The sequence below is a fragment of the Allobosea sp. P4_H5 genome (assembly GCF_056400825.1).
Map to the genome: position 1 here is coordinate 167,781 of NZ_JBFUKM010000011.1, position 106,717 is coordinate 274,497.

General features: G+C 66.4%; 103 protein-coding genes, 1 tRNA gene and 2 pseudogenes (1 of these 106 running past the window's edge). 49 read left to right on the plus strand and 57 right to left on the minus strand.

Annotated elements, in window-relative coordinates; translation table 11 throughout:
- The 3 genes in view from AC1DS0_RS22285 to AC1DS0_RS22295 are tightly spaced (each overlapping or abutting the next) and all read right to left on the minus strand, a layout consistent with a single transcriptional unit that may run on beyond the window.
- A protein-coding gene (locus AC1DS0_RS22285) for an acyltransferase family protein (protein WP_476816444.1) crosses the window boundary here: on the minus strand, positions 1 to 502 show its beginning. Its footprint begins 641 nt before the window's first position; the window shows 502 of its 1,143 coding nt (coding positions 1-502); its start codon is at positions 500 to 502; the stop codon falls past the left edge of the window.
- On the minus strand, positions 499 to 1,731 hold the full coding sequence (locus AC1DS0_RS22290) for an O-antigen ligase family protein (protein WP_476816445.1): 1,233 nt from the start codon (positions 1,729 to 1,731) through the stop codon (positions 499 to 501). Before AC1DS0_RS22290 ends, AC1DS0_RS22285 begins: the two co-directional genes overlap by 4 nt.
- Positions 1,728 to 3,269, minus strand: a complete 1,542-nt coding sequence (locus tag AC1DS0_RS22295) for an undecaprenyl-phosphate glucose phosphotransferase (protein WP_476816446.1) — start codon at positions 3,267 to 3,269, stop codon at positions 1,728 to 1,730. The genes AC1DS0_RS22290 and AC1DS0_RS22295 overlap by 4 nt, the downstream gene beginning before the upstream one ends.
- Before the next feature lie 626 nt (positions 3,270 to 3,895).
- Between AC1DS0_RS22295 and AC1DS0_RS22300 the strand changes: the two genes are divergently transcribed.
- The gene (locus AC1DS0_RS22300; protein ID WP_476816447.1) at positions 3,896 to 4,264 is read left to right on the plus strand and encodes a DMT family transporter; all 369 of its coding nucleotides are present in this window, start codon (positions 3,896 to 3,898) and stop codon (positions 4,262 to 4,264) included.
- Entirely contained in the window at positions 4,261 to 4,599 is a 339-nt protein-coding gene (gene mdtI, locus AC1DS0_RS22305) for a multidrug/spermidine efflux SMR transporter subunit MdtI (protein ID WP_476816448.1), read from the plus strand. The genes AC1DS0_RS22300 and mdtI overlap by 4 nt, the downstream gene beginning before the upstream one ends.
- A 15-nt stretch (positions 4,600 to 4,614) precedes the next feature.
- Here mdtI and AC1DS0_RS22310 read toward each other — a convergent pair whose 3' ends face one another.
- From AC1DS0_RS22310 to AC1DS0_RS22335, 6 genes are all read right to left on the minus strand, one after another.
- The gene (locus AC1DS0_RS22310) at positions 4,615 to 4,974 is read right to left on the minus strand and encodes a hypothetical protein (RefSeq protein ID WP_476816449.1); all 360 of its coding nucleotides are present in this window, start codon (positions 4,972 to 4,974) and stop codon (positions 4,615 to 4,617) included.
- A 5-nt stretch (positions 4,975 to 4,979) separates the two neighbouring features.
- Complete coding sequence (locus AC1DS0_RS22315; RefSeq protein WP_476816450.1) at positions 4,980 to 6,335, minus strand: sulfite oxidase; 1,356 nt, start codon at positions 6,333 to 6,335, stop codon at positions 4,980 to 4,982.
- A 92-nt stretch (positions 6,336 to 6,427) separates the two neighbouring features.
- Entirely contained in the window at positions 6,428 to 7,204 is a 777-nt protein-coding gene (locus AC1DS0_RS22320) for an anti-sigma factor family protein (RefSeq protein ID WP_476816451.1), read from the minus strand.
- Positions 7,173 to 7,697: an RNA polymerase sigma factor gene (locus AC1DS0_RS22325; RefSeq protein WP_476816452.1), complete on the minus strand. Its 525-nt coding sequence runs from the start codon at positions 7,695 to 7,697 to the stop codon at positions 7,173 to 7,175. Before AC1DS0_RS22325 ends, AC1DS0_RS22320 begins: the two co-directional genes overlap by 32 nt.
- A gap of 126 nt (positions 7,698 to 7,823) precedes the next feature.
- Entirely contained in the window at positions 7,824 to 8,987 is a 1,164-nt protein-coding gene (locus AC1DS0_RS22330; protein ID WP_476816453.1) for a glycosyltransferase family 4 protein, read from the minus strand.
- A 26-nt stretch (positions 8,988 to 9,013) separates the two neighbouring features.
- The gene (locus AC1DS0_RS22335) at positions 9,014 to 9,571 is read right to left on the minus strand and encodes a polysaccharide biosynthesis/export family protein (RefSeq protein ID WP_476816454.1); all 558 of its coding nucleotides are present in this window, start codon (positions 9,569 to 9,571) and stop codon (positions 9,014 to 9,016) included.
- Positions 9,572 to 9,758: 187 nt separating this feature from the next.
- Here AC1DS0_RS22335 and AC1DS0_RS22340 point away from each other — a divergent pair, with 187 nt between their 5' ends.
- From AC1DS0_RS22340 to AC1DS0_RS22370, 7 genes are all read left to right on the plus strand, one after another.
- Positions 9,759 to 11,927, plus strand: a complete 2,169-nt coding sequence (locus tag AC1DS0_RS22340; protein WP_476816455.1) for a GumC family protein — start codon at positions 9,759 to 9,761, stop codon at positions 11,925 to 11,927.
- Positions 11,928 to 12,425: 498 nt separating this feature from the next.
- Positions 12,426 to 12,785, plus strand: coding sequence for an ArsR/SmtB family transcription factor (locus AC1DS0_RS22345; protein ID WP_476816456.1), 360 nt, complete (start codon positions 12,426 to 12,428; stop codon positions 12,783 to 12,785).
- Positions 12,778 to 13,302 (plus strand): arsenate reductase ArsC, encoded by a 525-nt coding sequence (locus AC1DS0_RS22350; RefSeq protein WP_476816457.1) that lies wholly within the window; start codon positions 12,778 to 12,780, stop codon positions 13,300 to 13,302. Before AC1DS0_RS22345 ends, AC1DS0_RS22350 begins: the two co-directional genes overlap by 8 nt.
- Positions 13,303 to 13,309: 7 nt before the next feature.
- Positions 13,310 to 14,362 carry an ACR3 family arsenite efflux transporter gene (arsB, locus tag AC1DS0_RS22355; RefSeq protein ID WP_476816458.1) on the plus strand — a complete coding sequence of 351 codons (1,053 nt, stop codon included), beginning with the start codon at positions 13,310 to 13,312 and terminating at the stop codon, positions 14,360 to 14,362.
- A gap of 58 nt (positions 14,363 to 14,420) precedes the next feature.
- Positions 14,421 to 14,735 (plus strand): ArsR/SmtB family transcription factor, encoded by a 315-nt coding sequence (locus AC1DS0_RS22360; RefSeq protein WP_476816459.1) that lies wholly within the window; start codon positions 14,421 to 14,423, stop codon positions 14,733 to 14,735.
- 57 nt (positions 14,736 to 14,792) lie between these two features.
- On the plus strand, positions 14,793 to 16,190 hold the full coding sequence (locus AC1DS0_RS22365) for an FAD-dependent oxidoreductase (RefSeq protein WP_476816460.1): 1,398 nt from the start codon (positions 14,793 to 14,795) through the stop codon (positions 16,188 to 16,190).
- Positions 16,187 to 17,416: an MFS transporter gene (locus AC1DS0_RS22370; protein WP_476816461.1), complete on the plus strand. Its 1,230-nt coding sequence runs from the start codon at positions 16,187 to 16,189 to the stop codon at positions 17,414 to 17,416. Before AC1DS0_RS22365 ends, AC1DS0_RS22370 begins: the two co-directional genes overlap by 4 nt.
- 149 nt (positions 17,417 to 17,565) lie before the next feature.
- Here AC1DS0_RS22370 and AC1DS0_RS22375 read toward each other — a convergent pair whose 3' ends face one another.
- From AC1DS0_RS22375 to AC1DS0_RS22400, 6 genes are all read right to left on the minus strand, one after another.
- Positions 17,566 to 18,306, minus strand: coding sequence for a ribonuclease activity regulator RraA (locus AC1DS0_RS22375; RefSeq protein WP_476816462.1), 741 nt, complete (start codon positions 18,304 to 18,306; stop codon positions 17,566 to 17,568).
- 79 nt (positions 18,307 to 18,385) lie between these two features.
- Positions 18,386 to 19,576 (minus strand): enolase C-terminal domain-like protein, encoded by a 1,191-nt coding sequence (locus AC1DS0_RS22380; protein WP_476816463.1) that lies wholly within the window; start codon positions 19,574 to 19,576, stop codon positions 18,386 to 18,388.
- A 16-nt stretch (positions 19,577 to 19,592) separates the two neighbouring features.
- Positions 19,593 to 20,354, minus strand: coding sequence for an SDR family NAD(P)-dependent oxidoreductase (locus tag AC1DS0_RS22385; protein WP_476816464.1), 762 nt, complete (start codon positions 20,352 to 20,354; stop codon positions 19,593 to 19,595).
- Positions 20,347 to 21,240, minus strand: a complete 894-nt coding sequence (locus AC1DS0_RS22390; RefSeq protein WP_476816465.1) for an ABC transporter permease — start codon at positions 21,238 to 21,240, stop codon at positions 20,347 to 20,349. The genes AC1DS0_RS22385 and AC1DS0_RS22390 overlap by 8 nt, the downstream gene beginning before the upstream one ends.
- Before the next feature lie 13 nt (positions 21,241 to 21,253).
- Complete coding sequence (locus tag AC1DS0_RS22395) at positions 21,254 to 22,195, minus strand: ABC transporter permease (protein ID WP_476816466.1); 942 nt, start codon at positions 22,193 to 22,195, stop codon at positions 21,254 to 21,256.
- Positions 22,196 to 22,207: 12 nt separating this feature from the next.
- Positions 22,208 to 22,945, minus strand: a complete 738-nt coding sequence (locus AC1DS0_RS22400) for a FadR/GntR family transcriptional regulator (protein ID WP_476816467.1) — start codon at positions 22,943 to 22,945, stop codon at positions 22,208 to 22,210.
- Between the two features lie 235 nt (positions 22,946 to 23,180).
- On the opposite strand from AC1DS0_RS22400, the gene AC1DS0_RS22405 reads away from it, so the two are divergent.
- Both AC1DS0_RS22405 and AC1DS0_RS22410 read left to right on the plus strand, forming a co-directional pair.
- Complete coding sequence (locus AC1DS0_RS22405) at positions 23,181 to 24,740, plus strand: ABC transporter substrate-binding protein (RefSeq protein WP_476816468.1); 1,560 nt, start codon at positions 23,181 to 23,183, stop codon at positions 24,738 to 24,740.
- A complete protein-coding gene (locus AC1DS0_RS22410) occupies positions 24,740 to 25,663 on the plus strand; it encodes a 2-hydroxyacid dehydrogenase (protein WP_476816469.1) in 924 nt (307 codons plus the stop codon). The genes AC1DS0_RS22405 and AC1DS0_RS22410 overlap by 1 nt, the downstream gene beginning before the upstream one ends.
- Before the next feature lie 192 nt (positions 25,664 to 25,855).
- Here the strand turns inward: AC1DS0_RS22410 and AC1DS0_RS22415 are convergent.
- Positions 25,856 to 25,954: pseudogene (locus AC1DS0_RS22415) on the minus strand (dihydroxyacetone kinase subunit DhaK); the annotation flags it as partial.
- A 46-nt stretch (positions 25,955 to 26,000) separates the two neighbouring features.
- Complete coding sequence (locus AC1DS0_RS22420; protein WP_476816470.1) at positions 26,001 to 27,236, minus strand: GNAT family N-acetyltransferase; 1,236 nt, start codon at positions 27,234 to 27,236, stop codon at positions 26,001 to 26,003.
- A 116-nt stretch (positions 27,237 to 27,352) separates the two neighbouring features.
- On the opposite strand from AC1DS0_RS22420, the gene AC1DS0_RS22425 reads away from it, so the two are divergent.
- Entirely contained in the window at positions 27,353 to 28,405 is a 1,053-nt protein-coding gene (locus AC1DS0_RS22425) for a polysaccharide deacetylase family protein (protein ID WP_476816471.1), read from the plus strand.
- A 29-nt stretch (positions 28,406 to 28,434) separates the two neighbouring features.
- Here AC1DS0_RS22425 and AC1DS0_RS22430 read toward each other — a convergent pair whose 3' ends face one another.
- On the minus strand, positions 28,435 to 29,445 hold the full coding sequence (locus tag AC1DS0_RS22430; protein ID WP_476816472.1) for an amino acid ABC transporter substrate-binding protein: 1,011 nt from the start codon (positions 29,443 to 29,445) through the stop codon (positions 28,435 to 28,437).
- A 263-nt stretch (positions 29,446 to 29,708) separates the two neighbouring features.
- A complete protein-coding gene (locus AC1DS0_RS22435) occupies positions 29,709 to 29,918 on the minus strand; it encodes a DUF2842 domain-containing protein (RefSeq protein ID WP_476816473.1) in 210 nt (69 codons plus the stop codon).
- Positions 29,919 to 30,017: 99 nt separating this feature from the next.
- On the opposite strand from AC1DS0_RS22435, the gene AC1DS0_RS22440 reads away from it, so the two are divergent.
- Positions 30,018 to 31,133 carry a COX15/CtaA family protein gene (locus tag AC1DS0_RS22440; RefSeq protein WP_476816541.1) on the plus strand — a complete coding sequence of 372 codons (1,116 nt, stop codon included), beginning with the start codon at positions 30,018 to 30,020 and terminating at the stop codon, positions 31,131 to 31,133.
- Positions 31,134 to 31,224: 91 nt separating this feature from the next.
- Here AC1DS0_RS22440 and AC1DS0_RS22445 read toward each other — a convergent pair whose 3' ends face one another.
- The 4 genes from AC1DS0_RS22445 to AC1DS0_RS22460 form a co-directional block, all read right to left on the minus strand.
- Positions 31,225 to 32,502, minus strand: a complete 1,278-nt coding sequence (locus AC1DS0_RS22445; protein ID WP_476816474.1) for an O-acetylhomoserine aminocarboxypropyltransferase — start codon at positions 32,500 to 32,502, stop codon at positions 31,225 to 31,227.
- A 71-nt stretch (positions 32,503 to 32,573) separates the two neighbouring features.
- Positions 32,574 to 33,797: an FAD-dependent oxidoreductase gene (locus AC1DS0_RS22450; RefSeq protein ID WP_476816475.1), complete on the minus strand. Its 1,224-nt coding sequence runs from the start codon at positions 33,795 to 33,797 to the stop codon at positions 32,574 to 32,576.
- 14 nt (positions 33,798 to 33,811) lie between these two features.
- Entirely contained in the window at positions 33,812 to 34,786 is a 975-nt protein-coding gene (locus AC1DS0_RS22455; protein ID WP_476816476.1) for a Bug family tripartite tricarboxylate transporter substrate binding protein, read from the minus strand.
- Positions 34,787 to 34,848: 62 nt separating this feature from the next.
- On the minus strand, positions 34,849 to 35,379 hold the full coding sequence (locus AC1DS0_RS22460; protein ID WP_476816477.1) for a CoA-binding protein: 531 nt from the start codon (positions 35,377 to 35,379) through the stop codon (positions 34,849 to 34,851).
- Positions 35,380 to 35,534: 155 nt separating this feature from the next.
- Between AC1DS0_RS22460 and AC1DS0_RS22465 the strand changes: the two genes are divergently transcribed.
- On the plus strand, positions 35,535 to 35,975 hold the full coding sequence (locus AC1DS0_RS22465) for a hypothetical protein (RefSeq protein WP_152014246.1): 441 nt from the start codon (positions 35,535 to 35,537) through the stop codon (positions 35,973 to 35,975).
- A gap of 63 nt (positions 35,976 to 36,038) precedes the next feature.
- Here AC1DS0_RS22465 and AC1DS0_RS22470 read toward each other — a convergent pair whose 3' ends face one another.
- Positions 36,039 to 36,845 (minus strand): enoyl-CoA hydratase, encoded by an 807-nt coding sequence (locus AC1DS0_RS22470; RefSeq protein ID WP_476816478.1) that lies wholly within the window; start codon positions 36,843 to 36,845, stop codon positions 36,039 to 36,041.
- Between the two features lie 374 nt (positions 36,846 to 37,219).
- Between AC1DS0_RS22470 and AC1DS0_RS22475 the strand changes: the two genes are divergently transcribed.
- Positions 37,220 to 37,636, plus strand: a complete 417-nt coding sequence (locus AC1DS0_RS22475; protein ID WP_476816479.1) for a PaaI family thioesterase — start codon at positions 37,220 to 37,222, stop codon at positions 37,634 to 37,636.
- Positions 37,637 to 37,641: 5 nt separating this feature from the next.
- Here AC1DS0_RS22475 and AC1DS0_RS22480 read toward each other — a convergent pair whose 3' ends face one another.
- A complete protein-coding gene (locus AC1DS0_RS22480; protein WP_476816480.1) occupies positions 37,642 to 38,427 on the minus strand; it encodes a substrate-binding domain-containing protein in 786 nt (261 codons plus the stop codon).
- Positions 38,428 to 38,665: 238 nt separating this feature from the next.
- Here AC1DS0_RS22480 and rplM point away from each other — a divergent pair, with 238 nt between their 5' ends.
- Both rplM and rpsI read left to right on the plus strand, forming a co-directional pair.
- Positions 38,666 to 39,127 carry a 50S ribosomal protein L13 gene (gene rplM / locus AC1DS0_RS22485; RefSeq protein WP_091829987.1) on the plus strand — a complete coding sequence of 154 codons (462 nt, stop codon included), beginning with the start codon at positions 38,666 to 38,668 and terminating at the stop codon, positions 39,125 to 39,127.
- A 2-nt stretch (positions 39,128 to 39,129) separates the two neighbouring features.
- Positions 39,130 to 39,609 (plus strand): 30S ribosomal protein S9, encoded by a 480-nt coding sequence (rpsI, locus tag AC1DS0_RS22490; RefSeq protein ID WP_091829985.1) that lies wholly within the window; start codon positions 39,130 to 39,132, stop codon positions 39,607 to 39,609.
- Between the two features lie 126 nt (positions 39,610 to 39,735).
- Here the strand turns inward: rpsI and AC1DS0_RS22495 are convergent, their stop codons facing one another.
- Positions 39,736 to 40,320: a DUF6647 family protein gene (locus tag AC1DS0_RS22495; protein WP_476816481.1), complete on the minus strand. Its 585-nt coding sequence runs from the start codon at positions 40,318 to 40,320 to the stop codon at positions 39,736 to 39,738.
- A 90-nt stretch (positions 40,321 to 40,410) separates the two neighbouring features.
- The gene (locus AC1DS0_RS22500) at positions 40,411 to 41,385 is read right to left on the minus strand and encodes a LysR substrate-binding domain-containing protein (RefSeq protein ID WP_476816482.1); all 975 of its coding nucleotides are present in this window, start codon (positions 41,383 to 41,385) and stop codon (positions 40,411 to 40,413) included.
- A gap of 119 nt (positions 41,386 to 41,504) precedes the next feature.
- Here AC1DS0_RS22500 and AC1DS0_RS22505 point away from each other — a divergent pair, with 119 nt between their 5' ends.
- Positions 41,505 to 42,830, plus strand: a complete 1,326-nt coding sequence (locus AC1DS0_RS22505; RefSeq protein WP_476816483.1) for an aminotransferase class I/II-fold pyridoxal phosphate-dependent enzyme — start codon at positions 41,505 to 41,507, stop codon at positions 42,828 to 42,830.
- 258 nt (positions 42,831 to 43,088) lie between these two features.
- On the opposite strand, the gene AC1DS0_RS22510 is transcribed toward AC1DS0_RS22505, so the two are convergent.
- Complete coding sequence (locus AC1DS0_RS22510) at positions 43,089 to 44,453, minus strand: serine hydrolase domain-containing protein (RefSeq protein ID WP_476816484.1); 1,365 nt, start codon at positions 44,451 to 44,453, stop codon at positions 43,089 to 43,091.
- Positions 44,454 to 44,620: 167 nt separating this feature from the next.
- On the opposite strand from AC1DS0_RS22510, the gene AC1DS0_RS22515 reads away from it, so the two are divergent.
- Positions 44,621 to 44,833, plus strand: coding sequence for a DUF3126 family protein (locus AC1DS0_RS22515; protein ID WP_057192263.1), 213 nt, complete (start codon positions 44,621 to 44,623; stop codon positions 44,831 to 44,833).
- A 12-nt stretch (positions 44,834 to 44,845) separates the two neighbouring features.
- Here AC1DS0_RS22515 and AC1DS0_RS22520 read toward each other — a convergent pair whose 3' ends face one another.
- Entirely contained in the window at positions 44,846 to 45,568 is a 723-nt protein-coding gene (locus tag AC1DS0_RS22520) for a hypothetical protein (protein ID WP_476816485.1), read from the minus strand.
- A gap of 172 nt (positions 45,569 to 45,740) precedes the next feature.
- Between AC1DS0_RS22520 and AC1DS0_RS22525 the strand changes: the two genes are divergently transcribed.
- Both AC1DS0_RS22525 and AC1DS0_RS22530 read left to right on the plus strand, forming a co-directional pair.
- Positions 45,741 to 46,070, plus strand: a complete 330-nt coding sequence (locus AC1DS0_RS22525) for a DUF6949 family protein (protein ID WP_476816486.1) — start codon at positions 45,741 to 45,743, stop codon at positions 46,068 to 46,070.
- Between the two features lie 53 nt (positions 46,071 to 46,123).
- Entirely contained in the window at positions 46,124 to 46,654 is a 531-nt protein-coding gene (locus tag AC1DS0_RS22530; protein ID WP_476816487.1) for a gamma carbonic anhydrase family protein, read from the plus strand.
- Between the two features lie 203 nt (positions 46,655 to 46,857).
- Here the strand turns inward: AC1DS0_RS22530 and AC1DS0_RS22535 are convergent, their stop codons facing one another.
- The 3 genes from AC1DS0_RS22535 to AC1DS0_RS22545 form a co-directional block, all read right to left on the minus strand.
- Positions 46,858 to 47,490 (minus strand): transglutaminase-like cysteine peptidase, encoded by a 633-nt coding sequence (locus AC1DS0_RS22535; protein ID WP_476816488.1) that lies wholly within the window; start codon positions 47,488 to 47,490, stop codon positions 46,858 to 46,860.
- Positions 47,491 to 48,080: 590 nt separating this feature from the next.
- Positions 48,081 to 48,695: a PilZ domain-containing protein gene (locus tag AC1DS0_RS22540; RefSeq protein WP_476816489.1), complete on the minus strand. Its 615-nt coding sequence runs from the start codon at positions 48,693 to 48,695 to the stop codon at positions 48,081 to 48,083.
- 65 nt (positions 48,696 to 48,760) lie between these two features.
- Complete coding sequence (locus tag AC1DS0_RS22545; RefSeq protein ID WP_476816490.1) at positions 48,761 to 49,333, minus strand: PAS domain-containing protein; 573 nt, start codon at positions 49,331 to 49,333, stop codon at positions 48,761 to 48,763.
- A 367-nt stretch (positions 49,334 to 49,700) separates the two neighbouring features.
- Here AC1DS0_RS22545 and AC1DS0_RS22550 point away from each other — a divergent pair, with 367 nt between their 5' ends.
- Together AC1DS0_RS22550 and AC1DS0_RS22555 are read left to right on the plus strand one after the other, a co-directional pair.
- Positions 49,701 to 50,519 carry a rhomboid family intramembrane serine protease gene (locus tag AC1DS0_RS22550; protein ID WP_476816491.1) on the plus strand — a complete coding sequence of 273 codons (819 nt, stop codon included), beginning with the start codon at positions 49,701 to 49,703 and terminating at the stop codon, positions 50,517 to 50,519.
- 363 nt (positions 50,520 to 50,882) lie between these two features.
- Complete coding sequence (locus AC1DS0_RS22555) at positions 50,883 to 51,314, plus strand: CBS domain-containing protein (RefSeq protein WP_476816492.1); 432 nt, start codon at positions 50,883 to 50,885, stop codon at positions 51,312 to 51,314.
- A 22-nt stretch (positions 51,315 to 51,336) separates the two neighbouring features.
- On the opposite strand, the gene AC1DS0_RS22560 is transcribed toward AC1DS0_RS22555, so the two are convergent.
- The 3 genes from AC1DS0_RS22560 to folE all read right to left on the minus strand — a co-directional run bounded on the left by AC1DS0_RS22560 (position 51,337) and on the right by folE (position 53,829).
- Positions 51,337 to 52,299, minus strand: coding sequence for a patatin-like phospholipase family protein (locus tag AC1DS0_RS22560; RefSeq protein WP_476816493.1), 963 nt, complete (start codon positions 52,297 to 52,299; stop codon positions 51,337 to 51,339).
- Positions 52,300 to 52,571: 272 nt separating this feature from the next.
- Positions 52,572 to 53,021: a phosphoribosyl-AMP cyclohydrolase gene (hisI, locus tag AC1DS0_RS22565; RefSeq protein WP_476816494.1), complete on the minus strand. Its 450-nt coding sequence runs from the start codon at positions 53,019 to 53,021 to the stop codon at positions 52,572 to 52,574.
- Between the two features lie 166 nt (positions 53,022 to 53,187).
- Positions 53,188 to 53,829 (minus strand): GTP cyclohydrolase I FolE, encoded by a 642-nt coding sequence (folE, locus tag AC1DS0_RS22570; RefSeq protein WP_152014261.1) that lies wholly within the window; start codon positions 53,827 to 53,829, stop codon positions 53,188 to 53,190.
- Between the two features lie 157 nt (positions 53,830 to 53,986).
- Here folE and AC1DS0_RS22575 point away from each other — a divergent pair, with 157 nt between their 5' ends.
- Positions 53,987 to 54,436 carry an iron-sulfur cluster assembly scaffold protein gene (locus AC1DS0_RS22575; protein ID WP_476816495.1) on the plus strand — a complete coding sequence of 150 codons (450 nt, stop codon included), beginning with the start codon at positions 53,987 to 53,989 and terminating at the stop codon, positions 54,434 to 54,436.
- 3 nt (positions 54,437 to 54,439) lie between these two features.
- Here AC1DS0_RS22575 and AC1DS0_RS22580 read toward each other — a convergent pair whose 3' ends face one another.
- Positions 54,440 to 55,171 carry a phosphatase PAP2 family protein gene (locus tag AC1DS0_RS22580; RefSeq protein ID WP_476816496.1) on the minus strand — a complete coding sequence of 244 codons (732 nt, stop codon included), beginning with the start codon at positions 55,169 to 55,171 and terminating at the stop codon, positions 54,440 to 54,442.
- Between the two features lie 128 nt (positions 55,172 to 55,299).
- On the opposite strand from AC1DS0_RS22580, the gene yidD reads away from it, so the two are divergent.
- From yidD to AC1DS0_RS22620, 8 genes are all read left to right on the plus strand, one after another.
- Positions 55,300 to 55,620 carry a membrane protein insertion efficiency factor YidD gene (gene yidD, locus AC1DS0_RS22585; protein ID WP_476816497.1) on the plus strand — a complete coding sequence of 107 codons (321 nt, stop codon included), beginning with the start codon at positions 55,300 to 55,302 and terminating at the stop codon, positions 55,618 to 55,620.
- A 163-nt stretch (positions 55,621 to 55,783) separates the two neighbouring features.
- Positions 55,784 to 57,781 carry a threonine--tRNA ligase gene (gene thrS / locus AC1DS0_RS22590; RefSeq protein WP_476816498.1) on the plus strand — a complete coding sequence of 666 codons (1,998 nt, stop codon included), beginning with the start codon at positions 55,784 to 55,786 and terminating at the stop codon, positions 57,779 to 57,781.
- A 214-nt stretch (positions 57,782 to 57,995) separates the two neighbouring features.
- Positions 57,996 to 59,285: a DUF2157 domain-containing protein gene (locus AC1DS0_RS22595; RefSeq protein ID WP_476816499.1), complete on the plus strand. Its 1,290-nt coding sequence runs from the start codon at positions 57,996 to 57,998 to the stop codon at positions 59,283 to 59,285.
- On the plus strand, positions 59,282 to 59,905 hold the full coding sequence (locus tag AC1DS0_RS22600; RefSeq protein WP_476816500.1) for a GDYXXLXY domain-containing protein: 624 nt from the start codon (positions 59,282 to 59,284) through the stop codon (positions 59,903 to 59,905). The genes AC1DS0_RS22595 and AC1DS0_RS22600 overlap by 4 nt, the downstream gene beginning before the upstream one ends.
- A 90-nt stretch (positions 59,906 to 59,995) precedes the next feature.
- Positions 59,996 to 61,300, plus strand: a complete 1,305-nt coding sequence (serS, locus tag AC1DS0_RS22605) for a serine--tRNA ligase (protein WP_476816501.1) — start codon at positions 59,996 to 59,998, stop codon at positions 61,298 to 61,300.
- Between the two features lie 4 nt (positions 61,301 to 61,304).
- Positions 61,305 to 62,066: a 5'/3'-nucleotidase SurE gene (gene surE, locus AC1DS0_RS22610; protein ID WP_476816502.1), complete on the plus strand. Its 762-nt coding sequence runs from the start codon at positions 61,305 to 61,307 to the stop codon at positions 62,064 to 62,066.
- 11 nt (positions 62,067 to 62,077) lie between these two features.
- Entirely contained in the window at positions 62,078 to 62,737 is a 660-nt protein-coding gene (locus AC1DS0_RS22615; protein ID WP_476816503.1) for a protein-L-isoaspartate O-methyltransferase family protein, read from the plus strand.
- A gap of 259 nt (positions 62,738 to 62,996) precedes the next feature.
- The gene (locus AC1DS0_RS22620; protein ID WP_476816504.1) at positions 62,997 to 64,358 is read left to right on the plus strand and encodes a peptidoglycan DD-metalloendopeptidase family protein; all 1,362 of its coding nucleotides are present in this window, start codon (positions 62,997 to 62,999) and stop codon (positions 64,356 to 64,358) included.
- 120 nt (positions 64,359 to 64,478) lie between these two features.
- Here AC1DS0_RS22620 and AC1DS0_RS22625 read toward each other — a convergent pair whose 3' ends face one another.
- Positions 64,479 to 65,357, minus strand: a complete 879-nt coding sequence (locus tag AC1DS0_RS22625; RefSeq protein ID WP_476816505.1) for an ATP-binding protein — start codon at positions 65,355 to 65,357, stop codon at positions 64,479 to 64,481.
- 289 nt (positions 65,358 to 65,646) lie between these two features.
- Here AC1DS0_RS22625 and yajC point away from each other — a divergent pair, with 289 nt between their 5' ends.
- From yajC to AC1DS0_RS22650, 5 genes are all read left to right on the plus strand, one after another.
- Positions 65,647 to 65,916 (plus strand): preprotein translocase subunit YajC, encoded by a 270-nt coding sequence (gene yajC / locus AC1DS0_RS22630; RefSeq protein ID WP_091830596.1) that lies wholly within the window; start codon positions 65,647 to 65,649, stop codon positions 65,914 to 65,916.
- Between the two features lie 53 nt (positions 65,917 to 65,969).
- A complete protein-coding gene (gene secD, locus AC1DS0_RS22635; RefSeq protein ID WP_476816506.1) occupies positions 65,970 to 67,580 on the plus strand; it encodes a protein translocase subunit SecD in 1,611 nt (536 codons plus the stop codon).
- 26 nt (positions 67,581 to 67,606) lie between these two features.
- Positions 67,607 to 68,548: a protein translocase subunit SecF gene (secF, locus tag AC1DS0_RS22640; protein ID WP_476816507.1), complete on the plus strand. Its 942-nt coding sequence runs from the start codon at positions 67,607 to 67,609 to the stop codon at positions 68,546 to 68,548.
- Positions 68,549 to 68,612: 64 nt separating this feature from the next.
- Positions 68,613 to 68,996, plus strand: a complete 384-nt coding sequence (locus tag AC1DS0_RS22645) for an Mth938-like domain-containing protein (RefSeq protein ID WP_476816508.1) — start codon at positions 68,613 to 68,615, stop codon at positions 68,994 to 68,996.
- A 109-nt stretch (positions 68,997 to 69,105) separates the two neighbouring features.
- Entirely contained in the window at positions 69,106 to 69,987 is an 882-nt protein-coding gene (locus AC1DS0_RS22650; RefSeq protein ID WP_476816509.1) for a phytoene/squalene synthase family protein, read from the plus strand.
- Positions 69,988 to 70,165: 178 nt separating this feature from the next.
- On the opposite strand, the gene trmFO is transcribed toward AC1DS0_RS22650, so the two are convergent.
- Entirely contained in the window at positions 70,166 to 71,578 is a 1,413-nt protein-coding gene (trmFO, locus tag AC1DS0_RS22655; RefSeq protein ID WP_476816510.1) for a methylenetetrahydrofolate--tRNA-(uracil(54)-C(5))-methyltransferase (FADH(2)-oxidizing) TrmFO, read from the minus strand.
- A gap of 169 nt (positions 71,579 to 71,747) precedes the next feature.
- Entirely contained in the window at positions 71,748 to 71,900 is a 153-nt protein-coding gene (locus tag AC1DS0_RS22660) for a DUF1127 domain-containing protein (protein WP_152014280.1), read from the minus strand.
- Between the two features lie 458 nt (positions 71,901 to 72,358).
- On the opposite strand from AC1DS0_RS22660, the gene AC1DS0_RS22665 reads away from it, so the two are divergent.
- Complete coding sequence (locus AC1DS0_RS22665; protein WP_476816511.1) at positions 72,359 to 73,021, plus strand: ceramidase domain-containing protein; 663 nt, start codon at positions 72,359 to 72,361, stop codon at positions 73,019 to 73,021.
- Between the two features lie 27 nt (positions 73,022 to 73,048).
- Here the strand turns inward: AC1DS0_RS22665 and AC1DS0_RS22670 are convergent, their stop codons facing one another.
- Complete coding sequence (locus AC1DS0_RS22670; RefSeq protein ID WP_476816512.1) at positions 73,049 to 73,285, minus strand: hypothetical protein; 237 nt, start codon at positions 73,283 to 73,285, stop codon at positions 73,049 to 73,051.
- Between the two features lie 185 nt (positions 73,286 to 73,470).
- Here AC1DS0_RS22670 and AC1DS0_RS22675 point away from each other — a divergent pair, with 185 nt between their 5' ends.
- From AC1DS0_RS22675 to AC1DS0_RS22685, 3 genes are all read left to right on the plus strand, one after another.
- Positions 73,471 to 73,809, plus strand: a complete 339-nt coding sequence (locus AC1DS0_RS22675; RefSeq protein ID WP_476816513.1) for an ArsR/SmtB family transcription factor — start codon at positions 73,471 to 73,473, stop codon at positions 73,807 to 73,809.
- Positions 73,806 to 74,297, plus strand: coding sequence for an SRPBCC domain-containing protein (locus tag AC1DS0_RS22680; RefSeq protein WP_476816514.1), 492 nt, complete (start codon positions 73,806 to 73,808; stop codon positions 74,295 to 74,297). The genes AC1DS0_RS22675 and AC1DS0_RS22680 overlap by 4 nt, the downstream gene beginning before the upstream one ends.
- Positions 74,298 to 74,390: 93 nt before the next feature.
- Positions 74,391 to 75,065 (plus strand): RraA family protein, encoded by a 675-nt coding sequence (locus tag AC1DS0_RS22685; protein WP_476816515.1) that lies wholly within the window; start codon positions 74,391 to 74,393, stop codon positions 75,063 to 75,065.
- A gap of 161 nt (positions 75,066 to 75,226) precedes the next feature.
- Here the strand turns inward: AC1DS0_RS22685 and AC1DS0_RS22690 are convergent, their stop codons facing one another.
- The 7 genes from AC1DS0_RS22690 to AC1DS0_RS22720 form a co-directional block, all read right to left on the minus strand.
- On the minus strand, positions 75,227 to 75,727 hold the full coding sequence (locus tag AC1DS0_RS22690; protein ID WP_476816516.1) for an invasion associated locus B family protein: 501 nt from the start codon (positions 75,725 to 75,727) through the stop codon (positions 75,227 to 75,229).
- Positions 75,728 to 76,304: 577 nt separating this feature from the next.
- Positions 76,305 to 77,177, minus strand: coding sequence for a flagellar motor protein MotB (locus AC1DS0_RS22695; protein WP_476816517.1), 873 nt, complete (start codon positions 77,175 to 77,177; stop codon positions 76,305 to 76,307).
- Positions 77,178 to 77,205: 28 nt separating this feature from the next.
- Entirely contained in the window at positions 77,206 to 78,063 is an 858-nt protein-coding gene (motA, locus tag AC1DS0_RS22700) for a flagellar motor stator protein MotA (protein WP_476816518.1), read from the minus strand.
- Between the two features lie 921 nt (positions 78,064 to 78,984).
- Positions 78,985 to 82,704, minus strand: a complete 3,720-nt coding sequence (locus tag AC1DS0_RS22705; RefSeq protein WP_476816519.1) for a hypothetical protein — start codon at positions 82,702 to 82,704, stop codon at positions 78,985 to 78,987.
- A gap of 158 nt (positions 82,705 to 82,862) precedes the next feature.
- Positions 82,863 to 85,778 carry an excinuclease ABC subunit UvrA gene (gene uvrA / locus AC1DS0_RS22710; protein WP_476816542.1) on the minus strand — a complete coding sequence of 972 codons (2,916 nt, stop codon included), beginning with the start codon at positions 85,776 to 85,778 and terminating at the stop codon, positions 82,863 to 82,865.
- A 190-nt stretch (positions 85,779 to 85,968) separates the two neighbouring features.
- Positions 85,969 to 87,147 carry an MFS transporter gene (locus AC1DS0_RS22715; protein WP_476816520.1) on the minus strand — a complete coding sequence of 393 codons (1,179 nt, stop codon included), beginning with the start codon at positions 87,145 to 87,147 and terminating at the stop codon, positions 85,969 to 85,971.
- Positions 87,148 to 87,313: 166 nt separating this feature from the next.
- Positions 87,314 to 88,090, minus strand: coding sequence for a GNAT family N-acetyltransferase (locus tag AC1DS0_RS22720; RefSeq protein WP_476816521.1), 777 nt, complete (start codon positions 88,088 to 88,090; stop codon positions 87,314 to 87,316).
- A 113-nt stretch (positions 88,091 to 88,203) separates the two neighbouring features.
- Here AC1DS0_RS22720 and AC1DS0_RS22725 point away from each other — a divergent pair, with 113 nt between their 5' ends.
- The 5 genes from AC1DS0_RS22725 to AC1DS0_RS22745 all read left to right on the plus strand — a co-directional run bounded on the left by AC1DS0_RS22725 (position 88,204) and on the right by AC1DS0_RS22745 (position 92,970).
- Positions 88,204 to 89,088 carry a LysR family transcriptional regulator gene (locus tag AC1DS0_RS22725; protein WP_476816522.1) on the plus strand — a complete coding sequence of 295 codons (885 nt, stop codon included), beginning with the start codon at positions 88,204 to 88,206 and terminating at the stop codon, positions 89,086 to 89,088.
- A gap of 192 nt (positions 89,089 to 89,280) precedes the next feature.
- Positions 89,281 to 90,276: an ABC transporter substrate-binding protein gene (locus tag AC1DS0_RS22730; protein WP_476816523.1), complete on the plus strand. Its 996-nt coding sequence runs from the start codon at positions 89,281 to 89,283 to the stop codon at positions 90,274 to 90,276.
- A complete protein-coding gene (locus AC1DS0_RS22735; RefSeq protein ID WP_476816524.1) occupies positions 90,273 to 91,130 on the plus strand; it encodes an ABC transporter permease in 858 nt (285 codons plus the stop codon). Before AC1DS0_RS22730 ends, AC1DS0_RS22735 begins: the two co-directional genes overlap by 4 nt.
- 86 nt (positions 91,131 to 91,216) lie before the next feature.
- A complete protein-coding gene (locus AC1DS0_RS22740; RefSeq protein ID WP_476816525.1) occupies positions 91,217 to 91,516 on the plus strand; it encodes a putative quinol monooxygenase in 300 nt (99 codons plus the stop codon).
- 182 nt (positions 91,517 to 91,698) lie between these two features.
- Positions 91,699 to 92,970, plus strand: a complete 1,272-nt coding sequence (locus AC1DS0_RS22745) for a 3-phosphoshikimate 1-carboxyvinyltransferase (protein WP_476816526.1) — start codon at positions 91,699 to 91,701, stop codon at positions 92,968 to 92,970.
- A gap of 21 nt (positions 92,971 to 92,991) precedes the next feature.
- On the opposite strand, the gene AC1DS0_RS22750 is transcribed toward AC1DS0_RS22745, so the two are convergent.
- Complete coding sequence (locus AC1DS0_RS22750; protein WP_476816527.1) at positions 92,992 to 96,441, minus strand: indolepyruvate ferredoxin oxidoreductase family protein; 3,450 nt, start codon at positions 96,439 to 96,441, stop codon at positions 92,992 to 92,994.
- Between the two features lie 146 nt (positions 96,442 to 96,587).
- Here AC1DS0_RS22750 and AC1DS0_RS22755 point away from each other — a divergent pair, with 146 nt between their 5' ends.
- Positions 96,588 to 97,046 carry an Lrp/AsnC family transcriptional regulator gene (locus AC1DS0_RS22755; RefSeq protein WP_476816543.1) on the plus strand — a complete coding sequence of 153 codons (459 nt, stop codon included), beginning with the start codon at positions 96,588 to 96,590 and terminating at the stop codon, positions 97,044 to 97,046.
- A gap of 21 nt (positions 97,047 to 97,067) precedes the next feature.
- Here the strand turns inward: AC1DS0_RS22755 and AC1DS0_RS22760 are convergent, their stop codons facing one another.
- From AC1DS0_RS22760 to AC1DS0_RS22775, 4 genes are all read right to left on the minus strand, one after another.
- Positions 97,068 to 97,802: an ABC transporter permease gene (locus tag AC1DS0_RS22760; RefSeq protein ID WP_476816528.1), complete on the minus strand. Its 735-nt coding sequence runs from the start codon at positions 97,800 to 97,802 to the stop codon at positions 97,068 to 97,070.
- An 8-nt stretch (positions 97,803 to 97,810) separates the two neighbouring features.
- Positions 97,811 to 98,485, minus strand: coding sequence for an ABC transporter permease (locus AC1DS0_RS22765; RefSeq protein WP_476816529.1), 675 nt, complete (start codon positions 98,483 to 98,485; stop codon positions 97,811 to 97,813).
- Positions 98,482 to 99,111: a hypothetical protein gene (locus AC1DS0_RS22770; RefSeq protein WP_476816530.1), complete on the minus strand. Its 630-nt coding sequence runs from the start codon at positions 99,109 to 99,111 to the stop codon at positions 98,482 to 98,484. Before AC1DS0_RS22770 ends, AC1DS0_RS22765 begins: the two co-directional genes overlap by 4 nt.
- A gap of 64 nt (positions 99,112 to 99,175) precedes the next feature.
- Positions 99,176 to 100,225 (minus strand): ABC transporter substrate-binding protein, encoded by a 1,050-nt coding sequence (locus tag AC1DS0_RS22775; protein WP_476816531.1) that lies wholly within the window; start codon positions 100,223 to 100,225, stop codon positions 99,176 to 99,178.
- Between AC1DS0_RS22775 and AC1DS0_RS22780 the strand changes: the two genes are divergently transcribed.
- Entirely contained in the window at positions 100,200 to 100,847 is a 648-nt protein-coding gene (locus AC1DS0_RS22780) for a helix-turn-helix domain-containing protein (RefSeq protein WP_476816544.1), read from the plus strand. The two genes, AC1DS0_RS22775 and AC1DS0_RS22780, sit on opposite strands and share 26 nt — an antisense overlap.
- Before the next feature lie 128 nt (positions 100,848 to 100,975).
- On the opposite strand, the gene ssb is transcribed toward AC1DS0_RS22780, so the two are convergent.
- The 5 genes from ssb to AC1DS0_RS22805 form a co-directional block, all read right to left on the minus strand.
- Entirely contained in the window at positions 100,976 to 101,521 is a 546-nt protein-coding gene (gene ssb / locus AC1DS0_RS22785) for a single-stranded DNA-binding protein (protein ID WP_476816532.1), read from the minus strand.
- A gap of 222 nt (positions 101,522 to 101,743) precedes the next feature.
- Positions 101,744 to 102,517, minus strand: a complete 774-nt coding sequence (locus tag AC1DS0_RS22790; RefSeq protein WP_476816533.1) for an NAD kinase — start codon at positions 102,515 to 102,517, stop codon at positions 101,744 to 101,746.
- Positions 102,518 to 102,705: 188 nt separating this feature from the next.
- Positions 102,706 to 103,692, minus strand: a complete 987-nt coding sequence (locus tag AC1DS0_RS22795) for an MBL fold metallo-hydrolase (RefSeq protein ID WP_476816534.1) — start codon at positions 103,690 to 103,692, stop codon at positions 102,706 to 102,708.
- A gap of 242 nt (positions 103,693 to 103,934) precedes the next feature.
- The gene (locus AC1DS0_RS22800) at positions 103,935 to 104,360 is read right to left on the minus strand and encodes a hypothetical protein (protein ID WP_476816535.1); all 426 of its coding nucleotides are present in this window, start codon (positions 104,358 to 104,360) and stop codon (positions 103,935 to 103,937) included.
- A gap of 72 nt (positions 104,361 to 104,432) precedes the next feature.
- Positions 104,433 to 104,507, minus strand: a tRNA-Thr gene (locus AC1DS0_RS22805).
- 284 nt (positions 104,508 to 104,791) lie between these two features.
- Between AC1DS0_RS22805 and AC1DS0_RS22810 the strand changes: the two are divergent.
- A pseudogene (locus tag AC1DS0_RS22810) lies at positions 104,792 to 106,717 on the plus strand (autotransporter domain-containing protein); the annotation flags it as partial.

Genomic DNA, 106,717 nt, shown 5'->3' on the forward strand with positions numbered 1-106,717 from the left:
GCAAAGCGAGGGTGCAGGCGAACAGCACGTAGAAGAACATTTCGAGGTTCAGCGTCCAGCCCAGCGCCATGACCGGGCGGATCTCCCCCGGCGCCCGCAGGGAGGGGATGAAGAGATAGGAGGCCAGCACGTGCCGCCAATCGTCGATCGGCACGTTCAGCAGCCGCGGCGCGACGAGGGCCCCGAGTAGCAACAGCGTCGTCAGCAGCCAGTAGAGCGGCACGATGCGCACGAAGCGCCGCCAGAGGAAGCTGCGCCAACCGCCGGGACGCTGGAACAGCTGCGTCGAGCTGTAGACCATGATGAAGCCGGAGATGACGAAGAAGATGTCGACGCCGGTGCTCCAGCGCAGCAGGGAGCCGTCGAGCGGCGCACGCCCGAGGACGCTGCCCATCGCCTGCGTCTCATGGATGGCATGGCCGATCACGACGAGCAGCGCCGCGAGGCCGCGCAGGACCTGGATCGCCTGGTTCTGCCGGGCTTCCTCTGCCTTCCCTGTCATGACGTGGGCTCACCGCCCGGGCGGCGCACAATGGCGGCCAGACCCCAGACCAGTCCAAGCATCAGGTAGAAGTGACGCCAATGGTCGGTGTCGATCTGGAAGCCCTGCAGGATCGTGACGAAGAGCACCGACCAGAGCGCGATCGCCTGGCCCTGCAGCGGGCCGCGCCGGAACACCAGCCACCAGCCGGCCCAGCAGGTCGCCACGGTCAGCGCCAGCCAGCAGAAGCCGCCGAGCCAGCCATAGGAGGCGAAGGCGTTGATGTAGACGTTGTGCGGATCCTGCTGGAGGAACAGCCAGCGGAAGCGCAACGGGCCGAAGCCGTTGGGCTCGGAGAGCAGCATCGGAATCGAGCGCAGCTGCGCGCCGAAGCGGCCGGTGACGCCGAGATCATAGCTCTGGTCGAGGCTGGCCCGGACCTCGAACATCTCGCGGATGACGTCGAAGGAGAGGGCGATCGCCAGGGTGATGGCGGCGAGCAGCAGGCTGGTCAGGGCCAGCGCGACGATCCGCGCCCGCAACCGGGCCGTGCCCGCCGTCAGGAAGGTCAGGCCCGCCATCAGCAGCACCGCAGCTGCGAGATTGCCCCAGGCGCCGCGCGAGAAGGTCAGGAACAGCGCCGCGAGTGGCACGCTGATGAGGGCGAGGCCGCCGACGAGCCCGCGCCGTCCCACCAGGATGTCCTGCAGCACGAAGGCGATCGGCAGCACCAGGAAGGGGCCGAGCACGTTCGGGTCCTTGAACGTGCCGGTCGCGCGGCCCCAGAGCGTGAAATGGTCGCCAAGGCCGGCGATGTCGAAATAGCCGACGATCGCGAGGAGGCCGGTGCACCAGGTCGCGAACAGATAGCCGCGCTTCAGCGCCTCGAGCCGGGCCTGGGTGTCGTCAGCCATGACGGCCGCCAGCACGATGGCCGTGACCATCAGGTAGAAGGAGACGGCGATGAAACGCACCGCATCCGGATCGTGCATCCAGGGGATCAGCGAGACGGCGCCGCCGAGATTGAAGCCGAGCAGCAGCAGAATCAGCGGCAGCAGCGCCCGCGACAGGCGGATGCCGGTGAGCCCGAACACCGCCAGGACGAGCAGGAAGGCGATCTCATAGGGTGAGGGCTCGATGATCGCGACCCAGCTGGAGGCGGTCAGCAACCAGAGAGCGCCGCGCTGCAGGGCGGCGTGGGAAATCCGGAGGCGCCGGCCGAGCCCCAGGTTGTGCGCGAGCGAACTCAATAGGCGTTCTCGTTCTTGGTCATCAGCGAGAACGGCGTCTTGATCAGGATGTAGAGGTCGAGCAGCACCGACCAGTTCTCGATGTAATAGAGGTCATGCTCGACGCGGCGCTGGATCTTGTCCTCGGTGTCGGTTTCGCCGCGCCAGCCATGGACCTGGGCCCAGCCGGTGATGCCGGGCTTGACCTTGTGGCGAGCGAAGTAGCCGTCCACGACCTGCTCATAGGCGCGGTTCGATGCGGTGGCGTGGATGGCGTGCGGGCGCGGGCCGACCAGCGAGAGATTGCCCTTGAACACGACGTTGAGCAGCTGCGGCAGTTCGTCGATCGAGGTCTTGCGAATGAAGCGGCCGACGCGGGTGACGCGCGGATCGTCCTTGGTGACCTGCTTAGCCGCGGCGAAGTCGCTCATCTCATGATAGAGCGAGCGGAACTTCAGCACCTCGATCATCTCGTTGTTGAAGCCATAGCGCTTCTGGCGGAACAGGATCGGGCCCTTCGAGCCGAGCTTCACCGCGATCGCGGTCGCGATCATCAACGGCGACAGGGCGAGCAGCGCCAGCGTGCCGACGATCTTGTCGAACACCCATTTGACGACGATGTCCCAGTCGGCGATCGGCCGGTCGAACACGTCGAGCACCGGCACCGCGCCGATATAGGAATAGGAGCGAGGCCGGAAGCGCAGCTTCGACATATGGGCCGAGAGCCGGATATCGATCGGCAGCACCCAGAGCTTGCGCAGCATGGCGAGCAGCCGCGCCTCGGCCGAGATCGGCAGGGTGAAGATAACGAGGTCGAGCTTGGTGCGGCGCGCGAACTCGACGAGATCGTCGATCGTGCCGAGCTTGGGGTAGCCGGCGACGAGGTCGGGCGAGCGGTCGTCATTGCGGTCGTCGAAGACGCCGCAGACGCGCAGCCCGGTATCGCGCTGGGCCTCCAGCGCCTTGATCAGTTCCTCGCCGGCGGGGCCGCCGCCGACGATCGCCGTGCGACGCTCGAGCCGGCCCATCCGGGTGAGCCGAAGGACGATCAGGGAGGCTGTCAGCCGCTCGGCCAGCAGCAGCGCGAGGCCGACGGCATAGAAGGCGGCAAGCCAGACGCGCGAGACCTGGTCGCCGACCTTGAGGAAGAAGAAGCCGGCCAGCGCCAGCAGGAACAGGATCGTCCAGCCGGCCGCGACCCGTACCGCGATACTGATGAAATTGCGCAGCGCGCTGACATGGTAGAGGTGCAGCGCCTGGAAGACGGCGAGCGCGCCGACCGCCACCAGCGGCACCGTGACCTGGTAGGGCAGGGCGTAGTCGACCTTGCCGGCGACGTAGAAGGCGAAGACCAGGCCGCCGACGCCGAGGATCACCAGCATGTCGGCGAGGCGCACCAGCCCCTCGATCAGCACCGGCGACAGCGTCTGCTTGACCGGCATCGCGGCGATGCGTTCGGCCAGCGGGTGGAAGGTCCGCGTGCCGCCCGATGCGCCGCCTGCAGATGCGGGGCCGGTAGAATCCGCCTTGATCAGGTCGCGAACGTCGAAAGCGCCCATCTCGTCCAGTCCTCGCGCAGGGTATGCGGGCTCGCCCGCCGCGCTGAAAGCCATCGTGACCAGAGCCGGATCCGATCAGGTTGCCCCAACCTGATCGGTGAATCCGTCTCTCGCTTTTAGAAAGAGACCGTTTTTCTGATCAGCTTGCGGGGCAAGCTGATCAGAACGGGCTCTAACGCAAATTGCTCTCGGAAGACTTAATCGGACTCTGCGGAAGCGATCGGGATTTGAAGTGGTTTCGGCGCAATTCGGGCGGCCGAAACCGCACCGCGGAAGCATCTTTTTTGACCTGTCGAAAGGTTGATTTTCGCTCGGGCCTTCAAGGTATTAGCTGATGGTTTCGAGGTTAAGAAAATAGTGTTGAAAGCGTTGAAAATCGCGATTGAGTTGACAAAAGGCATAGATTCAGGCAATTAAGGCCGTGATGAGTGTCTGAGAAGCACATATTTCATTGACCTTGCCCACGGGTATTTCCGGTGATTTGGGTATGGCGATGTGCTGGCCTTCGGCGAAAGCCTGAGTGCTCCCTTCATCTCGAACATCGTCTTTTAAACGCTAACAATGCGCACCCCGCAGACGCCGCACCCGCGCCGCCTGCGCCCCGGGCCAGCGCCCCTGTGTGACTTATGTCTTTTCATTGGTTGATCCTGCTCGCGGCTATCGCCGTGGAGCTGCTTGCGACGTCGGCGCTGAAGGCCTTCGTCGCGGGCCCGGTCCTCGTCGCGGTCCTGCCGCTCGTGCTGATCGGACTGTCCTTCGCCCTGCTCAGCGTCGCCCTGCGGGTCATCCCCATGGCCGTCGCCTATGCGGTCTGGGAAGGCCTCGGCATCGTCGGTATCGCCCTGATCGGCCATGCCTTCTTCGCCGAGCATCTGACGGTGCCGCGCATCCTCGCGCTGGCCCTGATCATCGGCGGCATCGTGCTGCTCGAACGCGGCGTCGGTCATGACGCCGACCCTGCGGCCTCCAAGGAGGATGAGCGGAGGCTGGTGTGACCTTCGCTGCCTCCGCCCAAGCTTTCGCGCTGGCCTGGCTCGGGCTTGCCGTCATCCTCGAGGTGATCGGCACCAGCCTGCTCAAGCTCTCCGACGGGCTGAAGCGCCGGCTCGTCGGCGCCCTCGGCGTGCTCTGCGTCGTCGGCGCCTTCGCCGCCCTGGCGCAGGCGATCCGCGGCATGGACCTCTCGGTCGCCTATGCCGTCTGGGGCGGCGTCGGCCTGGTGCTGACCGCCGTGGTCGGCGCGCTCGCCTTCGGCCAGCGCATCCGCCCGGCCGGCTGGCTCGGCATCGCGCTGGTCGTCGCCGGCGTGGTCGCGCTCAAGCTGTTCTGACCCAAGGGCGTCGCATCAGTTCAGGAACGGGTTCTTCCACCCGCCCTGCTGGGCCGGCGCCTTGGCCGGAAACACCTCGGCGAGATAGTCCAGCACCTTGCCGCGCTCCTCCGCAGGGAGGGCCGGCATGTTGTGCTTGCTGACCATCCAGTCGAGTGCTTCGCCCCATTTCTCGCGGCTCATCCCCTGGGCCGCGACCAGCTTGAAGTTGTGGCAGGCGACGCAGGCATAGAAGGCCTCGTCGCGGTTCGGGCCGGCCGGGAACATCTCCGGCGTCTCCTCGGACGGGGCAGGGGCCTGCGCCAGCGCCGCCGGCATGGCGAGCAGCAGGCCCGCGCCGAGCGCGAGCCCGGCGCGGCGGATGCGTGCGATCATGGCGCTCACCCGACCAGCACCGCGACCCGGTGCATCGGGTTGGCGCCGTAGCCCTGCGGGTTCCATCCGCCGGCGACATGCGGCTGCGCCCGGCCCTTGCTGTCGGTCGCGCGCACCCAGAGCTCGTAATAGCCGTCGGACGGCAGTTCGACCTCGGCCGTCCAGCGCCGCCAGTCATAGCGGTTCTTCGGCTCGGCCGCCTTCGCCGGCTGCCAGGTCGCGCCGAAATCGATCGAGACATCGACGCGTGAGACGCCCTCATGCCCGTCCCAGGCGGCGCCGCGCAAAGCGAGCTTGCGCGTGCCGGCGGCCAGGCGCGTGCCATTCGCCGGATTGGTGATGATGCCGCGCACCGGCATGTCGGTCATGGTGCGCATGTTGGAATCGTCGGTCTTGCCGCCGGGGATCATCGGCTTGATCGCGACGGAATAGGAGGTGCCGCCCATGCCCTGGCCGTCATGCACCTTGTCGCGAATGGCGATCCGCTTCAGCCATTTATGGGAGACCGAGGCCGGGAAGCCGGGGATGATCACCCTGAGCGGCCCGCCATGGATGGCGGGGAGCGGCTGTCCGTTCATCGCCCAGACCAGGAGCGCATGCGGCTCCAGCGCCGCCGCGATCGGCACGCCGCGCGAGATCGCATCCTTCGTCGCATCGCCCGAGAGATGCTGGTCGGCGCCGTAATTGCCGGTGTGGACGGCGGTCGACTTCAGGCCGGCGCTCTGCAGCACGTCGGCGAGCGGCACGCCGGTCCATTCGGCGCAGCCGGCGCCACCATTGGTCCATTGGTTGCCGCGCGCCTGCGGCTGGAAGAAGGAGCGGCCATTGCCGCCGCATTCCAGCACCGTGCGGAAGGTCTTGTGCGTGAATTTCTGCTTGAGCTCGCCGAGCTTGAGCTTCAGCGGCGTGTTGACCTCGCCATCGATCGAGAGCTCCCAGGCGTCACCTTCCTTGAATTCGTCTGGCGTCTGGCCGTTGTTGCGGACGAAGAACTTCTCGAATGGCGTGGTGTCGTCGTCGAGCATGTGCTCCGGTGTCTCGGCGACGAGCGGCCGGTCGCCGAGCAGGACGAGGCCCTTGGCCTTGCCGGGGAAATCGAGGAACTGCGGGCCCTTCGGTGCGGCGGCTGCCGGGGCAGAAGCCGGCGGCGTGCCCTGGGCCAGCGCAGCGGGGATCAGCCCAGCCGGCATCGTGCCCGAGAACGGGATCGTGCCACCGACGGCAGCCCCCATCGCCGCGAGCCCGGCGCCGCCGAGGAAGCCGCGGCGCGAGGAGCCGGTGCGGCGGCCGAAGGCCAGCGCATCGCCGCGCTCGGGATCGTCGCCATAGAGTTCGCCCAGGGACCGTTCCTGCTTGCCCATCATGTCCTCCCTCGCGACGGCGTCACTGCGCCGGCGTTCGAAGGACAAGACGGATGAGCGGGCCGGATCATTCCATCCGATCGATAAATATTTCAGGCGAGGCAGGGCTGGGCGCTGCGCCAGTCGTCCAGCAGGGCGATGCGCAATGGCGTGACCTTCTCCGCAGGCTCGTTCGTCAGCGCCTTGAGGAAGCTGGCGATCATCTCGAAGCGCGCCGGCGGCATCTCGGTCGCGATCAGAAGGTAGCCGTGCCCGCCGGCGTTCCAGCCCGCCAGCGTCCTGGCCGACAGGTCGGGGGGAGGTGCCGGTTCGGCGTGGGGGCTGACATGCAGGCTGAGCCGGCAGCCGCGCAGGCCGACGAAGCCGACCCTGACCTGACCGGCCGCCGAGGTCGCCTGCCAGACCGGCTGCAGCCCGAGGCGGGCGAGCTCGTTGGTGATCGCGCCGGCTGCTACCGGCGCTATCGTCGCTGCAGGCTGGGGTGGCATGGCCGCGAATTGCTCATGCGCGGTCAGGGATGCGGTGAGGAAGCTTTCGGAGGCATCCTGCCGCAGCAGGATCGGTGTCAGCGCGACGGCTGCGGCGACGACGAGCACGGCGGCGATCGCCGCGGCCCGTCGCCAGCCCGAGCGTGGCGACGTCGGGAAAGAGGGCAGGGGTGGCGCGTCGTCGGCCGGCAGCGCCTGCAATTCCTGCTTCAGCCGGACGATGCCACGCAGTGTCTCTGCCGTCTCCGGTGAGCTCGCCAGCCGCTCGGCCATGGCGCGCTGCGCCGCCGGCGTCAGATCACCGTCTGCGAAGGCGTTGAGCGTCTCCCAGTCCGACCGGGAGGGTTGGTCAGCCTGCGGCATGGCGGGCCGGGAGCACACGGATATTGGCTCCCCCTATGATCGAGAGCAGCATGGCCCGGGCGCGCGACAGGCGGCTCATGACGGTGCCGGACGGTACGCCGATCAGCGCCGCCGCCTCCGCATAGCTGAAGCCGTCGAGGTCGACCAAGACCACCACCTCCTTCATCGCGACAGGCAGCTGTTCCAGTGCCTGCCGCACCGTGATCGCGCTGAGCGCGCGCTCGTCGAAACGCCAATCGGCCGGCTCGGATGCCGGCGCGCCCTGCTCGCGCTGCTGTCGCCGGCCCTGGTCGATCAGCAGGTTGCGCAGGATGCTGTATAGCCAGCGGCGATAAGCGGGATCCTCCGCCGGCTCGCTCTTGGCCGTGAGAACCCGCAAGGCGGCCTCCTGCGCGGCATCGGCAGCCCGCTCCCGGTCGCGCGTCAGCGCGCAGGCATAGCGGAACAGCCGCGCCCATTCGCATTCAAGCCGCGCACGGCGCGCGTGCGCATTGCGTTCGTCGCGCCACATGCTCGCGCCATCCGAACCGGTTCATGCCGCGAGCGGACAGGGCCAACGCCAGGCACCCGCGACGTAGGAGAGCATAGGTGAGGATTCGCGAAAGCGGAACTGGAGGCGGCCGAGCTCGCCCGGACGTCAGCCGGCGCGCTTGGCGAGCGCGGCCCGATAGGCGTCGAGGACGCCGTCGATCATCGCGTTCAGGCAGAAATTGGCCCTGACATGCAGGGCGAGGTCGGCAGCCTCAGCCAGTCGCTCCGCCGCCGGTGTCGCCAGGGCCTTGCGGATCGCGTCGGCCAGGATGGTCGGCTCGTTCGTTGCAATCAGGCGGTCGGCATGCCCGGGGCCGTAGATTTCCTTGATGCCGCCGACATCGGTCGCGATCAGCGGCTGCGCCGCCGCGGCCGCTTCCAGGATCACATAGGGCAGTGATTCCGCCCGCGACGGGATCACCATGACATGCGCCTTGGCGAGCGCGGCGCGGATCGGTCCCGGCGGCTCGAACACGCATTGGCTCGCGACGCTCTGGTCGACGGTCATCTGCCGCAGCAGCGCCTCGTCCGGGCCGGAGCCGACGATCAGCATGCGCGGCGTCAGCCCGTCGCGGCGCTTCAGTAGCGCGAGCGCCTCGATCAGCGTGTCGACGCCCTTGGCCGAGCGCAGTTCGCCGAGATAGACGAGGTCGAACTCGGCATCGGCATGGTCGATCGGCTCGAATTCGGCTTCCGAGATGCCGTTCAGCACGATGCGATGGTCGGTGCGCGGCTTGTGCCCGACATGGGCCTCGAAGCGTCCGGCGATGAAGGCGCTCTCGAACAGGAACATGTCGGTCGCCCGCTCGAGCAGGCGCTCGATCGTCATGTAGACGCGGTGCTCGGCACTGCCGGGCTTGTAGTTGAAGCTGCCGCCATGCGGGGTGTAGGCGGTGACGTAGCGCCGGCCGGGCGAGGCCAGAGCCGGCAGGCGGGCGTAGACGCCGCCCTTGGAGCCGTGGGCATGCACGATCTGCGGCGCGATCCGCTTGCGGGCCGAAACCTCCGAGATCTGCGCACGCATATCGGTGAGGCTCGGATAGCGCGACATCGGCACGCGGGTGACGCCGAGCGAAAGCTGCGGTCCGAGCTCGGCGAAGATCTGGTCGGCCCGTACGCCGCCCGTGGTCGAATCGCAGAAGATGCCGACGGCATGGCCGCGCGCGATCTGGCCGCGGGCGAGGTCGAGCACGTGCCGGAAGAGCCCGCCGAGTGGCGCGCGGAAGACATGCAGGATCTTGAGCGGAGCCGAACCGGCCGCGGCGGGCATGATGGCGGTATCCCGGGGAGAGCCGGTCAGAACCAGCGTTCCTTGATCACGATCGTGTCGCCGGGCCGGACCGGATAGGTGATCGGCACCGTGGCGGTGACGAGCTGGCCGTCCATCAGGCGGGTGACCTCGGCATAGTTGCGCTGGCCGCGCGGGGTGAAGCCGCCGGCGATCGCCACCGCGGTCTGCAGCGTCATGCCGTTGACGAACGGGAATTGGCCGGAATTGGTGACCTCGCCGAGCACGAAGAACGGCCGGTAGGCGTCGACCTCGACCGAGACTTTTGGCTCGCGCAGATAGCCGGCGCGCAGGCGCCCTTCGATCGCGCGCTCGAGCTGCTGCGTCGAGCGCCCCTGCGCCTCGACCGCGCCGATCAGCGGCATGGAGATGCGGCCGGAGCCGTCGACGGCATAGATGTTCGAGAGATTGTCCTGGCCGAACACGATGACGCGCAGCTTGTCGCCGCTGGCGAGCTGGTAGGGAGCGGTCCGCTCGACGGCGAATTCGGGCGCTTCGATGCGCGGCGCGCAGCCGGCCACTGCGAGCGCAGCGGCAAGCGCCAGACAGACGGGATGTCTACTCATCATCACCGGCGAACCCTTCAGAATCTGTCCGTAGGGTTAGGCCGACATGGTTAACAAAGGCTGAGCGTCGGGGGCGCGGGATGTATCCCGGCGTTGCGCCGCTTTAACCCGCCAATAACCTTAATGCGCTCAGATGAGGTTGCGTGCTCCCCCAAGGGCACAAGAGTTCTGCGTGAATGGAAGCCTCATGACCGCTCGCTACGATACCGTTGCGGCCGCCGGCGAGAGCCGCTCCGACCTGCTCGACTTGCCGGCTCTCTGGGCCGCGATCAAGGCGAAGAAGCTCTGGATCATCGGGCCGACATTGGCGGCGCTGGGCTTGTCCTTCGTTGCGGTCAACGTCATTCCGCCGCGCTATACCGGCCAGGCCCAGCTCCTGCTGCAGAGCCGCGACAGCTACTACACGCGGCCGGGCCAGTCGTCCGACAATTCCGGCCAGCAATTCGATGCCGAGGGCGTGCAGAGCCAGGTCCAGGTCATCATGTCGCGGGATCTGGCGCGCGAGGCGATCAAGCGCATCGGTCTGGTCGGCAATCCCGAATTCGACTCCGGCGCCGGCGCGCTCGGGGCGCTGAAGAAGGTCGGCGTGCTGCTCGGCATCGGCGCCCATCCGGCCGATCGCTCGCCGGAGGAGCGGGTGCTGGAGAAGTACTATGACCGGCTCCTGGTCTTCCCGGTCGGGCGCTCGCGCATCGTCGCGGTCGAGTTCACCTCGCAGGACCCGGCGCTCGCCGCCAAGGGCGCCAACGAGATCGCCGCCGCTTATCTCGACATGGAGGAGGCGGCCAAGCAGGACACCGCCCGCAGCGCCTCGTCCTGGCTCTCGACCACGATCGAGCCACTGCGCAGGAAGCTGGCTGAATCCGAAGCCAAGGTCGAGGAATTCCGCTCCCGTCACGGCCTGCTCGTGGGCGCCAACAACACCACGATCACCACCCAGCAGCTCGCCGACCTGTCGACGCAGCTCTCCGCTGCGCGCAACCAGCAGTCCGAATCGCAGGCCAAGGCTTCGATTCTTCGCGATGCGATCAAGAACGGGCGCACCTTCGAGATTCCGGATGTCGCCAACAATGAGCTCGTCCGCCGGCTGATCGAGCAGCGCGTCAACCTGCGCGCCCAGATCGCGCTCGAATCGCGCAACCTCCTGTCGGAGCATCCGCGCATCAAGGAGCTGAGCGCCCAGCTCGCCGACCTTGAGGGCCAGATCCGCGCCGCCGCCGAACGCGCCGTGCGCACGCTGGAGAACGAGGCCAAGATCGCCGGCCAGCGCGTCGAGAGTGTCACCGCCGCCCTCGACGGCCAGAAGAAGACGGCCTCCGGCGCCAATGACGACGAGGTCCAGCTGCGCGCGCTCGAGCGCGAGGCCCGCACCCAGCGCGATCAGCTCGAACAGTACATGCTGCGCTATCGTGAGGCGCTCGCCCGCGACGCGCAGAATGCGACCCCGGCCGATGCCCGCGTCATCTCACGCGCCGTCGAGCCGACCGCCCCGTCCTTCCCGAAGAAGCTGCCGACCATGGTCGTCGCGACGCTCGCGACCTTCCTGGTCGCGCTGGCGGCGGTCGTCTCGCGCGAGCTTCTGAACGGCGGAACCCCGGCGCCCGCCGAAGACGCGCCGCGCCGCAAGATGCGCGCACGCGCCGAGCCGCAGATGGAGACGCTGGAAGAGGATGAGCAGAGCGCCGTGAAGGCGGCGCCGGCGCGTCGCGAGCGCATTGCCGGCCTCCTGACCCATGGCGGGCGTGTCGGCCAGCTTCATCTCGACGTCGCCGACCCTGAGTCGGGCGCGGCCGATCTTTCGGCCTGCATCAACAAGCCGAGCGAAGGCCATGCGCCGCTCGTCGTGGTGCTGGACGGGGCCGAGCCCGGCGAGGCTTTGCCGCGGACGCTGGCGCTGCTTCTCTCCGAGCGCAGCCGCTGCATCTTGGTCGACCTCGCCAGCGATTCCCGTGACCGGGCCGGCTTCTCCGAGCTGCTCGCCGGCGAGGCGATGTTCTCCGACATCATCACGCGCGAGCCGGATTCGCGTCTGCACGAGATCGCGCCGGGCCGGGCCGGGCGCGCGGCCGTGCTGGCGGCGTCCGACATCGTCGACGTCGCGCTCGATGCACTCTGCGAGACCTATGACTGGGTGCTGGTCGCCGCCACCTCGACCGATGAGGCGGAGGCGCTTGCGCCGCTGCTGGGCCGCGCCCAGGGCGCGCTGGTCATGGCCGGCCATGTCGGCAACGGCCATGCGGTCGAAGCCGCCTATCGCCTCACCGACCTGACCGGAGCCCCGATCGCGCTCGTCATGGTCGATGCGCCGGAGACGATCGAGGTGGCCATGCCGGATAAGGAGCCGGCGCCGGCCTGACGGCGGACAACGCCGTCGGCAAATGCTGAAAGGTTGGAGGAAAGGGCTGCGTCATCCCGGACTGATCCGATCCCCGCAAACCAGACCGTTTGAAGTTGGAGTTTTTCGCGCCAAAATCCCTCAGTCCGGGGGAGAAAAGGGGCTCAGGTCGGCCGTAAGCTGATCCGGATGGTTTCCACCGTCGACGGGATCGCTCCCGGCCATAGCAAACACAGGATCCAGCGGCACTGACGCGGCCGTGGTCCTCACCGTCCTCAAGACGAGATACGCACCCAGGTGGAAGGCCCGAACATTATCTAAAGGGCTGCTTGTCGCGGAAGCTGTTGTCACATTGGCGCGCGGCGACCTGAGCAGCTATCCACACCAGCGCGACCGGAACCGTCGCGCTGAAAACTCTGGACCGGCGCACTTCCAACGAGAGGCTCGGATATTGGGCGGTTGGTCCGGAGACCGAGCGGAGCCTTGCGTTGATCCAAATATGTCGATAAGTCTCGACATATGGAAAACGAGCAAGTCATCCTCGCTCTCGCCGCCATGGCGCAGGGTACCCGTCTCGACGTGTTTCGTCTGCTGGTAACGGCAGAGCCGGAGGGCCTGCCCGCCGGTGAAGTCGCGCGGCGCCTGGACATCCCGCACAATACGATGTCCTCGCATCTTGCGATCCTCAGTCGCGCCGGGCTCGTCCGTTCCGAGCGCTTCAGCCGCTCGATCGTCTACCGGGCGGATCTCGACGCCCTGCGTTCGGTCGTCGCCTTCCTCCTCAAGGATTGCTGCGGCGGTCGCCCGGAGATCTGCGCTCCTCTCCTCGCCGAGCTCACCCCCTGCTGCCAACCTGCCAAGGTCACGACCGATGCCTGATCGCGTCCACAACGTGCTGTTTCTCTGCACCCATAATTCAGCCCGCTCGATCATGGCCGAGGCGCTGCTGAACCATCTCGGCGAGGGGCGCTTCCGCGCTTTCTCCGCCGGCAGCGAAGGCGGCCCTGGTCCGAAGCCCATGGCCATCAAAGTCCTGGAGGCGGAGGGCATTCCAACCACTGGACTGTCTTCGAAGACCTGGGACGTGTTCGCCGCCCCCGGCGCTCCCGTGATGGACATGGTCGTCACCGTCTGCGACCAGGCGGCCGGCGAAGCCTGCCCGTTCTGGCCGGGTCAGCCGATCACCGCGCATTGGGGGATCGAAGATCCCTCGAACCTTGAGGGCAGCGAGATCGAGCGTGAGCGCGCCTTCGTGACCGCGCTGCGCTACCTGCGCAACCGCATCAGCATGCTGCTCTCGCTGCCCGTCGCCAGCCTTGACCAGATGGCGCTGGCGCAGCGGGTCCGGCAGATCGGTGCGCTCGAAGGCGCGACCCCGCGCGCGAAGCTGGACTGAGGCGCCGATGTCCAGCTTCGAACGTTACCTCACGCTTTGGGTCGCCCTGTGCATCGTCGTCGGCATCGCGCTCGGCCACGTCATGCCTGGCGTCTTCCAAGCCATCGGCACCGCCGAGATCGCCAAGGTCAACCTGCCGGTCGCGATGCTGATCTGGCTGATGGTCATCCCCATGCTGCTGAAGATCGATTTCGCGGCACTCGGGCAGGTCGGCCGACACTGGCGCGGCATCGGCGTCACGCTCTTCATCAACTGGGCGGTCAAGCCCTTCTCGATGGCGGCGCTGGGCTGGTTCTTCATCGCCTGGATGTTCCGTCCGTGGCTGCCGGCCGAGCAGATCAGCAGCTACATCGCCGGGCTCATCATTCTGGCTGCGGCCCCTTGCACGGCGATGGTCTTCGTCTGGTCGAACCTGACGAAGGGCGAGCCGCACTTCACGCTGAGCCAGGTGGCACTCAATGACGCGATCATGGTCGTCGCCTTCGCTCCGATCGTCGGCCTATTGCTCGGCCTGTCGGCGATCACGGTGCCATGGGGAACGCTGGTCCTCTCGGTCATCCTCTACATCGTCATTCCCGTGATCGTTGCTCAGCTTGTTCGCAGCCGTGTTCTGGCGAATGGCGGGCAAGCGGCGCTGGATCGCCTGCTCGGCAGGCTTGGCCCTGCTTCTCTCGTGGCGCTCCTCGCGACGCTCGTTCTGCTCTTCGGCTTCCAGGGTGAGCAGATCCTCGCGCAGCCGATGGTGATAGCGCTCCTGGCGGTGCCGATCCTGATCCAGGTCTATTTCAATGCCGGCCTCGCCTATCTGCTGAACCGGATTGCCGGCGAGCAACATTGCGTCGCTGGACCATCCGCCCTCATTGGCGCCTCCAACTTCTTCGAGCTCGCCGTGGCGGCCGCGATCAGCCTGTTCGGCTTCAACTCTGGAGCAGCACTCGCCACGGTCGTCGGCGTGCTGATCGAGGTTCCCGTGATGCTGACGGTGGTCTGGATCGTCAACGGCTCGAAGGGCTGGTACGAGCGCGGCGGTAGCGTCCGGAAGGTGCAGGCCGCAGAGTAATTCGAGAACTTTGGAAATACCGATTGACAGCATGCATCGAGCGGCGCAACCTATTTCCATGAAAGTCGAAGAAGCAGCAAAGCAGCTTGAAGCGCTCGGCAATCCCACGCGCCTTGAGCTCTACCGGGTTCTCGTCCGCGCCGGGCATGGCGGACTGCCGGTCAACCGGGTGCAGGAGCGTCTGGGCATTCCCGCCTCGACCCTCTCGCACCACCTGCAGCGTCTCGTGCAGAACGGACTGGTCTCGCAGGAGCGGCAGGCCACGACCCTGATCTGCCGGGCCGAATATCCCGCCATGGCCGCCCTTGTGGGCTTCCTCGCGGATGAGTGCTGCGCCGACGAAGCCTGCTCTACCGCCAATCAGGCCGCATGAGCCGATTTTTTATTTGCCTGATAATTCCATCATTCTAGAATAATAGGATATAGTATCATGATGGAGCTACCGATCGCCGTCATCGGCGCTGGTCCGGTGGGCCTCGCCGCCGCCGCCAATCTCGTTGCACGCGGTCTTCCCGTGAAGGTCTACGAAGCCGGCACTGCAGCCGGCGCGAGCATCAGCGATTGGGGCCATGTTCGGCTGTTCTCGCCATGGGCCTACAACGTCGATCCGGCAGGTCGCTCGTTGCTGGAAAAGGCGGGATGGCAGGCGCCGGATGAGGCGGCCTATCCGACCGGCGGCGACCTCGTCAGCGCCTATCTTGCTCCGCTATCGCAAACCCCAGAGCTGGCGCCGGTCATCGAGTATGGCGCACGGATCAAGGCAATCGGGCGGCGAGGTGTCGACAAGGTCGTCAGCCGTGACCGCGAGTTGCGCCCATTCCAGCTGACCGTCATCGACTGTGACGGCCGCGTCCGCCGCGAGCTCGCACGAGCGGTGATCGACGCCTCGGGAACGTGGGCGTCGCCGAACCCACTCGGGGCGGGTGGCGTCGCGGCTCAAGGCGAAGAAGCCTTTGCCGGCCGGATCGCCTACAGCATTCCCGATGTGCTCGGCCGAGACCGCGCAACCTATGCCGGGCGCACCACTGTCGTTGTCGGCGCCGGCCATTCTGCAGCGAATGTGCTGCTCGACCTGGCTGAGCTCGCCACCACTGAACCCGCCACCAGGGCGATCTGGCTGACGCGCAGCAACAACCTGTCCCGCGTCTATGGTGGCGGCGCCAATGACCAGCTCGCGGCTCGCGGCGATCTCGGCCAGAGGCTGCGGCAGCTCGTCGAAGCGGGCAGCATCGAGCTCGTCACCAGTTTCGCGGTCACCATGGTGCGGGAGGTGAATGGTCAGCTCGCACTCGACGGCGAGACGCCTGACGGTCTTCGCTCAATTTCCGCTATCGATCGGATCGTCGTCTGCACGGGCCAGCGTCCAGACCTCTCCTTGACCCGCGAGCTACGCATCGAGCTTGATCCATGGCTGGAGAGCGCCAAGGCGCTTGGGCCGATGATCGATCCCAACCTGCATTCCTGCGGCTCGGTGCCCCCGCACGGTCACCGCGAGCTCTCCCATCCCGAACCCGGCTTCTACACGGTCGGGATCAAGAGCTATGGCCGCGCGCCGACCTTCCTGATGCTCACCGGCTATGAACAGGTCCGTTCGGTCGTCGCCGCAATCGCTGGCGACGTGGCCGCGGCTGACGATGTCCAGCTCGTCCTGCCCGAAACCGGCGTTTGCACAGCCGCGCCGGAAACCACCGGCAGCTGCTGTGGCGGTCCGGCTCCGCGTGACGTGGACGCCTGCTGTGCCGACGACGCATCCGTCAAAGCGCAGGGCAACGCCGGCTGCGGCTGCGGCAGCTCATCTAAAATCGACGAGACCGCTCAGGCCCGATGACGACACCTGTCCATTCGCAAATAAGCCCGGTCCCTAACGCGCGGATCGGGCTCATCCTTGCCCTGGGCGTCACACAGGTCGCCGGCTATGGCGCGCTGTACTACGCGTTCGCCGTCCTTGCGCCGGGGATGACCAAGAGCCTGGGCTGGGCGCCCGAATGGACCTATGGCGGCTTTGCCCTTGGGCTGCTCGCAGGCGGCTTCGCCGCTCCTTTTGCCGGGCGCCTGATCGACAAATTCGGCACGCGCCGGATGATGAGCATCGGCAGTGTGCTGGCGAGCCTGTCGCTCTTTGCCCTGTCCAAGGCGGAAGGGTTGGTCAGCTATTACGCGGCGATGATCGCCCTTGAGGTCGTCTCGACGCTGGTTCTCTATGACGCCGCCTTTACGGCTCTCACGCAGGCCCATGGCGCGAATGCCAGACGGGCGATCAGCAAGCTGACGCTGATCGGTGGCTTCGCCTCGACATTGTTCTGGCCGCTCACGACCGCATTGCTGGCACAGGCGGACTGGCGTGCGATCTATCAGATCTATGCCATAGGGTACCTGCTTCTGGCCCTGCCTTTGCACGCCTTGCTGTTGCCTCGCGGCCCATCGATGCAGGCCGTGAAGCCCTCTCAATCGACCGAGGTGACAACAGCCGACGGCTATCTCGCCGGGGCAGCTCGCCGACGTGCCTTTGTTCTGCTCGCGCTCGCGTTCTCGCTGCAGGGCTTCGTCGTCTCGGCCATGTCGGTTCATATGCTGACGCTGCTGCAGGGCTTCGGCTTCAGCGCAGCATTGGCGGTCACCTTCGGCGCCATGGTTGGCCCGTCGCAGGTCACAGGGCGGCTCATCGAGATGCTGTTCGGCACCAACGTGGCTCCGGTGACGACGGCGTGGGTCTCCGGCGCCCTCATGCCGGTCGGGTTCGTCCTGCTGGCCTTCGGCGGAGGCACGGCCGCCCTCGCTGGACTGTTCGCCATCGCATACGGCGTCAGCATGGGCTTGAGCTCGATCGTGCGCGGCACCGTACCGCTCCAGCTTTTCGGCCCCGCCGGCTATGGCGCCATGCTCGGCAAATTGTCTGCGCCGGGCCTCGCTATCCGCGCCGCAGCGCCGCTAGCGTTCGCCGTGATGATGGAACGTGCCGGGCTTTCGGTGAGTGCGGCAGTGCTGGTCGCACTCTCCGGTGTAGCTGCTCTGACTTTGCTCCTCCTTGCCCGGGTGGTTACGGCAGAGGGCTAGGCGGCCGCGCTGGCGCTTGCGAGCACCGCGGCAGTTTGGAGCTTGGAGCTAATTCCAATCAGCGGAGTTTCGGTGTCCGGTTCCGGGCAGCATGCCACTAAGCGCCGCCCAGCCCGCAGCCCCTGCGAGCCGAAAGGCAGCGCGCAACCTCAATTGCGCTGCTGCTCCGCTTTCCACGCCAGGTACTCGGCTTCGGCATCCTGCGCGAGCGGATAGTAGCGCCGAAGATCGCCGCCCTTCGACAGCATGAGGCGCGAGAAGTCCTCCCATTCGGCATGATGACTGCCGGCCTCGAGCAGCCTCTCGGCATAGGCGATGGGTACGCAGATCGCCCCGTCATCGTCGGCGATGATGATGTCGCCCGGTCTGACATAAGTCCCGCCGCAGGCTATCGGCACGTTGACCGCGTGCGGCATCAGTGTCGTCTGGGTATGGAAGTTCGGCGAAGCGCCACGCATCCAGTAGCCGATGTCGAGCGCGAACGCCTTTGCCGCATCGCGGATCACCCCGTCGATGACCATCCCCGCGCCACCCTTGCCGGCGAAATAGGTCAGCATCATCTCGCCGAAGATCCCGCTCTGCAGGTCGCCGCGGGCGTCGACTACGACGACGTCGCCGGCCTCGACGTGATAGAGCGCGTGCCTGTGAAGCTGCTTCTCGCGATCGGCGTACTCGTCGTCGCCATAGAGATCCTCGCGCTTCGGCATGAATTGGAGCGTAAGGGCCGGGCCAGCGATGGCCTTGCCGCGCGAGTGCGGCACGGCTCCTGCGATGAACGGGTTTCGAATGCCCATCTTGTAGAGTTCGCTCGACGCGGTGGCAGTGCCGATGCTGGCGAGCCCGTCGAGAAGCGCCTTGGCGGGACGGTTGATCGTGGGGATGTCGAACATGCGTCGTTCCTGATGGTTGCCGGCGTGATCGGGTCGTGGTGAGCGCTTCTGCGGATAGAAGAGATCGCGAGGCGGCTTCTCAAAGTCCGCCGACGACCGGATGCCAGTCCGGGCGGTAGGGGTCCTGGTGGAAGCGGGCGTAGTAGTCGCCCTTCTCGTCGTAGAGGGCGCCGTAATGGCGCATCTTGTCCTCGTCGAGCGAAACGCCGAGGCCGGGCCCGGTAGGCACGCGGATGGCGCCGTCCTCATAGGGCATCAGCCCGCCCTCGATGATGTCGTCGGTCAGGTAGTGGTAATGCGCGTCGCCGGCGAAGCTCATCTCGGGGATGGTCGCGGCGGTGTGCAGCATGGCTGCGAGCTCGATGCCGAATTCGGCGCCCGAATGCATGGCGACGCCGAGCGCGAAGGTCCGGCAGATCGCAGCGAGGTCCTTCACCCCGCGCGGGCCTTCCCAGTAGTGGATGTCGGTCAGGACGATATCGACCGCTCCCAGGCGGATGGCAGGGCCGAGATCGTCGAACTTGGCAGGGTACATGTTGGTGGCGATCGGGATGCGCACGGCCTTGCGGACCGCGGCATTGCCTTCGAGCCCCCAGGCCGGATCCTCGAAATACTCCATGCCGACGGCTTCCAGCCGCTGGCCGATGCGGATTGCGGTGGGCGCCGACCAGACGCCGTTGGGATCGATGCGCAGGCCGAAATCCGGCCCCATGCGCTCGCGGCAGGCTTCGACCGCTGCCGCCTCGATGTCCGGCGAAAGCACGCCGGCCTTGAGCTTCATCGCCTTGACGCCGAGCGTCTCGTGCAACTCCTGGCAGAGATCGGCCATGTCCTGCGGATGCTCGTCATGGCCGCCGCCCGGCCGGTCATAGCGCCAGAACAGGTAGGCGATCATCGGGATGCGGTCGCGCACCGGTCCGCCGATCAGGTCGCAGAGCGGGCGGCCGAGCGCCTTGCCCTGGATGTCGAGGCAGGCCATCTCGATCGCGGCATAGAGCCGGGCATTGGAGAGATAATAGATCGCTCGCAACGTCTTGAGCTTGATCAATTCGAGATGGAACGGGTCCATGCCGATGATGCGTGGCTTCAGCTTCATCAGTGCGCCGCGCTGGTCGCCGCCGCCGACCTCGCCCAGGCCGACGATGCCCTCGTCCGTGATCAGTTCGAGGATGGTGCGCAGGAAATAGCCGGGATGGACCCCGGTATTGTGGCGAAGCTGTGCATTGAGCGGGATCGCCACGCAGCGCACCCTCATGTCGACGATCTTCATCGGCCTGTTCACTCCCTCAAAGGTGCATGCCGCCATCGACGAAGAGCGTCGTGCCGGTGATGTAGCGGGCGGCGTCGGAGGCCAGGAACAGCGCGACCTCGGCACAATCCTCCGGCGTGCCCAGGCGGTTTGCCGGGATGCGGGCGAGCACGGCGTCGCGATAGGCGGGATCGGCCAGGGCCTCGCGATTGCGCGCGGTCGCGATGGCGCCCGGCGCCAGCACATTGCAGGTGACGCCGTCGGCCGCGACCTGGCGGGCGATGCTGCGGACCATGCTCTCCAGCGCGGCCTTGCTCGCGGCATAGGCCAGCATCTGCGGATGCTCCTTGACCTGCTGGATCGAGCCGATCGCGATCAACCGGCCGAAGCCGCGCTCCGCCATGGCTGGAACGAGCGCCTGCATCAGCCGGTAGTTGGCGGCGAGATTGAGCTCCCATTGCCGGTCGAGCGCGGCACGCTCGAAGCCGTGCCAGGGCGCCCGTTCCTGCAGGGCGGCGTTGAGCACGAGGATGTCGATCCCGCCGAGCCTGTCCGTCGCTTCGGCGATCAGGCGCTCGACGTCGCTGGGGCAGGTCAGGTCGGCGGCGATGCCGAGCGCTGATCCCGATGCGCGGCAGGCTGCATCGAGTTCCTCACCGCCGGCCGGGCCGTTGAGGCAGATGGTGGCGCCGGAGTGCGCGAGCGCGGTCGCGATGGCGAGCCCAATGCCCTGCGTCGCACCGGTGACGAGCACCCGGCGCCCCGTCAGGTCGGCTTGAAGGCGTCCCGGCTCAGCCATGGCTGTCGCCGAGCCTGGCGTCGAAGGCGTCGCGCACCGCGTCACCCAGGAAATTCAGCGCGAGCACCGTCAGGAAGATGGCGAGCCCGGGAAAGAAGCTCATCCACCAGGACTGGTAGAACTGGATGCCGGTCGCGACCATGTAGCCCCAGCTCGGCGTCGGCGGCTGCACGCCGAGGCCGAGGAAGGAGAGGGCGCTTTCGGTGATCAGCGCCTGCGAGGCCGAGAGCGAGCCATAGACGATGACGTTGCCGGAGACGTTCGGCCAGATGTGCTTGAACAGGATGCGAAAGGGGCGCGCCCCGGAGGCCTGCGCCGCCACGACATAGTCGGCCTCCCGCAGCGTCAGCACCTCCGCGCGCACCAGCCGGGCGAAGCCGGGCATCTTGGTGATCGCGATGGCGAGCATGACGTTGACGAGATCGGGGCCGAGCACCGCGACGATCGAGAGCGCCAGCACCAGCAGCGGGAAGGCGAGAAAGGCGTCCATGACGCGCATGATCAGCGCGTCCCAGCGCCCGCCGAGCCAGCCGGAGACCAGCCCGAGCAGTGAGCCGGCGATCAGCGCGAGCCCGATTGCGAAGATCACGACCTGGAGAGAGACAGTGGCGCCGTGCAGGACGCGCGAGAGCACGTCGCGGCCGATCTCGTCGGTGCCGAACCAGTGCGCGGCGCTCGGTGGCATCGAAAAGGCGTCGGGGTCGATATCGATCGGTGAATGGGGCGAGAGCCACGGCGCCAGCAGGCCGAGCGCGACGATGACGGCGAGGACGATCGTGCCGAACCGGCCCTGCCAGCAGCCGAGGATGCGGCGCAGGATGATCGCGCCGGGCGAGAGCGGGGCTCGCCGCGTCGGCGCGGCGGCGGGGGGCATGAGTTCGGTCACGGCCGCCATCGCCTCACGCCTTCACGCGCGGGTCGAAGGCCCGGTAGAGCAGGTCGGTCAGGAGGTTCACCGCGAAGACCGCGATGACGATGAACAGGATCGCGCCCTGGATGACCGGAAAGTCGCGCTGGAAGATGCCGTCGACGAGCATGCGGCCGAGGCCGGGCAAGGCGAAGACCGTCTCGGTCACAACCGCGCCGCCGAGCAGGGCTCCGACCTGCAGGCCGATGACCGTGACGATCGGGATCAGCGCGTTGCGCAGCGCGTGCCGGACCAGGACCAGGCGCTCGCTCAGCCCCTTGGCCCTTGCGGTGCGGATATAGTCCATCGACAGCACCTGCAGCATCGAGGCGCGGGTCTGGCGCATGACGAGCGCGGCGAAGGCGGTACCGATCGTCAGTGCCGGCATCACCATCAGCCTGAGGTTGCCGCCGGGATCGTCGAGGAAGCGGATGTGGCCGGAGGGCGGCAGCCAACCGAGCTTGAGCGAGAACAGCATGATCAGCAGCACGCCCATCCAGAAATAGGGCACTGCGACCGAGGACATGGCGATGAGGCTCGCCACGACGTCGATCAGGCTGCCGCGGAAACGCGCGGCCAGGATGCCGGCGGGCATGCCGATCGCGATTGCGATCAGGATCGAGAGGAAGCCGAGCTCGAGCGTCACCGGGATGCGCGCCGCCAGCATCTCGCCAACATCCTCGCGCGTGCGCAAAGAGCGGCCGAAATCGCCCTGCGCGACGCGCGCGAGCCAGGTGACGTAGCGGACCGGAGCCGGCTGATCGAGGCCGTACTCGACGCGCACCGCGGCGCGCTGCTCCAGGCTCGCCTGCTCGCCGAGGATGGTGACAGTCGGGTCGCCCGGCAGCAGGTTGGTGAGCGCGAAGACGATGATGGTGACGAAAAAGGCCACCGGCAGCATCTGCGCGAGCTTCTTGGCGAGGTAAGGCAGCACGGTCGCGATCCCTCAGTAGCGATCGAGCCGGCGGTGGTCGCGGGCGATCTCGGCGATGACGGCGTCGGACACCGCGAAATGGGTGGTCATGGCGATGCGCGCCGCCGCGGGGTCGCGGGCCTTGATCGCATCGACGATGGCCTGATGACGGGCGACTGTCGCAGTGGGATCGCGCAGGTCGCGCTGCATGCCGAGCGCGCGCTGGGTGAACTTGATGGTGTCGACGAGCGCGCTGACCAGATGCTCCAGCAGCGCGTTGCCCGAGCAGCGCGCCAGAGCGACATGGAAGGCGAGGTCGCCCTGCAGCCAGCGCTCGAAATCGCCGTCGATATTGGCGCGCATCTTCTCCAGCGCGAGCTCGACCGGCTCCAGCTGGAGCGGCGTCGCCCGCTCGGCGGCGAGCGCCGCGACCTCGACCTCGATGGCGCGCCTGAGCTCGACCGCTTCGCGCAGGCCATTGTCGGTGACGCGGACGGCCAGGCGCAGGAACTGGTCGAGCGGGGCGACCGAGAGCCCCTTGATCGTGGTCGGCTTGCCCTGCTGGATCTGGACAATGCCGAGCGCCGAGAGGCGCCCCAGCGCTTCCCGCACCACAGGCTTCGAGACGTTGAGCCGCTTGGCGAGCTCGGATTCCGACGGAAGCTGGTCGCCCGGGCGATAGACGCGCTCGGCAACGCGGTCGATCACGAACTGCGTCACCGCTTCGGTCAGGCGCTGCTTGTCAGGTTGAAGGGCGACGATCTCACTCATAACATATCAGATATGCTGCCTTGAAGAGCGCGTCAACGGGGTGATGCCGGTCGGTGGAGGTCGCTCTTGAGCCTTTCGCCGCTAGGCTGCGCGCCGTGACACAGAAACCGGTCCTGCCGAAATGCAATGCGGCTTTGCATCGGTGGGCAAAAACTGATTGCCTACCTCATAACATATCTGATAGGTGCCTTCTCCGTCGGCGCCAGACCAAGAGCGCCTTGGGAGGATCACGCCAATGGCCCTGATTTCGCGTCGCGGTCTCTTGCTGGGTGCGTCCAGTGCGGGTCTCATCGCCGGGCTGCCCGGCCTAGCCTTCGCGCAAGGGGCCCCGGTGCGCGGCGGCACCATCGTTGCCTCGATGGACCTGCAGCCGAAGAGCCTCGACCCGATCATGGGCGATGCGCCGACCTCGGATCGTTACGCCCTGATCCAGATGTTCGAGGGGCTGCTGAAGTTCGATGTGCAGGGCAATCTCCAGCCCTCGCTGGCGACGAGCTGGCAATGGTCGGAGGACAAGAAATCCGTCGTCTTCAAGCTGCGCGAGGGCGTCGTCTTCCATGATGGCGAACCCTTCGACGCCGAGGCGGCGGTTTACAACATCGCGCGCGTCGTCGCGCCGAACTCGATCGCGCCGCGCAGCCCCGATCTTGCCGACATCGCCGGTGCCGAGATGGCCGGGCCGATGGCGGTCAAGATCAACCTGAAGCAGCCCTCGGGCGCGGCGCTGGCATCGCTCGCCGTGGAAGCCGGCATGATGTGCTCGCCGGCGGCGCTGAAGAAGCTCGGCCAGGATTTCGGCCGCCAGCCGGTCGGCACTGGCCCGTACAAGTTTGCGGAATGGGTTGGCGGCAGCCAGATCCGCTTCGTCCGGAACGAGCGCTATTGGCGTGATGGCGCCGACGGCAAGAGGCTGCCCTATGCCGATGCTGTGACGCTGCGGATCATCCCGACCACGGCGGTCAAGATGGTCGAGGTCAAGTCGGGTGGGGTGCATCTCGTCGACGGCGTCACGCCGCGCGATTTCGAGGAGGTCGAGAAAAATCCGGCGTTGAAGCTGGTCGCGGTGCCCCCGGGCATCGCGCAATGGCTGACCTTCAACGTCTCCAAGGGCATCTTCGCCAATCCGCATCTGCGCGCCGCCGTCAACCACGGCATCGACCGCAACGTCTTGATGAAGGGCATCACCCGCGGCTTCGGCGCGGTGACGCCGACCTGGGTGCCGCCGAGCGACTGGTCCTATGACGCGAGCGTGCCGCAGCCGAAGCTCGATCCGGCCAAGGTCCAGGCCTTGCTCAAGGAGGGCGGCCAGCCCAACGGCTTCATCTGCAAGCTTTCGATCATCCAGCGCGACCCCGACACGCAGGTCGCTCAGATCGTCCAGGCCCAGCTCAAGCCGTTCAAGATCAACATGGAGATCGAGATCCTCGAGCGGCAGGCCTGGGTGCCGAAGGTGCTAGGGCTGCAGCACGAACTGGCGATGGGGCGCGTCAATGTCCCGCGCGCCGACCCCGACCACGTCTTCGGCCCGTTCTTCGGGCGCACGGCGGCGCAGAACTGGTCCGGGATCAAGGACGAGGAGGTCTTCCGCCTGGTCGACCAGGGCCGCGAGGAGACCGAGCAGGCCAAGCGCAAGACGATCTACAAGGAGCTCCAGACCGCGCTGAACAGGAACGACTACTATTCCTGGCTGTTCTTCCGCGAGGCGCGCCATGTCGCGCGCAAGGAACTTCAGAACATCGTGCTCGATTCCGGCGGCGCCTGGCAGCTTGCCGAAGCCTGGCTCGCCAAGGCCTGATGCAGCCCGTCACCATCCTCGTTCTCTCGGCCGGGGTACCCGCGGCGACGATCGCGGTGCTGGCGGAGCGCTTCGACGTGCTCGGGCCAGGGAGCCCCGACCAGATCGAGGCGCTCGTTTCCGCGCATGGTGCCCGGATCCGCGGCATCGCCACGACGGGCAAGGCGCGGCTGGATCGCGCCTTGCTCGCCAGGCTGCCGGCGCTCGAGCTTGTCGCCTGCTACAGCGCCGGGCTGGACAAGATCGACACGGAGGCGCTCGCCGAGCGCGGCATCCCACTCACCAACAGCTCGGCCGCGCTCGCCGATGAGGTCGCCGACCTCGCGATCGCGCTGATGGTCATGGCCCGCCGCCGGCTCACCGCGGCAGATGCCCATGTCCGCAGCGGCGCCTGGGCAGAAGCTGCCTTTCCGCTCGGCCGCTCGGTGACGGGCCTGCGCATCGGCCTGCTCGGCCTCGGCCATATCGGAAGCGCCATCGCCCGCCGCGCCGAGGCGATGGGCATGCACCCGCGCTACTGCACGCGCCGGCCGGTCGCAGGCTGCGCCTATCCCCATCACGCCGATGCGCGGGCGCTCGCCGCCGACAGCGATGTCTTCGTCATCGCCTGCCCGGGCGGGCCGGCCAATCGTGGTCTGGTCGACAGCAGCGTCATCGCAGCGCTGGGATCCGGCGCGACGCTGGTCAACATCGCACGCGGTGAGATCGTCGACGAGCCGGCCCTCATCGAAGCGCTGGCGTCGGGACGGCTCGGCAGCGCCGGGCTCGACGTCTTCGCCGACGAGCCTGACGTCCCGCTGGCCTTGCGGCGGCTGGACAATGTCGTGCTGGCTCCTCATCTCGGCAGCGCGACCATCGAGACCCGGCATGCCATGGGCGAGAGCGTCGTCCGATCTCTGGAGCGGCTGTTGAACCCGGTGTGAAAAACGGATGGTCCTGGCCGGCTTCTCCGGCCGATTATCGCTCTCAGCGGCAGTGTCCGTTTGTAGGCGCTCTGTCAATGTCCGCTTTTGGCGCTCTGTTGCCTTGAGACTGCCACCGGGCTCCGACTTCGGAGGGAAACAAGCGTCGGCAAATTTGCCCGGCAGACCTGCGTCACGGCATCTTGCCGCCGCCGCGACCGTCGCCAGCGATTGTCCCCGCTCCGCCAGCGCCCCGGCGATCCTGTGGATCAGGACGGTGCCGGCGATGCCGCGCCGCCGTTCCTTCGGCACGGTGGATTTGAGAGGTTCAGAGATAGTGAGAGATGGCGGAGGCGGCCTACTCGTCCGCCTCTGCCGGCTTGCGGCGCCTCAACAGCCCGAGGATGCGTTGCGCCGTCTTCAGAGCAAGGGGCGAAGCCTTGATCCGCCGCTTCAGCGCGCGCTTCGCCTGGCTGTAGCCTGCATAGGCCCGCCCCCTGGCCGTCAGCGGGACGAAGGTGTCGACGAGCTCGTCGCTGTCGTCGCAGATCGTCGTCTTGTAGCGGGCCTCGCCGACGCCGAGGTCGAACATGGTGACGCCCGCCTGGCATTTGCGCTTGATCAGCTCGATCAGGAGGATCTCGCCGGGGCTGGTCCGCGCCGCCTCCGAGCCGAGATCGAAGGAGGTCGCCATGCCGGAGAAGCGCTTTCCCTGCACGGCGCCGACATAGGTCGCGACCGAACGGCCCGAGAGATCGAGCGAATAGAGCTCGATTGCCGGCGAGCGGCCGGCCTGCGCCAGCGCTCCTTCACGCAGGAAGGCGCGGATCGCCGGGGTGGCAAACGGGTCGGGCAGGCCCAGCTGCGCGAAGCGGGCCGCCTTCTGCGCCAGGAACGCGTCGAGCACGCGCCCGATCTCGGCGTCGCTATGGGCCCGCACCAGTTCTGATGGCCCGAACTCGGCGAAACGATTGCGCTTCGTCGTCATCTTCTTGCGGGCATGCTTGCTCATCGAGCGCCGGAGCGTGCCGTCGCAATCGCCCGGTTCGAGCGCCAGCTTGTAGGCACGGCTCGGGCTTTGCCCCGCGGCGAGCCTGGCCGGCGGATTGGCGATGCCCTGCCAGGCCGTCGGCTGGTTGATCAGGAACAGCGCGTCGATCCCGCCGATCGCCGCGCCGATCTCCTTGAGCAGCTGCTGCGCTGCCGTCGCATCGAGCGCTTCGGCGAAATCCGGCCGATAGAGCGCCATGTGATAATTGGCGTGCTTGCCGCCGATGAATTCGGCGAAGCGCGTGCCGAGACGCCGGGTGACCACCAGCGGGAACAGTGCGAGCAACGCGCCCTGGCCGTCCTCGACCCGGACGAAGTGGAAGTCCATCCCCTCGGCCCGGCCGATTGTCGTGGCGAAGGGGCGGATCCAGTCATAGGCCTGATAGGGCGTCACCAGCGCATCGGCTTCCAGCGCGCGCCAATTGGCTTCGAGGGCGGCAAGGTCGCTGCCTGCAATGACCCTGGCCCAAAGGCGCGTCTCCGTCTCCCGCCGCAGGGCAGGGGCGGCGGACGGGCTGGGCGCGCGGTCGGCGACGACGGACATGCCGCCTTCCTTAACCCCGCATTGTGAACGGACCTGCCACTGTCGCGGACGTTGCAAGACAGCTTCGCCGAACAGCGTTAGCGAAGGGTTGAATCGATCTCTCGGAGACGCCGGGCATGAGCCTGCGCCACAAGGCTTTTTCGGCCGCATTCACGGCCATCGCTGCGACCGGCGCCGACCGCTGGGGCAGGGGGCTCGCCCAGGGCAGGGGCGCGATCCTGACGCTGCACCATGTCCGCCCGGCGACATCGGGCGGCTTCAGTCCGAATGGATTGCTCGAGATCACGCCGGATTTCCTCGACCGGGCGCTGACCCTGATCCGGGCGGAAGGCTACGACATCGTCTCGCTCGACGAGGCGCTGGCACGGCTGGCCGATCCGAAACCCGGCCGCTTCTTTGTCGCGCTCACCTTCGACGATGGCTATCGCGACAATCTCGACCATGCCTGGCCGGTGCTGGCGAAGCACCAGGCGCCCTGGACGCTCTATGCCGTACGCGGCTTCGCCGAGCGCACGGCGCGGCTCTGGTGGCTGGAGCTGGAGGAGGCGATCCGGGCGCTGCCGCGGATCTCGCTCGAACTCCCGGGTGGTCGCTTCGACGCGCCCGCGGGAACTGACGCCGAGAAGCAAAAGGCGTTCGACCGGCTCTACTGGCGCCTGCGCAAAGGCCCTGAAGCGATTCTGCTCTCAGTGATTTTCGATCTCGGCCGGCAAGCCGGCATCGATCCCGCCGGGCTGGTCGAGCGCGAATGCTTGCCCACCGAGACGCTGCGCTCGCTCGCCGGTGCGCCCGGCGTCACCATCGGCGCGCATACGCTCAGCCATCCGATGCTCGCCAAGCATCCGGAGGAGATCGCGCGCCGCGAGATCGTCGAGAGCAAGGCCTGGCTGGAGGAAGCGCTGGGCACGCCCGTCCGCCACTTCGCCTACCCGGTCGGCGATCCCACCTCCGCCGGGCCGCGTGAGTTCGCCTTGGCGAAGGAAGCGGGGTTCGCGAGTGCCGTGACGACCCGGCCCGGGCATCTCTTCGCCGAGCATGCCGAACATCCGCATGCGCTGCCGCGCGTCTCGCTCAACGGCCTGCATCAGAGCGAGGCCGCGCTGAAGGCGCTGCTGTCGGGACTGCCGTTCCTTGTGTGGAACCGGGGCAGGAAAGTCAGCGCCGGCTAGCCGAGGGCCAAGAGACTCTGGCTGAGCAGTCAGCGAATCGGCGGGGCGTAGTGCAGGCCGCCTTGCTTCCAGGAGGCGTTCAAGCCGCGCTCGATCTTCAAGGGGCTGTCCATGCCGATATTGCGGTCGAAGACCTCGTTATAGGCGCCGACCTTACGGATGATGTTGAGCGCCCAGTCCTTGGACAATCCGAGCGACTCGCCGATCGCACCCTCGCGGCCGAGCAGGCGCAGGACATTGGGATCCTTGGTCGTAGCGGCGGCCTGCTCGACCGTGCTCGACGTCAGCCCGAATTCCTCGGCCGCGTGCATCGCATAGGCCGACCATCTGACGATATTGTACCAGGGGTCGTCGCCCTGGCGGACGGCGGCGCCGAGCGGCTCTTTCGAGAGTGTATCGGGCAGCACGCTGTGCTTTTGCGGCTCCGTCAGCTTCGAGCGGAAGGCGTAGAGGACGGAGCGGTCGGAGCTGAAGGCGTCGCAGCGGCCCGACTGATAGCCCTGCAGCGCCTCTTCCTGCGAGGCGAACGCGACGATTTCGTTCTTCAGATTGTTCGAGCGGAAGAAGTCGGTGAGGTTGAGCTCGGTCGTCGAGCCCTGATTGGTGCAGAGCGTCGCGCCGTTCAATTCCTTGCCGGATTTGACCTCGCCCGAGCGGACCATGATCCCCTGGCCGTCATAATAGGTCACGGCGGCGAACAGGATGCCGTTCGTGGTCTCGCGCCCCATCGTCCATGTCGTCGTGTTGAAGAGGATGTCGACCTCGCCGGACTGCAGTGCCGTGAACCGGGCCGCGGCCGGGAGCGGCACGATCATCACCTTCTCGGGATCGCCGAACACCGCCGTCGCGACCGCGCGGCAGAAATCGACGTCGAGGCCGCGATGGCGGCCGGTCGCGTCGGCGATGGAGAAGCCGGGCGTGCCCATGGTCGAGCTGCATTTCAGGACGCCGCGCTGTCTCACAGTGTCCAGGGTGCCGGCTTCAGCCAGCCCCCCGCCGAGCGCAAGGCCAAGAGAACCCAGCTGCAGCAATCTTTTCATGGCCCCATCCCCCTCTTGCCCGCGGCATGCATCGCGCCGCCGGGCGCTTTTGAACGCGGCGAAACGGTATTGCGGCGGCTGCGAGAAAAGCGCTCTAAAAGCCGGGGCCGGCTGCAAGTTTCTTGAGTTCGGCGGGTCGGAAACGCAGGAAACGACAAAACCGCTCGAAAAGGGCCGTTATCGGCCTCGGGGCATATGACGATGTCGTCGAGGCGGCTCGCGGATCGCTGGGCAGCTTTGATGGGCCCGCGGCGGTGGCCCGATCAGACCTCGTCCTTCCGCTCCATCCATTTGATCAACGGCAGCAGAGGCAGCACCCAGACCAGCCCGAGCACGACATAGGCGATCGTCTGCACGAGCTTCGAGGCTTCGGTGATCCGTCCCTGCGCCAGCGCCATCGCGACGAGCGCGTAGACGCAGACGAAGACGATCATCACGACCGTGCCGACGAGCTTGCGATGGGTCTGCCTCATGGCGATCTTCAGTCCGGGCTGCGGCATTGCGGGCGTTGTTCAGGTCTCAAGGGCGGACTATCTGTCACCCGCCGCCGCGCTTGTGAAGCGTATTCAAGCCTGCTCCCTGCGACCCGAGGTCCCGCCGCCGTGACGATCGCGCTCGATCAGCCTGCCGTTCCGGCCGCGACAGGCCATGCCGGCATCCGCCGCTGGCTCTGGGCCGTCGCCTTCCTTGTCTTTGTCATGGTCGTGGTCGGCGGCGCGACGCGATTGACCGGTTCGGGCCTCTCGATCACCGAATGGCGCCCTGTCACCGGCGCGATCCCGCCGCTCTCCGACGCCGCCTGGGTGCTCGAATTCGAGAAGTACCGGCTGAGCCCGCAATTCCAGCTCCTCAATTCGGGCATGGAGCTGGCCGACTTCAAGTTCATCTACTGGTGGGAGTGGGGCCACCGCCAGCTTGGCCGCTTCATCGGGCTGCTCTATCTCGCCGGCTTCTCCGTCGTCCTGCTGCGGCGCTCGATGCCGTGGCGCGAAACCGCGATCCTGTTCGGCATGGGCCTGCTGCTCGGACTGCAGGGCACGATCGGCTGGATCATGGTCGCCTCCGGGCTGGAACCGGGCATGATCGCGGTCGCCCCGGTCAAGCTGACGCTGCATTTGACCTTCGCCGGCCTCTTCTTCGCCAGCGTGATTGCCTTTGCGACCTGGCTGACGCCGCTACGCCGGATCGAGCCGGCACGGGGCAGGGCGGCAGCATGGTTCCTGCTCCTCTTGCTCTTCGTGCAGATCGCGCTCGGTGGCCTCGTGGCCGGCTCCAAGGCCGGCTTCACCTTCAACACCTGGCCATTGATGGACGGAGCGTTGGCGCCTTCCGCCTCGACGCTCTTCGCCGGCACGCCATTTTGGGAGAACTTCGTCGATAATGTCGCGCTGGTGCAGTTCAACCACCGCATCGGCGCCTATGTCCTGTTCGCCTTCGCGCTCTGGCAGATGCTGGCATTGCGCCGCGCCGCGCCGGGCTCGGGCGCCGCCAAGCGCGCGACTGCCATTGCCGGGCTCGTGCTGGCGCAGTCTACGCTGGGCATCGTGACGTTGCTGCTGGTCGTGCCGCTCTGGGCCGGTCTCGCCCATCAGGCGCTCGGCTTCACCGTACTGGCGATGGGCGTGGTGCATCTGACACGAAGCAGCTCCCTTCTCCCCTCGGGGGAGAAGGTCCCGGCAGGGGGATGAGGGCGCCTCGACCGGGTGAGCCGTCCTTCCCTCATCCGTCAGCGCTTCGCGCTGCCACCTTCTCCCCCGAGGGGAGAAGGGTTTCAGGGCGTCAGGCCAGCGCCTGATCGAGATCTGCGATCAGGTCCTCAACATCCTCGATGCCGATCGACAGGCGCACCACCTCCGGTCCGGCGCCTGACGCGGTCTTCTGCGCGTCGGAGAGCTGGCGGTGGGTGGTCGAGGCCGGGTGGATCACCAGCGAGCGCGTGTCGCCGATATTGGCGAGATGCGAGAACAGCGAGAGCTTCGAGACCAGCTGGACGCCGGCGTCATAGCCGCCCTTCAGGCCGAAGGTGAAGACCGCGCCGGCGCCCTTGGGGCAGTAGCGCTGGGCGAGGGCGTGGTACTTGTTGTCCGGCAGGCCGGCATAGTTCACCCACTCGACCGCCGGGTGCTTGGCAAGATGCGTCGCCACCTTGAGCGTGTTCTCGCAATGCCGCTGCATGCGCAGCGGCAGGGTCTCAATGCCGGTCAGGATCATGAAGGCATTGAAGGGCGAGAGCGCCGGACCCATGTCGCGCAGGCCGAGCACGCGGGTTGCGATCGCGAAGGCGAAATTGCCGAAGGTCTCGCCCAGCACCATGCCATTATACTCAGGCCGCGGCTTGGACAGCATCGGGTAGCGCTCGTCGCCGACCCAATTGAACGAGCCGCCATCGACGATCAGGCCGCCGATCGAGTTGCCATGGCCGCCCAGGAACTTCGTCGCCGAATGCACGACGATGTCGGCACCATGCTCGAACGGGCGGATCAAATAGGGGCTCGCCATCGTGTTGTCGACGATCAGCGGGATGTTGTGCTTCTTCGCGATCTTCGAGATGCCCTCGATATCGACGATGACGCCGCCGGGATTGGCGATGGATTCGATGAAGATCGCCTTGGTCTTCGGCGTCACCGCCGCGGCGAAGGCCTCCAGATCATCGGAATCGGCCCAGATCACGTTCCAGCCGAAGTTCTTGTAGGAATGGTTGAACTGGTTGATCGAGCCGCCATAGAGCTTCTTGGCGGCGACGAATTCGTCGCCCGGCTGCAGCAGCGCGTGGAAGCAGAGGAACTCGGCGGCATGGCCCGAGGCCACCGCGAGCGCCGCCGTGCCGCCCTCCAGCGCGGCGACGCGCTCTTCCAGCACCGCGTTGGTCGGGTTGCCGATGCGGGTGTAGATATTGCCGAAGGCCTGCAGCCCGAACAGCGAGGCGGCGTGGTCGACGTCGTCGAACACGAAGCTGGTCGTCTGGTAGATCGGCGTGGCGCGCGCGCCGGTGGCTGCGTCGGGAGCTGCGCCGGCATGGACGGCGAGCGTATGGAAACCCGGTGCGCGGTCGGTCATGGCGTGCTCCCTCGGAAACTCTGATTTCGGACGACTTGTTCGATTTAACGAACGCCTTGCGAGGCGTCAATTCAGTGTCGAGCCCTCAGCTCGGGCCCGACATGCTCCGGGCGGACACCCATCCCGACCATGCGCGCGGGCAGCCGGCGCAGCAGCGGAAAGCGTTGCAGCAGCCTGAGCGGCCAGGGCGGCGCGATCGGCTTGTCCGCCGCGAGCAGCGGCGTGATCACCCGGTTCTGAATCGCGACCTGGGCGGCTTGCGTGACCTTGGCCGGCCATTCGCGGCGCTTCTGCACGGCGGCGAGGTCGGTATCCGCCAGTGTTCTCTCGCGCAGCGGCCTGGCCAGCAGATTGGCGGCCGCGACCGCATCCTGGACCGCGAGGTTGATGCCGACGCCGCCGATCGGCGACATGGCGTGCGCGGCATCGCCAATGCAGATCAGCCCCGGCCGCCACCAGCGCTCCAGCCGATCGACCGCGACCGAGAGCAGCTTGATATCGTCCCAGGAGGCGAGTTCGCCAGTCCGATCGGCCAGCTCCGGCGCGAGCGTGAGGAGCCCGGCCTTGAAGGCATCGAGCCCGGCGGCCTGCAGGCGCTCCAGGGACCCCTTCGGGATGATGAAGGCGCATTGCCAATAGTCGCCGCGGTTGAGCCGGATGAAGAAGCGCCCGGCCGCGACCTGGCCGAAGGCCTGTGCCGGCTCATCCGGCCGGCGGCTAAAGCGAAACCAGAGCACGTCCATGGGCGCGCCCAGTTCCGTGACTGTGAAGCCTGCTGCGGCGCGGACATCGGAACGCCGTCCATCCGCTGCGACGACGAGATCGGCGCGAATCTCCAGCGGGCCGTCGGGGTTCTCGGCCGTAAGCCCGACGACACGCCCCTTCTCCTCGATCAGCCCGGTGGCCTTCGTCCGCATCAGCAATCGGAAATTCGGATAAGCCCGGCCGTGATCGGCGAGGAAGTCGAGAAAATCCCATTGCGGCATGAAGGCGATGAAGGGCGCCTTGACCGGCAGATGGCTGAAATCGGCGACGGTGATGTCCTCAGCTCCGAAGCGGGCGACGAGATCGTCCTCCCGGACATGCGGCAGCTTCAGGAAGTCCTCGAGCAGGCCGAGTTCGTGCATCACCTGCATGGTCGAGGGATGGATGGTGTCGCCGCGGAAGTCGCGCAGGAAATCGGCGTGCTTCTCCAGCACGATCACCTCGACACCGGCGCGCGCCAAAAGGAAGCCGAGCATCATTCCGGCCGGTCCGCCTCCGGCGATGCAGCAGGTCGTGCTTTCCCGGCGCATGCCCTTTCCTCCGCCTATTCGGTCAGCCTGATCCCGGTCTTCGCCACCAGCTCGGTCAGGATCGCGCGGTCGCGGGCCATGAAGGCGCCGGTCTCCTGCGGGCTCCAGGCGACGGGCTCGATCACCAGCTCGCGATAGCGTGCGGTGAGCTCGGCGTCGGCCATCGCCGCGTTGATCGCGGTGTTGAGGATGTGCAGCGTGTCCGGCGCGATGCCGGCCGGCGCGACGATCGAGGCCCAGCCGGGATAGATCAGGTCGACGCCCTGTTCCCTGAGCGTCGGCAGCTCGGGCAGTTGCGGCTGGCGCGCATCGGTGGTGACCGCGAGCGCCTTCAGCTTGCCGCCCTGGATATTGCCGAGGCTGGCGGCGAGGCTGTCGATCATCACCTGGACCTGGCCCGACATCAGGTCGGCCGCGGCGAGCCCGGCGCCACGATAGGGCACATGCGCCAGCTTGAGGCCGGCTGCCTGCATGATCATCTCGAAGACGAGGTGGTTGGTGCCGCCGACCCCGGCCGAGGCGAAATTGAGCTGGCCCGGCCGCTGCTTCGCATAGGCGAGGAACTCGCCAAGTGAACTGACAGGCAGGGTCGGCGAGGCGTTCAGCACCAGCGGGAACAGGCCGAGCATGCCGACCGGGGCGAAATCATAGGCGACGTCATAGGGCAGCTTCTGTCCGAGCGCCGGGGCGGCGGCGAAGCTCGCTGCGGTGGCGACGAGGAGCATATGACCATCGGCCGGCGCCTTCACCACCGCCTGCCCGGCGACGATGCCGTTGGCGCCCGGCCGGTTGTCGATGATCACCGACTGGCCGAGCTGTCGCGCCAGGGTCTCGCCGAGCCGGCGCGCCGCAATGTCGGTGCCACCAGCCGGCGCGAAGGGCACGACGAGCTGGATCGGCCGTTCCGGAAAGGCGGCGCGGGCGCTGCCGGTGGCGAGCGCGCCGGCGAGCCCCGCGAGAAGGACGGTGCGGCGATCGAGAGGGGGCATCGGCCTTCTCCGGCGTGAGCGGGAGCGGCGAGATTAGCGATCGCCCGCCAGCGGGGAAGAGGTTACGTGCCCGGCCGATTGATCGTCAGTTTCTGGAAGCCCTTGCCGGCGAGCACCGGCTTCTTCGCCGAGAGGATGCGTGAATTGATGCCCTGCCAGCCGATCTCGCCGGAGAGCCGGCCATATTCGATCTTCGGGCAGCGATTCATGATCACGGTGAGGCCCTTGGCCTCGGCCTTGGCCGCGGCCTCGTCATTGCGCACCGAGAGCTGCATCCAGATCACCTTGGGCAGCGGGTCGAGGCCGAGGGCCTCGTCGGTGATCGGTCCGGCCGCCTCCGAGTTGCGGAAGATCTCGACCATGTCGACCGGCCGGGGGATGTCCTTCAGCGAGCCGTAGACCGTCTTGCCCAGCAGCGTCTGCCCGGCGAGGCCGGGATTGACCGGGATCACGTCATAGTCGCGATCGAGCAGGTATTTGGTGACGATCCAGCTCGGCCGCGCCTCGTTGGCGGAGGCGCCGACCAGCGCGATGGTCTTCACCTCGCGCAGGATGCGGCGAATGAGCGCATCGTCGTAAGCGTCGTGATTCACGGAGTCAAAATCCAAGCGAATTGAACGAATTACCAGCTTTCCCTGAATCAGCGGCAAAGCCGCGCAGATGTCCGGAACATGGCGTTGGCAAGCTGGTTCCCCATCTTCAGGAGTGAGGGGCAAATCCCGCTCTTCATCAGTAAGGAGGGCCTGCCATGTGCGACTACAGTCTGCACCATGTTATGTCGACTCCTGCCAAGGTCGGCGACGTCCTCAAGACCACCGGCTTCCCCGGGTCGAGCACCCGCGGGTTCTGCGCGGTTAGCGAGCCGAACGTCGCGGTCTGCGTCATGCCCGGCACGGAACTGGTGTTCTCGGCCGAGATTGAATGCGACAGGGCGATCGGCTTCCTGCCGCATCGCCGGCTCGGGGAGACGCTGGCGCGCTTCCGCCAGATCGATCTCGACAAGCCCTATGCCCATCACGACGCGATCGAACTGCCGAACGGGCGGATCGAATTGCTGACCAACCTCTCGGTGGGCCAAACCGCGACCGTGCTGCAATTGCCGGCGGACGAGCAGGCGCAGCGGGCCGCTCCAGCCGAAGCCGAGCCGGCACCGGCAAGACATGAGCCGATCCTTCTTTTCGGCATCTGACCGGGCGGAAATAGGCGCATAGGCGTCCATCCAGCGGACTCGTCCTGCGACGGGTCCGCCAGTTCAGCTGTGACGCCAGTCCGGCTGGCGCTTCTCCATGAAGGCGCCGATGCCTTCTTCCGCGTCGCGCGCCAGCATGTTCTCGACCATCACCGCCGAGGCGTGGTCATAGGCTGCCTTCAGCCCCATCTCGCGCTGCTCATAGAAGGCGCGCTTGCCGACCTTGACCGTCGCCGCCGATTTCGAGGCGATGATCGCGGCGAGCCGTCTGGCTTCCGTGAGCGCGTCTCCGGCAGGCACGACGCGGTTGACCAGGCCCATGCGGGCAGCTTCCTGCGCCGGCACCATCTCGCCGAGCAGCAGCATCTCCATCGCGTGCTTGGCCGAGAGATTGCGAGAGAGCGCGACCATCGGCGTCGAGCAGAACAGGCCGATATGGACGCCCGGCGTGCAGAAGCGCGCAGCTTCGCCGGCAACGGCAAGGTCGCAAGATGCTACGAGCTGGCAGCCGGCGGCGGTCGCCGTGCCTTCGACCGCAGCGATCACCGGCTGGGGCAGGGCGGTGATCTGCTGCATCACGCCTGAGCAACGTCCGAGGACGTCGGCGAAATAGGCGCGGCCGCGATCGGGATCGGCCCGGCGCGCGCTCATCTCCTTGAGGTCGTGCCCAGCCGAGAAGACCGGGCCGGCAGCGGCCAGCACCACGGCGCGGATGCTGTGGTCGTTCGCGATCGCAGCGAGTGTCTCCGACAGCGCCGCCAGCATCGCCTCGCTCAGCGGATTGCGCGCTTTGGGCCGGTTCAGGGTCAGCGTCGCGATGCCGTCGGCATCCTCGCGCAGCAGGATCTGCGCCTTGGCGTGGGCGTTCATGGCGATCAGCCTTTCGCGGTTTGTCCTATTGTCGGAAGACGGGGGCCGTGCTGCAAGGGGATCAACGTCCGATCAGACTCAGAGGCTGTCAGTGACCATGGACAGGGTTTGGGTGAGGTCAAACCGTCCGAATGCCAGGAGCGTTGCGCAGCCGATACCGCTGGTATCGGCAAGCGATGCGACGCCGCAGTCGGCCGGTTTCACCTCACCGCGCAGCGGCGTGGCGCTTTTGCCAGATTGCGGCGTCGCTCGTTACGGCCAAGCCGGAAGGCTTGGCCGCACCAAGCTCCTGGCACTCGGACAAAATCGCCGACGCCCAAATCCTATCCATGGTCACTGACAGCCTCTAGGTTTTCCGCACGATGACGACCCGCATGAGCGCCGCCGAGATCGAGGCCTATCTCGATCAGGTCTTCCCGCAGCTCCACTATGGCGGGCGCACCTATTTCGTCGAGGAGGTCGGGCCGCTCAGCGCGCGCATGCGCTGCGACTACCATGAGAAGCACCTGCGGCCGGGCGGCACCATCTCCGGCCCGACCATGATGGCGCTGGCCGATCTCGCGCTCTATGTCGCGATCCTCGCCCAGATCGGCCCGGTCGCGCTCGCGGTGACCACGAGCCTCAACTACAACTTCCTGCGCAAGCCGGGGCAGTCGGCGCTGATCGGCGAAGCAAAGCTTCTCAAGCTCGGCAAGCGCCTCGCCGTCGGCGAAGTCTGTCTCTATTCGCAAGGTGAGGGCGAGATGGTCTGCCACGCGACCGGGACCTATTCGATCCCGGCCGAGCGGTAGCCTGGCTATTTTGCCGGAAGCGGGTCGAGCCCGGTCTTGCGGATCGCCGGTGCCGCTTCCGCCGAGCCCAGGCAGGCGATCAGCTTCTTTGCCGCCTCAGGCTGCTTGGCGCCGGCGGCGAGGCCGGCCGAAAAGACCGTCACGCGCTGGACTTCTTCCGGCAGCATGCCGACGAAATCGAGGCCTTCGATCGGCAGCAATTCGCTGACCTGCTGGAAGCCGAGTTCGGCCTCGCCGCGCGCGACGATCGTGCCGACGCGTTCGGAGAAGATTTTCTTCGCCTTGGCCATGACCTGGCCGCTGGGGTCGAGTTTCGGAAAGAGCTCTTCGGACAGATAGGTGCCGCTGGCGCTTGCCGAATAGGCGATCGACTTCGCTTCCATCAGCGTCTTCTTCAGCGCCTCGACCGTCGAGATATCCGGCTTGGGCGCCCCGGCCTTGACCGAGAGCCCGATCGCCGAGCGGGCGAGGTCGACGCGGGTTCCGGCCGCGCCCTTGCCGTCCTCGACCAGCTTCTCGAAGGCGTCGGCCGCTAGGATCACTACATCGGCCGGCTCGCCGCGCGCCAGCCGATTCGGGATCGCGTCGGGGGCGGCTCCCATCGAGGCGCCATAGGCGCTGACGACCTTTTCGCCGAGCTTCACCTCGCAGCCGGCGACGAGGTCCTTGTAGGCAGCGGTGAAGCCGCCGGAACTGAGCACATGGACTTCGGCGGGGGCCGGCTGCGCGAAGGCGAGCGGAAGCGCGAACAACGCGGCGCCGGCAAGATGACGGGTTGCTGGAGCTGGCATGGCGTTCCTCCGGGTTGTGGGAAGTCATGCTCGCGCGCCGGAACGGGTTGCGCAAGCTTTCACTCGATGGCGGTATCTAGATACCGTTTCTTGCATTGCTCTGAAAACAATGCGTTTTCCGCCAAGGTCGGGTATTTTCTTTGCTTGACATCGCCGGTGTGGCCGCCTATCCAGCCCCCACACCGCCGCCGGCCTGCCGGCGGCTTGTCCTTTTTTCAAGCAGCCGAAGGGTGCCGCGATGAAGACCATCTCGCTCAAGCCCGCCGATGTCGAGAAGAAGTGGGTTGTGATCGACGCCTCCGGGCTCGTCGTCGGCCGTCTCGCCTCCCTGGTGGCGATGCGTCTGCGCGGCAAGCACAAGGCCGCCTACACCCCGCATGTCGACTGCGGCGACAACATCATCGTCATCAACGCCGACAAGGTGGTGCTGACCGGTCGCAAGCGCGACCAGAAGATCTACTACCATCACACCGGCTATGCCGGCGGCATCAAGGAGCGCTCCGCCAAGTTCATTCTCGAAGGTCGCTTCCCGGAGCGCATCGTCGAGAAGGCTGTCGAGCGCATGCTGCCGCGCGGCCCGCTCTTCCGCCAGATCCTCGGCAATCTGCGCGTCTATAAGGGCTCTGAGCATCCGCATGCCGCCCAGTCGCCCGAGGCGCTCGACGTCGCGGCGCTCAACCGCAAGAACGCGAGGGTCTGACGATGGCCGAGGTTCTCCAGTCTCTCGAGCAGCTCGGTCAGGTCGCCAAGGGCGTCCAGCCCGAGGCTCCCGTCCATGTCAAGAAGGTCGATGCGCAGGGCCGCGCCTATGCCACCGGCAAGCGCAAGAACGCCATCGCCCGCGTCTGGATCAAGCCGGGTTCCGGCAAGATCACGGTCAACACCCGTGATCAGGAAGTCTACTTCGCCCGTCCGGTGCTGCGCCTGATCCTGCAGCAGCCGCTGATGCTGGTCGATCGCATGACCCAGTACGACGTTATCGTCACGGTCAAGGGCGGCGGCCTCTCCGGCCAGGCCGGCGCGGTCCGCCACGGCATCTCCAAGGCTCTGACCTTCTACGAGCCGGAGCTGCGCGGTCCGCTCAAGAAGGAAGGCTTCCTGACCCGCGACTCGCGCGTGGTCGAGCGCAAGAAGTTCGGCAAGGCCAAGGCCCGCCGCAGCTTCCAGTTCTCGAAGCGCTGATCGGCGCCAGACAGAACATTCGTTCGGGGGGCGGCAGAAATGCCGCCCCTTTTCGTTTTGACAGGTTGCCGCCGAGGCCTCGACCTCATCGAGCTTCGGCAGGGGATGATCCCTTCAACGTCGATCTCACATCGCGCAGGATGTCCTGACCAGGAGCGTGAACGGATCGATCTGGAAATCCTCTTCGAGCGATTCTCCGAATAGTCTCAACCACTTCTCCTGCAGTTCGAAAGCTGCGGCCTCGCGCGCTGCGTCGCATTCGAATTTTGTCTGGTGCGCTTCCTGAAAATGGTGAACCAGTTCGTGAACCAGGACGGACAGATCTGCTGCCGTCGCGCCGCTCCAAGTGTCTCTCAGATAGATGATGTTCTCGCGTGAATCGTATATCGAGATGATGGTTGGCTGAGCGCGTTGCGTTACGATTTCTGACGCATATTGCTTGAACCGCAGCACGGCGACTTGGTCAGCTCGTTTGAAGACGAGCCTCGGCAATGAGGTGGGGACCGGCTGCCCCAGCTTCGCGCCGACCCAGATCGCAAGGGCTTCCAGCAGCCGTCCTCCCGGATCGGGTTGCCTCTCACCGATGACGATTTCGAAGCCCGAGCCGAGGCGCAGGCGCTCGATCGTCTCGTCGCGCGCCCGGACTTCAAGAGGCAAGGATGACACGAGCGCGGCAGCGCCCGCGATCAGACAGCGTCCGACAGCTTTCATGGCAGTCGTCCGGAGCAAATGCCGTCAATTGCGATACTGGCCGTCGGCACCGCCGTGTGTGCTTCACGGGAGGATCGCCTGTTCGGCAAGCTAGCAGATCGCGGAAGCGATCCCTACCGACTTGCCCGCTCCCGCTGCATCATCCTTCAGCCATGGCGTGCACCGGGTCTCCAACGGGTCTGGTCGGGTATTGGCTTCCAGCCAGGCGACGACCTCGGCTCGCCGCGGATGCGGCTTGCCGGCTGGCGGGAACAGCGTGGTCAGCAGATCGCCGCTCGGAAGCTCATCGGCGAAGGGGGCAACCAGCCGCCCTTCGGCGAGATAAGGCGCGACGAGGCTCCTGCGGCCGATGAGGATTCCGGCCCCGCCAAGTGCGGCATCGAGCGCCAGTGCATAGAGCGAATAGGATGGGCCGCGGCCGGCATCGATCCCGCTGGCGCCGGCATGGCGGAGCCAGCGCGCCCAGTCGCCGCGCCAGACGGCGTCGTGCAGCAGGGTCTGGCCGGCGAGGTCGGCCGGCGTCCGCAGCTTGTGGGCGAGGGCTGGGGCGCAGACCGGGAACAGGCTGTCCTCGCCAAGCGTGAGAGCATTGATCGGCGGTTTGGCGAGGTAGAACAGCGCCAGGTCGAAACTGTCGTGCCGACCCGTCGGCGGATCTTCCATCGCACTGATCGAGATCGCCAACCCGGGAAAGGCCTGCTGCAGCGCCGGCAGCCGCGGCGACAGCCAGAGCTGGGCGAGGCAGGGCAGGGCGGCGATGGCGAGCGCCCGGCTGGCATGGCTCGCCTTGAGTTCCTGCACCGTCAGCGCGAGCGCATCGAAGGCGGCGCTGAGCCGTGGCCGGGCTTCCTGCGCGGCCTCCGTCAGCGCGACGCCCTGGGGCAATCGCCGGAACAGAGTCAGGCCGAGGAAGGCTTCGAGATGGCGCACCTGCTGGGCGATGGCACCTTGCGTCACCCCGATCTCCTCTGCCGCCCTTGAAAAGCTGCCGAGCCGAGCCGCAGCCTCGAAGGCGCGCAGCGCATTGAGCGGTGGCAAAGGCGGGCGGGGCGGTCTGACGGGCATGGGCGGCACGAGGTTCTAGGCCTAGATTTTCTAGGCCTCTCGGCGACGATAACTGGTTTGCATCCGCGCCGGCAAATCGCTGCAATGGCCGCACGAAACAACACTCTACGGGGATGGCGATGACGGTGAAACTGGCGCGGCGCGGTTGGGTGCCGGTGGCGAGCGAAGATTATGTGCTCCGGATCGCCGGCGAGATCGCCGGCCAGGACCGCGCGGCGCGCGAGGAGAGGCTCGCCAACCTCGTCACCGAGAACCGCACCATCCATGAGCGCGACTGCGTCAATCTTAACCCGGCAACGAACGTCATGAACCCGCGCGCCGAGGCGGTGCTGGGGCAGGGGCTCGGCACGCGCCCCTCGCTCGGCTATCCCGGCGATAAATACGAGATGGGCCTCGAGGCGATCGAGGAGATCGAGGTGATGGCGGCCGAGCTTGCAGCGCAGGTCTTCGGCGCGTCCTATGCCGAGATCCGCGTGCCCTCCGGCGCGATCGCCAATCTCTACGTCTTCATGGCGGCGGCCCGGCCCGGCGATGTCGTGATCGCACCGCCCCCCGCGATCGGCGGCCATGTCACCCATCATGGTGCCGGCGCTGCCGGGCTCTATGGCGTCGTCACCCATCCGGCGCCGATCGATGCCGACGGCTACACGATCGATGTCGAGAAGCTGCGCGAGGATGCGCGGCGGCTTCGGCCCAAGGTCATCAGCATCGGCGGCAGCCTCAATTTGTTCCCGCATCCGATCCGCGAGATCCGCGCCATCGCCGACGAGGTCGGCGCGATCGTGCTGTTCGACGCGGCCCATCTCTCCGGCATGATCGCTGGCCATGGCTGGCAGCAGCCGCTGGAAGAGGGCGCTCATGTCATGACGATGAGCACCTATAAGAGCCTGGGCGGCCCGCCCTCCGGCCTGATCGTCACCAACGATGCCGGCCTCGCCGAAAAGCTCGATGCCATCGCTTATCCCGGCCTCACCGCCAATTTCGATGCGGCGAAATCGGCGGCACTGGCGATCACCATGATGGACTGGCAGGAGTTCGGCCGCGACTACGCGGCGATGATGGCGGCGACGGCGAAAGCGCTGGCCGAAGCGCTGGCCGAGCGGCAGGTGCCGGTCTTCGCCCGCGATCGCGGCACGACGACCTCGCATCAGTTCGCGATCGAGGCGGCGCCCTATGGCGGCGGCCAGGCGGCGGCGAAGCGGCTGCGCGCCGTCAATATCCTGAGCTGCGGCATCGGCCTGCCGATCGCGGAGGTGGAAGGCGACGTCAATGGCCTCAGGCTCGGCACGCCCGAGATCGTCCGCTTCGGCATGAAGCCCGAGCACATGCCCGAGCTCGCCGGCTATATCGCCGACGGGTTGTCGAGCGCGCGTCCCGACGAGGTGATCGCCCGCGACGTGACGGCCTTCCGCCGGCGGTTTGGACGGCTGCATTATGTGAGGTGAGGCGCATACGCGGATGAAGGGCGGGGCCGATTCCCTCTCCCCTTGCGGGAGAGGGCTAGGGTGAGGGGTCTCCCGACGCCTCATCGTCATGGTCGGGCTTGTCCCGACCATCCACGTCTTTACTTTGCCGATCGCGCGCGGTGTTCAAGACGTGGATGCTCGCCACAAGGGCGAGCATGACGGGTAGACCTGCGCGACCCCTCATCCGGCCCTTCGGGCCACCTTCTCCCGCAAGGGGAGAAGGGGAGCTGTGGCTCTTCAGCCGCCATAGCGCCCCAGCATCTCAGCCTTCAGCGCATCCTCAGTGATCACCTGCGCGGCGCCGAGCCAGGCTTCTTCGATCTCGCCCGTTGCATTGCGGACGAGGCGAGCCGGCTCGCCCGGGCTGGCGAAGGCCGAGGCCTTGACGATGCGGCCCTGGTCTTCGCCCTCCGGTATGATCTCGCCGGCGTCGAAAAAGGGATTGAACAGCGCCGGATTGGCCATCAGCACCTTGCCGTCGACCGGGACGAGGTCGCCGGCGCCCCAGATCGTCCAGAGGCGCTTGCGCCAGCGCTTGGTCGCCGGCGTCGGCGCGCCATATTCGGCGAAGGTCCGGAAGATCTGGATCACGCCGTCGAGCCAGGGATGGGCGAGGCCGTCGATGGCATTGGTCAGCACCGAGACGGTGAGGCCCTGTTCCGGCACGGTGGCGGTGCGGGTGATGAAGCCCTGGAAGCCGCCGGAATGGCCGACCCAGTCCCAGCCATCGCCACCGCCCGAGATGGTACCGAGCCCATAATGCCGGCCGAGGCTGCTCTCGGCGTCGGGCCAGAGCCGGCGCGTCATCTCGCGGCGGCTGAGCCCTGACAGCACGCTGCGCTCGGCCTTGGGGGAAAGCTGGGCAATGTAGCGGGCGATATCGGCCGCGGTCGCGACGAAGCCGGCGGCCGAGACCATGGCGTTGCCGGGATTGTCGGCCGGGATCACCACGCGCCGGCCGAGCGGCTGCGTGCCGCTATGGCCCTTCGCCATGGGCCCGTTCCAGAGGGTGATATCGGGCCTGGTTTCCTTCAGCCCGGCAGGCGTGACGATCTCGCGGGCGATCCAGCCGGCGTAAGGTTCGCCGGTCACCGCCTCGATGACGAGGCCGAGCAGGCCGAAGCCGTGATTGGAGTATTTGAGGCGCTGCGAGCCCGGAAAGACCGGCGGCCGGGCGAGGTCGGCAAGCAGCTCGTCCTTGCGCAGATAGGGCTTGCGGTCGAAGAACTGGCCGCAATCGACGCCGTCGCGCAGGAGGCCGGCGCTGTTGGAGAGAAGTTGGGTGAGCGTCACCGCCGCGACTTCGGGGTGCAGGCCCTCGACATAGGCACCGGCCCTGTCGTCGAGGCGCAGGCGCCCTTGTTCGACGAGGCGCAAGATACCGGCGGCGGTGAAGCTCTTCGAATGCGAGGCGATGCGGAAGCCATGGCGCGGCGTCAGCGCCTCGCCGGTCGAGAGGTCGGCGCTACCGAAGGCGGCTTCCAGGACGATCTCGCTACCGTCGGCGACAGCGACCGCGCAGCCGGGCTGGTCATGGAGGCGGCGCTGGAATTCGAGCCAGCTTGCGACATAGTCGAGCGCGGCGGGCAACCAGGGCTTCATCGGGGAATCCATCCTCGATCAGGGGGAGGCGAAGCTTGGCACAGGCGACGATGCCGCGTCAGCGCCGCGAAGCGCAGGAGCCATGCATTGTTGGCGGAAACGCCTTCGTCCTTGCCCTCGCGGCTCACGCGTGGCATCCGTCCGCGCCACACATAAGGATCGTCATCGTGGACAAGACCGAACTCGCCAAGCTCGAAGCCTATCTCCGCCGCACCTTCGCCAACCACAACATCAGCGTGCGCGCGCGGCTGAAGAAGACCGATTCGGCCGAGGTCTACCTCGCCGACGAGTTCATCGGCATCATCCATGTCGACGACGAGGACGGCGACCGCTCGTTCAACTTCACCATGGCGATCCTCGACGTCGATCTCGAGGACTGAGGGCTCAGGCGCTCAGCGCATCAGCCCGTCGATCGTGCGGCGGACGCCACCGAGCATGATCTGCCAGTCGGCGACGATGGCGCGCGGGAAGCGGATGTTCACATCGACGCCGCGATGGCGGAAGGTCACGCGGCAAGGTTCATCGAGGCCGCTCTGGGCGGTCTCGACCGGGCAGCGCGCCGCAAAGCCGCGCGCATCCGGCACCGAGACATAGAGCTCGTCGCCCTCATAGGGCGAGCCCTTGCGGAAGCCGCGCACCACCAGCCCGCCCGGATTGGACCAGACCGTCGGCGTCAGGAAGCGGGCATAGGTCGAGAGCTGCGTTGCCGGCTCGTTGACCTTGTCCGGTGGACTCAATGTCACCAGCAGGCGGTGCCTGGTGTCGGGCATCACCGGCCCGAGGCTCGGCCAGTCCAGTCGCAGGCGCGCCATGCCGACCAGGCGTCCATCCTCGCCATCGGCGCCGGTCAGGTTCTCCGGGATCGCCAGCACGACCTCGCCGACCCGCGACGCCTGCAGGTCGGTGCCGGCGTCGGGATTGGGGCGGGTGGCGAACAGGGCAAGCCCGGTGCCTGCCAGCCCGAGCACGACGATCGCGGCCGCAAGCCGCAGCAGAGCCCGGTCGCCGCGCGGCTGGGCCGGGGCGGGGCGGCGCTTGAGATGGTTGCGGATCAGCGCCGCGACATCGGTGGCGCTGGCGAGCGGCTGGGTCTGGTCGGGCGCGTAGAGGCTCATCGGATTCGTCCCCGGGGCCGACGCGCGGCCCTGTCAAGGAACTGAAACAGAGCCGCCTTAACACCCCGTAAACCATGTCGGCGCCGGTGTGGTTAACCAAAGGTTAAAGCTTCGCTTTCGCAGTGATCGTCCTTGCGCCATGGTTCGGCAGCATCCGTTGGAAGCCGCGCCCGTGACGCTCGAACCCTCCGCCATCGAAGCCTTGAAATCGCTGGTCCTCGGCTTTGCTTTTGCCGGCCTGCTGGCGAGCGCCTTCGAATTGTTCACGCACAAGCGCGCCGGCTTCGAATTACTGCAGGGCGGCGGCGTCGGTGCCGTGGCGAGCGTGCCGGTGGTGGTGTTCAGCGCGCCCTTCCTGATCCTGCGCAACACCGTGCGCGGACGGAAGATCGAGGGACGGCCCTTCTTCTTCGTGATGGCGGCGAGCATGATCGCCTCGCTCTGGAGCCTGATCAGCGGCCGGGTTGTGCTCGACATGCTGATGATGCTCGGCGCCGCTTGACGGGCAGGGCGCCGGCCCTGCAATCCTCCAGGTGAAACTTCGGAGGATACGCCATGCCGCTCTATTCGCTCGACGGGACCGCGCCCGAGACGCCGCCGCAGGGGGAATGGTGGCTTGCGCCCGACGCCCATGTGATCGGCCGCGTCCGGCTGGCGAAGGATGTCGGGATCTGGTTCGGCGCCGTGCTGCGCGGCGACAATGAGTGGATCGAGATCGGCGAGGCCACGAACATTCAGGAAGGCTGCGTGCTCCATACCGACATGGGCGCGCCGCTTCGGATCGGCGCCGGCTGCACCATCGGCCACCGCGCCATTCTGCATGGCTGCATCATCGGCGAGAACAGCCTGATCGGCATGGGCGCGACCGTACTCAACCATGTGAAGATCGGCCGGAACTGCCTGGTCGGCGCCAATGCTCTGGTGACCGAGGGCAAGGAATTCCCGGACAACTCGCTGATCGTCGGCTCGCCGGCGCGCGCGATCCGGACGCTCGACGAGGCCGCCGCCGCGGGCCTGCGTGCCTCCGCCGCAGGCTATTCCGAGCGCTGGAAGCAGTTCGCCAAGGGCATGAAGCGGATCGATTGACCGCCCGTTCTGCGCCGCGGTTCCACTACTAAAAAAAAGAAGCGGGCCGGCTCCCGGGGAAGGAGCCGGCCCTGGACGATGCCCGGTCGGGGACGGGTGGGTGGGGACGTGACCGGACTCGTCGTCTGGTGGCGAAGCCCGTCTAGACTTCGCCGGTCTGGTATTCGCGTCGGGTTTCGTCCCCGCCCGACGCGTTGTCTGGTTCAGCGCAGCGAAGCCACCGTCGAGGTCGAGAGGCCGCCGAGCGAGGCCCAGCCGGTACGGGCCTGGGATTCGCGCTTGACGTAGGTGTAGCCGGTCTGGCTCCACGGCAGGATCGCGTTGCGCTTGTTGTCGAGGATGAAATCGCCGCGGTCGGTGCGGATCATCAGTACGGCATGGCCGGCATTCTCCTCGTCGATCACGACGGTGACGCGCATGGCACGGCGCGGCAAGCCGGCCTCGGCGAGGCGCTGGCGCTTCAGCAGGACATAGTCCTCGCAGTCGCCCTTGCCATCGGTTGGGATGTCCCAGCGGTCGACCACGCCCCAATGGTCCTGGTCGGTGACGGCCTCGATCTCGCGATTGGCCTTGAGATTGGCGGCGACGATCAGCTTCCAGGTCTTGGCCGTCAGCTCGATCTGCTCGGCCTCGCGGGTGTCGACGGCGCATTCGCTTGGGCTGCGCTTGCAGAAGTCGACCCAGGCGTAAGGCGCTCGGGCCTCGCCACCGGCGACGATCGGCGCGCTGGCGACCGGCACGCTGCTGGTCTGCTGCGCCTTAGCGCCGGTCACGCCGGCGAGGGTGATGATGGTAGCAGCGGCCAGGCCGCGAAATCCCCGAAAACCCGAAAACATGTCGTCCCCTTTCCTGTCCCGGGAACGACCATGCTCTTGGGCTGTAGAGATCGCTTGAAATGAAAGCGCGCAATTTTACTGAAATCGAGCCTATTGAAGATCAAAGTACTTACAGAAAATAACGTATAAAGCCGAGGGTAAGAATTTTCAGCGCTCGTGCTAGAAGTCCTTAACCATGGATGTCCTTAACCATCCAGTCTCTTAACCATGGGATGCGGCCTCACTCAGCCGAGTGGTCGGCCTTGAACGTGGATGAGGAGCGCGGGAAACCCTTCTCCCGTGTGGGAGAAAGGCAGGGGTGAGGGCCTGCCCCATCCGTTGAAAGATCAACGGCTCCGTTGCGCTCTACCAATCAGCGGCGGTCTCTCACCCCTGCCCCTCTCCCATCCGAGAGAGGGGTTCTGCGCGCGCTGTATCCGTCGCGGGTCTTCCGGAGGCCCGCACGGGTTTTCAGCCCCGCGCTGAAATCAGCCGGAGAGCTTTGTCAAAAGGCTGCATGTGATGAGCCGACCCGGTTGCTCGCATGGCCGCCGCATGCAGCTCATCCGGAACGGGCTTTCAACGGGAAGAAGAAGCGCGCTGGTCCGCGCTCAGAGCTCGAGATTCTCGTCGAGCACGTCGGCCGAGAGCGGCATGCGGAACTGCGCGGCGTAGCCGCCGTCGAAGCGGCGCACGATCATCGCCGCGGTACTGCCGAGCCGGACCGCCGTGCCCATCTCGAATTGGTGATCGCTGGCGAAGGCTGCGCCCGAGAGCGAGATGTCGATCAGTCGGACCGCATACTCGCTGCCGTCTTCCTGGGCGATGATGCAGCGCGGGTTGCGCGGGATGATGCGCTCATGGCGCCGATCCTCGGGCAGGCCGAGTTCGTCGCGATTGGCGAGCCAGGTCAGCTGTGCGGTGAATTTCTCGCGTTTGCGGCTTGTCGCGGTGATAGTCATCGCGAATCCGGCGGGGGTGGTGCGTACCGCCGTGCCCTCGATTCGTCCCAGATGCTCCAGGTAAACGATGACGCGGTCGCCGATCATCGGCTTGGCCGGCGCGACCATGTGCAGCCCGCCCGGCGAGATGTCGGTGGTCTGGCAGGGATATTCCATGCGGTTGGGCAGCATGTAGCGTCCAAGCAGGACGACTTTCATGCGCTGATGGCGCCGGCGCTCGACCGGGACCGAGCCCGTCTTTGGATTGTGGGGCGCCGTGAGCATTGCAAACTCTGTTTCTACCAGAGTGATGCTACCGGCTCGCGGGTTAAGAGCACGTTAGAGCGTTCTCACACACGTCCACCGGGTAGGAGCATCAGCTTCGGCCTCTTGTCCTGGGCAGCAGCTTCGGTCGGGCGCTGCGTGCGCGCATCGGGCCAGATCATCCTGAGCGAGATCATCCGCATCGATTCGAGCGTGTCGAGGCCGAGCCATTCCGGCGACAGCGCCGGCGAGAACGCGCCGAGGATGCGGGCATGGGTCCGTCCGCGATAGCGCAGTGGCAGCAGCAGCAGCTCGAGATGGACGCTCGCGCCGTTCTGCGTCTGGGCCGAAAGCCCGGCGACGGCGCCCGCCGTCTCGTCCATCACGGTCTGGACCAGGCGGCGCATGTCGCCCTGTGCCTCGACATCGGGCCAGAGTGCCGCGAAGGCACGTCCGCGCAATTCGCGCCCGAACAGGGCGCAAAGCCGCGTCCCGGCCAGGCGGAAGACCGGCCCGATCGGCTCGTTCTCCAGCACGAAGGTGTCTGCCAGCGCATGGCGCAACGCGCCCGGCTCGATCTCGCCCCGTTCGGGGGCGCTCCGTTCGCCGCGCAACGTGTCCCAGTAGTCGAAAACCAGGCGAGTGCTCGGATTCTTCATGTCGTGTCCAGTCCGGTCTGCGCTGTCCCTGATCGTGCGAATGCGTGTCAAATCGGATCGCTTTCGTTCGAGGTGGGGACTGTCGGGCCCTTGCGAATCGGGACGACGCAGCCCGCATGCCGTCTTGCCACGCGATCCGGACAGGGGGAGGCGGCAGGGGTCGTTAAGGTTAAGCAACGGTTAAGCTTGTGGAAGATCCCTAAAATGCCGCATAAATCCCCTGTCGAATTCGAGCCCGCACCAAGCGTCCGGGCTCACTGGAAAAGGCGGGGGCGCGGGGGCGTGACCGGCCGGGGAGGAGAGGGGAGAGCGCTCGCTCTCCCCTTTTCTGTTGCCTGCCGCAGGCCCATGCGCCAGTGAGGGCGGGATGTCGGCGAACCCAGACGATCCATATGGCCCGCCAGTGCGCGAGCCGGTCTTCAACCTGCCCGGCGTCGTCGTCTGGCTGATCGCGGCCCTGGCGCTGATCCAGGGCGCGCGCGAGCTGCTTAGCGAGCGCGACGATTTCCTGCTCGTCTCCTGGCTGTCTTTCGTGCCGGCGCGCCTGACGCTCTGGTTCGCGCCGGAGCGCCTGGAGGAGATCGCCCGCTCGCTCGGCACCTCCGGCACGCCCGATTTCGTCCAGCGCCTGCAATTGGTCCGCCTGCTGCTGGCCGATGGCGGCGGCCAGCTCTGGACCCTGCTCAGCTATGGGCTGCTGCATGGTTCCTGGCTGCATCTGGTCTCGAACGTCGTCTGGCTGGCCGCCTTCGGCAGCCCAGTCGCACGCCGGCTCGGGGCCGGGCGCTTCCTGCTGCTGATGGCGGTGTCCACGGTCGCCGGCGCCCTGTTGCACTGGTGGTCGCGCGAGCTCGACGTCTTGCCGCTGGTCGGCGCTTCGGCCGGTGTCTCGGGCGCGACGGCTGCGGCGATCCGCTTCGTCTTCTCGCCGGGCGTGCATTTCGGCGGGCTCGGCCATGACGAGGTGGTCCGTGCGATTCCGGCCGAGCGGCTCGGCGGTCTCTGGCGCAATTCGCGGGCGCTGCTGTTCGTGGTGATCTGGTTCGTCACCAACATCCTGTTCGGTGCCGGGCTGGTGCCGATCCTCGGCGAGGAGACCAGCATCGCCTGGGAGGCGCATATCGGCGGCTTCCTCGCCGGCCTTCTGCTGTTCCCGCTGCTCGATCGCGGGCCGGTCCGCCGCTAGAGCAGGATGCGAAAAAGTGGGAACCGGTTTTTCGCATAGATCCTGCTCTAACTCTTTGATGAGAGACGGATTCAGATTTCAGATGGCATCGCTTTGCAATTCCATCTGAAATCATCCGGCTCTAGAGCACGCACCGATCAGCTGACATCGCAAGCTGATCGGTGAATCCGGCTCTAGCCGCAACCGCAGCGCGCAGGCTTTCGATGCGAGCGCCTTGCCGTCGCCTCAGACTTCGCTCACAGTCGAATGAGTCCAAGCTAGCGTCGTATCGCGGACGCAACGATCCGCGTTCTGGCGCTGCTTACGTCGAACCCATCAAACGAGCGCCGGTCAACGGTGCCGCTACCGTTGGAGGAGAAGTCGATGAACGTCGTTCATATTCTCGGCAACAAGGGCGCAGAGGTGATCTCGGTGCAGCCCCACCGGACGCTCGGCGAAGCGGCGCGGACCTTGGCGGAGAAGCGGATCGGCGCGGTGGTCGTGACCGGCGCCGATGGCAGTCTGCTCGGCATCCTGTCGGAGCGCGACATCATCAAGGCCTTGGGCACGGATGGCGCCGCGGCGCTGGAGACGCCGGTGTCGCGCGCCATGACCGCCAAGGTCGTGACCTGCCGGCCGGACACCAGCATCGACGATCTGATGGAGATCATGACCTCGGGCCGCTTCCGGCATGTGCCGGTGGTCGATAACGGCCGGGTCGCCGGCATCGTCTCGATCGGCGACGTGGTCAAGCATCGGGTCGCCGAGATCGAGGCCGAGAGCCGGGCGATGCGCGACTATATCGCGATGGCGTGAGGCGCCGAGCCGCGGCCTGCCGCTAGTTCAGCGGCAGGTGATTGGCCGCGACGATCGCGGCGATCTCATCCAGCGCGCGTTCCGTCGCTTGCCGGCCGAGCGCGATCGCTTCGTCGGCGCGGTGGAAGTCGAACAGGCCGACGCGGCCGAGCTTGGGGCCGATCATCACATCCGGTGGATCGCCGGCGAGACGCGAGCGCGAGATTCGGTCCTGGGTGATGTTGAAGGCGTCGATCATCACGCCGGCGAGGCCCGGCTGCTGCTCGTGATTGGCCTTGCCGACGATCCCGCGCATGCGCTCGCGCATGCCGCCGAACCAGCCGGTCGCCTGGCGCTGCTCGGGCTCCGGGTCCGGGTCCGGGTCGGCGCCGTAGGACTGGATTACCGTGCCGCGGCCGGTCATGTCGCTATTCAGGTTGACGCAGAGCACGACGTCGGCGCCCAGCGCCCGCGCCACCGTGACCGGCACCGGGTTGACCAGCGCCCCGTCCATCAGCCAGCGGCCGCCGAGCTTCACCGGGTCGAACACGCCGGGCAACGCGTAGGACGCGCGCAGCGCGTCGACTAGCGAGCCGCGGGTCAGCCAGATCTCATGGCCGCTGCCGAGTTCGGTCGCGACGGCGGCGTAAGTCTGCCTGAGATCGCTGATCTGCAGGCCGGCGAGGTCGCGTTCGAGCAGGCGCTTCAGTCGGCCGCCCGAGATCAACCCGGCGCCGCCGAGATGGAAATCCATCAGCCCGACGACGCGGCGCTTGGTCAGGCCGAGCGCGAACTCACGCAGCGGCTCCATCTTGCCGGCGGCGTAGCAGCCGCCGACCACCGCACCGATCGAGGTGCCGGCGATCACTTCGGGCGCGTAGCCCGCCTCGGTCAGGACATCGAGGACGCCGATATGCGCCCAGCCGCGCGCGGCGCCGCCGCCAAGGGCGAGGCCGATCCGCGGCCGGCTGAGGCGCGGAGCAGGTTCTGAAACGAGATGGTTCATCGCAGCTCCGCCGCCGCCAAATCCAAAGGCCCGTCTGGCGATGTTCTCCAGTCTCATCGGCGCGATCCCTCCGCGGGAGGACTTCAGGATCACGCCAGCCGATGAGCGAAAGATGAACGGCGCCGGGACCCTAGGCGGCTATCAGTCGCTTTTGAAGGAAACATGAAAGCTTGGTGAAAGGATTGCCAACGAAGCAGGCCGCGGCGGGTCAGAAGGGTTAGAGCCGGATCCGATCAGGTTGAATCAACCTGATCGGTGAATCCGTCTCTCACTTAGGATTTGGAGCCCGTTCCGACCAGCTTGCCATGCAAGCTGGTCGGAACGGGCTCCAGTGGTCCGTCCGCAGCGGTGCCGACCGGCTTAACCCGATAGAAGCAGCTATGGCGGCCGGTGTGGCAGCAGCCGCCATCGCCGCCGACATTGACCTTGATCCAGATCGCGTCCTGGTCGCAGTCGATCCGCATCTCGACAACGCTCTGCAACTGCCCGGAGGTCTCGCCCTTGTGCCAGAGCGCCTGGCGCGAGCGCGACCAGTACCAGGCTTCGCCCGTCTCGATGCTCAGGCGCAGCGATTCGGCGTTCATATGCGCGACCATCAGCACCTCGCCGGTCACAGCGTCGGTGGTGACGCAGGTGACGAGGCCGTCGCGATCGAACTTGGGGGCAAGGACCGTACCCTCTTCGATCTCGGCTTTGGCTGAAAGGGTGGGGAAGGCGGTCATGTCGAAATCCTGACGGTGAGGTCTCGCATATACGGCAGGTAACGTGAGCCGTCATTCTCGGGCGGCGTGAAGCGCCGGCCCGGGAATCTCAGGACCAGAAGACACTGGTTTCCGAGATGCTCGGGTCAAGCCCGAGCATGACATGTGGATGACGGGTGCTGTCGTTTCACAACCCCGGCGACTTCACCATGGTGAAGAAGCGCACCTGCTCGGCGGGATCACGGAAGCGGCCGGTGTACTGCGTCGTCATCGTCGATGAGCCCTGCTTCTGCACGCCGCGCATCGACATGCACATGTGCTCGGCCTCGACGAGAACGGCGACGCCGCCCGGTTTGAGCGTCCGCTCGATCGCTTGGGCGATCTGCGCCGTCATCGTCTCCTGCGTCTGCAGGCGGCGTGCATAGACCTCGACGACGCGGGCCAGCTTCGACAGGCCGACCACGCCACCGTTCGGGTAATAGCCGATATGGACCTTGCCGACGAAGGGCACCATGTGGTGCTCGCAATGCGAATAGAACGGGATGTCGCGCACGAGGACCATGTCCTTGTAGCCGTCGACCTCCTCGAAGACCCGTTCGAGCATGTCGCCCGCGTCCTCGCGATAGCCCTTGTAGAACTCGCGATAGGCCTTGGCGACGCGCTGCGGCGTATCGAGCAGTCCTTCCCGCGACGGATCGTCGCCGGCCCAGCGGATCAGCGTGCGCACGGCCTCCTCGGCCTCGACCTGCGTCGGCTGGGTGATGATGAACTTGTCTGCGGAGGGGCTGCGAGCCCGCTCTACGGACAAGGACTTAACCACATTATCCATGTGGAGCCTCCCGTTTCGGTTTGCGCCGGTCTTGCGACCGGCAGGTCAGACAAGTTCGCCCGCTCGTCCAGCGATGTGACACGCTCTCCCTAAGAGCGCATCGGCACTCTATATTGGTTGCGAAAGCCGGCAACTCCAGACCCGGCCGGGGCAACCCATGCTGAACGACGTCTACAACAAGCGAATCCTGGAATTGGCAGGAAACATCCCGCTGCTCGAGCGCCTGCCGGTGCCCGATGCGACGGCGACGGCCCATTCGCGCCTCTGCGGCTCGACGGTCACGATCGACCTGACCATGGACGAGGATGTCGTCTCCGGCTTCGGCCACGATGTCCGCGCCTGCGCGCTCGGCCAGGCCTCGTCCTCGATCATGGCGCGCCATGTCGTCGGCTCGACTGCCGCCGAATTGCGCGAGGTCCGCGAGCAGGCCCGCGCGATCCTGAAGGAGGGGGCGGAGCCGCCGGGCGGCAAATGGGCGGATCTCTCGGTGCTCGTGCCCGTGCGCGATTTCAAGGCGCGCCACGCCTCGACCATGCTGACCTTCGACGCGGTGGTCGACGCGATCGGCCAGATCGAAGCGAAGCGGCGCGAGACTGTGGCGGGCTGAAGGTTATTTCAGCCCGAACGCCTGGCGGATTTCCGGTTTCGTCTCGTCATAGCGGACCTTGAAGGCCTTCTCGGCCAGCAGTGCCTTGGCGACGACGCGGCCGATCTTGTCGCCGGCTTCCAGGTCGGTGGGGTAGTGGAAGCCGCAGATGAGACGGCTTTCGTCATAGCTTTTCACCCGCTCCTCGAACTTGTCGGCGAGTTCGGGGACGGCGTCCGAGAGCAGCGTGGCATAGAGCGCCGCGGTCGCGGCATGTGCCGAGGGGAAGGAGGTTCCTTCCGGCCGTCCGCCGGGGCAGGGCTTGACCCTGACCTTGTTCCACATCTGGAACGGCCGGATGCGGCTGGTCAGGCGGTTGACGCTCTTCAGCAGGATGGCGAGCTCGACCTGCGCCTCGCGCATCAGCAGCCGCGTTTCGCGATGGGTGCCGTCGATATAGTTGTGGTCCATGCCTTTCAGGAAGGCATTGAACGTCTGGTACTGGTCGGCGATCGCCTGCTTCTCGCGCTCCGGCGTGCGGGCCGAGGAGAGGGCGAGCACCTTCTCGAACTCGGCGCGATGCTCCGGCGAGTTCTGTGCCGGGGGCAGGCCCATCACCTTGGTGACGTCGATTTTGGCGGCGTCGAGCCAGATCAGATAGGCTCGCTGCTGTGCCGCTGCGGGCGTAGCCAGGGCGAGCGCGAGCAGCGGCCCGCAGAGGGCGGTGGCGAAGGCAAGGAAGCGTGCGCGCATCATGACCAGGATCTGGGAAGGCGGGATCGAAGAGGGGCGATGGAAGTTCGGCTGGAGGGAGTCGGCAGGGTTCAGCCGAGTCATACTTGCCTAAACATGCTGAAAAAAGCCTTTCATGGCGACGGGCATTTATGCGCCTGCCGCGCCGGGGTGCGCATCTGCTGATCCGCGGCTATCAGCTCAGCCTGTCCCTGCTGATCGGCCGGCAATGTCGGCACTGGCCGTCCTGCTCGGAATATACCGACGAGGCGATCCAGCGGCACGGCCTCTGGGCCGGCGGCTGGGTCGGCTTCGCGCGCATCTGCCGCTGCACGCCGCTCGGCACCTCGGGGATCGACATCGTCTGCGAGGAGCTGCCGCCGGAGGGAGCCTGGTACAAGCCCTGGGCCTATGGCCGCTGGCGCGGGGTCAACGCGCCGCCGGTCGAACTGGAGCCTCCGAGCGAACACTGAGTCGCGCTGCACGGTTCCACTCCACGATTGCCTGTGTCGCTTGGCTCGTATAGGCGGGGCCGGCGCGCGTGCCGAACCGGCTGCAGGCCACGCCGCCCCGCTCATCCATGCAGCCGGCCTTGGCTTACGGGGCTTGTATCCCCGAGTGAGCAGGAGCCGATCGATGACGATCTCCCTGACATTTCCCGATGGCGCGCAGCGCGAATTCCCCTCCGGCATCACCGGCAAGGAGCTTGCCGGCGGCATTTCGCCCTCTCTCCTGAAGCGCACGGTCGCGATGGCGCTCGACGGCGTGGTTGTCGACCTCGCCGACCCGATCACCGCCGATGCGAAGATCGAGTTCCTCAACCGCGAGGATCCGCGCGCGCTGGAATTGATCCGGCACGACTGCGCTCACGTTCTCGCCGAAGCAGTCCAGGAGCTCTACCCCGGCACGCAGGTGACGATCGGCCCGGTCATCGAGAACGGCTTCTTCTACGATTTCTTCCGCAACGAGCCGTTCTCGCCGGAAGATTTCGCGCCGATAGAGAAGAAAATGCGCGAGATCGTCGCGCGCGACAAACCCTTTACCAAGGAGGTCTGGAGCCGCGACAAGGCCAAGGCGTTCTTCAGGGACAAGGGCGAGGCCTTCAAGGTCGAGCTGGTCGACGCGATTCCGGAAGATCAGACGCTGAAGATGTATGCGCAGGGCGACTGGATCGACCTCTGCCGCGGCCCGCACATGACCTCGGTCGGCAAGGTCGGCAACGCCTTCAAGCTGATGAAGGTGGCCGGCGCCTATTGGCGTGGCGACAGCAAGAACCCGATGCTGACGCGCATCTACGGCACCGCCTTCGCCCGGCAGGAGGAGCTCGACGCCCATCTCAAGCAGCTCGAGGAGGCCGAGAAGCGCGACCATCGCCGGATCGGCCGCGAGATGGACCTGTTCCACTTCCAGGAGGAGGGGCCGGGCGTCGTCTTCTGGCACTCCAAGGGCTGGCGGCTGTTCCAGGAGGTGCTGACCTATATGCGCCGGCGGCTCGCCGCCGACTATGAGGAGGTCAACGCCCCGCAGGTGCTCGACAAGTCGCTCTGGGAGACCTCGGGCCATTGGGGCTGGTACCAGGACAACATGTTCGCGGTGAAATCGGCCTCGGCCTTCGAGAACCCGAACGATCCGACGCGCGACCAGAAGGTCTTCGCGCTGAAGCCGATGAACTGCCCGGGCCATGTCCAGATCTTCAAGCACGGCCTGAAGAGCTACCGCGACCTGCCGATCCGGCTGGCCGAGTTCGGCAATGTCCACCGCTACGAGCCGTCGGGCGCGCTGCACGGGCTGATGCGCGTGCGCGGCTTCACGCAGGACGACGCGCACATCTTCTGCACCGAGGAGCAGCTCGCCGCCGAGTGCATGAAGATCAACGACCTGATCCTCTCGGTCTACGAGGACTTCGGCTTCACCGAGGAGCTCGTGATCAAGCTCTCGACGCGGCCGGAGAAGCGCGTCGGCTCCGACGCGGTCTGGGACCATGCCGAAGACGTCATGACCAATGTGCTGGAGCAGATCGCGAAGCAGTCCGGCAACCGGATCAAGACCGAGATCAATCCGGGCGAAGGCGCCTTCTACGGGCCGAAGTTCGAGTATGTGCTGCGCGACGCCATCGGCCGCGACTGGCAGTGCGGCACGACGCAGGTCGACTTCAACCTGCCGGAGCGCTTCGGGGCCTTCTATATCGGCTCGGACGGCGAGAAGAAGCAGCCGGTCATGGTCCATCGCGCCATCTGCGGCTCGCTGGAGCGCTTCGTCGGCATCCTGATCGAGCACCATGCCGGGCATTTCCCGCTCTGGCTGGCGCCCGAGCAGATCGTCGTCGCGCCGATCACCTCGGAGGCGGATGCCTATGGCGAGGAGGTCACCATGGCGCTGCTCTCGGCCGGGCTGCGCGCCCGCGCCGACCTGCGCAACGAGAAGATCAGCTACAAGGTCCGCGAGCACTCGCTGGCCAAGGTCCCGGTCATCCTCGCCGTCGGCAAGCGCGAGGCCGAGGAGAAGACCGTGACCGTCCGCCGCCTCGGCAGCCAGGCCCAGACGGTAATGAGCCTTGACGCCGTGGTCGCGGCGCTGGTCGAGGAGGCGACGCCGCCCGATCTGGCCCGGAAGCGCAAGGTCAAGGCGGCCTGACGCGGCCCGACGGATTCCCTTCCCCCCGCTTGCGATGGGGAAGGGTTAGGGATGGGGGGCTGGAAAGCCGGGTTCGGGACTTCTTCCAGCGAAGCGCTGAGCGGCGCTGCCCCCCACCCCAGCCCTCCCCATCGCAAGCGGGGGGAGGGGGAAGCGTTGGCGCCTCTGCGACCACCCTCGCCAAAACTCGTCAGCTCGTGCCAAATAGGCCGCGATGCTGACGGGTTCCTATCGCAAACGGCTTGAAGCCGATCTCGGTCGCTGGGTGGGCGAGGGGCTGATCGCCCCTGAGAGCGCCGCCACCATCCGCCGCTCGCTGGCACAGGAGGGCGGCGGCTTCAAGCTGCCGGCCCTGATCGGCCTGTTCGGCGGCCTGCTGATCGCCTCCAGCGTTTCCGCCTTCGTCGCGGCGAACTGGGAGGAGATTCCCAGGGTTGCCAAGCTCGTGATGATCCTGCTCGGCCTCGCCAGTGCGCTCGGCGTCTCGGCGCGGCTGCAGAGCCGTGGCTCGACCGGCGGCGCCGATGCCGCTGCGACTTGCGGCACGCTGATCTTTGCCGCCGGCGTCGCGCTCGTCGGCCAGATGTATCATCTGCCGACCGATTGGCCGGGCGGGGCGCTCCTTGTCGCGCTGGGGGCGCTGATCGTCGCCTTCCTGCTGCGCTCGAACGGCGCGCTCATCATCGCGATCGTCGGGATCGGCTGCTGGGCCGGCGGCCGCTGGGACGAAGGCGAGGGCAGGGCCCATCTCCTGTTCTGGCTGCCTTTCCTGCCGGCGCTTTGGCTGGCTGCGACCCGGCACAACCGCCTCGTCCACCATGTCGCGGCGCTGGCACTGCTAGGCTGGTTCGCGACGCTGCCGGGCCAGCCGGCCTTCCTGCGCTTCGACTATGGCCTGCTCGCCTATGGTCTCGCGGTTTCCGCGCTGTTCGTCGCGCTCGGTGCGCTGGCGCTCGACCGCGGGGGCCCCGGATTGCTCACCGCCTTTCTGCCCTGGGGGCTGATTGGGCTGATCCTGTCGCTCAATGTCGAGCTGATCCGCATCCTCGAACCCAGTGAGGCACGCGCCGGCACGGCTCACTCGCTGAACTATTTCGCCTATGCGCTGGCACTGCCGGCGGTGGTCGGCCTCGGCCTGCTGGCGCGCGAGCGCCGCTTCGCCTGGCCGCTGGCGGCGGCGCTCGTCATGTCGCTGCTGGTACCGGTGCTGTTCTGGAGCGGCGGCGCGGTCAGCATGGCCGGCAAGATCGTCGTCGCGGCGCTGATCCTCATGGTCGCGATCGGCATCGTCGTCGCCGGTGCGGGCGGCGGCGTGCGCCGGCTCAGCATCGCCGGCTCGCTGCTGTTCGCCATCGCGATCGTGACCCTGCTCTGGCAGACCATCGGCACCTTGCTCGATCAGTCGCTGTTCTTCCTGGTCGGCGGCGCGGCCCTCATCGCGATCGCCAGCGGGATGCGCCGGCTCCTCGCCAAATTCAGCAAGCCGACGGAGGCCGCGCCGTGATCCGCCTCCCGTCCGCTGACGCTTTTCTCGGCCGCGTCTCGCCGCTCTGGCGCGGGCTCGCCGCCATCGTCCTGCTCTGCGGGCTGATCCTCGCCATGGTTGAGTCGCGCGCCGGCATCCTGCGCTCGGGCACCGAGGTCAGGCTCGCGACGGCGCCGGTCGATCCGCGCGACCTCTTCCGCGGCGACTATGTCATCCTCGGCTACAAGATCAGCACGCTCGATCTCTCCAAGCTCGAAGGCGACAAGAGCTTCGAGCGCAACCAGGCTGTGTTCGTCCGCGTCGCACCCGGCCCCGACGGGTTGGCCGAGGCGAAGGGCGTCTATCTCGCCCGTCCGGCCGCCGGCGCCGGCGAGACCGTGATCGAGGGCAAGGTCGCCTCGGCTGGCGCCTGCGTCACCAATGCCGACGGCGATCCTGACTGCAATGCCGGCCGCCGCGCTATCCGCGTCACCTATGGGCTCGAAAGCTATTTCGTGCCTGAAGGCACCGGCCGCGCCATCGAGACGACCGAGCGCAAGCGGCTGGAGATCGTCGCCGCCGTGTCGAGCTCCGGGCAGGCGGCGATCAAGCGCCTGCTGATCGACGGCAAGCTCGTCCATCAGGAGCCGCCCTACTAGCGCCGGGCGGTTATGGCGACGCAGGCAGTTCCCACGCCGCCCGTCCCGGTCTAGAGGATCAGCCGATTCCACAACGGATCGGCTTGAGCGATGTACGACATCAGATGGATTCGCGAGAACGCTGAGGCGTTCGATCGGGGCTTGCAGCGGCGCGGGCTTGAGAAACTGTCGTTGTCGCTGCTGGCGCTCGACGACCAGCGCCGGGCCGCGATCAGCAAGGCACAGGCCGCGCAGGAGCGTCGCAACGCCCTCTCCAAGGAGATCGGCAAGGCGATGGGCCAGAAGGACCTCGCTTTGGCCGAACAGCTCAAGGCCGAGGTCGCCGCGCTGAAGGAGCAGGTGCCGGCGCTGGAAGCCGAGGAGAAGGCCGCAGTCGAGGCGCTGAACGCCCAGCTCGCCGCGATTCCGAACACGCCGCTCGACGAGGTGCCCGATGGCGCCGACGAGCATGGCAACGTCCTGCTGCACGCCCATGGCACGAAGCCGGAACAGACCGGCAAGCGCCTCGTCGGCGTCAACCAGCCGAAGGAGCATTTCGAGCTCGGCGAGGCGCTCGGCCAGATGGACTTCGAGACGGCGGCCAAGCTCTCCGGCTCGCGCTTCGTTGTGCTGGAGCGCCAGATCGCCAGGCTGTCGCGCGCCATTGGCCAGTTCATGCTCGACACGCACACGGAGGAGCACGGCTATACCGAGGTCAATCCGCCTCTGCTGGTGCGAGACGCGGCGGTCTACGGGGTCGGTCAACTGCCGAAGTTCGAAGAAGACCTGTTCCGGACCACCACGGGGCATTGGCTGATCTCGACGTCCGAGGTGACGTTGACGAATTTCGTCGCGGACATGATCGTCTCCGAAGAGGAGTTGCCGCGTCGCTATACCGCGCTGACCCCCTGTTTCCGCTCCGAGGCCGGCTCGGCAGGCAGGGACACGCGTGGCATGCTGCGCCAGCACCAGTTCGAGAAGGTCGAGCTCGTCTCGATCACCGCGCCGGAGAAGTCGCGCGAAGAGCATGAGCGCATGCTGTCCTGCGCCGAGAACGTACTGAAGAAGCTCGATTTGCACTACCGCGTCATGACTTTGTGCACCGGCGACATGGGCTTCGCCTCGCAGAAGACCTACGACATCGAGGTCTGGCTGCCCGGCCAGAAGACCTATCGCGAGATCTCGTCCTGCTCGGTCTGCGGCGATTTCCAGGCGCGCCGCATGAATGCCCGCTACAAGACCAAGGACGGCAAGGGCCCGTTCTTCGTCCACACCCTCAACGGCTCGGGCACGGCGGTCGGCCGCGCCTTGATCGCGGTGATGGAAAACTACCAGAACGCCGACGGCTCGATCACCGTGCCAGAGGTGCTGGTTCCCTATATGCGCGGGGTCACCCGCATCGAGAAGGCGGCCTGAGCCCATGCGCATCCTGGTGACCAATGACGACGGCATCCATGCCGAGGGCCTCGCCATCCTCGAGCAGATTGCCCGGCAGCTCTCCGACGATGTCTGGGTAGTCGCGCCCGAGACCGACCAGTCGGGCGTGGCGCATTCGCTGTCGCTGTCGAACCCGCTGCGCCTGCGCCAGATCGAGGAGAAGCGCTTCGCCGTCCAGGGCACGCCGACCGATTGCGTGATCATGGCGGTGCGCTCGGTCATGGCCGAGATCAAGCCCGATCTCGTGCTCTCCGGCGTCAATCGCGGCCAGAACGTCGCCGAGGACGTGACCTATTCCGGCACCATCGCCGCCGCCATGGAAGGCACGCTGCTCGGCATCCCCTCGATCGCGGTGAGCCAGGCCTATATGGCGGGCGACCGCACCCAAATCATCTGGGACTGCGCTCTGCAGCATGCGCCCGGCATCATCCGCCGGCTGCTGGAGGAGGGGATTCCCGATGGGATCCTGTTCAACCTCAACTTCCCGAACGTCCCGCCTGCCGAGGTCGTTGGCGTCGCGGTGACGGCGCAGGGCCGGCGAGACCAGGAGCTGATGCGGCTGGAGCCGCGGCGCGACGGGCGCGGCAATCCCTATTACTGGATCGCCTTCCAGCGCGGGAAGCACGAGCCGGCTAACGGCACCGATCTGCGAGCACTTGCCGAGAAGAAGATCTCGGTGACGCCGCTCGAGCTCGACCTGACGCATGAGCCGACGATGACGCGCTTTGCACAGCTCTTCGCCTGAGGGCGGGAGGGATGACCGACGAGGGCGCCAGCAGCGAGAGCGAACGTACCGTCGCTTTCCTGTTGTCGTTGCGCGCGCGCGGCGTGCGCGACCTCGCCTTGCTCCGGGCGATGGAGCGCGTGCCGCGCGAGCATTTCGCGCCCTCGCGCTTCGCCGATCTCGCCCGCCAGGACGTCTCGGTGCCGCTCCCCTGCGGCCAGACCATGACGGCGCCGCACACGGTCGCGGCGCTGGTTGGCGCGCTCGAGATGAAGCCCGATTGCCGGGTGCTCGAAGTCGGATCCGGCTCGGGCTATGTCGCGGCGCTGCTCGCGGCCATGGGCGGCAAGGTGGTTTCGCTGGAGCGCTATCGCACGCTCGCGCTCGCCGCGCATGAGCGGCTCACCGGTGGTGGCTTCGCGCAGCTCGTCGAGCTGCGCCATGCCGACGGCTTGCAGCCCGATCGCACGCTCGGTCGCTTCGAGCGCATCCTGGTCAACGGCGTGATGCAGACGGTGCCGGAGGCGCTGCTTGCCCGGCTGGAGATCGGCGGGCGCCTCGTCGGCGCGCTGCGCGTCGAGGGGGCAGGGCGGCTCGTCGTCGTCACCCGCAGCGAGGAGGGCTTCGATCACGCGCTCGGCGCGATCATGCGCATCCCGCCGCTGGCGCCGGGGCTGTCGCAGGCACTTTAAGCGTTCGTTGCGGCGACCACGCTGACCCTGCCCGTCATGCTCGCCCTTGCGGCGAGCATCCACGTCTTGAGCACAGCCCTCGGCCACGGAAGATGCGGATGGTCGGGACAAGCCCGACCATGACGGTGCCCCGCTGCGTCAGGAAGATTGCAGCCGCCTTCGAAAATTCATCTGACCTGTCAGTAGCGAAACGCCTTCTTAACCTAACCGGCTCTTTAATGCGGACCGTAGAGTTGCGTCGTTCGCGAGTGCAGAGTCCATGCGTAAGCAAGTCGAGCTGGCCGTGTCGAAATCCGTGGTTCGCGCCGTGTCGGTCTGCGCCCTTGCAGCCGGCCTGGGTGCTTGCTCCTCGGACACGTTGCGCTTCACCGAGGCGCCCTTCAGCAATCCCTTCCAGACCGCGCAGGCTCCGGCCTCCCAGCGCGATCCGGCGACGACCGGCTCGATCGGCCGCAATGCGCCGCGCCAGTCCTATGAGACGGCGTCCGCCGCCGGCAATCCGAGCGTGCGCAGCCAGCCTTTGGCGCCGCCGACCGCGTCCGTCGCGTCTCGTGCTGCGCCGCAGTCCGCCCCCGCTCCGAGCGCGCCGGGTTCGGCCGCCGGCTGGAGCGCCCAGGGCGGCACCCCGATCGTCGTCGCACATGGCGAAACGCTCGACGTGATCTCGGGTCGCTATGGCGTGCCGCGTTCTGCGCTGATGCAGGCCAATGGTCTTTCCGGCGAGGTCACGCCGGGTTCGCGCATCGTCGTCCCCGTCTATAACGGCGGCGGTTCGCAGACCGCCGCACGCCAGCCGGCGCCGAGCGACAATCGTTTCGAGCAGCCCCGCTCTGCGCCGCCGCCGGTGTCGCGCCCGGTTGGCTCCGTGCCGGCCGTGTCCGCGGCCGCCCCGAAGGTCGCGGCCGTCGATGCCCGAGCACAGGCTGCCCAGGCGAAGGCGCAGGCTGCCGCCGAGGCCAAGGACAAGGCTGCCGCCGACGCCAAGCGCATGGGTGAGGCCCGAGCCCGCTTCGCCGCCGAGGCCAAGGCCAAGGCCGCCGCCAAGGCCGGCAACGAGACCAAGACTGCGGCGCTGCCGGCCCCGGCTCCCGTCGCCCAGCCGGCCAAGCCGAAGGCTGCCGCTCCGGTTGTCGCCAGCGCGCCGGCCGACAAGGCCACCGTGCAGCCGAAGGCGGTCGCTCCGGAGCCGAAGGCCGCCGAGCCCCAGACCACTGCGAGCTTGCCCAAGGCCGAGGAGTCGGCTTCGTCCGGCGCCGAATTCCGCTGGCCGGCCCGTGGCCGCGTCATCACCGGCTATGCCGGCAAGGGCGGCAATGAGGGCATCAATATCGCGGTTCCGGAAGGCACGCCGGTCAAGGCGGCCGAGGGCGGCGTCGTCGCCTATGCCGGCAGCGAGCTCAAGGGCTACGGCAATCTCGTGCTGATCCGCCACCCGAACGGCTATGTCTCGGCCTACGCCCACAATGGCGAGCTCAGCGTCAAGCGCGGCGAGCAGGTCAAGCGCGGCCAGGTCGTCGCCAAGTCCGGTCAGTCCGGCAACGTCAACTCGCCGCAGCTGCACTTCGAGCTGCGCAAGGGTTCGACCCCGGTCGACCCGATGCCCTATCTCAGCAGCAACTGATCCCGGTCAGACTTCGACCGGCAATCGCGAGACCCCACCGGTCGAAACCAGGCGGGGCGGTCCCAGGAAAGGCCGCCCCGTTTTGCTTTTCTCCTTCTCTCCCGAGGGGAGAAGGAAGGCTCACCCCTCCAGCTTCGTCTCCAGCCGCCCGGCCAGATCCTGGATGTACTGCCAGGCTGTGCGCCCGGAGCGCGAGCCACGCGTCGTCGCCCATTCCAGCGCCTCGCGCCGCAAGGCTTCAGGCTCGATCGTCAGGCCGAAATGGCCGACATAGCCGTCGATCATCGAAAGATACTCGTCCTGGCTGCATTTGTGGAAGCCGAGCCAGAGGCCGAACCGGTCCGACAGCGAGACCTTCTCTTCCACGGCCTCGCCAGGATTGATCGACGTCGAGCGCTCGTTCTCGACCATCTCGCGCGCCAGCAGATGCCGGCGATTCGAGGTCGCGTAAAACACGACGTTCTCCGGCCGCCCCTCGACGCCGCCGTCGAGCGCAGCCTTCAGCGACTTGTACGAGGTGTCCTGCCCGTCGAAGGAGAGATCGTCGCAGAAGACGATGGCAGGGTGCGGATCGGCCTTGAGGAGCCCCATCAGCACGGGCAGGCTCTCGATGTCCTCGCGGTGGATCTCGATCAGCTTGAGGGGGAGGGCGCCGGCCGGCAGCCGCTTGTTGGTGTCGGCATGCACCGCCTTGACCAGCGACGATTTGCCCATGCCGCGCGCGCCCCAGAGCAGGACGTTGTTGGCCGGCAGGCCGCGGGCGAAGCGCTCGGTGTTCTCCGCCAGCGTGTCGCGCACTCTGTCGACGCCGCGCAGCAGCGACAGCGCGACGCGGTTCACCTTGGCGACCGGCGCAAGCTCATGGCCAGCGGCATGCCAGACGAAGGCGTCGGCGGCGGAGAGATCGGGCTTGCGCTTGGCGGGCGGTGCGAGGCGCTCCAGTGCGTCGGCGATGCGCAGCAGGGTGGCGAGCGTCTGGTCGGGGGCGGTGTCGGTCATCGCAGCTGGTCCGCTAATATGGCGTACCGAACGGTACGGTACGCTCATAACTCCGCTGTGCGCGTGAAGGCAAGGCCATTGCGCGCAGGGCGGGGAGCGCTTAGCTGGGAGAACGGTCGGAGGACCGGTCGCTTTCGATTGATTTCATGACATCGCTGGCTATAGTCCGCGCGATTTTGCAACCCCCGCGCCGGCCGGCCGTCAATCGGCGGCGACGTGAAGGAGCCTTCCCGTGATCACCCCCGCTTTTGCCCAGGGCTTTGGAGGCGGCGGCACCAACGACGTCCTGATGTCGCTGGTCCCGTTCGTCCTGATCTTCATCATCATGTGGTTCCTGATCATCAGGCCGCAGCAGAAGCGGGTGAAATCGCATCAGGAGATGATCAAGAACGTGCGCCGCGGCGACACGATCGTCACCTCGGGTGGCATCATCGCCAAGGTCTCAAAGGTGATCGACGACGCCGAGCTCGAGGCGGAGATCGCCGATGGCGTGCGCGTGCGCATCCTCAAGGGCATGGTTTCGGACGTGCGCGCCAAGGGCGAGCCGGTCAAGAGCTGAAGGCCGTGAGGCGCGGCTAGACGCCGCGCCCGCCAACAAGGCTGTTCATACAGATGCTTCGTCTCCAGGCCCGCAAGGTCATTCTCGTTCTGCTCGTGCTGGTTTTCGGCTGCGGGCTCGCCGTGCCGAACCTGTTCTCGCCCGAGACCCGCAAGGCGATCGAGCAAGGCGCTCCGGCCTGGATTCCGCGCTTCCTGCTGCCGATCCATGCGATGACGCTCGGCCTTGATCTGCAGGGCGGCTCGCACGTCCTGCTCGAGATCGACCGCGCCGACCTGATCCGCAGCCAGGTCACCCAGCTGCGCGACGACGTTCGCCGCATCCTGCGCGAGGAGCGCGTCGGCCTGCAGGGCGGCATCGGCCTGACCCCGCGCGGCGTGCAGCTGCGTGTCCCGGAGGCGGGCGACCGCGCCAAGCTGATGCCGAAGCTGCGCGAACTCGCCCAGCCGATCGGTACCTTCGGCGCCTTCGGACCGTCCGGCAACCAGTCGATCGAGCTCACCGAGAATCCCGACGGCCTGATCCAGCTCAGCGTCACCGAGGCCGGCGCGAACGAGCGTATCCGCCGCGCTGTCGAGCAGGCGATGGAAGTGCTGCGCCGCCGCGTCGACGCGCTTGGCACAACCGAGCCGAACATCCAGCGCCAGGGCCTCGACCGCATCCTGGTCCAGGTGCCGGGCCTGCAGGATCCGCAGCGCCTGAAGCAGATCCTCGGCGAGACCGCCAAGCTGCAGTTCCGCATGGTCGCGGATGCGAATGCCAGCGATGTCGACATGCTGCCCTCGCAGGACCAGGGCGGCCAGCCGATCCCGATCAGCCGCCAGATCATCGTCGAGGGCGAGGATCTGATCGACGCCCAGCCGGCCTTCGACCAGCGCTCGAGCCAGCCGATCGTCAATTTCCGCTTCAACATCCGCGGCGCCCAGCGCTTCGGCCAGGCGACCACCGAGAATCTCGGCCGCCAACTCGCCATCGTGCTCGACAACAAGGTGATCTCGGCCCCGGTCATCCAGTCGCCGATCACCGGCGGCTCCGGCCAGATCTCCGGCAACTTCACGGTCGAGGCGGTCAACAACCTCGCCATCCTGCTGCGCGCCGGCGCGCTGCCGGCAAAGATGACGATCGTCGAGGAACGTACCGTCGGCCCCGGCCTCGGCCAGGATTCGATCCAGGCCGGCAAGATGGCGACGATCATCGCGACCGTGCTGGTCATCCTCTACATGATCGGCAATTACGGGCTGTTCGGGATCATCGCCAGCATCGCGCTGCTGGTCCACGTCTGCCTGATCCTCGGGCTGATGTCGCTGCTCGGGGCGACCATGACCCTGCCAGGCATCGCCGGCATCGTGCTCACTATCGGCACGGCGGTCGATTCGAACGTGCTGATCTACGAACGCATGCGCGAGGAATCGCACCTCGGCAGATCGCTGGTCTCGGCGCTTGAAGCGGGTTTCACGCGCGCCTTCGCCACGATCATCGACTCCAACGTCACCATGCTGATCGCCGCGGTCGCGCTGTTCGCGCTCGGCTCCGGCCCGGTGCGCGGCTTCGCCGTGGTCTTCATTCTGGGCATCCTGACCACGGTCATCACCGCGGTGACGCTGACGCGCATGTTGATCGCGCTCTGGTATCGCTGGGCGCGGCCGAAGGCCCTTCCGTTCTGACGCCGCAGGCCAGGAGATAACAGACCATGCGCCTGCTTCGCATCGTTCCCGACAACACCAAGTTCCGCATCGTTCACTGGCGTCGTCTCGCCTATCCGTTCTCGGCCGCCTATTCGGTGCTGGTCTTGGTGCTGTTCCTCACGGTCGGCCTCAATTTCGGCATCGATTTCCGCGGCGGCACGCTGATGGAGATGCAGGCCAAAAGCGGCAAGCCCGACATCGCCCAGGTCCGCCAGACCGCCAACAGCTTCGGCTTCGGCGAGGTCGAGGTCCAGGAATTCGGCAGCGCCGGCGACCTTTCCATGCGCTTCGCGCTCCAGCCCGGCGGCGAAGTCGCGCAGCAGGCCGTGGTGACTAAGGCGCGTGCCGCCTTCGCCGAAGCCTACGAGTTCCGCCGGGTCGAGACCGTCGGTCCGCGCGTCTCGGGTGAGCTGGTCCAGGCCGGCACGCTCGGCGTCGTGCTCGCGATCATCGGCGTGCTGGTCTATCTTTGGTTCCGCTTCGAGATGCAGCTCGCGATCGGCGCAATCGTCGGCACCATGCACGACATCGTGCTGACGCTCGGCTTCTTCCTGATCACGCAGCTCGAATTCAACCTGACCTCGATCGCGGCGATCCTGACCATCGTTGGCTACTCGCTGAACGAGACCGTCGTGGTGTTCGACCGCACGCGTGAATTGCTGCGCCGCTACAAGACCATGCCGATCCCGGAGCTGCTCGACCTATCCGTCAACTCGACGCTGTCGCGTACCGCGATCACCTCGACCACCACCATCCTGGCGCTGATCGCGCTGGTCTTCTTCGGCGGCACGGCGATCGAGGGCTTCGCGCTGGTCATGCTGTTCGGCGTCATGGTCTGCACCTATTCGGCGATGTTCGTCTCGACGCCGGTGCTGCTCTATCTCGACGTGCGCGCCGGCCGCCTCGATCAGAGCGAGGAACTCGCCGAAGCCAAGGCGCGGGTCTGACGTCCTTGGTTTTGCGCATGGCTTCATCGGAAAACCGGTTTCCACTTTTCCGAGCCATGCGCTGATGGTGGAGCGTCGCTTCGACGGCTTCGTCCCCGGACGCTTCCAGCTCGACGCTTTCGGCGCCGGCGGCTTCCGCTTTGCGGAGATGAGCCATCGCGGCTCGATCCTGGCGACGCCGTCCGGCATCCGGATCTGGCCGGTCACATCCTTCGCGCAGGTCACGCTGGAGAGCCTGCAGCCGGTTCTCGACGAGGCCGAGACTATCGATTTCCTGATCCTCGGCATCGGCCGCGAGATCGCCTTCCTGCCGCCTGCGCTGCGCGATCCGTTCAAGGCTGCCGGCATCACCGTCGAGGCGATGGCGACGCCGGCCGCGGCACGCACCTACAACGTCCTCGTCGGCGAGGAGCGGCGCGTTGCCGCAGCGCTGATCGCGGTCGACTAGTCGGCGATCAAATCCAACCAGCCATGTCGCTCCCGCGTAGCCAAGGCGGTTGCCTGAGCCTAGACTGCCGCCGCTTCGACCCGCGTGACGGCGGGAGCGGGGAGGGCGCATGACCACGAGAACCGAGGACCGTGCCGGCACTGCGCCGGCCCCGCTCTCCCAGGCCTATGGCCATTGCCTGGCGCTGGTGCGCGAGCACGATCCTGACCGCTATATCGCCTCGCTCTATGCGCCGGAGGCGCTGCGGCCCGGCCTGTTCGCGCTCTATGCCTTCAGCCACGAGATCGCCCGCGTGCGCGAGCAGGTCAGCGAGCCGCTGCCGGGCGAGGTTCGCCTGCAATGGTGGCGCGATGTGCTCGAGGCCGGTTCGGACGCGCCCGTGTCGGGCCACCCGGTCGCCCAGGCGCTGCTCGATACCGTCAGGCGCTTTCGCCTGCCGATCGCCCCGCTTTCGGGCCTGGTCGAGGCGCGTGTCTTCGATCTCTATGACGACCCGATGCCCGCGCTCTCGGACCTCGAAGGTTATGCCGGCGAGACCTCGAGTGCGCTGATCCGACTTGCTTCCCTCGTGCTGGCGCAAGGCCGCGATCCCGGCGGCGCGACGGCTGCCGGCCATGCCGGTGTCGCTTATGCGCTCTGCGGGCTGATGCGGGCCTTCCCCTGGCATGCGGCGCGCGGACAGGTCTATCTCCCGGCCGATCTGCTCGGCCGCAACGGCGTCACCCGCGAGGACATTGTGCGCGGCCGCGGCGGGCCGGGCCTGACCTATTCGCTGAAGGAGATGCGGGCACTGGCGCGCATCCATCTGCGCAAGCTCAACGATCTCGGCGCCACGGTGCCGGCGGCGATCAAGCCGGCCTTCCTGCCCGTCGCATTGGTCGAGCCCTATCTCAAGCAGATGGAGCGGCGCAGCTACGATCCCTACCGCACCATTATCGGCCTCTCGCCGCTCAAGCGGCAATGGACGCTGTGGCGCGCGGCGCGGGCCTAGATATTTCCGAAGACGAAAAGGGCGCGGGGAACCCTCTCCTGGAAGGAGAGGGCAGGGTGAGGTGTAGGCCGTTTGACCAGTGCCGCGAGCGCTGACCGCGCGGTCAGATTCAGGCTTACGATCTCTCCCGAACACCTCACCCCCACCCCTCTCCTTCCAGGAGAGGGGATCCCGCGGCTCACTCCGCCGCCTGCACGCTCGCCCCGCCAACCCAGCCATCGAGTTCGATCTTCGCCCGCGCCGTCAGCGCCTGCTTGCGGGCGACGCTTTTGGCCGGGCCCTTCAGGCGCTTGCCGTCAGGCCCCGTTGTCGCCACGCCCTCGATCGGCGGGAACAGGCCGAAATTGATGTTCATCGGCTGGAAGGAGCGCGGGCCCTCGTCGATGGTGACGATGTGGCCGCCGGTGATGTGGTTGACCAGCGCACCTAGTGCCGTCGTCGCCGGCGGCAGCTCAAGCGGCTGGCCGAGCCGCTCGGCTGCGGCGAGACGGCCGGTCAGCAGACCGATCGCAGCGCTCTCGACATAGCCCTCGCAGCCGGTGATCTGGCCGGCAAAACGCAGGCGCGGATCGGCCTTCAGCCGCAATTGCGGATCGAGCAGTTCCGGCGAGTTGAGATAGGTGTTGCGGTGGATGCCGCCGAGTCGGGCGAACTCGGCATTCTCCAGCCCGGGGATCATCCGGAAGATCGCGGCCTGCTCGCCGTATTTCAGCTTGGTCTGGAAGCCCGTCATGTTGAACAGGGTGCCCAGCGCATTGTCCTGGCGCAGTTGCACGACGGCATAGGCCTTCACCGTCGGGTTGTGCTTGTTGGTCAGCCCGACCGGCTTCATCGGCCCCCAGCGCAGCGTCTCGCGGCCGCGCTCGGCCATCACCTCGATCGGCAGGCAGCCGTCGAAATAGGGCGTGCCCTCCCACTCCTTGAACTCGGTCTTCTCCGCCGCGAGCAGTGCGTCGATGAAGGCCTCGTACTGGTCGCGGTCGAGCGGGCAGTTGATGTAGTCGGCGCCGGTGCCGCCCGGTCCAGCCTTGTCATAGCGCGACTGGAACCAGGCGACGTCCATGTCGACCGAATCGAAATGGACGATCGGTGCGATCGCGTCAAAGAAGGCGAGCTCCCCCGTGCCGGTAAGCGAGCGGATGCCTTCGGCGAGCGCTGGCGAAGTCAGGGGGCCGGTCGCGACGATGACTTTGTCCCACGCGGCCGGGGGCAGGCCGGCGATCTCGCCACGCTCGATCGTGACATTGGGATGGGCTTCCAGTGCGGCGGTGACGGCCTGCGAGAAGCCGTCGCGGTCGACAGCGAGCGCCCCGCCAGCCGGAACCTGGTGGGCGTCGCCCTTGGCCATGATCAGCGAGCCGAGCCGGCGCATCTCCCAATGGAGTTGGCCGACGGCGTTGGAGGATGAATCGTCCGAGCGGAAGGAGTTGGAGCAGACCAGTTCGGCCAGCCCTTCCGTCTTGTGGGCGTCGGTGCCGCGCTCAGGACGCATTTCGTGCAGGACGACCGGAACGCCGGCTTCTGCGATCTGCCAGGTGGCTTCTGAACCGGCGAGGCCGCCGCCGACGACGTGGATGGGTGCGATTGTCATGGTCGCGATGTGTCCGCGGTGGCGCGGAAGGTCAAGGGCGTTGGGCAGCATCAAGGCCCAGAAACGCAAAATGCCCGCTCGGAAGCGGGCATTCGCTCTTCGACCAGACCCCGAGGGGAGGAACGCGGAGTCTAGGAGAAACTACTCGTCTAACCCAGGCGGTCAGAAATCAGGCCGCGTGGGTGCGGGCGACGTACTGGATGTCCGAGCGCGACAGGCCGAGATCGTCGAGCTCACGGTCGGTGAGGCGGGACAGCTCGCGGACGGTCTCGCGATAGCGAAGATAGGCGCGGATCTTGGAAGCGATCATGGACAGGAACATGGCGATAACCTTTTGGTTTTTCGGGGCTTGGCCCCGACAGCGATGAATTCGTTGTGCACTGCATATAGAGCGATCAGGGTGCCTCTCACAGGGGCGCGGCGTCAGCTCTGTTATGCTTTTGACGCATGACGAATTAAGAGATCGTTTGGAAACGGCGCCAGACCCGCGCAGAGCGCTTAACGATTTTGTCAGAACAATGAAAATTGAGCCTAATTTTTAGGCTGATGCAGGTGCCAGATCGCGTGCGATCCAAGTTCAGCACAAATTTGCGTAAAATCGATGCAATTCGCTATGCAGTTTGCGCTGCAACATTGGTTGCGGGGGCAAAAGGGCGTGTAACGCGCTGTTCACCATGAGCCGATTCGACGAGAATTTCGCCCGGTTCGGTGGGCTGGCGTCACGCGCTCGCATGGTGTTGGCGGCATGATTCGACGATTCGGATGGGTGCGGAGCAGGGCATGCAGGGCGCTGGTTATTGCGAGCGGCTGAGCGGAGCCTTCTGGGCCGAGCCGCTGAACGCAGTCAGTAATGCCGCCTTCCTGCTCGCCGCGCTGGTCGCATGGCTGCTGCTGCGACGGCAGAGGCGTCGCGACTGGCCGGCCGAAGCGCTGACTATGCTGGTTGCGATCATCGGCGTCGGCTCCTTCCTGTTCCACACCATGCCGCAGCGCTGGACCCTGCTGGCCGATGTCGTGCCGATCCAGCTCTTCGCGCTCTGCTATTTTGGGCTGACGCTCAATCGGTTCCTTGGTCTGTCGCCGCTGGCCGCGGCGATCGGGGCGATTCTTTTCCTCGCCGCCTGCTTCGTCCTGGCTTCGGGCCTTGCGCCATTGCTTCCCGCCGGCATGCGCGGCTCGGCCGGCTATGCCGGCTTCCTGATCGGCCTGTTTGGCGTCGCGTTGGCGGCGAGGGGACGCGGCGATGCTGTGACGGGAGCGCGGATCGCTGTTGCTGGCCTCGTCTTCGCTGCGTCGCTTAGCTTCCGCTCGCTCGATTCCGTGCTGTGCAGCGCCGTTCCGTTCGGCCTGCACTGGGGCTGGCACCTACTCAACGGGCTGCTGCTCTATCTGCTCTTGCGGGCGGTGATCACGCACGACCTGCCGGCCGCGAGCCGCAGCTAGGCGATAATCTCGCCGGTCTGGGGCCACTCAGCGCACGATCACCGCGCCGCGGCGCGCCGGCACGACGACCGTGCCACGGGCCGGAGCGACCACGACCGGACGGCGGCGAGCCGCGACCGCACCGCGCGGCCCGGCACAGGCTGCGCCGCGGACGCCGCGCGCGCAGACGACTGCGTCGGCGGATGTCGAGGTCGCCGGGGCCAGGGCGGCAAAGCCGCCAGCAGACAGGGCAAGCAGGGCCGCGAACTTGAGAAGACTATGCATGGCGGCGTCCCTCCGTTTCGGATTGTGGCTTTGCCAGAGGTCGCGTCGGGCCTCGGGCGCGACGCTTCATCGTCTGCCCCGCGGCGGCATTCCGCAAGGTCATACTCCCGCAGGCCTGTCGGTCCAACGGGGCTTGACGGCGTGCGATGGTATATTTAACAAGATAGTTATATAAGGATTTGGGTATGAATGACCTCGACGCGGCCTTTTCCGCTCTCGCCGATCCAACGCGCCGGGCGATCCTGGCGCGGCTGGCGCTTGGCGAAACCACGGTGATGGAGCTCGCCGAGCCCTTCGCGATGTCGCAGCCGGCGGTGTCGCGGCATCTGAAGGTGCTGGAGGAGGCGGGGCTGATCGCCCGGCGGGTCGAGGGCACGAAACGGCCCTGCCGGCTCGCGCCGGGAGCGCTCGCGGAGATCGACAAATGGCTCGCCATGCTGAGGCAGGCCCTGGAAGCGAATTACGACCGGCTGGACCAGCTTCTGGCCGACATGGAACCAGGCAAGGAGAGGGACCCAAAATGACCAGGCTGACCCTGACGACCGAGGGCGACACGCATGTCGTCGTCACCCGCTGCTTCAAGGCCTCGCCGCAGGCGGTCTACCGCGCCCATACCGAGCCGGCGCTGATCCAGAAATGGCTGCTCGGCCCCGAGGGCTGGACCATGCCGGTCTGCATCAACGAGGCCAGGCCCGGCGGCAAGATCCGCTATGAGTGGAGTGATGGCAGCGGCGGCAGCCTTACCCTCACCGGCGAATATGTCAGCCTCGAGCCGTTCAGCCGCATCCAGCATGTCGAGCGCTTCCACATGCCCGATCCGGCGCCGGACAACATGCCCAATCCGACGCCCGACAATCACATCGAGACCCGCTTCGAGGCCGATGGCGCGGGCACGCTCATGACCATGCGCATGACCCTGCCGGATTCGGCCACCCGCGAGGCGATGCTCGCCACCGGAATGGAATACGGCATGGAGGCGAGCTATGCCCGCCTCGACGCGCTGACGCCCTGAGCTTGACGCATCCGCCCCACGCGCCGGCGACGGCTTGACCCGCCGCCGGCGCGCCCGGAAGCTTCCCCCATAATAAGGAGAGGGGAAGCGCACATGCCGGATCTGGCCAGGGAATTCGATCTCGCCGAGCTGAAGGGCCGGCTCTATTCGGCCGTTCTCTCCGATGTCCTCGACGGGCTCGGCCATCCCGACCAGGCGGTGAAGCCGTTCGTGCGCCCGCTCGACGAGGCCAGCGTGCTCTGCGGCTTTGCCCGCACCGGGCTCTACATGAAGCGCTACCATTTCCCCGAGGGGCACAATCCCTATGCATTGGAGATGGACCTGATCGATAGCCTCAAACCCGGCGAGATTCCCGTGCTTGCCTGCGACGGGCCGACCGACCGGATCGCGCCTTGGGGCGAATTGCTGACCACTGCCTCGAAAGTGAGTGGCGCCGCCGGCTGCCTCACCGACGGGCTGGTGCGCGATGTCCGCCGCATTCGCGAGCTCGGCTTCCCGGTCTTCCATGGCGGCATCGGCCCGCTCGATACCAAGGGCCGGGCCGAGATGATGGCGGCCGACGAACCGGTCGAAGTGGGAGGTGCCCGCGTCGCGCCGGGCGATTTCATCTTCGGCGACGTCGACGGCGTCGTCATCGTGCCCCGCGCGATCGCGTCCGAGGCGATCCGGCTGGCGCTGGCCAAGATCGAGGCCGAGGATTCGACCCGCGAGGAGCTCCTCGCCGGGAACAGCCTGCGCTCGGTGTTCGAGCGCCACGGGGTGTTGTAACTCACACCGTCATTCCGGGGCAGGCCAAAGGCCTGAGCCCGGAACCCAGAACCGATGCGCTCGATCGTTCTCCAATCGGATGCCGCGTCTTATCCGACGACGGCATGGGTTCTGGGTTCCGGGCCCTTCGCTGCGCGAAGTCCCGGAAAGACGCGTAACCCTCAGCTGCAGCGTTCCAGCAGCCTTGACGCCGCGGTCACGCCTTCGAGCGAGAAGGTGTAGCTGGTCTCGTTGCCGCGGGCCGAGCGCGCCGCGAGCACCATCTCGTCGCCGGCCTTCATTGCCGCGAGCAGTTCGCCCTCGCGCTCCAGCCGCTGCAGCCAGGCATTGTTGCCCGAGGTCAGCATGCGGAACGTCTCGTCGCCGATCGTCACGGTGACGGTCGAATCCTTGGCGAAATCATAGCCGGTCTGGAAGCTCGACTCGGTGCGATCCTGCGCATTCGGCGCAGTTTGCACGAAGAAGAACACGTCGCCATGACGCAACGTCGCAGGTGTCTCGGCATTCGGCGAGGAGATGATATAGCAACGCTTGCCTTTATCTCCGTCATAGGCCGCCGCGTTCCATTGCTTGAACTGGCCGAGTGGCTGAGCCGGGGCGGCGAAAGCCGAGGTTGTGGCCGAAAGAAGGCTGAGCGCCACGAGAGGGGCCAATCTGATCATCGGGTCATCTCCTGTTTGCATCGCAGGGATGTCCAGGAGCGGTTTAACAAGGCGTAAACAAGACCCTCACAATGCCGTGCGACGGAAGGGCGCGGGGGGTGATTGGCCTCCTTCTCCCCTCGGGGGAGAAGGTCCCGGCAGGGGGATGAGGGCGGTCCGACCGGGTGAGCCGCTCGCTGCTCGCCCTGCATAGGCGGCCCTCATCCGTCAGCGCTGCGCGCTGCCACCTTCTCCCCCGAGGGGAGAAGGAAGGGGGCGCGCCCTTGCTTCACCCACGCGCCAAGCACCGCCCGCAGGCCTGTCTGCGGGCGCTAACCAATACGGGGCTGGCGGAGCGCCGCGAGGCGCGTCATGAGATCCGCTTCCGTTGAGCCAGGAAGCGGCGCGGATGGCCCCCATCCGCACGCGCCGTGGCGCGCGCAGGCAAGTCTACGCAGCCTGCGCAAGCTTGGCTGCCTGCTTCGGCTTCTTAAAGTCTCCGGGCCGCACATGCTCCGCGTTGCAATGACCAGCCTCTCGCCTTTTGTCAGCCTTGAGCTCAATCTCAAACGGACCGTGAGGCGGCCGAGCGATCTGTTCAGCGCAAGAGGTTCGGGGGCAAGGGCGGCTCTTCACTGAGCAGCGTGATCCTCACCCGTCGGTTTGGCGAGATGTAGGGGTTGTCCGGGAAGACCGGCTCGGTGTCGGCGCGCCCCACCACGGACGCGAAGCGGTCGTTGGGGAACCCTGCGCCCGACAGGATCTCGCGGACGGCGAGCGCGCGCCCGGTGGTAAGGCTCCAGGGATCGACGCCCGCCACCGAGCCCGGGCGCGTGGCGGCCGTGTGGCCGGTGATCGCCAGGCGGTTGGGCAGGCGGCGCAGAGTGGGCGCGAGCGTCTCTAGCACGCGACGGGTGCTCGGGTAAGGTTGGACCGAGCCCTCGGGGAACATGGAGCGGCCGGACTCGTCCATGAGGGCGACATCCAACCCCTCCTTGGTCGGCTCGATCACGATGTTGCGCGACAGATCGGCAATTTCCGGCATGCTCTGGAGCGCCTGCCGGAGGCTGGCTATCGCGCTGTGGCTGGCCTGCTGGCCGGCAGCCGAGCGGTTGGCCTCGCGCTCGCCGGAGCCGCCAGAGCTGGTCCGGCGCGCCTTGTCCTCCGGCCTGGCGGTCCCCGTCGCCGCCTCGCGTGGCGGCGACGGCTTGCTGCCTGATTTGTCGAGAGCGGTGCCCCACAGCATGCCGCCAGCGCCACTGGTGCTGGGGCTCAAGGACCCCGGCGCGAAATACTCCGCCAGGCCTTCCTTCTGCTCCTGCGTCGTCATGCTGATCAGCCACATCAGCAGAAAGAACGCCATCATGGCGGTCACGAAGTCCGCATAGGCGATCTTCCAGGCCCCGCCATGGTGCGCATGAGCGGCCTTCTTGACCTTCTTGACGATAATCTGCTGGACGGGCTTGGTCATCGAGTCCCTGCTGGAGATTGGGCCGGATCTAGGCGGCCAGCTTGGCGGTTGCCGCTTCCACTTCGCTGAAGGTCGGGCGGACGTCGCTCATCAGAGCCTTGCGAGCAAATTCGACCGCCATCACCGGCGGCTGGCCGCTGATATGGGCGAGGAGGCCCGCCTTGAGTGACAGGAAGTATTTGGCTTCCGCCTCGAAGGTGCTCTTGAGCGACGCCGCCATGGGCGCGAAGAAGCCGTAGGCGACGAAGACGCCGAAGAAGGTGCCGACGAGCGCGCCGCCGATCAGATGTCCCAGCACCTCCGGCGGCTCCTTGATCGCCCCCATCGTCTTGATCACGCCGAGCACGGCGGCGACGATGCCGAGCGCCGGTGTTCCGTCGGCGATCGACTGCATGGCCGAAACGAGACGCTCCTGCTCCTGATGGTGCGTCTCCAGTTCCTCGTCCATGAGAGCGTCGATCTCGTGGGCGTTGTTGGCGCCCAGCGTCAACATGCGCATGTAGTCGCAGACGAACTCGACCGCATGATGGTTCGCGGCAAATGTCGGGAAGGCATTGAACAGCGTCGATTTTTCCGGATTTTCAATGTGCTCCTCGACCGCGAGCATGCCCTTCTGCTTCACGAGCTTGTACAGCGAATACTGCATCCCCAGCAGTTCGACGTAGCATTCCTGCGAGTACTTGGAGCCCTTCATGATCGTGCCGAGCATGGACGGCACGGCCTTGAGGACCGGCCCGGGATTGCCGATGATGAAGGCACCGATCGCTGCGCCGAGGATGATGACGAACTCGAACGGCTGCCAGAGCACCTCGAGGTGGCCACCCATGGCCGCGTAACTGCCGAAGACGCAGACGAAGACAATGATTGCGCCGACGATCAGCCGCATGATGTGTCACCCTCGCACCGCAGCAGCTACAGCCCGCGCGAAGCCACTACTCCTTCGAGGAAATGAACGATCGAGGTTAATGGCGAGTTAGGGCATGGCAGGCCTGGGGCGACAAATTGGCCCAGGGGAGGACATCGGCGTGCAATGACGAGCCCGCGGCTCGCCTTGTGAGGGTAGGCCCGACTTCGGTGCGGGAGGGGTTCTCCGTCGTGGTTCCCGCGCCCTTGCTTCACCCACGCGCCAGACCCCGCCCGCAGGCCTGCCTGCGGGCGCTTCGCGATACGGGGCTGGCGGAGCGCCGCGAGGCGCGTTGAGTAGCATCCGCTTCCGTTGAGCCAGGAAGCGGCGCGGATGGTCCCCATCCGCACGCCCCGTGGCGCTCCGCCTTCGGCGATTTTAAAGCTCCGGGCCGCGCTTCTGCGAAGCCGGCTGCTGGCCGTGCCGCAATGCCAATGGGCGCCAGTTCCCCTCTTCGGGTCGTCGCTCCCTTTGGCCATCACGCTGGTCCGAGCCGGGCTCGACCGGATTGAATCATCCGATCAAACCCGTCTCTCACCTTGAGTGAGAGACCGCTTTATCCAATCGGCGAGCCGATCGGAGCGGGCTCTGTGCAGCCGCTTCATCTAGCGAGCTCCTCGCACAGGGATCGTAGTGTCCCCAGGGCGGTGCCCCGAAGCCTCCCGGGAGCGGGGCGTAACCCCCGCCCGCAGGCGCCGACCCTCACCCAGCCTCTGGCATACCTCCGGACGGCCGCCCCGTATGGGTGATGGGCGAGGGGATTGTACGGGAGGTTTTGGGAGCGGGGATAAGTGTGGGCAGTTGATTCTCCCAACGGCCCATCGCCGACACGGTGCATGTCAGCTTTCGGCAACCTGGCCATCCCAAGTAGGTCGGCCAATTGCGCAAGCTATCGAGCGGCGCTTACGTTTTTGCGAGGCCTTCAAGAGCCGATTCCAGCTGCGCAAAGGTGAAAAGTTTCACGTCGTGACCTATCCGCTCTGCTGCAAAGCTCATCGGGACGGTGCGCGCGAAGATAAGAGCGCCATCGATCTTCGCCGCAGGCAGTTGAAGGTGGGATTGAAACGCGACCGCATTCTCTTGTGCGAGCTCCATCCGTTTGAGATGCTTAAGAAGAAGGTCTGGGCGTCCCTTTTCGTCCATTTTCCCTCGAAATTTATGAAGTTGTTTGGCAATTTCGCTGGAAGTCTTGGCGAATTGCAGATCTTTGCATTCGAGGAGCATGATGCGGCCGTCAGAATGCCAGGCAAGCACATCAATATCGCCAGGGTCTTCGGGCAGCTTGCGGCCAAGAATATAGGAGAATTTCGCGCCCCGTTTCGCCTGCCATCCGAGTTGATGTAAGCGCGCAACGACCCGTTCTTCAAACTCCGCCGCTTCCTTTGCAACGATATGCTCTCTCCATCTTCGCATCTCTTTTGATGCGATCGAGCTGAGATCATACTGGCCGTAGTAAAAATTATGAAGCTGGATACGAAAGGCGTCTCGGATCATGCCGGGTGCGATCACGACATCTGAGTCGGGGGACGGCTCAAGCCGTAGAATGGGACGCTGCGCAACGGACAAACGCCGCCTGAACCGCCATGGCTGCCGATCTTGATCGGTGTAAGGCGGAAGGACGTTCTTCCAATCGTCTCGCGGCAGAAGCTCAAGCGAGGCAATAAATTGCTCGGCACAATTGACGGCCTCGGAGAGGTGCTGAAGCAATGCGGGTCTAGGCAATATCTCCCACGCCTTTCCGGTCTGGACCAGTCGATTTTCGAGTGCCTCAAGCGCCGTGCGAAAGTTCCCGAGAGAGATTCCCATTTCCGCTTCCCAAGCGGCAGCGAAGGCGGGATCAGTTCGACTGGTTGCTTGTTCTTCAGTCAGTGGCTCGGGTTGATGCGATAACTCAAAATAGTCGCGGCGGCTTTTGTCGATCTGATACGTAACAAAGGACTCTCCCACAGGTCTGACGATGGCGTCGAAGAATGACGCATCAATCTGCACCTCACCGGCCGGCGAAATGCGCACTTCGGGGCGCATGCCTTCGTAACGGATGGCATCGGAGTAACCACCCAGGTGATGGATCATCATCGCCAGGGCCATCAGATTGGATAGGTCGAAATCTGCAACCACGAAGCCGGCGCCTACCGGACATTCGCACAATGCCGCCTCCAAAATAATCCGACTCGCTAAGCTGGTGGCGTTGGCCTTTTGAATATTCTTGGAGACTTCTTCGCGGGTTGCCTGAGGGTTGGCCGAAAGGTCGAGAATAGCGCCTGAGGTCCGCTCCCAACGCGACTTGTCGATAATCGATGCCTCATGATTTTCTACAACACGGCGGATCAGCGCGTGTCTCTCAAACTGGCTAAGATGCGCACAGAACATCTTCTCTGCGGCGGTAGTGATCGCGTTGAGCACCTTAGTGCATTCATCACGCCCGCGAACCGTACCGCCGGGTCGAGGAAGCCCATGCCACCCCAATCCCAACCGCTGGGAGGCATCGTCAAACCGGCTTATTTCAACGACCTTGTGCGGAACCGAGTCGCGTACGTGATCGCGGAAATCCTGTGGCGCGAACGCGTGGAGCTGCCGGGCCTCGGTTGAAGGGATGATCTCGTGCAAAAGCGCGGCAACATTGACCGCCGCGCCGTTTGCGAGCTTAGCAACCTGCTCAAGGAAGACCTCAATCAAGGTAACTTCAGAGTTGTTGTCGAGATGGGAAAGCCCGTGGAAGAACGGCAACCCTATTTCCGTGGTAACGACGTTTGCGCCCCGATCGCAGGAGGCCCTGATGGCTGCCTTCAGCTCTTCTACGGGTGGTGGATTGAGCTCTTCCGGTCGGATAGCGGGCCATGCAGGCGCGACAATCTTCCAAGTCAGAAAATTCGGAAGATTCGGCACGTGCTCTACCAGTATAGGGGCAATGCGCTCCATCCAGACCATCTGCATTTCAAAGATAGGGTAGAGGTCGGAGCGTTCTTCCAACGGTACAGTTTCAAGCCACCATGCTCGGCTACCCCACCTCCACACCCCACGATAGCGGAGTGATTGAGCATCGAGATGCGAGACATAAATCCGCTGGGTACTCTGCGGCGAACGCTTGCCTCCATCCTTACGGCGGACAACGAGTACGTTGCCTGTCGGATCGCGTACCGCGTGTTTGTCGAAGCGGACATGGTGCTCGGCTCTGAGCTGCAGATGTGCGTTGGTGGGTACCATGAGCGTGGCACCATCGGCGCCATCCGGCATAGCTTCATGGGGCACCACATGGCCATTGTTCTCGTAGGCAAAGCCGATACGCGCGAGAAGCCCGTTGATCGCCATTAATGGAAAACCCATATGCCCCGCGGTGCCTTCGGCAAGGAGGAATTTGAGCAGTTCGGCGATGTTGAAGTCGTGGCGCCAGCCCAGCACGTCGAGATCGTAGCTGCTTATACCCTCGGCCAGCCAATGAGCCGGGCGACTAAACTCCACCATTTGCCCCCTGCCGATCCCGCAAAGGACGATGAGCGAAATCCCTAGTTTAAATCCGGGTTGAGCTTTGGTGCCTGCAACAGCGGTATCTATTGCCTGTTGTAGCCCAGCTCCAGTCTTGTCGCTGGAAGAACTCGGCCTACTGAAGCCTGTTTCATTGAATTCGGCGAAGTCATCGGCGAGTAGTACGATATGGAACCACAAGCCTGGCTGAAACTCGACTGGTTTTGAAGAAATCACATTAGAATCCGGCTTCATCTCCGTGGGAGGGATGCCGATACGTGAAAGAGCGGGGTTTAAGCCAAGTTCTTCGGTTTGGGCGATAAGTAGGCCAGCCCACAAGGCAGATTCTGCACCAGCACTTTGGCAGGCCTCAATCACCGCACGCCGTATGGCCGTGCTCATGGCCGACGGCAGGGCAATCACTATCTCATCGTGAAAGTCGATCAGTGGCCGCTTCTCCAGCCAGCTATCGCCATAACCACCTATACCTACCTCGCGCTGTGACGGTGGTAAGCAAAACCCGCTAAGTGACCGGCGACTTATGCCAGCACGCACCAAGTCATCATCCGAAAAGGTTACACGCGCAGCTAGCGTCTTAAGTGTCGGAAGGTCGCTAACCGGCAACCCATCGAGGCCGTATTCGTCTCCGCGGCAAAAGGCCTCCAACCCTGAGCGAGCACAGACGAGGTCGGATAGCGTCAGCATTGCGCGGCACGACTGCTTGAGCGCGGCATATCCGCCGCGGTCGGGCATATTCGCGACGGCCGTGAGCATGTGCTGCAAGTGATGGCTGTTTGCTTCTGCCAACCCCTCAAGCACGTGGTAATTTCGTCCTTCGAAATGTACACGGCCGACAAACACATCCTCGGCCGGGTCTTCCATGTGCGCGAAGACTTGCCCCACCTGCTTAAACCAACGGGCGGCGTCCTGCTTGTTCGGTTTCTTCTTTCCAGAAGCGCTGGAGACAATCAGGTGCGCAATTGCCTCCAGTCTGACCGTGTTCGCCTGAAGTTTTGGAATCGTAAGCAGACCGCCTGCAGCAGCAATGCTGGCCTTCACGTCATACGGGTGAAAAATCGACCCGAGGTTCTCTGTTTGCGGCCTTATTAGCCCGGTCAGCATCTGCTGGGTTGCGAATAAGTTGTCAGGAATATCGCGCATGATGCAGGTCTAGCTGGGCAGCGGGCCATGAACAATAAGCTGCTCTGTTGATAACAGCGATCAGATATTTGGCGCTGCTGATCTTCCTACGAGCATATTCGCTTTTAGCTTGCCGCATAAGCGGCGCGAAGGTCTGGCAAGAAGTGGCATTCTGACTTCTACTCCGCCGCCTCCCGCGCCCCTTTCCCCTTCAACGGCCGCCGCTCCAGCACCTCCTTGAGGAAGCGCGCGGTGTGGCCTTTGCCGATCCGGACGATGTCCTCCGGCGTCCCTTGCGCCACGACCATGCCGCCGCCGTCGCCGCCTTCGGGGCCGAGGTCGAGAACCCAGTCGGCGGTCTTGATCACCTCGAGATTGTGCTCGATCACCACCACGGAATTGCCCTGCTCGACCAACTCGTGCAGCACCTCCATCAGCTTGGCGACGTCGTGGAAATGCAGGCCGGTGGTCGGCTCGTCGAGGATGTAGAGGGTGCGGCCGGTGGCGCGCTTGCTGAGCTCCTTGGAGAGCTTGACGCGCTGCGCCTCGCCGCCCGAGAGCGTCGTCGCCTGCTGGCCGACCTTGACATAGTCGAGCCCGACGCGGGCGAGCGTCACCATCTTGTCGCGGATCGAGGGCACGGCCTTGAACAGGTCCTTGGCCTCCTCGACCGTCATGTCGAGCACGTCGGCGATCGAGTGATCGCGATACTTCACCTCGAGCGTCTCGCGGTCATAGCGCTTGCCCTTGCAGACGTCGCAGGTGACGTAGACGTCGGGCAGGAAGTGCATCTCGATCTTGATGACGCCGTCGCCCTGGCAGGCCTCGCAGCGGCCGCCCTTGACGTTGAACGAGAACCGGCCGGCCTGGTAGCCGCGCGCCTTGGCCTCGGGCAGGCCGGCGAACCATTCGCGGATCGGCGTGAAGGCACCGGTATAGGTCGCCGGGTTCGAGCGCGGGGTGCGGCCGATCGGCGACTGGTCGATGTCGATGACCTTGTCGAGATGCTCCATGCCCTCGATACGGTCATGGCTGGCCGGGTGCTCGATCGAGCCGTTGAGCTTGCGCGCGATCGCCTTGTAGAGCGTGTCGATGATCAGCGTCGACTTGCCGCCGCCCGAGACGCCCGTGATGCAGGTGAACAGGCCGAGCGGGATGTCGACCGTGACGTCCTTGAGGTTGTTGCCGCGGGCGCCGACGATCTTCAGGCTCCGGCCCTTCTGCGGCTTGCGGCGCTTGATGGGCACTGGCACGCTCATCTCGCCGGTGAGGTACTTTCCGGTGAGCGAGTTTGGGTCGGCCAGAATGTCCTGCGGCGTGCCCTTCGAGACGATCTCGCCGCCATGGATGCCGGCGCCGGGGCCGACATCGACGACATAGTCGGCGGTGAGGATCGCGTCCTCGTCATGCTCGACCACGATCACGGTGTTGCCGAGGTCGCGCAGGCGGCGCAGCGTGCCGAGCAGGCGCTCATTGTCGCGCTGGTGCAGGCCGATCGAGGGCTCGTCCAGCACATAGAGCACGCCGGTAAGGCCCGAACCGATCTGCGAGGCCAGGCGAATGCGCTGGCTCTCGCCGCCCGAGAGCGTGCGCGAGCCGCGCGCCAGTGTCAGGTATTCGAGGCCGACATCGAGCAGGAAGGTCAGGCGGTCGCGGATCTCCTTGAGGATGCGCGGGGCGATCTCGTTCTGCTTGTGCGACAGGCGCGAGGGCAGGGCGCTGACCCAGGCGAGCGCGTCCTTGACCGAAAGCTGCGAGATCTCGCCGATATGGCGCATGTCGATCTTGACCGCCAGCGCCTCGGGCTTGAGCCGGAAGCCGTTGCAGGCGGCGCAGGGCGTCTCCGACATGAAGCGGCCGATCTCCTCGCGGGCCCAGTCGCTCTCGGTCTCCTTCCAGCGCCGCTCCATATTGGTGATCACGCCCTCGAAGGGCTTCTTCACCTCATAGGCGCGGAGGCCGTCATTGTAGGCCATGCGCACGGCCTCGGTGCCGGTGCCGAACAGGATGGCGTCGCGGGCGCTCGTTGGCAGCTCGCTCCAGGGCTTGCTGGTCGAGAAGCCGAAATGCTTGGCGAGCGCATCGAGCGTCTGGCCGTAATAGGGCGAGGTCGACTTGGCCCAGGGCGCGATCGCGCCCTTCTTCAGCGAGAGCGAGTGATCCGGGACGATCATTTCCGGATCGATCCGCATCTCGTGGCCGAGGCCGTCGCAGGCCGGGCAGGCGCCGAACGGGTTGTTGAACGAGAACAGCCGCGGCTCGATCTCGGGGATGGTGAAGCCGGAGACCGGGCAGGCGAACTTCGAGGAGAAGGTGACGCGGCGGGCCTCGCCATTCTCCTCCTTCTCGTCGGCATATTCGAAGACGGCGATGCCGTCGGCGAGGTCGAGCGCCTGCTCCAGCGAGTCGGCGAGGCGGGCGCCGAGATCGGGGCGGATGACAATGCGGTCGACCACCACGTCGATGTCGTGCTTGAATTTCTTGTCGAGCGCCGGCGCGTCCGGGATCTCGTAGAACTCGCCATTGACCTTGACGCGCTGGAAGCCGCGCTTCAGCCAGTCGGCCATCTCCTTGCGGAACTCGCCCTTGCGGCCGCGCACCACCGGCGCGAGCAGGTAGCCGCGCGTCTTCTCCGGCAGCTCGACCAGGCGGTCGACCATCTGCTGCACGGTCTGGCTCTCGATCGGCAGGCCGGTCGCCGGCGAATAGGGGATGCCGGCGCGCGCCCAGAGCAGGCGCATATAGTCGTGGATCTCGGTGACGGTGCCGACTGTCGAGCGCGGGTTCTTCGAGGTCGTCTTCTGCTCGATCGAGATCGCGGGCGAGAGCCCGTCGATCTGGTCGACATCGGGCTTCTGCATCATCTCGAGGAACTGGCGGGCATAAGCCGAGAGCGACTCGACATAGCGGCGCTGGCCCTCCGCATAGATCGTGTCGAAGGCGAGCGAGGACTTGCCCGAGCCGGAGAGGCCGGTGAACACCACCAGCTTGTCGCGCGGGATCGCGAGATCGACGTTCTTGAGATTGTGCTCGCGCGCGCCGCGCACCGAGATGACGCGCGAATTCGGATCGGCCGCACGGTTGCGGTCGAACATGTCTTCCAGCGTCGCGGTCTGGTCGGCGAGCGTGGTCTTGCGAGCCATGGTGGTGTCCGAATTGAGCTAAGCCGTACAGATAGGGCAATCGCCGGGCCATGCCAGTGCGGCCGGGCGAGAGGCGGGCATGAGTAGCACGCAGCCGTGGATGTTGCCGCATTGTTCTTGTGGGGTGTGCTGACAGAGATTGTCAGGAGCGTGGCAGGCTGCGGAAACGCCGCCGGAGCAGGATCGCCGAGACCAGCATGGCCAGCGCCAGCGTCCCGGACAGGATCAGCGCCGCCGAGGCGCCATAGCGCTCGATCAGCAGCGCATAGCCGAGCGGCGAGGCGGCCGAGAGGAAGAAGCCCGGCGCCAGCAGCCGGCCGACATAGGCGCCATAGCTCTTCGGATCGAACAGCATCAGCGGCAGCGTGCCACGCGTGATCGTCAGCACGCCATTGCCGGCGCCATACGCAAAGGCGAAGGCCAGCGCGGCAACAGCGCTCGCGCCGCCGGCGAGGCCGACGACGAAGCAGAGCGGCAGCACGAGGCAGGCAACGAGGTTGAGGTCGAACGGGCTGGAGCGCGCGCCGAACAGCACCTCGCCGAGCCGCGCCAGCGACTGGCCGATGCCGCGCGTCGCGCCGATCCAGACAGCGGCTGCGGCGGGCAGGCCGAGCCCGGCGAGAATGCCGATCATATGGGCGGACATGCCGGCATTGAGGACGCCGGCGAAGGTGACGATCAGCGCATAGAGCAGGCCGGCGAAGCGGGTATCGGCCGCACTGAGCGTGACGATGGGCTTCGCTGCGGCAGCGTCGGACAGTGGCCGCGCCAAGACGGTCGGCAGCGTCAGGTGCAGCGGCAGGGTTAGAAGGGCGAAGCCGGCATAGGCGATCAGCGCCCCGCGCCAGCCGAACTGCTCGGCGAGTGCATGGCCGAGCGGCCAGAACACGGTCGAGGCGAGGCCGCCGAGCAAAGTGATCTGGGCGATCGGCCGGCGCGCGGCGCTGCCACCGATCCGGGCCAGCGCAGCAAAGGCGGCGTCATAGAGGCTGAGCCGCATGGCGAGGCCGAGGCAGATCCAGGCGGCGTAGTAGGCGGCGATCGTGTGAGCGAAGGCGAGGCCTAGGCAGCCGGCAGCGGTGAGCAGCGATCCCACGCACATCACGGTGCGGCCGCCGTGTCGGTCGATCAGGCGGCCGACCGCACCCGAGGTCAGCCCCATCACCAAGAGGCCAGCCGAGAGTCCGCCATGGATGATCGCCTGCGACCAGCCGAGTTCGCCTGCGATCCGCTCGCCGAAGGCGCCGACCAGATAATAGGAGATGCCCCAGGAGATGAGCTGAGCCAGCCCGAGGCAGAAAACGGTGCGAGGCGCGATCATCGACAACCGTTCTCGTCAGGCCACGCCAACCCGTTCCGAGTCGTCCCGGGCGACCGAGGGGAGACCCGGGACCCATTCCGGAACCTCTCTCGGAAAAGCTCCGGAATGGATCCCGGATCTCCGCTGCGCTCCGTCCGGGATGACCCGCGCTTTTGGGGCAAACACACTATCTCACCCCGCCGGGCAACGTCTGGTCTCCCGGCCCGAGGCTGCGCTGCATCAGGATCGTGTCGACCCAGCGGCCGAACTTGAAGCCGGTCGAGCGCAAGGTGCCCACCGGCTCGAAGCCGAAGCGGCGATGCAGGCCGATAGAACCGGCATTATTGCTGTCGCCGATATTGGCGAGCATCTGGCGCCAGGGCCCGGCCTCGCACCGGCCGATCAATGCGCCGAGCAGGGTGGAGCCGATCTTCCGGCCGCCGAACCCGTCGGCAACATAGATCGAGTCCTCGATGGTGTGGCGGTAGGCCGGGCGGGGGCGATAGGACGTCGCATAGCTGTAGCCGACGATCCGGCCATCGAGCTCGGCGGCGAGATAGGGCAGGCCGAGCGCCAGCACTGCCTCTCGGCGCACCAGCATCTCCTCGACGCCTGGAGGCGTCTCCTCGAAGCTGGCGAGGCCATGCAAGACATGATGGGTGTAGATCGCCTGGATCGCGCCCATATCCGCTTCCTCGGCATCGCGAACCAGGATGGATAGCGCAGCATTGCCGGCAAGCTCTGAGGTGGTCATCGTCATCGTTCCAGCCCGGTCGGGCTGCCTTTCCGTATGGTAGGGGCGCCCGCTCAGCGCCTCCTGTCGCGTGACACCGATATCGGCGAGGCGGTGCTCGTCGAGTTCACGCAGGATCCGCAATTGCTGATAGCGCGAATGCTGGGAGGCGCCGAGATAGTTTGCCGCCTCAAGCAGCAGCTGTCGTCCCGCATCCCAGATCCCGCTCATCGCTCGCGTCCTGCCGCGGCTGGCTTCTGCCCGAGCCGCCAGGGCAGCTTGCGCTTTGCCGTCTCATAAATGAAGCTTCTCGAAATTATGCAGAGCATGAGAAATTCTTTGAGATGCGTGATCTTCGTCTCGACCAGCTCGACAGCTTCCGCCAGGTGATCGCGCTCGGCAGCTTCTCGGCGGCGGCCGAGCGGCTGGGCCTGAGCCAGCCGGCAGTCAGCCTGCAAATCCGCGAACTGGAGCGCCGCCTCGGCACGGTGCTGATCGAGCGCGTTGGACGCCGGGCGCAGCCGACCGCGGCGGGTACCGAACTGCTCGACCATGCCGGTCGGATCGCCGCGGCGGTGGCGGCGGCGCAAGAGGCGATGGCGCGGCATGCAACCGGGGCGATGGGCCGTGTCCGGATCGGCACCGGCGCCACCGCCTGCATCTTCCTGTTGCCCCCGGTGCTGCGCGAATTGCGCCAGCGCCACCCGACGCTGGAGATCACCGTCAGCACCGGCAATACCTCCGACATCGTCAAGGCGATCGAAGACAATCAGATCGACATCGGCCTGGTCTCGCTCCCGGCCGCTGGCCGCAGCCTCGACGTGACGCCGCTGCTGGAGGACGAGTTTGCCGTGATCGCGCCGCCCGGCATGGAGCTGCCGCCGCGATTGACGCCCGAGGCGCTGGCGCGCTTGCCGGTGCTGCTGTTCGAGCCGGGCGGCATCACCAGGCGCATCGCCGACGAATGGTTTGCCCGCGCCGGCGTGACGCTGAAGCCAGTGATGTCGCTCGGCAGCGTCGAGGCGATCAAGCGGCTGGTCGGCGCCGGCCTCGGCTGCGCCATCCTGCCCGGCATGGCGGTGCGCGGCGAGAGCGACGGTTTGGTCGTGCGCGCCCTGTCGCCGCGGGTGCATCGCACGCTCGGCCTCGTCCTGCGCAAGGACAAGCCGCTGCATCGCGGCCTGCGCGAAACGCTGAAGGCGTTGCGAGCGCTCGGGACGCCCGGCTGAGCTAGCACTGCTGACAGGTCCGGTCAGGCGCGCGGTCCATCCCATCCGCCGTTCGCGCAGTGTCCATGATCTGCAAGCGGCGCTAAGCTTTTCGTCTGTCGGGGCGGAACATTTCGCTTGCTGTCGCGCTTCGTGGAGGATGCCGGGTCGTCAGGTGCCATGGTCAGGCACCGCCATCAGCGGGGGATCGTCATGATGAAAGCCGTTCTGCGAGGGGCAGCACTGCTGTTCGGCCTCGGTCTCACTGCTCCCGGCTTCGCCTGCGAGCTTGACCGGCCGCTGAAGATGGCGGGGCTCGATTATGACTCCGCCGCCTTCCATACCGCGGTCGCCAGCGCCATCGCCGAGAAGGGTTTTGGCTGCAAGGTCGAGCGTGTGCCGGGCGTGATCGCACCGCTGGTCAACGGTCTCGGTCGCGGCGACGTCGACATCGTCATGGAGATCTGGCTGGCCAACCCGGTCGAGGCCTGGGTCAAGGAAGCTGCCGCCGGCAAGGTCGAGCCGCTCGGCACGACGTTCCCGGATGCGAACGAAGGCTGGTTCGTGCCGCGCTATCTGGTCTCCGGCCCCGATGCCAAGGCGCCCGAGCTGAAATCGGTGCAGGACCTCAAGCGCTACAAGGAGCTGTTCACCGACCCGGACGAGCCCGGCAAGGGGCGCTTCTACAATTGCGTCGCCGGCTGGGTCTGCGAGGGCATCAACAGCAAGAAGCTCGTCGCCTACGGGCTCTCCGGCGATTTCACCAATCTGCGCGGCGGCTCCGGCGAGGCGATCGTTGCCGCCGTCGAATCCGCCCTGAAGCGCAAGCGGCCGGTCGTGTTCTATTATTGGGGGCCGAGCTGGCTGGTCGGCGCCTATGACCTGGTCAAGCTCGAGGAGCCGGCCTTCGACCAGGCGATCTGGGATGAGCTCAAGGCGAGCGACGCCCCCAAGCGCGCAACCGCCTATCCGGTCAGCCGCGTCGTTATCGGCGCCAATGTCGAACTGGCCAAGAAGGCACCGCAACTCGCCGGCTTCTTCAGGAAGTACACCACGACCAGCGAGCTGACCTCGAAAATGCTGGCCGAGGCGCGCGAGAAGGGCGTCTCGCCCGAGCAGCAGGCACTCGTCTTCCTCAAGACGCAACCGGATGTCTGGAAGGCCTGGCTGCCGGCCGAGATCGCCAGCAAGGTCGCATCCAGCCTGTGACGCTTGATGGACTGCCGGATCTCGGCAAGGGGCTGCAGAAACTGGTCAACCAGGGCGTCGATGCCGTCGTCACCGGCTATGGCAGCGACCTCGACGGTCTCAGCAGGCTGCTGACCGCGCCGGTGCGTGGCGTCGAGGCGGCCCTGTTGCTTATCCCTGTGCCGGCCTTCGTCCTCGCCGTCGCCGCAGGCGCCTGGCTGGCGCGGCGCAACCTCGGCTTCACGCTCGCCATGGCGAGCCTGCCGCTGGTGCTCGCCGGCCTCGGAGTCTGGACCGAGGCGATGCAGACGCTCGCGCTCGTCATCGTGGCGGTGGTGCTGGTCGTTCTGCTCGGCCTGCCGCTCGGCGTCGCCGCGGCGCGCCTGCCGCGGCTGGGAAAGGCGCTCGCGCCGATCTACGACCTGATGCAGACCATTCCGAACTTCGTCTACCTGATCCCGGTGGCAATGCTGCTCGGGCTCGGCCGAGCGCCGGCGCTGCTCGCGACCCTGATCTACGCCCTGCCGCCTTTCGCCCGCCTGACCGAGCTCGGCTTGCGCGGCATCGATATCGGCATGATCCACGCCGCCCGCGCGCTTGGGCTCGGGCCCTGGCAGACGCTCTGGCTCGTCGAACTGCCGCTGGCGCGGCCGGTGATCCTGCAAGGGCTCAACCAGGCGATCATGCTCTCGCTTGCCATGGTCGTGGTCGCCTCGATGATCGGCGCCAAGGGACTGGGCGAGGTCGTCCTGCTCGCCCTGCAGCGCGCCGATCCGGGCCTCGGCTTCGTCGGCGGCCTCGCGGTGGTGGCGCTCGCGATCCTGCTTGACCGCATGGCGCAGGCGATCTTCCGGGAGCGCCGTTTGTCGGAGTGAGCTGCTGACAGCTTTGGTCAGTCGCCCGGTTGCGCCCCGCTGGGCGCTTGGGCAGGGTGCCGCCCGAAACGAGAGAGGGCGCTGCCATGTACGGATTGATCGGGAAGATGCGGGCCAAGCCCGGTGAGCGCGAGGCGCTGATCGGCTACATCCTCGAAAGCAGCGGCGAAATGCCGGGCTGCCTGAGCTACATCGTCGCCCGCGATCCCGACGATGCCGATGCGATCTGGGTGACCGAGGTCTGGGACAGGGAAGAGAGCCACAAGGCCTCGCTCGCTCTGCCGGTCGTGCAGGCGGCGATCGCCAAGGCCAGGCCGATCATCGCCGGTTTCGACAGCCATGTCGTCACGCAGCCGGTCGGCGGGTTCGGACTGGCGAGGGGCTGACCTATTCTCGTCATGGTCGGGCTTGTCCCGACCATCCACGCCTTCCCAGATGCAATGTGGTGTTCAAGACGTGGATGCTCGCCACAAGGGCGAGCATGACGGTTTGCGTTTGCAATGACGGTATGCCTTTCGCTCCCTGGCCCTAGCGTCTAAGACCCTCGCGACCGAGCCGCGAGCCTGCCATGACCCAATCCGCCCTGAGCAAACTCACCATCCTGCCGACGACGGCGGCGCTGACCGGCCGTGTCATGCCGCCCGGCTCGAAATCGATCACCAACCGGGCGCTGCTGGTCGCGGCGCTGGCCAGGGGCACCAGCCGGCTCAGCGGCGCGCTGAAGAGCGACGACACCCGCTATATGGCGCAGGCGCTGCGCGACATGGGCGTCACGATCGAAGAGCCCGATGCGACCAGCTTCATCGTCACCAGCGACGGACGCCTCAAGGCTCCGGCGGCCCCACTCTTCCTCGGCAATGCCGGCACGGCGACCCGCTTCCTGACGGCGGCGGCGGCGCTGGTCGACGGCACGGTCGTCGTCGATGGCGACGAGCACATGCGCAAGCGGCCGATCCTGCCGCTGGTCGAGGCGCTGACCCGGCTCGGCGTCGCGATCACTGCGCCGAGCGGCTGTCCGCCAGTCACCATCCAGGGGCAGGGCGGCTTCGCGGGCGGACTGGTCGAGGTCGATGGCGGGCTCTCCAGCCAGTACGTCTCGGCACTGCTGATGGCCGGCGCCTGCGCCCGCAATCCCGTCGATGTCGTGCTGACCGGCCAGGAGATCGGCGCGCGCGGCTATGTCGACCTGACTTTGGCGACGATGCGTGCCTTCGGCGCCGAGGTGTCCGAGCCGGCGAGCGGCGGCTGGCGGATCGCGCCGACCGGCTATGTCGCGACCGACTACCTGATCGAGCCGGACGCCTCGGCCGCGACCTATCTCTGGGCGGCGGAAGTGCTGACCGGCGGCGCGATCGATCTCGGCGTGCCGGCTTCCGCCTTCACCCAGCCCGACGCCAAGGCGCATGAGCTGATCGCCGCCTTCCCGAACCTGCCGGCGCAGATCGACGGCTCGCAGATGCAGGATGCGGTGCCGACGCTCGCCGTGCTCGCCGCCTTCAACCAGACGCCGGTCCGCTTCACCGGCATCGCCAATCTGCGCGTCAAGGAATGCGACCGCGTCGCGGCGCTGGCGCAGGGCCTGTCGCGGATCCGTCCCGGGCTCGGCATTGAGGAGGGCGACGATCTGCTCGTCGCCTCCGATCCGGCGCTGGTCGGCCAGACGCTGCCCGCCGAGATCGACACCTTCGCCGATCACCGCATCGCCATGAGCTTTGCGCTGGCCGGACTGAAGATCGGCGGTGTCACCATCCTCGATCCCGGCTGCGTCGCGAAGACCTATCCCGATTACTGGCGCGCGCTCGGTTCGCTCGGCGTGCGCTTCGAGGGTGAGGTGCCGTAGGGCGACCGCGGGGGAGCTCCGTCAGGCTGCTTCCTTCGCTCCTACTGTCGAAAGCTCGTTCAGCTTCTGCTCCGCCGCGGCCTTGACGCGTGCCACGGCGGCGTCCTTCACCGGGCCGTAGCCACGGATGTCCATCGGCAAGGCGGCGATCGCCGCCAAGGCATCGGGCGCTCGCGAGGGCAGCTGCGCCAGCAATTCATCGACCAACCCTTCGTACCAGCCGATCAGCGCGCGCTCCATCTTGCGCTCCGCCGTGTAGCCGAACGGGTCGAAGGCGGTGCCGCGCAAGCCCTTGAGGCGGGCCAGCAGCCGCAGCGGCGTCTGGATCCACTGGCCGAAGCGGCGCTTCAGCGGCCGCCCGCGGGCATCCTTCTCGCCGCCGAGGAAGGGTGGGGCGAAATGGTAGTTCACCGTGAAGTCGCCCTCGAAACGCTGCCGGAGCTCGTCGAGGAAGCCGGTCTGCATGTGCAGCCGCGCCACCTCGTATTCGTCCTTGTAGGACATCAGCTTGAACAGCGAGCGGGCGACCGCACCAGTGAGCGCTCCGCTGCCGAACTGCCGCTCGGCAGCGCGGACCTTGTCGACATCAGCCCGATAACGCCGGGCCCAGGCCTCGTTCTGGTAGTCGGCGAGGAAGCGTTCGCGGCGAGCGATCATCTCGTCGAGGGCTTCCGTTTCGAAAGCGGCAGGGGCCGGAGCAAAGGCGGCGGGATCGACGGCTGCAAGACGCCCGGCGGCAAAGGCCTGCCGGTTGCGCTCGACCGCGACCCCGTTGAGCCCGATCGCGCGGTGCAAAGCGTCGAGCCCGACCGGAACCAGCCCCTGCTGCCAAGCATGGCCGAGCATGATGATGTTGGCGAACACGGCATCGCCGAACAATGTCTCGGCCAGCGCATTGGCGTCGATGGCGCGGACGTTCTCGGCGCCCATCACCCGTTCGATCGCTTTCAGCCGGCGGCGCGTTGCGAGGTCGGCGTCGCGGTGGCGCACGATGTCGCCGGTCGGCATCTCCGCCAGGTTGACGACTGCGCGCATGCCGGTGCGATAGGTCACTGAGGCCTTGGGCGAGGACGATACGACGATATCGCAGCCGATCAGCGCGTCGGCCGCGCCGGTGTCGATGCGGACCTGGTTGATCGCCTCGGGCGTTGCGGCGATTCGCATGAACGAGAGTACCGGCCCGAATTTCTGGGCGAAGCCGGTGAAGTCGAGGACCGAGCTGCCCTTGCCTTCGAGATGGGCCGCCATCGCGATCTGCGCGCCGACCGTGACGACGCCGGTGCCGCCGACGCCGGTGACGAGCAGGTCAAAGGGCCTGTCGAGTGCCGGCAGGGTTGGTTGCGGTAGCAACTCGGCACGCCCGGCGAAGTCGTCCGCGCTCGCCGGCCGCTTCCGGCGGGTGGCGCCTTCCACCGTCACGAAGCTCGGGCAGAAGCCGTCGAGGCAGGAAAAGTCCTTGTTGCAGTTGGAGAGATTGATCTGCCGCTTGCGGCCGAACGGCGTCTCCTTCGGCTCGACGCTGAGGCAGTTCGAGGCCACCGAGCAATCGCCGCAGCCCTCGCAGACAAGGTCGTTGATGACGGCGAAGCGCTGCGGATCGACCATCGTGCCGCGCTTGCGCCGGCGGCGCTTCTCGGTCGCGCAGGCCTGCTCATAGATCAGCACCGAGACGCCCTTGATCTCGCGCAGCTCGCGCTGGACGGCATCGAGCTCGCGGCGGTGATGGATCGTGACGCCGTGCGGCAGACTGGCAGGCGCGAACTTTTCGGGCTGGTCCGAGACCAGCGCGATGCGCTGGGCGCCCTCGGCGCGCACCTCCTGAGCGATGGCATGGACGCTGATCGGCCCATCCACCGGCTGGCCGCCGGTCATGGCGACGGCATCGTTGAACAGGATCTTGTAGGTGATGTTGGCCTTGGCGGCGATCGCCTGGCGGATCGCCATCGAGCCGGAATGGTAATAGGTGCCTTCGCCGAGATTCTGGAAGATGTGGCCTTTGCCGGTGAACAGCGAGGAGGCCGCCCAGTTCACGCCTTCGCCGCCCATCTGGATCAGCGAGGTAGTCTCGCGATCCATCCAGCTCGCCATGAAATGGCAGCCTATGCCGGCCAGCGCCTTCGAGCCCTCCGGCACCTTGGTCGAGCTGTTGTGCGGGCAGCCGGAGCAGAAATAGGGCGTCCGGGTCGCGCTCGGCACTTGGATGATGCGTCCGGTCTCGGGGCTCAGCAGCGCTGCGCGATCGGTCAGGTGCAGCTCGGGGAACAGCGCATCCAGCCGCTTCGCCACGATCGGTGCGAGCAGGCGCGGCGAGAGCTCCCCGATCCACGAGATCAGGCGATTGCCGTCCTCGTCGCGCTTGCCGACCATCGAATGCGGCTTATGCCCGGGATAATCATAGAAATACTCCTTGAGCTGGCTCTCGATGATGCCGCGCTTTTCCTCGACGACGAGGATCTCGGCCTTGCCGCGCACGAACTCCAGCGCGGCCCGGCGCGCCAGCGGCCAGACCATGCCGACCTTGTAGATGTCGATGCCGTGGCTGCGGCAGGCTTCCTCGTCCAGGCCGAGCAGGCGCAGCGCCTCCATCAGGTCGAGATGCGCCTTGCCGGTGGTGACGATGCCGAAGGAGGCGTCGGGAATGTCGTAGATGCGCTGGTCGATCGGGTTGGCCTCGGCGAAGGCGAAGACGGCCATCTTCTTGGCCTCCATCCGCTCCTCGATCTGGGGGCCCGGCAGGTCCGGCCAGCGATAGTGCAGCCCGGTGGCCGGCGGCGTGTAATCGGGTTCGTTGAACTGGCGCGGTGCCGGCAATTCGACCGATTGGCCGCTCTCGACTGTCTCCGAGATCGCCTTGAAGCCGACCCACATGCCGGAATAGCGCGACAGCGCGTAGCCGTATTCGCCGAAGGCGAGGTATTCGCCGATCGAGGCTGGGTTCAGCGTCGGCATGAACCAGGCCATGAAGGCGACGTCGGACTGATGCGGCATCGACGACGAGACGCAGCCATGATCGTCGCCCGCGACGACCAGCACCCCGCCATGCGGCGACGAGCCATAGGCGTTGCCGTGCTTCAGCGCATCGCCGGCGCGGTCGACGCCGGGACCCTTGCCGTACCAGAGACCGAAGACGCCCTGCACCGTCCGGTCCGGATTGGTCTCGACCTGCTGTGAGCCAAGGACGGCGGTCGCGGCCAGGTCCTCGTTGACGGCGGGCAGGAATTCGATGCCGTGTTGCTTCAGAATATCGGTGGAGCGCCAGAGTTCGAGGTCGACGCCGCCGAGCGGGGAGCCGCGATAGCCCGAGATGAAGCCCGCCGTGTCGAGGCCTGCCGCGCGGTCGCGCCGGGCCTGGTCGAGAGCGATCCGCACCAGCGCCTGGGTACCGGTCAGGAAGACGCGTCCGGTGCTGCGGGTGTAGCGATCGCTCAGCGCATAGTCGGCGAGCGGGCCGGTTGGCGAGATAGCGTTCATGGCGTGGGCCTCCCGGCAGCGTCTTGCGGGAAGTTTAGGCCGGGTGGTCTGGAAAGATTTGTCTCATTTGCCGGGTAGCGTTGCCGTTTCGGTAGATTTGACCAATAATTATTCCAAAGGTGGATAATTCTTCCAAGGGCGAGGCGATGCAACTGACCGAGCAGGACCGCAAGCTGGTCACCCTTCTGCAGGGCGACGCCCGCATCTCGAATCAGGATCTGGCCGAGCGCGCCGGCATGTCCGCTTCCGCCTGCTGGCGGCGGGTGCGGGCGCTGGAGGAGGCCGGCGTGATTGCGAGCTATCGCGCGATCGTCGATCCGGCCAAAGCCGGGCTCGCCTTCAGCGCGATGGTTCATGTCGGGCTGGTGCGGCACGAGGCCGACCACGTCTCGACCTTCATTTCACGCGTGGCCGAGCGCCCGGAAGTGCTGGAGTGTTTCGCGACCACCGGCGAAGCAGACTATCACCTGCACGTCGTCTGCCGTGACAAGGACGCCTACAACGAATTTCTCGACCACTTCCTGTTCAGGCTGCCGGGCATCGCGCATGTCCGCACCAATCTCGTCCTGAAGGAGATCAAGGTGCATGGCGCGGTGCCGGTGTGAAGATCGACCGCAGCTCGGTTCTCAGGCGGGCGCAGCCGCGCCGAGCTGGAGGTCGCGCGCCTTCTGTGCGACGGCGCGGTTCTCGATCGATAGCCGCTGCTCGAGCTTGCGCAGCAGCCAGCTCAAAGACGTCGTGATGCAGAAATAGATCGCGCCGGCGGTGAGGAAGACTTCATAGGGCGCGAAGGTGTTCGACACCTCCAGCCGAGCCGCGCCGGTGAGGTCGAGCAAGGTGATCGTGCTCGCCAGCGACGTCGCCTTCACCGTCAGGATGATCTCGTTCTCGTAAGCGGGCAAAGCGAGGCGGATTGCGAGTGGGATGGTAACCTTGCGCTGCGTCTGGAACCAGGACAGGCCGAGCGCCCGCGCCGCTTCGTTGAGCCCCTTCGGCACGAGCCGGAGCGCGCCCGCGATGATCTCGGCGGTATAGGCGGCCGAGTTGAGCCCGAGCGCGATGATCACGCACCAGAACGGGTCGCGGAAGATCGGCCAGAGCGCCGAGGTCCGGATGACGTCGAACTGCCCGAGCCCGTAATAGACAAGGAAGACCTGCAGCAGCGAGGGAACGCCGCGGATGACGAAGATGTAGGTGCTCGCCGGCCCATGCAGCCAGGCCGAGCGCGCATTGCGCGCATAGGCCAGCGGTATCGCGATCAGCATGCCGAAGATCAGGATGAGAACCGCGAGCCTGCCCGTCAGCCCGACGCCCTTGAGCAGGTTCGGGAAGGCCTCGGCCATGATCTGGACGTCAAGCATGGGATCGCTCAGGCAAAGCCGCGATTGGAACGAAGGCGAGCACGGTGCAGGCCCCAGGACGCCGCGCTGGTGATGGCGAGATAGAGCAGCGCGGCGACGGCGTAGACGAAGAACGGCTCGCGCGTCGCGCCCGAGACCACGGCGGACGCCCTGAGCAGTTCCTCCAGCCCGATCACGGAGATGAGCGAGGTCTGCTTGATCAGGATGATCGAAAGATTGCCGAAGCCCGGCAGCGCGATCCGCCAGGCCTGCGGCAGCACCACCCGGAAGAAGGCGACGCTCCGCGGCAGGCCGAGCGCATGCGCCGCCTCCGACTGTCCGCGCGGCACCTGCCTGATGGCGCTGCGGAAGATGTCGCTGGCATAGGCCGCGAAGATGAAGGCCAGTGCCGCCACGCCGGCGGCGAACCCGTTGATGTCGACATAGTGCCCGGTCAATCGGGTGAGGGCGATCGTGCCGCCGAAATAGATCAGGTAGATGACGATGAGGTCGGGAACGCCCCTGACGATCGCGGTATAGGCCTCCGCGACATAGCGGAACGGCTTGCTGCCATAGGTCTTGAGTGCCCCGAGCGACAGGCCGAACGCGGTTCCGAACACCAGCGCCACGGCGGCGACCGACAGTGTCACTCCCGCCCCGTAGAGCAGTTGCAGGCCATAGCCGGAGAGCCAGGCCAGAGTCATGGCAGCGCGTCCCCCATATCCCCGGTGGCGCGGCTTGCAACCTTCTGGCGGATCAACTCGCGGACGGGGCCGTCCCGCCAGGCTTGGAGCTTGCCGCCGGAGGTCCGCTCGTCGGCATAGACGATCCAGACATCGTCGGGCGAACCCAGGATCTCGTCGACGCGGACGCGGTCCGGATACTGCTCAGCATATTCCAGATAGACCAGCGCCGAATCGTATTTCCCGGCGAGCAGGTTCTGGAAGATGATCGGCAGCGAGGGGTCCGAGACGCGCGTCTCCCAGCGGCTGATGTCGATATAGCTCTCGGTCGCCGGCGCCAGCAGGCCGATCGATTTCGGTCGCTCGACCTCCGAGCGCGTCAGCACCGCCAGCTCCTTGCTGCGGGAAATGAAGCTGTCGACGGCGAACACCTTGTGGAAATGCGTGCCGAGCGTCGGCGGCGTGTCCGGGTGGACCGCGCATTGGATGACGAAATCATAGTCGCCGCGCATCAACCCGCTCGTGGCCACGTCGAAGTCGGGCACCAGCACGATCTCGCTGTCGGGGATCTCGTGGAACTTGATGTATTCCCTGGTCACGAGCTCATGATTGGTGCCGCTCGGGCCAAGTGTCGCAAAGGTGATCATGGAGGCGGCCTCGTTCTGCCGGGCCGAAGGCAGGCCGAGCCCGCCTTGGGCGTCGCTGGTCGATTCACATCAGCTTGAAGTCGAAATACTTCCTGGTGATGCTGTCATAGGTGCCGTTCGCGATCAGCGTATCGATGGCGGCGTTGACCTCTTCGAGCAGCTTGGCGTCGTCCTTGCGCAGGGCGATGGCGTTGCCTTCGCCCAGCAGGCCGCCGGTGTATTCCGGGCCGACGAGCGCAAAGCCCGCTGCCTCCGGCCGCCTCAGGAAGCCGAGCATCGAGGTCACCTTGTTGGCGAGCAGCAGGTCGACGCGGCCGGCGATGAGATCGAGCTCGACATCGGTGGTCTTGTCGTAGCGCACGATCTCCGATTTCGGATAGATCGCGGTCAGATAGGCGTCCTGGATGCTGCCGCGCTGCACGCCGATCCGCTTGCCCTTGAGCGTTTCAGGGTTCGTGTCTGCGGCCACGTCCTTCCTGGCGACGAACTGGCTAGCCGTGTTCTTGTACTTCTTGGAGAAGGCCACCTGCTGCTTGCGCTTTTCGGTGACGCCCATGCTCGCCACGATCAGGTCGTACTTCCTGGCGTTGAGCCCCGGGATGATGCCGTCCCATTCCTGCGCCATGATCGTGCACTTGGCCTTCATCACCTCGCACAGAGCGTTGGCGATATCGACGTCCCAGCCCGTCAGCTTGCCGCCGGCGTCGACGAAGCTCCAGGGGGCATAGGTTCCCTCGGTGGCGATCCGCAGGTCTTTTGCTTGCGATGCCGAGACGAAGACGCTCGACAGGGCTGCGCAGAGAAGGATAGTCTTGAGCTTGCGATTGTTGAGCATGATCCCCTCACGACATTTATTGTCGGTCACTTCAGGGATTGTTCTGTCGCACCAGCAGCTTGTCAACGCGCTGGCAAATATTTTCATCTCATGAAAATGTCGCTGCCGGGACAGGCGCGGCCACGTCGCCCGAACGGCGTGGCGCAGGCTCGAAACCGATGCGCAAAGGCTGGGAGGCTCTGCTGTGGTCGATCGCAAGCGCGACGGCAAACCGCCGGAAGGAAAGCGCGTCAGGCGTGGCGCGCTCTCAATGATGACGCGGCCCGGCCGCACGGCCACGGGCGAGGGCTCATCTATCAAGGAGTCTGGCGAAGTCGATGGCGGGCAGGGTGGCCAGGCCCTTGCGACGGCGGTCGGCCAGGAGATCCGGAGCCTGCGGCTGAGCCTGAGCATGGCCGCCAATCAGCTCGCCGAGGCGGCGAAGCTGTCGAACGGCATGCTCTCCAAGATCGAGCGCGGCTCGGCCACCCCGTCCTTCACGACGCTCGTTTCGATCGCGGCTGCGCTGAAAGTGCCGGTCGCGCGGCTGTTCGCCTCCTATAACCAGCAGGCCGACTATTCGCTCGTGCGGGCGGGGCAGGGCATCGCCGTGCAGCGCCGCGGCCAGCGCGCCGGGCTGAGCTACGAATTGCTCGGTCACCTGCTCTCGGGTGAAAAATACATCGAGCCCTATCTGGTTACCCTGACCAGCGAGGCGGCGGACCATCCCGGCTTCCAGCATACCGGGATCGAGTTCATGCACATGCTCGAAGGCGCGATGGTCTACCGCTATGCAGACGCGGCGATGGAGCTGCGCCCAGGCGATACGCTCGTTTTCGACGCCAATTTCGTCCATGGCCACGAGCGGCTGCTGACGCCGACCGTCCGCTTCCTGTCGGTCGTGTTCAACCTGCGCACATAAATCATCATCGCGTGTCCGATAGGACGCGACGATGATCTATCTCATTGTGATCGCATCGGATCAGGCTTGCGCCTGTCCGGGGAAGGCACGGGGCAGAACAGGCCGGATCGCCCGACTGCCCGCGGGGCCTAGAACGGGATGTCGTCGTCGAGATGGCTCGACGAGCGCGAACCGCCGCTGCTGCTGCCACCGCCGCTCGCCATCGCCGGCTGGCGCGAGCCGCCGCCGACGGGGCTCGACCGGCCGAAGGAGCTACCGCCCGAAGAGCCCTCATCGCCATAGCCGCCGCCGCTGCTGCCGCCGAACTCGTCGCCGCCCTGGCCGCGGCTGTCGAGGATGGTGAGCTCGCCGCGGAAGCGCTGCAGCACGATCTCGGTCGTGTACTTCTCGACGCCCTGTTGGTCCTGCCATTTGCGGGTCTGCAGCTGGCCTTCGATGTAAATCTTCGAGCCCTTCTTCAGGTACTGCTCGGCGACCTTGGCGAGGTTCTCGTTGAAGATCACCACCGAATGCCACTCGGTGCGCTCCTTGCGCTCGCCCGACTGCTTGTCGCGCCAGGTTTCCGAGGTGGCGATCCGCAGATTGACCACCGGCTCGCCGCTGCCGAGGCGCCGTACCTCGGGGTCGCGCCCGAGATTGCCGACCAGAATGACCTTGTTGACGCTACCAGCCATGACAGGCTCCGTTTCCTGCGCACTTCACCACGAACCGGCCGATCGACCGGAGCCGGACCCTAGCCGGCCACGCGGGCACTATCAACGATGTTCCTGTTTTGTTCAAGGCACTTTGCACGGCTTGTCCCCGATAAAATTCGGGACTGCGGCAAAGCCCATGGCGCTTCGCCTGGCACTGGCGCGGCAGGCTTCATCGCGACGGGCAGCCGCCTCCGCGCAGCCTCAATAACCGAACTGTTCGCGCAGGATGCGCTCGTCCAGGCTGTGGCCGGGGTCGTGCATCATGACGAGATCGAGCGAGCGGTCGATCGCGATCTGCACCGAGATGACGTTGTCGATCTGGGTGTGGTCGGCGACGGCGCTGACCGGTCGCTTCTCGGCCTCCAGCACCGCGATCGTCACTCTGGCGTGGTCGGGCAGCAACGCGCCGCGCCAGCGCCGGGGCCGGAAGGGCGAAAGCGGGGTCAGCGCCAGGAGTGGCGCGTCGAGCGGCAGGATCGGGCCGTTCGCCGAGAGGTTGTAGGCGGTCGAGCCGGCCGGGGTCGCAAGCAGCACGCCGTCGGCGACGAGCTCGGACAGGCGCACCTGCCCGTCGACCGACAGGCGCAGCTTGGCCGCCTGGTAGGATCGGCGGAACAGCGAGACTTCGTTGATGGCGCGCGCCTCGACGCGCTTGCCGGTGCAATCGACTGCTGTCATCGCGAGCGGGTGGACCACGCTGCGCTGCGCCGCCTCGAGCCGCTGGCGCAGGCCGCGTTCACGGAATTCGTTCATCAGGAAGCCGACCGAGCCGCGGTTCATGCCGTAGATCGGCTTGGCCGTGCCCATGAAGCGATGCAGCGTCTGCAGCATCAGGCCGTCACCGCCGAGCGCGACGATCACCTCGGCATCAGCCGGATCGGCATCGCCATAGCGCTCGACCAGCTTGGCCCGTGCGGCCTCGGCCTCGGCCGTCTCGCTGGCGACGAAGGAGATGGCGGTGAAGCGCTCGGTCATCGCTGGTATCCGGCAGGCATGGCTCTAGGGCAGGGTGCGAAAAAATGAGAACCGGTTTTTCGCTGTGATCCGGCTCTAGCGGTCTAGCACGGCAGCCGACGGGATCGCGAGCCGCCCGGGGAACACGCCGCCAAAAAGAAAGGCCGGGGCGCATGCCCCGGCCTTTCCCAGCGGATGCGCGAGGGGTCTCAGATCGCGCTGCTCCACTGCACCGGTACGAGCTCGAAGCCGTTGCCCGCCTTGGCGATATGCCCGGTGGCGGGGAAGGGGGCGTGGTAGAAGCAGACCTGCATCTTGTCGGCGACCGCCATGTCGAGCAGCTTGCGGCGGGTGGCGGCGGCCTGCGGCCCGTCCATGTCGAATACCGCCGACCAGTCGGGATTGCGCACGAACAGGGCCGGGTGGTTGGTCGTGTCCGACAGCACCAGCAGCTTGCCGCTGCCTGAGGAAACGGCGAAGACGGTATGGCCGGGGGTATGGCCGGGCGCGGCGATCGCGGTCACGCCCGGCACGATCTCCTTGCCGGCCTCATACTGCTTCACATCCTTGGCGACCGGGCCGAAGACGCGGCGCACGCCGGCGAAAGCGCCCTTCATCGCCTCGGGGGCGGCGTTCATCTTGGCGTCGTCCATCCAGAACGCCCATTCGGCCGCCGGCACCATCACCTCGGCGTTCGGGAATACGGCCGTGCCGTTTTTCAGCCGGAAGCCGTTGATGTGGTCGCCATGGAAATGGCTGAAGATCACGGTCGAGACGTTCTTCGGGTCGAGCCCGGCGGCCTGGAAGTTCTTCATCCAGGCGCCCGAGGTCGGCGCGCCGGAATCGCCGTTTCCGGTGTCGATCAGGGTGATCTTGTCGCCGATCTGCAGCGCCAGCGTGGTGAAGGTGATCGAGAGGGCGTCGCTCGGCAGATAGGCCTGCTCCATTGCTTTCTTGACGTCGGCGAGCTCGGCATTGCGCACGAAGCCTTCGAGCGGGCGCTTGGCGAAGCCGTCGTTCAGGGCGGTGACGGTGATGTCGCCGACCTTGTAGCGGTAGAATCCCGGGTTCTGGTTCACGGACGCTCCTTGCGCGCGGGCCGGCGCGATGCCGGCGGGCAGGTCGAGCGCGGCAGCTGCAGCGAGCGCGCCGGCGCCTGCCATCACAGTGCGGCGCGAGGGTTCGAAACGGGCCATCGATCAGGCTCCAACAACGAGAGGGGCACGACTTCTCCCGAATGGCGCCCCGCCAGCCAGAATCGTGCCCTGGGCATTGCTCAGCCCGAGCGCAAAGCTAGCTGCACGGACAATGCCTTCAACCGCCGTATTGTTGCCTTGGGTCAATTATCCGTGAAGTTGCCCAGCGCAGCGGAGCTTGAGCCGGCGGCTTGAATCGATTTCTGCGGCGAAACGGCCTCGCCCTTGAAATCGGGATCGTTTCAGCGCTCGGCCTGGGTCGAGCTCGGATCGGAGCGGCCCCGCGCGAACGCCTTGAGCAGGGCGGCGCAGAGCGCGAGCGAGGCGAGCGCGCCATGGCCGGAACAGCCGGCGACCAGCGCCTCATAGGTCTGCTCCTCGGTCGCGACCGATTGCAGGCTCCAGTTCCAGTCCGGCGCCTTCTCGCGGATGACGTTGACCGCGACGTCGATCTCGGCGCTGATCCGGCCGATCGCCTTCCAGAGCGAGCCCTGCTGGTAGATGCCGCCGGGCGGGGTGCGCGGGGCGAGCAGCGTGGTCGGCTTGCGCCGGACGGTGAAGCCGAGCGCCTCATAGATGTCGGCGTCGAGATTGCGGTCGGGGCGGCCGGTGCGCTCGCAGCGTTGCGCGAGGGCGAGCAATTGGTCGCGCTGGTCGGCAGAGGTCATCGCTCGGTGGGCTCCGGTCGTCCTCGTCGTCGCGGCGGCATGGCAAGCAAGCGACAGGCCACCGAAATCGGATGGTGCCGGCGGAGAGGATCGAACTCCCGACCTTCGGTTTACAAAACCGCTGCACTACCGCTGTGCTACGCCGGCCCTGTGCGCTGCGGTATCAGGCCGGTGGGGCGAGGGCAAGGCCGGCGACACGCTGTCCTATGCCGAAGCGGCCGCTTGGCGCAGCGCCCACCTCCGGCGAAAGCGTGATCCGCGATCGCGCTCGATCCGCCAGTTGAGCTCGCCCAGCGTGGCGGAACTGCCACATCCCATCCATTTGGCCTGTTGTGAACCGCTGTTCATTGCCTTGCGTGCCGCGCTGCCTGAGCCTGCACGAGGGTGAGAGGGCAGGATTGGTGTCGGAGACGATCTTTCGGACGCTTGCGGTGAGCAGGCTGGCTCGGCCTGTGCCGGGCGTGATGTCGTCTGCCGTCTCCCTGCGCGCGCTCATGCTGGCGGCAGGGCTCGCGCTGCTCGCTGCTCCGCCCGCCGCTCTCGCCCAGTCGGTGACCGGCACCGGCGACCTCGATCCGAGCCTTCCCGCGCCGCTGCCGGACTGGAATCTCGGCGCCGCCAACCTCAACGTCGGCTATCGCTACACCGGCACGCTGACCATCGAGAATGGCGGCACGGTCTCGAACCGAATTGGGTTCGTCGGCACGGTCGCCGGCTCCACCGGCACAGTGACGGTGACGGGCACGGGGTCGACCTGGATCAATAGCTCGGTGCTGAATGTCGGTCTTGGGGGCACCGGCACGCTGACCATCGAGAATGGCGGCACGGTCTCGAATACCAGAGGCTCTGTCGGCGTTGACCCCACCAGCGTCGGGGCGGTGACGGTCATGGGCGCGGGCTCGACCTGGTCCAATAGTAGCGACCTTGTTGTCGGTTTTTCCGGCACCGGAAACCTGACGATCGCAGATGGCGGGCGGGTCACGAACAATGCGTTCTCCTATTTGGGCTTCTCTCCCGGCAGCAGCGGTACGGTGACGGTGACCGGCGCAGGTTCCACTTGGGCCAATGCCGGTCTTCTCCGTGTCGGCTTTTTCGGCACTGGCACGCTGACCATCGCGGATGGCGGCACGGTCTCGAACACGGATACCTTTGTCGGTTACATGACTGGCAGCACCGGCACCGTGACGGTGACCGGCGCCGGCTCGACCTGGATCAACAGCGGCGAGCTCCATGTCGGCTCTGAGGGCACCGGCACGCTGACTATCGCCGATGGCGGCAAGGTATCGAACACCGTCGGAGTTGCCGGGCTTGAGTCCAGCGGTACCGGCACGGTGACGGTGACCGGCGCCGGCTCGACCTGGACCAACAGCTCTGATCTCTACGTCGGCCATCAAGGCACCGGCACGCTGACCATCGAGAATGGCGGCAAGGTCTCGAATACCAGGGGCTCTGTCGGCGTTGGCACCGCGAGCGTCGGTGCCGTGACGGTGACCGGCGCCGGCTCGACCTGGACCAATAGCAGCGGGCTCTTTGTCGGCTACTCCGGCACCGGTACGCTGACCATCGCCGCTGGCGGCAAGGTCACGAGCGCCGGCAGTGGTGGGGGCCCTGCCGGCTCTATCGGCGTCATGGCTGGCTCCACCGGCACGGTGACGGTGACCGGTGCGGGCTCGAGCTGGACCAATGTCGGCTCACTCGAGGAAGGCGATCTTCATGTCGGCGCGGCCGGGACCGGCACGCTGATCGTCGAGAATGGCGGCGCGGTCTCGAGTGTCTCCGGCTATATCGGCTTTGCCTCCGGCAGCAGCGGCACGGTGACGGTGACTGGTGCCGGCTCGGCCTGGACCTTTAACGGCATCCTCGCTGTCGGCGCTGAAGGCGCCGGCACGCTGACCATCGAAAATGGCGGAAAGGTCTCCGGCACCAACGGAGGCTATATCGGACAACGTAGCGGCAGCACCGGCGTGGTGACGGTAACCGGCGCCGGCTCGACCTGGAACGGTGGCCCTGGCCTCTATGTCGGCTATGGCGGCACCGGCACGCTGACCATCGATAAAGGTGGCTCAGTCGTAACACGTGGGGGGACGGTCATTGGATCTGGCGGCACGGGCACGCTGAACCTGGTCGGCGATGCCAGCAGCGGCCGTGGCGTGCTGGAAGCCAACTACATCATCGTCAACCCCGGAGGCACGCTCAATCTGGACGGCGGCATCCTGCGCGCGCGCATGAGCTCGTCATGGTTTCTCGACAGTTATGGCGTGGTGACCATCGGCGCCAACGGCGCCTTCTTCGACAGCAACGGCTACGACATCGACGTTTCGGCCAATCTCGGCGGCAGTGGCGGGCTGACCAAACAG

Coding starts and splice junctions, on each gene's coding strand:
- AC1DS0_RS22435 (WP_476816473.1), bottom strand. CDS start 29,918: ATGAGGCAGACCCATCGCAAGCTCGTCGGCACGGTCGTGATGATCGTC.
- AC1DS0_RS22470 (WP_476816478.1), bottom strand. CDS start 36,845: ATGAACGCCCACGCCAAGGCGCAGATCCTGCTGCGCGAGGATGCCGAC.
- thrS (WP_476816498.1), top strand. CDS start 55,784: ATGACGATCTCCCTGACATTTCCCGATGGCGCGCAGCGCGAATTCCCC.
- AC1DS0_RS22800 (WP_476816535.1), bottom strand. CDS start 104,360: ATGACCTCTGCCGACCAGCGCGACCAATTGCTCGCCCTCGCGCAACGC.
- AC1DS0_RS22310 (WP_476816449.1), bottom strand. CDS start 4,974: ATGATCGCACGCATCCGCCGCGCCGGGCTCGCGCTCGGCGCGGGCCTG.
- AC1DS0_RS22795 (WP_476816534.1), bottom strand. CDS start 103,692: ATGGCCCGTTTCGAACCCTCGCGCCGCACTGTGATGGCAGGCGCCGGC.
- AC1DS0_RS22625 (WP_476816505.1), bottom strand. CDS start 65,357: ATGACCGACACCGCCCCCGACCAGACGCTCGCCACCCTGCTGCGCATC.
- AC1DS0_RS22445 (WP_476816474.1), bottom strand. CDS start 32,502: ATGACCGACCGCGCACCGGGTTTCCATACGCTCGCCGTCCATGCCGGC.
- AC1DS0_RS22765 (WP_476816529.1), bottom strand. CDS start 98,485: ATGACTCTGGCCTGGCTCTCCGGCTATGGCCTGCAACTGCTCTACGGG.
- AC1DS0_RS22770 (WP_476816530.1), bottom strand. CDS start 99,111: ATGATCACCTTTGCGACACTTGGCCCGAGCGGCACCAATCATGAGCTC.
- AC1DS0_RS22705 (WP_476816519.1), bottom strand. CDS start 82,704: ATGCGCGATATTCCTGACAACTTATTCGCAACCCAGCAGATGCTGACC.
- AC1DS0_RS22740 (WP_476816525.1), top strand. CDS start 91,217: ATGTACGGATTGATCGGGAAGATGCGGGCCAAGCCCGGTGAGCGCGAG.
- AC1DS0_RS22715 (WP_476816520.1), bottom strand. CDS start 87,147: ATGATCGCGCCTCGCACCGTTTTCTGCCTCGGGCTGGCTCAGCTCATC.
- AC1DS0_RS22760 (WP_476816528.1), bottom strand. CDS start 97,802: ATGCTTGACGTCCAGATCATGGCCGAGGCCTTCCCGAACCTGCTCAAG.
- AC1DS0_RS22500 (WP_476816482.1), bottom strand. CDS start 41,385: ATGCCCGTCAGACCGCCCCGCCCGCCTTTGCCACCGCTCAATGCGCTG.
- rplM (WP_091829987.1), top strand. CDS start 38,666: ATGAAGACCATCTCGCTCAAGCCCGCCGATGTCGAGAAGAAGTGGGTT.
- AC1DS0_RS22430 (WP_476816472.1), bottom strand. CDS start 29,445: ATGAAAAGATTGCTGCAGCTGGGTTCTCTTGGCCTTGCGCTCGGCGGG.
- folE (WP_152014261.1), bottom strand. CDS start 53,829: ATGGATAATGTGGTTAAGTCCTTGTCCGTAGAGCGGGCTCGCAGCCCC.
- AC1DS0_RS22675 (WP_476816513.1), top strand. CDS start 73,471: ATGAATGACCTCGACGCGGCCTTTTCCGCTCTCGCCGATCCAACGCGC.
- AC1DS0_RS22720 (WP_476816521.1), bottom strand. CDS start 88,090: ATGAGCGGGATCTGGGATGCGGGACGACAGCTGCTGCTTGAGGCGGCA.
- trmFO (WP_476816510.1), bottom strand. CDS start 71,578: ATGACAATCGCACCCATCCACGTCGTCGGCGGCGGCCTCGCCGGTTCA.
- AC1DS0_RS22345 (WP_476816456.1), top strand. CDS start 12,426: ATGGAAAACGAGCAAGTCATCCTCGCTCTCGCCGCCATGGCGCAGGGT.
- uvrA (WP_476816542.1), bottom strand. CDS start 85,778: ATGTTCGACCGCAACCGTGCGGCCGATCCGAATTCGCGCGTCATCTCG.
- AC1DS0_RS22790 (WP_476816533.1), bottom strand. CDS start 102,517: ATGACCGAGCGCTTCACCGCCATCTCCTTCGTCGCCAGCGAGACGGCC.
- AC1DS0_RS22660 (WP_152014280.1), bottom strand. CDS start 71,900: ATGTTCCTGTCCATGATCGCTTCCAAGATCCGCGCCTATCTTCGCTAT.
- secD (WP_476816506.1), top strand. CDS start 65,970: ATGCTTCGTCTCCAGGCCCGCAAGGTCATTCTCGTTCTGCTCGTGCTG.
- AC1DS0_RS22680 (WP_476816514.1), top strand. CDS start 73,806: ATGACCAGGCTGACCCTGACGACCGAGGGCGACACGCATGTCGTCGTC.
- AC1DS0_RS22560 (WP_476816493.1), bottom strand. CDS start 52,299: ATGAACCATCTCGTTTCAGAACCTGCTCCGCGCCTCAGCCGGCCGCGG.
- AC1DS0_RS22780 (WP_476816544.1), top strand. CDS start 100,200: ATGACGCGGCCCGGCCGCACGGCCACGGGCGAGGGCTCATCTATCAAG.
- AC1DS0_RS22315 (WP_476816450.1), bottom strand. CDS start 6,335: ATGGGCAAGCAGGAACGGTCCCTGGGCGAACTCTATGGCGACGATCCC.
- AC1DS0_RS22745 (WP_476816526.1), top strand. CDS start 91,699: ATGACCCAATCCGCCCTGAGCAAACTCACCATCCTGCCGACGACGGCG.
- AC1DS0_RS22465 (WP_152014246.1), top strand. CDS start 35,535: ATGTGCGACTACAGTCTGCACCATGTTATGTCGACTCCTGCCAAGGTC.
- AC1DS0_RS22325 (WP_476816452.1), bottom strand. CDS start 7,697: ATGTGGCGCGACGAACGCAATGCGCACGCGCGCCGTGCGCGGCTTGAA.
- AC1DS0_RS22555 (WP_476816492.1), top strand. CDS start 50,883: ATGAACGTCGTTCATATTCTCGGCAACAAGGGCGCAGAGGTGATCTCG.
- AC1DS0_RS22300 (WP_476816447.1), top strand. CDS start 3,896: ATGTCTTTTCATTGGTTGATCCTGCTCGCGGCTATCGCCGTGGAGCTG.
- AC1DS0_RS22580 (WP_476816496.1), bottom strand. CDS start 55,171: ATGATGCGCGCACGCTTCCTTGCCTTCGCCACCGCCCTCTGCGGGCCG.
- AC1DS0_RS22410 (WP_476816469.1), top strand. CDS start 24,740: ATGCAGCCCGTCACCATCCTCGTTCTCTCGGCCGGGGTACCCGCGGCG.
- AC1DS0_RS22400 (WP_476816467.1), bottom strand. CDS start 22,945: ATGAGTGAGATCGTCGCCCTTCAACCTGACAAGCAGCGCCTGACCGAA.
- AC1DS0_RS22665 (WP_476816511.1), top strand. CDS start 72,359: ATGCAGGGCGCTGGTTATTGCGAGCGGCTGAGCGGAGCCTTCTGGGCC.
- AC1DS0_RS22670 (WP_476816512.1), bottom strand. CDS start 73,285: ATGCATAGTCTTCTCAAGTTCGCGGCCCTGCTTGCCCTGTCTGCTGGC.
- AC1DS0_RS22540 (WP_476816489.1), bottom strand. CDS start 48,695: ATGCTCACGGCGCCCCACAATCCAAAGACGGGCTCGGTCCCGGTCGAG.
- AC1DS0_RS22385 (WP_476816464.1), bottom strand. CDS start 20,354: ATGGCTGAGCCGGGACGCCTTCAAGCCGACCTGACGGGGCGCCGGGTG.
- AC1DS0_RS22620 (WP_476816504.1), top strand. CDS start 62,997: ATGCGTAAGCAAGTCGAGCTGGCCGTGTCGAAATCCGTGGTTCGCGCC.
- AC1DS0_RS22510 (WP_476816484.1), bottom strand. CDS start 44,453: ATGAAGCCCTGGTTGCCCGCCGCGCTCGACTATGTCGCAAGCTGGCTC.
- AC1DS0_RS22420 (WP_476816470.1), bottom strand. CDS start 27,236: ATGTCCGTCGTCGCCGACCGCGCGCCCAGCCCGTCCGCCGCCCCTGCC.
- AC1DS0_RS22455 (WP_476816476.1), bottom strand. CDS start 34,786: ATGCCCCCTCTCGATCGCCGCACCGTCCTTCTCGCGGGGCTCGCCGGC.
- AC1DS0_RS22750 (WP_476816527.1), bottom strand. CDS start 96,441: ATGAACGCTATCTCGCCAACCGGCCCGCTCGCCGACTATGCGCTGAGC.
- AC1DS0_RS22545 (WP_476816490.1), bottom strand. CDS start 49,333: ATGAAGAATCCGAGCACTCGCCTGGTTTTCGACTACTGGGACACGTTG.
- AC1DS0_RS22475 (WP_476816479.1), top strand. CDS start 37,220: ATGAGCGCCGCCGAGATCGAGGCCTATCTCGATCAGGTCTTCCCGCAG.
- AC1DS0_RS22370 (WP_476816461.1), top strand. CDS start 16,187: ATGACGACACCTGTCCATTCGCAAATAAGCCCGGTCCCTAACGCGCGG.
- serS (WP_476816501.1), top strand. CDS start 59,996: ATGTACGACATCAGATGGATTCGCGAGAACGCTGAGGCGTTCGATCGG.
- AC1DS0_RS22330 (WP_476816453.1), bottom strand. CDS start 8,987: ATGCCCGCCGCGGCCGGTTCGGCTCCGCTCAAGATCCTGCATGTCTTC.
- AC1DS0_RS22520 (WP_476816485.1), bottom strand. CDS start 45,568: ATGAGCCTCTACGCGCCCGACCAGACCCAGCCGCTCGCCAGCGCCACC.
- AC1DS0_RS22505 (WP_476816483.1), top strand. CDS start 41,505: ATGACGGTGAAACTGGCGCGGCGCGGTTGGGTGCCGGTGGCGAGCGAA.
- AC1DS0_RS22375 (WP_476816462.1), bottom strand. CDS start 18,306: ATGTTCGACATCCCCACGATCAACCGTCCCGCCAAGGCGCTTCTCGAC.
- arsB (WP_476816458.1), top strand. CDS start 13,310: ATGTCCAGCTTCGAACGTTACCTCACGCTTTGGGTCGCCCTGTGCATC.
- AC1DS0_RS22295 (WP_476816446.1), bottom strand. CDS start 3,269: ATGGGCGCTTTCGACGTTCGCGACCTGATCAAGGCGGATTCTACCGGC.
- AC1DS0_RS22695 (WP_476816517.1), bottom strand. CDS start 77,177: ATGACCAAGCCCGTCCAGCAGATTATCGTCAAGAAGGTCAAGAAGGCC.
- AC1DS0_RS22495 (WP_476816481.1), bottom strand. CDS start 40,320: ATGAAAGCTGTCGGACGCTGTCTGATCGCGGGCGCTGCCGCGCTCGTG.
- AC1DS0_RS22425 (WP_476816471.1), top strand. CDS start 27,353: ATGAGCCTGCGCCACAAGGCTTTTTCGGCCGCATTCACGGCCATCGCT.
- ssb (WP_476816532.1), bottom strand. CDS start 101,521: ATGGCTGGTAGCGTCAACAAGGTCATTCTGGTCGGCAATCTCGGGCGC.
- AC1DS0_RS22535 (WP_476816488.1), bottom strand. CDS start 47,490: ATGTTTTCGGGTTTTCGGGGATTTCGCGGCCTGGCCGCTGCTACCATC.
- AC1DS0_RS22615 (WP_476816503.1), top strand. CDS start 62,078: ATGACCGACGAGGGCGCCAGCAGCGAGAGCGAACGTACCGTCGCTTTC.
- AC1DS0_RS22360 (WP_476816459.1), top strand. CDS start 14,421: ATGAAAGTCGAAGAAGCAGCAAAGCAGCTTGAAGCGCTCGGCAATCCC.
- AC1DS0_RS22480 (WP_476816480.1), bottom strand. CDS start 38,427: ATGCCAGCTCCAGCAACCCGTCATCTTGCCGGCGCCGCGTTGTTCGCG.
- yajC (WP_091830596.1), top strand. CDS start 65,647: ATGTCGCTGGTCCCGTTCGTCCTGATCTTCATCATCATGTGGTTCCTG.
- AC1DS0_RS22550 (WP_476816491.1), top strand. CDS start 49,701: ATGTCGGCGAACCCAGACGATCCATATGGCCCGCCAGTGCGCGAGCCG.
- AC1DS0_RS22645 (WP_476816508.1), top strand. CDS start 68,613: ATGGTGGAGCGTCGCTTCGACGGCTTCGTCCCCGGACGCTTCCAGCTC.
- secF (WP_476816507.1), top strand. CDS start 67,607: ATGCGCCTGCTTCGCATCGTTCCCGACAACACCAAGTTCCGCATCGTT.
- AC1DS0_RS22595 (WP_476816499.1), top strand. CDS start 57,996: ATGCTGACGGGTTCCTATCGCAAACGGCTTGAAGCCGATCTCGGTCGC.
- AC1DS0_RS22730 (WP_476816523.1), top strand. CDS start 89,281: ATGATGAAAGCCGTTCTGCGAGGGGCAGCACTGCTGTTCGGCCTCGGT.
- hisI (WP_476816494.1), bottom strand. CDS start 53,021: ATGACCGCCTTCCCCACCCTTTCAGCCAAAGCCGAGATCGAAGAGGGT.
- AC1DS0_RS22335 (WP_476816454.1), bottom strand. CDS start 9,571: ATGAGTAGACATCCCGTCTGTCTGGCGCTTGCCGCTGCGCTCGCAGTG.
- AC1DS0_RS22755 (WP_476816543.1), top strand. CDS start 96,588: ATGCAACTGACCGAGCAGGACCGCAAGCTGGTCACCCTTCTGCAGGGC.
- rpsI (WP_091829985.1), top strand. CDS start 39,130: ATGGCCGAGGTTCTCCAGTCTCTCGAGCAGCTCGGTCAGGTCGCCAAG.
- motA (WP_476816518.1), bottom strand. CDS start 78,063: ATGCGGCTGATCGTCGGCGCAATCATTGTCTTCGTCTGCGTCTTCGGC.
- AC1DS0_RS22725 (WP_476816522.1), top strand. CDS start 88,204: ATGCGTGATCTTCGTCTCGACCAGCTCGACAGCTTCCGCCAGGTGATC.
- AC1DS0_RS22575 (WP_476816495.1), top strand. CDS start 53,987: ATGCTGAACGACGTCTACAACAAGCGAATCCTGGAATTGGCAGGAAAC.
- AC1DS0_RS22650 (WP_476816509.1), top strand. CDS start 69,106: ATGACCACGAGAACCGAGGACCGTGCCGGCACTGCGCCGGCCCCGCTC.
- AC1DS0_RS22380 (WP_476816463.1), bottom strand. CDS start 19,576: ATGAAGATCGTCGACATGAGGGTGCGCTGCGTGGCGATCCCGCTCAAT.
- AC1DS0_RS22530 (WP_476816487.1), top strand. CDS start 46,124: ATGCCGCTCTATTCGCTCGACGGGACCGCGCCCGAGACGCCGCCGCAG.
- yidD (WP_476816497.1), top strand. CDS start 55,300: ATGCGCCTGCCGCGCCGGGGTGCGCATCTGCTGATCCGCGGCTATCAG.
- AC1DS0_RS22690 (WP_476816516.1), bottom strand. CDS start 75,727: ATGATCAGATTGGCCCCTCTCGTGGCGCTCAGCCTTCTTTCGGCCACA.
- surE (WP_476816502.1), top strand. CDS start 61,305: ATGCGCATCCTGGTGACCAATGACGACGGCATCCATGCCGAGGGCCTC.
- AC1DS0_RS22450 (WP_476816475.1), bottom strand. CDS start 33,797: ATGCGCCGGGAAAGCACGACCTGCTGCATCGCCGGAGGCGGACCGGCC.
- AC1DS0_RS22685 (WP_476816515.1), top strand. CDS start 74,391: ATGCCGGATCTGGCCAGGGAATTCGATCTCGCCGAGCTGAAGGGCCGG.
- AC1DS0_RS22365 (WP_476816460.1), top strand. CDS start 14,793: ATGATGGAGCTACCGATCGCCGTCATCGGCGCTGGTCCGGTGGGCCTC.
- AC1DS0_RS22350 (WP_476816457.1), top strand. CDS start 12,778: ATGCCTGATCGCGTCCACAACGTGCTGTTTCTCTGCACCCATAATTCA.
- AC1DS0_RS22340 (WP_476816455.1), top strand. CDS start 9,759: ATGACCGCTCGCTACGATACCGTTGCGGCCGCCGGCGAGAGCCGCTCC.
- AC1DS0_RS22405 (WP_476816468.1), top strand. CDS start 23,181: ATGGCCCTGATTTCGCGTCGCGGTCTCTTGCTGGGTGCGTCCAGTGCG.